Origin of the sequence: Streptomyces sp. NPDC020898, assembly GCF_044333925.1 — a bacterium.
Classification (GTDB): Bacteria; Actinomycetota; Actinomycetes; order Streptomycetales; family Streptomycetaceae; genus Streptomyces.
The window spans coordinates 1-100,323 of the sequence record NZ_JBIRRV010000028.1 but is presented as its reverse complement, the minus strand read 5'-3'; the positions used below and the strand labels follow the sequence as shown (position 1 = coordinate 100,323).

The 100,323-nt window shown below is 69.6% G+C and carries 93 protein-coding genes and 3 pseudogenes; 43 read left to right on the top strand and 53 right to left on the bottom strand.

Annotated elements, in window-relative coordinates; translation table 11 throughout:
• From ACH4TV_RS44965 to ACH4TV_RS44955, 3 genes and pseudogenes are all read left to right on the top strand, one after another.
• A pseudogene (locus tag ACH4TV_RS44965) lies at nucleotides 1–445 on the top strand (hypothetical protein); the annotation flags it as partial.
• A gap of 102 nt (nucleotides 446–547) precedes the next feature.
• Nucleotides 548–1,009 (top strand): hypothetical protein, encoded by a 462-nt coding sequence (locus ACH4TV_RS44960; RefSeq protein WP_398407232.1) that lies wholly within the window; start codon nucleotides 548–550, stop codon nucleotides 1,007–1,009.
• A gap of 192 nt (nucleotides 1,010–1,201) precedes the next feature.
• Nucleotides 1,202–1,627, top strand: a complete 426-nt coding sequence (locus tag ACH4TV_RS44955; RefSeq protein WP_398407231.1) for a hypothetical protein — start codon at nucleotides 1,202–1,204, stop codon at nucleotides 1,625–1,627.
• A gap of 8 nt (nucleotides 1,628–1,635) precedes the next feature.
• Here ACH4TV_RS44955 and ACH4TV_RS44950 read toward each other — a convergent pair whose 3' ends face one another.
• Nucleotides 1,636–1,881, bottom strand: coding sequence for a hypothetical protein (locus ACH4TV_RS44950; RefSeq protein ID WP_398407230.1), 246 nt, complete (start codon nucleotides 1,879–1,881; stop codon nucleotides 1,636–1,638).
• 87 nt (nucleotides 1,882–1,968) lie between these two features.
• Here ACH4TV_RS44950 and ACH4TV_RS44945 point away from each other — a divergent pair, with 87 nt between their 5' ends.
• From ACH4TV_RS44945 to ACH4TV_RS44910, 8 genes are all read left to right on the top strand, one after another.
• Nucleotides 1,969–4,155: an alpha/beta hydrolase gene (locus tag ACH4TV_RS44945; RefSeq protein ID WP_398407229.1), complete on the top strand. Its 2,187-nt coding sequence runs from the start codon at nucleotides 1,969–1,971 to the stop codon at nucleotides 4,153–4,155.
• Between the two features lie 39 nt (nucleotides 4,156–4,194).
• Nucleotides 4,195–4,527, top strand: a complete 333-nt coding sequence (locus tag ACH4TV_RS44940) for a hypothetical protein (RefSeq protein WP_398407227.1) — start codon at nucleotides 4,195–4,197, stop codon at nucleotides 4,525–4,527.
• A gap of 87 nt (nucleotides 4,528–4,614) precedes the next feature.
• Complete coding sequence (locus ACH4TV_RS44935) at nucleotides 4,615–4,947, top strand: hypothetical protein (RefSeq protein ID WP_398407226.1); 333 nt, start codon at nucleotides 4,615–4,617, stop codon at nucleotides 4,945–4,947.
• Nucleotides 4,948–5,148: 201 nt separating this feature from the next.
• Nucleotides 5,149–5,820 (top strand): hypothetical protein, encoded by a 672-nt coding sequence (locus ACH4TV_RS44930; RefSeq protein ID WP_398407225.1) that lies wholly within the window; start codon nucleotides 5,149–5,151, stop codon nucleotides 5,818–5,820.
• Entirely contained in the window at nucleotides 5,817–6,902 is a 1,086-nt protein-coding gene (locus tag ACH4TV_RS44925; RefSeq protein ID WP_398407224.1) for a hypothetical protein, read from the top strand. The genes ACH4TV_RS44930 and ACH4TV_RS44925 overlap by 4 nt, the downstream gene beginning before the upstream one ends.
• Before the next feature lie 97 nt (nucleotides 6,903–6,999).
• On the top strand, nucleotides 7,000–7,533 hold the full coding sequence (locus tag ACH4TV_RS44920; protein WP_398407222.1) for a hypothetical protein: 534 nt from the start codon (nucleotides 7,000–7,002) through the stop codon (nucleotides 7,531–7,533).
• Between the two features lie 138 nt (nucleotides 7,534–7,671).
• Entirely contained in the window at nucleotides 7,672–8,367 is a 696-nt protein-coding gene (locus tag ACH4TV_RS44915; protein ID WP_398407221.1) for a hypothetical protein, read from the top strand.
• A 130-nt stretch (nucleotides 8,368–8,497) separates the two neighbouring features.
• Complete coding sequence (locus ACH4TV_RS44910; RefSeq protein ID WP_398407220.1) at nucleotides 8,498–9,907, top strand: PE-PGRS family protein; 1,410 nt, start codon at nucleotides 8,498–8,500, stop codon at nucleotides 9,905–9,907.
• Between the two features lie 119 nt (nucleotides 9,908–10,026).
• Here the strand turns inward: ACH4TV_RS44910 and ACH4TV_RS44905 are convergent, their stop codons facing one another.
• Nucleotides 10,027–10,866: a hypothetical protein gene (locus ACH4TV_RS44905; RefSeq protein WP_398407219.1), complete on the bottom strand. Its 840-nt coding sequence runs from the start codon at nucleotides 10,864–10,866 to the stop codon at nucleotides 10,027–10,029.
• Between the two features lie 39 nt (nucleotides 10,867–10,905).
• Nucleotides 10,906–11,166 (bottom strand): WXG100 family type VII secretion target, encoded by a 261-nt coding sequence (locus ACH4TV_RS44900; RefSeq protein ID WP_398407218.1) that lies wholly within the window; start codon nucleotides 11,164–11,166, stop codon nucleotides 10,906–10,908.
• A 228-nt stretch (nucleotides 11,167–11,394) separates the two neighbouring features.
• Between ACH4TV_RS44900 and ACH4TV_RS44895 the strand changes: the two genes are divergently transcribed.
• Entirely contained in the window at nucleotides 11,395–11,655 is a 261-nt protein-coding gene (locus ACH4TV_RS44895; protein WP_398407217.1) for a WXG100 family type VII secretion target, read from the top strand.
• Between the two features lie 114 nt (nucleotides 11,656–11,769).
• Here the strand turns inward: ACH4TV_RS44895 and ACH4TV_RS44890 are convergent, their stop codons facing one another.
• From ACH4TV_RS44890 to ACH4TV_RS44875, 4 genes are all read right to left on the bottom strand, one after another.
• Nucleotides 11,770–16,245, bottom strand: a complete 4,476-nt coding sequence (locus tag ACH4TV_RS44890) for an FtsK/SpoIIIE domain-containing protein (protein ID WP_398407216.1) — start codon at nucleotides 16,243–16,245, stop codon at nucleotides 11,770–11,772.
• Between the two features lie 62 nt (nucleotides 16,246–16,307).
• The gene (locus ACH4TV_RS44885) at nucleotides 16,308–18,656 is read right to left on the bottom strand and encodes a PQQ-binding-like beta-propeller repeat protein (RefSeq protein ID WP_398407215.1); all 2,349 of its coding nucleotides are present in this window, start codon (nucleotides 18,654–18,656) and stop codon (nucleotides 16,308–16,310) included.
• 162 nt (nucleotides 18,657–18,818) lie between these two features.
• Nucleotides 18,819–20,504 (bottom strand): serine/threonine-protein kinase, encoded by a 1,686-nt coding sequence (locus ACH4TV_RS44880; protein ID WP_398407214.1) that lies wholly within the window; start codon nucleotides 20,502–20,504, stop codon nucleotides 18,819–18,821.
• 84 nt (nucleotides 20,505–20,588) lie between these two features.
• Entirely contained in the window at nucleotides 20,589–21,437 is an 849-nt protein-coding gene (locus ACH4TV_RS44875) for a menaquinone biosynthetic enzyme MqnA/MqnD family protein (protein WP_398407213.1), read from the bottom strand.
• A gap of 312 nt (nucleotides 21,438–21,749) precedes the next feature.
• Here ACH4TV_RS44875 and ACH4TV_RS44870 point away from each other — a divergent pair, with 312 nt between their 5' ends.
• On the top strand, nucleotides 21,750–21,953 hold the full coding sequence (locus ACH4TV_RS44870) for a cold-shock protein (RefSeq protein WP_006380707.1): 204 nt from the start codon (nucleotides 21,750–21,752) through the stop codon (nucleotides 21,951–21,953).
• A 125-nt stretch (nucleotides 21,954–22,078) separates the two neighbouring features.
• Here ACH4TV_RS44870 and ACH4TV_RS44865 read toward each other — a convergent pair whose 3' ends face one another.
• Both ACH4TV_RS44865 and kstD read right to left on the bottom strand, forming a co-directional pair.
• A complete protein-coding gene (locus ACH4TV_RS44865) occupies nucleotides 22,079–22,885 on the bottom strand; it encodes a DsbA family protein (RefSeq protein WP_398407243.1) in 807 nt (268 codons plus the stop codon).
• A gap of 80 nt (nucleotides 22,886–22,965) precedes the next feature.
• Nucleotides 22,966–24,702, bottom strand: coding sequence for a 3-oxosteroid 1-dehydrogenase (kstD, locus tag ACH4TV_RS44860; protein ID WP_398407212.1), 1,737 nt, complete (start codon nucleotides 24,700–24,702; stop codon nucleotides 22,966–22,968).
• Nucleotides 24,703–24,885: 183 nt separating this feature from the next.
• On the opposite strand from kstD, the gene ACH4TV_RS44855 reads away from it, so the two are divergent.
• Nucleotides 24,886–25,365, top strand: coding sequence for a hypothetical protein (locus tag ACH4TV_RS44855; RefSeq protein WP_398407210.1), 480 nt, complete (start codon nucleotides 24,886–24,888; stop codon nucleotides 25,363–25,365).
• 15 nt (nucleotides 25,366–25,380) lie between these two features.
• On the opposite strand, the gene ACH4TV_RS44850 is transcribed toward ACH4TV_RS44855, so the two are convergent.
• Nucleotides 25,381–25,962: a DUF6817 domain-containing protein gene (locus tag ACH4TV_RS44850; RefSeq protein ID WP_398407209.1), complete on the bottom strand. Its 582-nt coding sequence runs from the start codon at nucleotides 25,960–25,962 to the stop codon at nucleotides 25,381–25,383.
• Nucleotides 25,963–26,188: 226 nt separating this feature from the next.
• Here ACH4TV_RS44850 and ACH4TV_RS44845 point away from each other — a divergent pair, with 226 nt between their 5' ends.
• Nucleotides 26,189–27,079 (top strand): LysR substrate-binding domain-containing protein, encoded by an 891-nt coding sequence (locus ACH4TV_RS44845; protein ID WP_398407208.1) that lies wholly within the window; start codon nucleotides 26,189–26,191, stop codon nucleotides 27,077–27,079.
• A gap of 98 nt (nucleotides 27,080–27,177) precedes the next feature.
• Here ACH4TV_RS44845 and ACH4TV_RS44840 read toward each other — a convergent pair whose 3' ends face one another.
• The 9 genes from ACH4TV_RS44840 to ACH4TV_RS44800 form a co-directional block, all read right to left on the bottom strand.
• Nucleotides 27,178–28,308 carry a hypothetical protein gene (locus tag ACH4TV_RS44840; protein WP_398407206.1) on the bottom strand — a complete coding sequence of 377 codons (1,131 nt, stop codon included), beginning with the start codon at nucleotides 28,306–28,308 and terminating at the stop codon, nucleotides 27,178–27,180.
• Nucleotides 28,309–28,386: 78 nt separating this feature from the next.
• Complete coding sequence (locus ACH4TV_RS44835; RefSeq protein ID WP_398407241.1) at nucleotides 28,387–30,285, bottom strand: AMP-dependent synthetase/ligase; 1,899 nt, start codon at nucleotides 30,283–30,285, stop codon at nucleotides 28,387–28,389.
• Between the two features lie 322 nt (nucleotides 30,286–30,607).
• On the bottom strand, nucleotides 30,608–30,919 hold the full coding sequence (locus tag ACH4TV_RS44830) for a DUF4229 domain-containing protein (RefSeq protein ID WP_398407205.1): 312 nt from the start codon (nucleotides 30,917–30,919) through the stop codon (nucleotides 30,608–30,610).
• Nucleotides 30,920–31,048: 129 nt separating this feature from the next.
• Nucleotides 31,049–31,573 (bottom strand): GNAT family N-acetyltransferase, encoded by a 525-nt coding sequence (locus tag ACH4TV_RS44825; protein ID WP_398407203.1) that lies wholly within the window; start codon nucleotides 31,571–31,573, stop codon nucleotides 31,049–31,051.
• A 424-nt stretch (nucleotides 31,574–31,997) separates the two neighbouring features.
• Complete coding sequence (gene mqnE / locus ACH4TV_RS44820; protein WP_398407202.1) at nucleotides 31,998–33,161, bottom strand: aminofutalosine synthase MqnE; 1,164 nt, start codon at nucleotides 33,159–33,161, stop codon at nucleotides 31,998–32,000.
• A gap of 79 nt (nucleotides 33,162–33,240) precedes the next feature.
• Nucleotides 33,241–33,696 carry an Lrp/AsnC family transcriptional regulator gene (locus tag ACH4TV_RS44815; RefSeq protein WP_398407201.1) on the bottom strand — a complete coding sequence of 152 codons (456 nt, stop codon included), beginning with the start codon at nucleotides 33,694–33,696 and terminating at the stop codon, nucleotides 33,241–33,243.
• A 121-nt stretch (nucleotides 33,697–33,817) separates the two neighbouring features.
• Complete coding sequence (locus tag ACH4TV_RS44810) at nucleotides 33,818–34,522, bottom strand: UbiX family flavin prenyltransferase (RefSeq protein WP_398407200.1); 705 nt, start codon at nucleotides 34,520–34,522, stop codon at nucleotides 33,818–33,820.
• 35 nt (nucleotides 34,523–34,557) lie between these two features.
• Nucleotides 34,558–35,466, bottom strand: a complete 909-nt coding sequence (mqnP, locus tag ACH4TV_RS44805) for a menaquinone biosynthesis prenyltransferase MqnP (protein ID WP_398407199.1) — start codon at nucleotides 35,464–35,466, stop codon at nucleotides 34,558–34,560.
• Nucleotides 35,463–36,920, bottom strand: a complete 1,458-nt coding sequence (locus tag ACH4TV_RS44800; protein WP_398407198.1) for a menaquinone biosynthesis decarboxylase — start codon at nucleotides 36,918–36,920, stop codon at nucleotides 35,463–35,465. Before ACH4TV_RS44800 ends, mqnP begins: the two co-directional genes overlap by 4 nt.
• A 97-nt stretch (nucleotides 36,921–37,017) precedes the next feature.
• Here ACH4TV_RS44800 and ACH4TV_RS44795 point away from each other — a divergent pair, with 97 nt between their 5' ends.
• Complete coding sequence (locus ACH4TV_RS44795) at nucleotides 37,018–37,452, top strand: PLD nuclease N-terminal domain-containing protein (RefSeq protein ID WP_398407197.1); 435 nt, start codon at nucleotides 37,018–37,020, stop codon at nucleotides 37,450–37,452.
• Here the strand turns inward: ACH4TV_RS44795 and ACH4TV_RS44790 are convergent.
• Nucleotides 37,449–39,080, bottom strand: a pseudogene (locus ACH4TV_RS44790) (IS200/IS605 family accessory protein TnpB-related protein). The gene ACH4TV_RS44795 and the pseudogene ACH4TV_RS44790 overlap by 4 nt on opposite strands.
• A gap of 314 nt (nucleotides 39,081–39,394) precedes the next feature.
• On the opposite strand from ACH4TV_RS44790, the gene ACH4TV_RS44785 reads away from it, so the two are divergent.
• Complete coding sequence (locus tag ACH4TV_RS44785; protein WP_398407196.1) at nucleotides 39,395–40,780, top strand: purine-cytosine permease family protein; 1,386 nt, start codon at nucleotides 39,395–39,397, stop codon at nucleotides 40,778–40,780.
• Nucleotides 40,781–40,942: 162 nt separating this feature from the next.
• Here ACH4TV_RS44785 and ACH4TV_RS44780 read toward each other — a convergent pair whose 3' ends face one another.
• Nucleotides 40,943–42,733, bottom strand: coding sequence for an acyl-CoA dehydrogenase (locus ACH4TV_RS44780; protein ID WP_398407195.1), 1,791 nt, complete (start codon nucleotides 42,731–42,733; stop codon nucleotides 40,943–40,945).
• A 447-nt stretch (nucleotides 42,734–43,180) separates the two neighbouring features.
• Here ACH4TV_RS44780 and ACH4TV_RS44775 point away from each other — a divergent pair, with 447 nt between their 5' ends.
• Genes ACH4TV_RS44775 through ACH4TV_RS44760 form a run of 4 tightly spaced genes read left to right on the top strand, consistent with a single transcriptional unit; the run spans nucleotide 43,181 to nucleotide 47,043 of the window.
• Nucleotides 43,181–43,831 (top strand): RNA polymerase sigma factor, encoded by a 651-nt coding sequence (locus tag ACH4TV_RS44775; protein WP_398407194.1) that lies wholly within the window; start codon nucleotides 43,181–43,183, stop codon nucleotides 43,829–43,831.
• Nucleotides 43,828–44,475: a hypothetical protein gene (locus ACH4TV_RS44770; protein WP_398407193.1), complete on the top strand. Its 648-nt coding sequence runs from the start codon at nucleotides 43,828–43,830 to the stop codon at nucleotides 44,473–44,475. Before ACH4TV_RS44775 ends, ACH4TV_RS44770 begins: the two co-directional genes overlap by 4 nt.
• Nucleotides 44,472–46,286 (top strand): acyltransferase family protein, encoded by a 1,815-nt coding sequence (locus tag ACH4TV_RS44765; protein WP_398407192.1) that lies wholly within the window; start codon nucleotides 44,472–44,474, stop codon nucleotides 46,284–46,286. The genes ACH4TV_RS44770 and ACH4TV_RS44765 overlap by 4 nt, the downstream gene beginning before the upstream one ends.
• The gene (locus tag ACH4TV_RS44760) at nucleotides 46,180–47,043 is read left to right on the top strand and encodes a DUF4157 domain-containing protein (RefSeq protein WP_398407239.1); all 864 of its coding nucleotides are present in this window, start codon (nucleotides 46,180–46,182) and stop codon (nucleotides 47,041–47,043) included. Before ACH4TV_RS44765 ends, ACH4TV_RS44760 begins: the two co-directional genes overlap by 107 nt.
• Before the next feature lie 130 nt (nucleotides 47,044–47,173).
• Here the strand turns inward: ACH4TV_RS44760 and ACH4TV_RS44755 are convergent, their stop codons facing one another.
• Nucleotides 47,174–48,151, bottom strand: coding sequence for a hypothetical protein (locus tag ACH4TV_RS44755; RefSeq protein WP_398407191.1), 978 nt, complete (start codon nucleotides 48,149–48,151; stop codon nucleotides 47,174–47,176).
• Between the two features lie 265 nt (nucleotides 48,152–48,416).
• On the opposite strand from ACH4TV_RS44755, the gene ACH4TV_RS44750 reads away from it, so the two are divergent.
• The 3 genes from ACH4TV_RS44750 (at nucleotide 48,417) to ACH4TV_RS44740 (ending at nucleotide 51,589) form a co-directional block, all read left to right on the top strand.
• A complete protein-coding gene (locus ACH4TV_RS44750) occupies nucleotides 48,417–48,824 on the top strand; it encodes a YciI family protein (protein WP_398407190.1) in 408 nt (135 codons plus the stop codon).
• A gap of 52 nt (nucleotides 48,825–48,876) precedes the next feature.
• Nucleotides 48,877–50,022 carry an RNA polymerase sigma factor gene (locus tag ACH4TV_RS44745; RefSeq protein WP_398407238.1) on the top strand — a complete coding sequence of 382 codons (1,146 nt, stop codon included), beginning with the start codon at nucleotides 48,877–48,879 and terminating at the stop codon, nucleotides 50,020–50,022.
• A 202-nt stretch (nucleotides 50,023–50,224) separates the two neighbouring features.
• Nucleotides 50,225–51,589, top strand: a complete 1,365-nt coding sequence (locus ACH4TV_RS44740) for an esterase/lipase family protein (RefSeq protein ID WP_398407189.1) — start codon at nucleotides 50,225–50,227, stop codon at nucleotides 51,587–51,589.
• A gap of 91 nt (nucleotides 51,590–51,680) precedes the next feature.
• Here ACH4TV_RS44740 and ACH4TV_RS44735 read toward each other — a convergent pair whose 3' ends face one another.
• Nucleotides 51,681–52,691 (bottom strand): hypothetical protein, encoded by a 1,011-nt coding sequence (locus tag ACH4TV_RS44735; RefSeq protein ID WP_398407188.1) that lies wholly within the window; start codon nucleotides 52,689–52,691, stop codon nucleotides 51,681–51,683.
• Nucleotides 52,692–52,771: 80 nt separating this feature from the next.
• Nucleotides 52,772–53,143 carry a hypothetical protein gene (locus ACH4TV_RS44730; protein ID WP_398407187.1) on the bottom strand — a complete coding sequence of 124 codons (372 nt, stop codon included), beginning with the start codon at nucleotides 53,141–53,143 and terminating at the stop codon, nucleotides 52,772–52,774.
• 136 nt (nucleotides 53,144–53,279) lie between these two features.
• On the opposite strand from ACH4TV_RS44730, the gene ACH4TV_RS44725 reads away from it, so the two are divergent.
• The 6 genes and pseudogenes from ACH4TV_RS44725 to ACH4TV_RS44700 all read left to right on the top strand — a co-directional run bounded on the left by ACH4TV_RS44725 (nucleotide 53,280) and on the right by ACH4TV_RS44700 (nucleotide 56,874).
• Nucleotides 53,280–54,302, top strand: a complete 1,023-nt coding sequence (locus ACH4TV_RS44725) for a hypothetical protein (RefSeq protein WP_398407186.1) — start codon at nucleotides 53,280–53,282, stop codon at nucleotides 54,300–54,302.
• A gap of 99 nt (nucleotides 54,303–54,401) precedes the next feature.
• Nucleotides 54,402–55,067: a hypothetical protein gene (locus ACH4TV_RS44720; RefSeq protein ID WP_398407244.1), complete on the top strand. Its 666-nt coding sequence runs from the start codon at nucleotides 54,402–54,404 to the stop codon at nucleotides 55,065–55,067.
• Nucleotides 54,976–55,415, top strand: a pseudogene (locus ACH4TV_RS44715) (IS5 family transposase); the annotation flags it as partial. The gene ACH4TV_RS44720 and the pseudogene ACH4TV_RS44715, both read left to right, overlap by 92 nt.
• Before the next feature lie 121 nt (nucleotides 55,416–55,536).
• On the top strand, nucleotides 55,537–55,806 hold the full coding sequence (locus ACH4TV_RS44710) for a hypothetical protein (protein ID WP_398407185.1): 270 nt from the start codon (nucleotides 55,537–55,539) through the stop codon (nucleotides 55,804–55,806).
• Nucleotides 55,807–55,820: 14 nt separating this feature from the next.
• Entirely contained in the window at nucleotides 55,821–56,426 is a 606-nt protein-coding gene (locus tag ACH4TV_RS44705) for a hypothetical protein (RefSeq protein ID WP_398407184.1), read from the top strand.
• Nucleotides 56,419–56,874: a hypothetical protein gene (locus ACH4TV_RS44700; protein WP_398407183.1), complete on the top strand. Its 456-nt coding sequence runs from the start codon at nucleotides 56,419–56,421 to the stop codon at nucleotides 56,872–56,874. The genes ACH4TV_RS44705 and ACH4TV_RS44700 overlap by 8 nt, the downstream gene beginning before the upstream one ends.
• Nucleotides 56,875–56,878: 4 nt before the next feature.
• Here the strand turns inward: ACH4TV_RS44700 and ACH4TV_RS44695 are convergent, their stop codons facing one another.
• The 3 genes from ACH4TV_RS44695 to ACH4TV_RS44685 are packed head-to-tail and all read right to left on the bottom strand — an operon-like array spanning nucleotide 56,879 to nucleotide 58,117.
• Nucleotides 56,879–57,076: a DUF397 domain-containing protein gene (locus tag ACH4TV_RS44695; protein WP_398407182.1), complete on the bottom strand. Its 198-nt coding sequence runs from the start codon at nucleotides 57,074–57,076 to the stop codon at nucleotides 56,879–56,881.
• A 5-nt stretch (nucleotides 57,077–57,081) separates the two neighbouring features.
• Nucleotides 57,082–57,210 carry a DUF397 domain-containing protein gene (locus tag ACH4TV_RS44690; RefSeq protein WP_398407237.1) on the bottom strand — a complete coding sequence of 43 codons (129 nt, stop codon included), beginning with the start codon at nucleotides 57,208–57,210 and terminating at the stop codon, nucleotides 57,082–57,084.
• Nucleotides 57,167–58,117 carry a DUF5753 domain-containing protein gene (locus tag ACH4TV_RS44685; protein ID WP_398407181.1) on the bottom strand — a complete coding sequence of 317 codons (951 nt, stop codon included), beginning with the start codon at nucleotides 58,115–58,117 and terminating at the stop codon, nucleotides 57,167–57,169. Before ACH4TV_RS44685 ends, ACH4TV_RS44690 begins: the two co-directional genes overlap by 44 nt.
• Before the next feature lie 124 nt (nucleotides 58,118–58,241).
• Between ACH4TV_RS44685 and ACH4TV_RS44680 the strand changes: the two genes are divergently transcribed.
• Nucleotides 58,242–58,700 carry a hypothetical protein gene (locus ACH4TV_RS44680; RefSeq protein WP_398407180.1) on the top strand — a complete coding sequence of 153 codons (459 nt, stop codon included), beginning with the start codon at nucleotides 58,242–58,244 and terminating at the stop codon, nucleotides 58,698–58,700.
• Here ACH4TV_RS44680 and ACH4TV_RS44675 read toward each other — a convergent pair.
• Both ACH4TV_RS44675 and prcB read right to left on the bottom strand, forming a co-directional pair.
• Nucleotides 58,667–59,080 carry a hypothetical protein gene (locus tag ACH4TV_RS44675; RefSeq protein ID WP_398407179.1) on the bottom strand — a complete coding sequence of 138 codons (414 nt, stop codon included), beginning with the start codon at nucleotides 59,078–59,080 and terminating at the stop codon, nucleotides 58,667–58,669. The two genes, ACH4TV_RS44680 and ACH4TV_RS44675, sit on opposite strands and share 34 nt — an antisense overlap.
• Entirely contained in the window at nucleotides 59,077–59,949 is an 873-nt protein-coding gene (gene prcB, locus ACH4TV_RS44670; protein WP_398407236.1) for a proteasome subunit beta, read from the bottom strand. The genes ACH4TV_RS44675 and prcB overlap by 4 nt, the downstream gene beginning before the upstream one ends.
• 132 nt (nucleotides 59,950–60,081) lie before the next feature.
• Between prcB and ACH4TV_RS44665 the strand changes: the two genes are divergently transcribed.
• On the top strand, nucleotides 60,082–61,032 hold the full coding sequence (locus tag ACH4TV_RS44665; protein ID WP_398407178.1) for a nitrilase-related carbon-nitrogen hydrolase: 951 nt from the start codon (nucleotides 60,082–60,084) through the stop codon (nucleotides 61,030–61,032).
• 12 nt (nucleotides 61,033–61,044) lie between these two features.
• Here the strand turns inward: ACH4TV_RS44665 and ACH4TV_RS44660 are convergent, their stop codons facing one another.
• Together ACH4TV_RS44660 and uvrA are read right to left on the bottom strand one after the other, a co-directional pair.
• Complete coding sequence (locus tag ACH4TV_RS44660; protein WP_398407177.1) at nucleotides 61,045–61,347, bottom strand: hypothetical protein; 303 nt, start codon at nucleotides 61,345–61,347, stop codon at nucleotides 61,045–61,047.
• Nucleotides 61,348–61,365: 18 nt separating this feature from the next.
• Entirely contained in the window at nucleotides 61,366–63,945 is a 2,580-nt protein-coding gene (gene uvrA / locus ACH4TV_RS44655) for an excinuclease ABC subunit UvrA (protein ID WP_398407176.1), read from the bottom strand.
• A 93-nt stretch (nucleotides 63,946–64,038) separates the two neighbouring features.
• On the opposite strand from uvrA, the gene ACH4TV_RS44650 reads away from it, so the two are divergent.
• Both ACH4TV_RS44650 and ACH4TV_RS44645 read left to right on the top strand, forming a co-directional pair.
• On the top strand, nucleotides 64,039–64,806 hold the full coding sequence (locus ACH4TV_RS44650; RefSeq protein WP_398407175.1) for a MerR family transcriptional regulator: 768 nt from the start codon (nucleotides 64,039–64,041) through the stop codon (nucleotides 64,804–64,806).
• Nucleotides 64,807–64,808: 2 nt separating this feature from the next.
• Nucleotides 64,809–65,171: a hypothetical protein gene (locus tag ACH4TV_RS44645; RefSeq protein ID WP_398407174.1), complete on the top strand. Its 363-nt coding sequence runs from the start codon at nucleotides 64,809–64,811 to the stop codon at nucleotides 65,169–65,171.
• Between the two features lie 16 nt (nucleotides 65,172–65,187).
• On the opposite strand, the gene ACH4TV_RS44640 is transcribed toward ACH4TV_RS44645, so the two are convergent.
• The gene (locus tag ACH4TV_RS44640) at nucleotides 65,188–66,696 is read right to left on the bottom strand and encodes a hypothetical protein (protein ID WP_398407173.1); all 1,509 of its coding nucleotides are present in this window, start codon (nucleotides 66,694–66,696) and stop codon (nucleotides 65,188–65,190) included.
• Nucleotides 66,697–67,011: 315 nt separating this feature from the next.
• On the opposite strand from ACH4TV_RS44640, the gene ACH4TV_RS44635 reads away from it, so the two are divergent.
• A complete protein-coding gene (locus ACH4TV_RS44635) occupies nucleotides 67,012–68,187 on the top strand; it encodes an alpha/beta fold hydrolase (RefSeq protein ID WP_398407172.1) in 1,176 nt (391 codons plus the stop codon).
• Between the two features lie 33 nt (nucleotides 68,188–68,220).
• Here the strand turns inward: ACH4TV_RS44635 and ACH4TV_RS44630 are convergent, their stop codons facing one another.
• Complete coding sequence (locus ACH4TV_RS44630) at nucleotides 68,221–69,513, bottom strand: PucR family transcriptional regulator (protein WP_398407170.1); 1,293 nt, start codon at nucleotides 69,511–69,513, stop codon at nucleotides 68,221–68,223.
• 100 nt (nucleotides 69,514–69,613) lie between these two features.
• Here ACH4TV_RS44630 and ACH4TV_RS44625 point away from each other — a divergent pair, with 100 nt between their 5' ends.
• The 4 genes from ACH4TV_RS44625 to ACH4TV_RS44610 all read left to right on the top strand — a co-directional run bounded on the left by ACH4TV_RS44625 (nucleotide 69,614) and on the right by ACH4TV_RS44610 (nucleotide 74,911).
• Nucleotides 69,614–70,063 (top strand): nucleoside deaminase, encoded by a 450-nt coding sequence (locus tag ACH4TV_RS44625; protein ID WP_398407169.1) that lies wholly within the window; start codon nucleotides 69,614–69,616, stop codon nucleotides 70,061–70,063.
• Nucleotides 70,056–71,051, top strand: a complete 996-nt coding sequence (locus tag ACH4TV_RS44620; protein ID WP_398407168.1) for an isopenicillin N synthase family dioxygenase — start codon at nucleotides 70,056–70,058, stop codon at nucleotides 71,049–71,051. The genes ACH4TV_RS44625 and ACH4TV_RS44620 overlap by 8 nt, the downstream gene beginning before the upstream one ends.
• Before the next feature lie 165 nt (nucleotides 71,052–71,216).
• Nucleotides 71,217–73,331, top strand: coding sequence for a hypothetical protein (locus ACH4TV_RS44615; RefSeq protein ID WP_398407167.1), 2,115 nt, complete (start codon nucleotides 71,217–71,219; stop codon nucleotides 73,329–73,331).
• Nucleotides 73,331–74,911: a hypothetical protein gene (locus tag ACH4TV_RS44610; RefSeq protein ID WP_398407166.1), complete on the top strand. Its 1,581-nt coding sequence runs from the start codon at nucleotides 73,331–73,333 to the stop codon at nucleotides 74,909–74,911. The genes ACH4TV_RS44615 and ACH4TV_RS44610 overlap by 1 nt, the downstream gene beginning before the upstream one ends.
• An 81-nt stretch (nucleotides 74,912–74,992) precedes the next feature.
• On the opposite strand, the gene ACH4TV_RS44605 is transcribed toward ACH4TV_RS44610, so the two are convergent.
• From ACH4TV_RS44605 to hemL, 9 genes are all read right to left on the bottom strand, one after another.
• Nucleotides 74,993–75,964: a CU044_5270 family protein gene (locus tag ACH4TV_RS44605; protein ID WP_398407165.1), complete on the bottom strand. Its 972-nt coding sequence runs from the start codon at nucleotides 75,962–75,964 to the stop codon at nucleotides 74,993–74,995.
• Entirely contained in the window at nucleotides 75,961–76,575 is a 615-nt protein-coding gene (locus ACH4TV_RS44600) for an RNA polymerase sigma factor (protein ID WP_398407164.1), read from the bottom strand. Before ACH4TV_RS44600 ends, ACH4TV_RS44605 begins: the two co-directional genes overlap by 4 nt.
• Nucleotides 76,576–76,659: 84 nt before the next feature.
• Entirely contained in the window at nucleotides 76,660–77,748 is a 1,089-nt protein-coding gene (gene ccsB, locus ACH4TV_RS44595) for a c-type cytochrome biogenesis protein CcsB (protein WP_398407235.1), read from the bottom strand.
• 6 nt (nucleotides 77,749–77,754) lie between these two features.
• Entirely contained in the window at nucleotides 77,755–79,461 is a 1,707-nt protein-coding gene (locus ACH4TV_RS44590) for a cytochrome c biogenesis protein ResB (protein ID WP_398407163.1), read from the bottom strand.
• A gap of 3 nt (nucleotides 79,462–79,464) precedes the next feature.
• Nucleotides 79,465–80,241, bottom strand: coding sequence for a cytochrome c biogenesis CcdA family protein (locus ACH4TV_RS44585; protein WP_398407234.1), 777 nt, complete (start codon nucleotides 80,239–80,241; stop codon nucleotides 79,465–79,467).
• Between the two features lie 10 nt (nucleotides 80,242–80,251).
• Nucleotides 80,252–80,878, bottom strand: coding sequence for a TlpA family protein disulfide reductase (locus ACH4TV_RS44580; RefSeq protein ID WP_398407162.1), 627 nt, complete (start codon nucleotides 80,876–80,878; stop codon nucleotides 80,252–80,254).
• A gap of 66 nt (nucleotides 80,879–80,944) precedes the next feature.
• Entirely contained in the window at nucleotides 80,945–82,276 is a 1,332-nt protein-coding gene (locus ACH4TV_RS44575; protein ID WP_398407161.1) for a hypothetical protein, read from the bottom strand.
• A 175-nt stretch (nucleotides 82,277–82,451) separates the two neighbouring features.
• Nucleotides 82,452–83,177: a histidine phosphatase family protein gene (locus ACH4TV_RS44570; protein WP_398407160.1), complete on the bottom strand. Its 726-nt coding sequence runs from the start codon at nucleotides 83,175–83,177 to the stop codon at nucleotides 82,452–82,454.
• Nucleotides 83,174–84,529, bottom strand: coding sequence for a glutamate-1-semialdehyde 2,1-aminomutase (gene hemL, locus ACH4TV_RS44565; RefSeq protein ID WP_398407159.1), 1,356 nt, complete (start codon nucleotides 84,527–84,529; stop codon nucleotides 83,174–83,176). Before hemL ends, ACH4TV_RS44570 begins: the two co-directional genes overlap by 4 nt.
• Nucleotides 84,530–85,100: 571 nt before the next feature.
• On the opposite strand from hemL, the gene ACH4TV_RS44560 reads away from it, so the two are divergent.
• Nucleotides 85,101–85,538: a hypothetical protein gene (locus ACH4TV_RS44560; RefSeq protein ID WP_019061278.1), complete on the top strand. Its 438-nt coding sequence runs from the start codon at nucleotides 85,101–85,103 to the stop codon at nucleotides 85,536–85,538.
• A 146-nt stretch (nucleotides 85,539–85,684) separates the two neighbouring features.
• On the opposite strand, the gene ACH4TV_RS44555 is transcribed toward ACH4TV_RS44560, so the two are convergent.
• From ACH4TV_RS44555 to ACH4TV_RS44530, 6 genes are all read right to left on the bottom strand, one after another.
• On the bottom strand, nucleotides 85,685–86,794 hold the full coding sequence (locus tag ACH4TV_RS44555; protein WP_398407157.1) for an XdhC family protein: 1,110 nt from the start codon (nucleotides 86,792–86,794) through the stop codon (nucleotides 85,685–85,687).
• A gap of 175 nt (nucleotides 86,795–86,969) precedes the next feature.
• Nucleotides 86,970–89,165: a xanthine dehydrogenase family protein molybdopterin-binding subunit gene (locus ACH4TV_RS44550; RefSeq protein ID WP_398407156.1), complete on the bottom strand. Its 2,196-nt coding sequence runs from the start codon at nucleotides 89,163–89,165 to the stop codon at nucleotides 86,970–86,972.
• Complete coding sequence (locus tag ACH4TV_RS44545) at nucleotides 89,162–90,142, bottom strand: FAD binding domain-containing protein (protein ID WP_398407155.1); 981 nt, start codon at nucleotides 90,140–90,142, stop codon at nucleotides 89,162–89,164. Before ACH4TV_RS44545 ends, ACH4TV_RS44550 begins: the two co-directional genes overlap by 4 nt.
• A 12-nt stretch (nucleotides 90,143–90,154) precedes the next feature.
• Complete coding sequence (locus ACH4TV_RS44540; protein ID WP_398407154.1) at nucleotides 90,155–90,805, bottom strand: (2Fe-2S)-binding protein; 651 nt, start codon at nucleotides 90,803–90,805, stop codon at nucleotides 90,155–90,157.
• Between the two features lie 341 nt (nucleotides 90,806–91,146).
• A complete protein-coding gene (locus ACH4TV_RS44535; RefSeq protein ID WP_398407153.1) occupies nucleotides 91,147–91,689 on the bottom strand; it encodes a cyclophilin-like fold protein in 543 nt (180 codons plus the stop codon).
• A 141-nt stretch (nucleotides 91,690–91,830) separates the two neighbouring features.
• A complete protein-coding gene (locus ACH4TV_RS44530) occupies nucleotides 91,831–92,847 on the bottom strand; it encodes a zinc-dependent alcohol dehydrogenase family protein (protein ID WP_398407152.1) in 1,017 nt (338 codons plus the stop codon).
• Between the two features lie 226 nt (nucleotides 92,848–93,073).
• On the opposite strand from ACH4TV_RS44530, the gene ACH4TV_RS44525 reads away from it, so the two are divergent.
• Nucleotides 93,074–93,955, top strand: a complete 882-nt coding sequence (locus tag ACH4TV_RS44525; RefSeq protein WP_398407151.1) for a helix-turn-helix domain-containing protein — start codon at nucleotides 93,074–93,076, stop codon at nucleotides 93,953–93,955.
• 55 nt (nucleotides 93,956–94,010) lie between these two features.
• Here the strand turns inward: ACH4TV_RS44525 and ACH4TV_RS44520 are convergent, their stop codons facing one another.
• The 3 genes from ACH4TV_RS44520 to ACH4TV_RS44510 form a co-directional block, all read right to left on the bottom strand.
• Nucleotides 94,011–95,261 carry an MFS transporter gene (locus ACH4TV_RS44520; protein WP_398407150.1) on the bottom strand — a complete coding sequence of 417 codons (1,251 nt, stop codon included), beginning with the start codon at nucleotides 95,259–95,261 and terminating at the stop codon, nucleotides 94,011–94,013.
• A gap of 262 nt (nucleotides 95,262–95,523) precedes the next feature.
• Entirely contained in the window at nucleotides 95,524–95,991 is a 468-nt protein-coding gene (locus ACH4TV_RS44515) for an ArsI/CadI family heavy metal resistance metalloenzyme (protein WP_398407149.1), read from the bottom strand.
• 28 nt (nucleotides 95,992–96,019) lie between these two features.
• Nucleotides 96,020–97,393 carry an NAD(P)-binding domain-containing protein gene (locus ACH4TV_RS44510; RefSeq protein WP_398407233.1) on the bottom strand — a complete coding sequence of 458 codons (1,374 nt, stop codon included), beginning with the start codon at nucleotides 97,391–97,393 and terminating at the stop codon, nucleotides 96,020–96,022.
• A gap of 203 nt (nucleotides 97,394–97,596) precedes the next feature.
• Between ACH4TV_RS44510 and ACH4TV_RS44505 the strand changes: the two genes are divergently transcribed.
• Entirely contained in the window at nucleotides 97,597–97,968 is a 372-nt protein-coding gene (locus ACH4TV_RS44505; protein ID WP_398407148.1) for an ArsR/SmtB family transcription factor, read from the top strand.
• Between the two features lie 159 nt (nucleotides 97,969–98,127).
• The gene (locus ACH4TV_RS44500) at nucleotides 98,128–98,910 is read left to right on the top strand and encodes a TSUP family transporter (RefSeq protein ID WP_398407147.1); all 783 of its coding nucleotides are present in this window, start codon (nucleotides 98,128–98,130) and stop codon (nucleotides 98,908–98,910) included.
• A gap of 40 nt (nucleotides 98,911–98,950) precedes the next feature.
• Here the strand turns inward: ACH4TV_RS44500 and ACH4TV_RS44495 are convergent, their stop codons facing one another.
• Together ACH4TV_RS44495 and ACH4TV_RS44490 are read right to left on the bottom strand one after the other, a co-directional pair.
• Entirely contained in the window at nucleotides 98,951–100,012 is a 1,062-nt protein-coding gene (locus tag ACH4TV_RS44495; RefSeq protein ID WP_398407146.1) for an ArsO family NAD(P)H-dependent flavin-containing monooxygenase, read from the bottom strand.
• On the bottom strand, nucleotides 100,009–100,260 hold the full coding sequence (locus tag ACH4TV_RS44490; protein WP_398407145.1) for a DUF2180 family protein: 252 nt from the start codon (nucleotides 100,258–100,260) through the stop codon (nucleotides 100,009–100,011). Before ACH4TV_RS44490 ends, ACH4TV_RS44495 begins: the two co-directional genes overlap by 4 nt.
• Between the last annotated feature and the right edge of the window lie 63 nt (nucleotides 100,261–100,323).

The following is a 100,323-nucleotide window of genomic DNA, read 5'->3' as shown; positions in this document are numbered from 1 at the left end:
GAGACGGTTCTCTTGGTCGAAAACCCATCTACCAGGGGCTTCACCTGTTTGTCAGGCCAACTGCCCAGCCGCCGCCGGAGGTTGGAAAAGGCTCAATGTGGGCGGTGTGAACATCCAAGCGACCACCACCGCCAAGCCTGCTTCCCTCAAACTGGAACCTGGCACAGAAGACGCGGAGCTCTACCCCGCTTCCGGCGAGTGCGTGTTCAACGGCGACGGTTCGATCGGTGAGCCCTACGCCAAGGGGAAGGCCGGCCGGACGCCCCCATGCGGTCTGAAGTACCTCCGCTCCTCCGGCACCGAAACCTACAAACTCCGGGCGACCATCACGTGGGAAATCAGTTGGGTCGGCACCGGAAACCCGACCCCGACCGCTCTCCCGAACGGCACCTTCGGTAACGACCAGGAGGTCACGGTGCAGGAGGCCCAGGCGGTCAACCGCTGAGGCACGGGGCTCGGCACGTAAGCGTGGCCGGGCCCCGCCCAACCTTGTACGGCGGTGACCGGAACCGGAACCGCCCCTCTCTCGCCCATATAGGAGCCGACCGTGAACCGCCGTTCTTTGCCCGTTGGCATCGCCATCACCGCGGCTGCGGTTCTCATGGTGACCGCGTGCGGCGCCAGCGACGACGAATCGTCGAAGGCTCCGAGCATCAAGGAAATCCAGACCACCGTCTCCACAGAGATGCACGCGGCCATCAAGGCGGCAACCCCCAAGGCGGTCTACCCGAAGGACGAGTTCGGCTCGGCGAGCAGTGCCGAATGCTCCGGTCAGCAGTCCTCGGTGCGTATCGCCGGCTGGGACCCGGAGGAGACCCAGTCGAACGGCGATCTCCTCACGAAGAGCACGGCTTACCTTGAGAAGCAGGGGTGGGAGATCACCCCGCTGAGTGCCGACAGCGAGGACCAAGCGGCCCGAATCACCAAGTCCGGTGTTACCGAGGGGCTGCTCACCGCTTCGAACCAAGGCCTCACATTCGAGGGCGACACTGCCTGCGCCAAGTCCTGAGTAAGCTCGGCAAAACATCCAAGTAGGTCTACGGACAAGGGAAGCTATCTGATGCGATCACACAACGTGCGGAGGACCGCTGCGGTCGTTGCCCTCGTCTTCTGCTCAGTCGCGGGATGTTCCGGATCACCCGGTGACTCCGAGAAGGAGGAGAAGCCTTCCGGACCTACATATGACCAGGTATTGAAAGCAATGACGCCCGATGTCGTGAGTGCCTTGAAGGCGACTATGCCGGGCATCGAGATGAACGAAAATTCGAGCGCAGATGACTGCGGCGGCCCGGACGTCATCGACAGCAAAGACAGCAGCAAGCGGATCGGATCAACCGTCATCACCATCCCGGGGGATCCGTCGGACAAGCGCCAGGCCAAAACCCTGGTGCAGGAAGCATCGGACTATCTGACCAGTCACGGATGGGCCGTCGAAAAGCAATTGAACAACCCTCCCGCCGGCCACCCCGACGGCATAGTGGTGTCTCTGAAGAAACCTGGAACCGCCGGCGGGGTCGATATCTCCGCCTGGCCCTTCAAGCTGACTTCTGGCAAGATCTCTCAGACTTTCGGAGCCACAATAGCGACCGACTGCCTGCGGAATTCCATCCAGGACAAAGACCGGTAAACAGGAAGCTAGCTCCCTCCGTCACTGTCTTCCTTTCCCCGCTGCGTGGCCGCGCGCTCGAGATCTTCAGCCATGGACCCCAAGCGGGTCTTTCTCACTTTGAGTTCACCGCGCACCTTTTCAGCAGTGGGCCCTTGCCATCGCTCATCCTTTTTGGCCTGCGCGTCTGCAGCGATCTCAATCGGCTGGTCAAGCAGTTTTCTGACATCCTCTGCCAACTGGCGAATCTTACCCGCTTCTTCCGTGACTCCCACTATAAATCCCCATTCCATCAGCGCTCTTGCAGGAATTACTTCCCAGATCTCCCCAAAGAGCTCGCACACAGGATACTGTACTAGACTATGGCCTTGGTTTACGCGGATCCGGACATGCTCGATCGGCTGGCGAAGTCTCTCGACGCACGAGCGGGAGAGATTCCACACCTGAAGTCCAGGGCGTCCACCCTTGGAGTGACCGCAAATGTGTCCGGATTGGCCGCGATTGCCACCTGGCTGGGGGAAACAGCGTCTGACCTCCGAAGGCGCGCGAGGATACTCAGAGCTCCCTCCGAGTCCCCTTTCGGTTCGCTCTCGGAGTTCGGTCTGCCAACTTCCCTCGCCAGGAAGCCGGGAGCAGGCGACGAGTTCGAATCAGGCCTCCAGGCTGTCCTCGGTGCCCACAAGAACGGCACACCGAAGGAGCGTGCTCAAGCGGTCAAGGACTATTTCGCCACGCTCACCCCTGACGAGCAGGCTGCCCTCGCAGTCACCAATCCTAGCCTGGTTGGAAACCTTGATGGCGTCCCTGTAAACGTGCGTTTCGCAGCGAACAGAATTTCAATCCAGAAAGAATACAACGAAGAATCCGAGTATCTCAGCAACCTAACGAAAAATGATCCTGCTTTCAAGCGCACAAAAGATCGGGTTGACGCGCTGCGCAGTTTCCTCAATCCTCGCGTAAAGAAGTTCACGGACCCAAATACAAACAGGCCAACAGAGGTCGAGGTGCCTCGACAGTTCCTAGTGTTCGATGCTCATTATGGTTCGACCGCCGATGCGAAATCATCCCCTTTTCCAGACGGCAGAATTGCCGAAGTCGTCGGCAACCTGGAGACCGCCAAGAATGTTTCCTTCCGCGTGCCCGGAATCACGAACCGACTGGACAACTTCAACGGGTTCACCTCTGGCGGCTATATGCTGGCGTCAGACGCGCAAGGCTTTGAGCAGCCGGACACTGCGGTGGTCAGCTGGCTCGGCTACGACACACCGGAGTTGGGCGACTCAGTGGACCCGGCAAAAGCGGAAGTAGGCGGACGGCAACTCAACGCATTCCGTCAGGCAATTTCAGTCAACCTTCAGCCGGATGCAAATACCAGCATCTTCGCCCATAGCTACGGGACGCTGGTAACCAGCAAAGCCCTACAGGATGGCCTGACCAATATCGACAACGTCACCTTTATGGGAAGCCCAGGACTGGGGCCGAACATTCACGCGGTGGCTGACTTTCATATGCCCAACACTAAGTTCTACGCCATGCGCGCTCCCGAAGACATGGTTTCTTACACTCAAGGACACGGGGACGACCCAGCGGGCTTCAAGGACATCATCCGTCTCAACACCGATGGTTCTACGGGGCACTCTCAGTACTACAACCCGCGAACCCAGTCCCTGGAGAACATGCGAAGAATTCTCTTCGGCGGCGGTCAATCCCTCACTTTCACCGACACCACTCTCGACGAAGAGATGACGGGTGCCGCAGAAGTGCGCAAACTGGTCGCGTTTCTTCATGAGAAGGTGCCGCCCGAGGTCGTCAGTGAGATGGGCGGGGATCTCGATCCCATCGTCCAGGGGCTCCTCAACGGCAGAAGCACATTCACCGATGTCATAGGCCCGATCCATGCGGTGCTCAACAAGCACAACATGCTGGACCGGGTGAAACCGGACGAGCTCGTGGGTGAAGTCACGACCCTCGCATCCGAGTTGGCGTACAAGCAAGCGTTCAAGGCAGCCAAGGAACACGGCGCGCCCGACTGGGTGGCGGCGACCGCGGCCACCACGGCAGCAGGCTCCACCAAGGGACTGCTCAGCGTCGCGACCTGGCCCGTGGTCAAGGTCATGGAACTCGACCGGCTGCAGAACAACACCCGCCAGTTGTTCAGCGGGCTCGCCGTCGGCGGCCGCCAGCTCTTCAACGACGGCGCGGCGCTGGCAGGCACTCTCGCGCATGACGGAGGCCGCGTCCTGAGCGACGGCACTGCGATAGCCGGAAGTGTGGTCAACACCGGTGGGCGCGTGGTGTACGAGATCGGTGACACTCTGATCAACCCGGCCCACGCGTTCCAGAACGCCGGCGATATCACCAGGTCCCTGAAGGCCACGAAGGACACCTTCGTCGACAAGGGTGCCGACATCGTCAATACGGTGGACCATGCCGTGGATCAAACCGTCGAACAGGGCGGCAAGATGATCAACAGCGGCCTCGACACGGGGAAGAAGGCCTTGGACAAGGGCGGGGACGTAGTGGACTCGGTCGTCAACTTCGTCTTCTAGCTCTCGTCTTCCAGCTCCAGAACTACGGAAGGGAACACTGTGGCCGAGGAAAAGGGACGAACCGCTCTGATCAGCGCGGTCAAGTCGGTGATCACCACCGTGATGCCCGGTGCGACGGTGATGGACCTGCCGTCCGTGATCTCACCCGAAGTCGTCGCGATCACCGCTTTCGACGCATCGGACACCAGGGCACCCGGAGAGCTCGCCGACGCGTTCATCGCGCACCTGCGGGCAGACGACTGGGCGATCGACGACAGGCAGCTCAAGGCGGCCGAGCCGACCTTCCACGCGGCCAAGTCCGAGCTCGGTGGCGGCGCCTTCACAGTGCAGACGGCCGCCGTGTCCTTCAATGGCGTGGCGGACCACGGCTGAACCGATGACACGGCCAACACGAACACCCCGGACGACCGAGACGACCGAGACGACACAACAGCCGAAGACACAGACAGGTCCCCGTCGATGAATCTCGAACATGCCCAGCAGACCACGGCCGCGGAGATCCGTACGGCCATCAAGGCCGCGACTCCGAGGGCGGTTTACCCGGACGACGAGTTCGGGTCCCCCGAGTCCTTCTCCGTCCGTGTGGCCGGCTGGGATCCCGACGAGACACAGTCGAACGAGCGTCTGCTGAAGCAGAGCATCAGCCACCTGACCAAGCACGGCTGGCAGGTCTTCCCCGAGACGACGGACAGCGACGACCGCTCGGCCCGCATCATCAAGCCGGGCCTCGCGAGCGGACGGCTCTACGCGTCGAACCGAGGGCTCACCTTCACAGGCAGCGTCGAGGTGTGACCGCGGAGAGCCGCTGAGGTACCGGGTACCTCACAAGGCCTGGTGGCTGGTGGACACGATCAGGACACAGGACGCATCGAATTTGCACCAATAGATTCACAAACACCCACGCCCTGAACGAAGCCCAGCCTGGCGAGACCACAAGCCCCACAGATACCGTCAGGGCTCTCAGTTGTATCGACATCTCACGGGGAGCCCACCTTGAAGCGCCGTTCTTTGCCCGTTGCTGCCGCGCTCGCCGCGACAGCAGCCCTGCTGCTGACGGCCTGCGGCAGCGGAGACGACAAGTCCAGCGACAGCAACAAGATCGCCGGCGCCGAACAGAGCACGGAGAAGCCGACGGAGTCGGCGGAACCCTCGGCAACAGCGGCGCAGGACAAGCCGGACGGCGTGGACGTCTCCCTGCCCAAGGACATGAACCTGGTCTTCGACTGGGCCAAGCCGGCGAACAAGAACGAAGCGGCCGCGATGGATGATGCTGCCAACTTCATGCGCGCCATCTACCGGGGCGTCGACAAGCGCACCACCAAGGACGCGGCCTTGGTTGCGTACGCCACCGGCGACGGACTGCGCTACGGCACCGTACAGATCGATAGCCGGATCGACGGTGGCTGGACTTCCACCGGCACGCTGCGCCACTACGACGCCACTACGCAGTCCAGCACGAACGGCAATTCGGTGGAGGTCGCGTTCTGCTCGAACTCAAGCAAGTTCTACTCCAAGGAGATCAAGACCGGGAAGATCCTGAAGACCGAGGCCAGCATCGCTGACTTCGACTACTACAAGATCATCATGGTCAAGTACCCCACGAGTACGGACCTGTGGCAGGCGTCCAAGGTGTTCGTCGAGACGAAGGCGGCGAAGTGCCAGTGAACGCGTCACGGCGTACTCCCCTCGGCGTCAGCACCGCGGCTCTGACGCTCGCCCTGAGCGTCTTTGTCGCCACAGACACCGCATACGCGGCAGAGCAAACGCCTAAAGACCAAGGCGCCAACACAGACCAGCAGGGCGGAGGAGACGGCAGCGGCATCTACGCCGCCGCCCAGATCCAGTACTCCGGTTCTGTCGCCAAGGGCGGCAGCACCGGCAACGTGACCTCATCCGACGTCAACTGGACGCCACCACCCTGCTGGTACGCCCCCTACCTCGGTGCCAAGGACTTCAAGAAGGAGATGTCCAAAAGCCTCGAGGACCAGATGAACACGCCCGGCATGGGCGGCACCGCCGGCTCGGCGCTCGGCCAGGCGAAGAGCCACTATGAGGACGAGTTCGGCTGGGCCGACAATCCCGGCTACAAGGACTACAACGTCGAGAAGGACGGCGAGGGCATGTTCTGGGCCGGTGTCGAGAACCCCAACGAGCCGAACTACCTCAAACGGACCTCCTGCAGTGATCTCCCCTTCTGGGTCGACAACGGCGAGGCCCCGCCGCCCCGGTACGAACAGGCCATCACCCCGGAGATGCTTGCAGCCCTCGCCTACCAGCACATGGAACTGCCCGGCACCAAGGTCACCCTCGCTCCCCAGGCCAACACCAAGGTGAACCTGCCGACCTGGGCCTGGCTCGACGCGGCCACCTTCGACGAGGTCCAGGCGACGGCGGCTGTCAACGTCCCCGGCTTCAACATCGAGGCGACAACGACCGCCGTCCCCACGTCCCTCACCCTCAACCCCGGTACCGCGGACGCCATCACCATCCCCGCCGACGGCCAATGCCCCATCGTCGACGGCAGGATCGGCGAGCCCTACGCCGCCGGGAAAGCGGCGCAGACCCCGCCCTGCGGCATCATCTACCGCCGCTCCTCCAACGGAGGCACGTTCCCTCTCAGGGCCTCCCTCACCTGGGAGATCAGTTGGACGGGCACCGGCCAGGCCGGGCCGATCGGCCTGCCCAACGGCACGATCGAGGCCGTCCAGGACATCGCCGTAGAAGAAATCCAGTCCGTCAACCGCTGAACTGAACGGACCACGGCTTGACCGCCCTCGTGCCGGCGCAGTCCTTCTGCACCGGCACGAGGGCGTTGCCACTTGAGAACACAGAAACCGAGGGACCATGCAGTACACAGAGAAGACCCCGAAGGCCTGGTCAGCTGTATGCATCGCGATTTACCTGGTCGGTATCGGTTATATGGGAATCGATACGATCCCAGACGAATTCGGCCTCTGGCTCGGCCTCTCCGCGCTGTTTCTTCTTCTCCTGCTTCCCTGCCTCGTGGTCCCCTTCTCGAAGGTCATCTACAACCGCGTCCGGATCGACTCCCAGGCCCTGCGCGTGGGCCGGGAGCGCATCGCTCTCGCGGACATCGACCCCGCCTCCGTCCTCGCCGCAGCACAGGCGGAACCGCCGGCCGTCGCTCAGCGGTACGCCACGTCGCTGAACACGATCGACGCGCCTCTGCCGGCACTTCGCGCCGCGGACCAGAACAACGCCCGTCTCGTAGGGGGCGGTTGGGGTGTCCCCATGGGCATGGACAGCGTCGTGATCCGCACCCGGCAAGGTGAGCAGCTGCGCATTGCCACTCGTTACCGCGGGGCCTTTGTTGCTGCGCTGGCCCAGGCTGCGGCCGCCCCGCCTCGGCACCCATAGGTCGAGTACGCCCTTTCGGATACTTCCCCGGGCGACCCTGTAGATCTCCCCGGTGACTGGTAGTCCCCTGTCCGGCCTGCCAAGCCTCGTCGATACAGTTGCACGGGCAATTCCCGAGAAACGGCATCGGAGGCGCACATGGCGTTCGGCAGGAGCAGCAAGGCGAAGTCGGCGGAAGAGCCCCCTGTGGAGCAGGTCAGATGGGAGAGCGCCCACAAGTTCGTCATCGGTTCGCTCGAGCGCCCGAAGTCGCTGAAGCGGGCACGGTCGGCGTGGGGGAAGCCCGCCGTGCGAGTGCCGCAAGGCGGCAAGGACTATCCGGTGCTCGCTCCCTGCGCGTTCCTCGGTTCGTCGTCCGTCGAGCACCTTCCGTCGCGTCCCGAACTCACGCTCTACCAGGACCCCGACGCCCAGCATCTCCTGTGCTACGTCGAGGAGGGCCGTGAGGTGAACGGAGAACTCCAGTACAGCGTGCGGGACGCGCAGGGAGAGGTCATCGGAACTCTTCGCCGTATTCCACCCAAGCGGCCGTTCAAGCACACGTGGTGCATCGAACAGCCCGGACACCCAGAAATCGTCGGGCGTAACGAGTGGGCGAGCGGGGGTGCCGGCCAGGTGGCCACGCGCGTTGCCATGCGTGCCGCCTTCGAGGTGGTGGACGGCCTGTTCCACGCGGGCACGGACGACGGGGCGAAGACCAAGCCACGGACGCTGGAGTGGCGAGCCGGGGACGATGTCGTCATGACTTCGGAAGGGAGCGCGCAGGTACAGATCCAGAAGAATTGGGTCGACCGCCGTCTGGCGTTCGCCTTTGCCCTGGTGGGAGACCAGTGAGCATCGTGTGTGCATCACGTATTCGCACCCCGGTTGCTTGATCGCGCGTAGGGCAGCGATGCATACGATGTGGCATCCGCTCGCCACCAAGCCGGCGCCGGTACAGGGTTGAGCAGTGGAGGGGCGAGGCGTGAGGACCGTCAACCCGGATGATCTGGACCAACTCGCCAAGCTCCTGGACGGGCGAGGCGGTGTCCAGGACAAGCTCGACGAAGCATTCACGAGAGCTTCGCAGCTGGGTGTCACCAGCAAGCTGACCTCACTCAAGCCCCTGCGAAGCTGGACGACCGACGTCGGCCCGGATCTGCGCAAGCGTGCCTCGATCGCCCGGCTTGAGAGCGGAGACCCCGAAGCCGGGATGCGCTGGGCAGGATTCAGCCCCCAGGACATCGAGAAGTACCTCAAGGAACACAAGGAGGGGCTTCCCCCCGACGAGATCCTCCTCGCCAACTCCGTTGCCGCCAGCAACGATCCGAATGCTGGTGCCTTCAAGCGGAAGTCCAACGAGTCCCTCAATGACTGGATCTCGCGGATCGAGACACACGCCCTGGCACAGATACCCGGGCTCGAGCCGCATGCCGCGACGATCATCAGCGTGATCGACCTCTACGGCGACTGGAAGTCGGTCAACGGGACCGCGGCCACGATCACCATCCAGGGAGCGTCGCTGACCAAGGTCCTGCTCGGCAACTCGTTCAAGCGAGGCATGCTCAGGACCTGGAAAACCCGCATCGGAGTCTCGCTGCGAGGGACGAACAACGGCCTGCTGCGCTGGTCGGGCACCAAGCTCATCAGGTACACGCCGCAGATCCGTTCGCTCGGCGCACCCGGCAGCTGGTTCCCGAGCAAGTTGAGCCAGTGGGCCCAGACGGTACCGGGCACCAAGGGCAAGATCGCCGAACTGACGGGCAAGGGCTACGACGCCGTCCGCAGCCTTCAGATCATGAAGTCGCCCCTCTGGAAAGGTGTTTCGGCCAACAAGGCCATCAACTTCCTTGTGGGTTCCGACGCCCTCGCGGCCCGGTACGGAGACCTCACTCACTCGGGGCAGGCAGTCACCCGGGCCGGTAACGCCAGCCTCGTCAAGGTGACGAGCAACGTCTACTCCAAGGCCCGCGGTCTCGGATTCAGCCGCACGTCGTCACTCGGGAAGGGGCTGGCCGGGGCGACCAAGGTATCCGGCTTCCTGCGTGGTGCGGGCATCGCCGGAAGCGCTGCCTCGACGGTGTTCAGCGCCGCGAACGTCGTCGCCCAGGGCAACCCCGTCAAGGCATTCCAGCGCAACGGCGCAGGTTACGTCGCCGACGTGGCCGAGGTCGGCTTCAACGCCTCCATGACCGCCGCCATGATCGCCCCCAACCCGGTCACCATCGGCCTCGCGGTCGGCTTCGGAGCCGTCTACGCGGGCGCCAAGGTCGTCGAGCACTGGGACGACATCAAGAAGGGCGCCGGCGAGGCGACCAAATGGGTCGGCGACAAGGCGAAGGACCTGGGCAAGAGCATCGCCAAGTCCAAGGCGAATCCCATGAACTGGTTCTGACGGGTCACCTGTTGGCCCATGCGTACGACGTCACGGGATGACCCGGTGTACGGCGCCGCGGTGCTGCGGCGCCGACTCCGCCACCGCAGCAGACGCCCCGTGCGGTACGAACGCCTCCGTCACTCCTCTTCGATCAGCAGTTCTTCCCCGTCCGGCAGCAGATCCGTGATCTTCTCCCAGACCTCCGCCGAGTTCGACCGCACAAGGACCAAGGCGCTGTCCGGGGTGACCTGGCCGGGCATGATGGGTTCTTCGGGCTGTTCGCGGATCCAGTAACCGAGAGGGCCGCAGTCCCAGACGCCGATTGCCCTGACCATCGCGGCGCGTTCACCGTCGTGCTTACCGTCCCAGGCTGTGGTGATGCGCCAGGTGGCGTTGAGGGAGACGACCAGGTCGAGGAACTGGCCGAGGGAGGGGTCCTTGAGCTTGTTGTCCGCTTCGGTCAGAGCCGCGCGGACTAGTTCGCGAGTCGCGTCGTCGTCCTCGCCGGGCTCCTCCAGGGCGACGAACGCGGCGTCCAGCGCCGCCATGGTCGTCTCGACGCGGAGCTCGGGTGCGCCATCCTCGGGCTTCTCACCACGGTGCAGGTTCACCTTGCGGGCGAGCTCCCACACGAGGGTGTTGGGCTCGATCGAGACGTACTCGGACTCCTCCTCTCCCGGCCAGCCATCGTGGGCGATCACCGCCTCCTGCCCCACGATCACCCCATGGTTGACCGGCCCGTGCTCGCCCGTCACCTCCACCTGGACCATCACCACGGGATCGGCGAGGGCGCCCAGCAAGTCCCGTAGCAGCGGGGCCAGTTCGCCCTCCTCGCCGACCAGGCCGATGCCCTGGAGCTCGACGAGGGAGTCCCAGAGCTCGTCCGGGGGTGTCTCGCCGTCGAGGAGGTGGGCGAAGACCGCGATGTGGCGGTCGGCCAGCCGGAAGCGTGCTCGGGAGCTGTCGTACGAAGGCACTGTTCTCGTTTCCTCCCGTGAGTCAGCGGTGGCGCCGGCTCACTTCTTCGGGTTCTGAAGGTCCGTGGCGCTCTGGGCGCACTGGTGCGCCTCGTCCCGCAGTGCCTTGGCCACCGTGCCGCACGTCGTGTGCCAGGTCTTCAACTTGCCTCGTACGTCGTCGGCGTTCGGGCCCGCCCAGGTCTTCATCGCGGTCGTGCTGTGATTCTTCGGAGTGTTCACGAGCGAATCGATGTGATCGGCCAGGGACCTCAACCGCGCGGCACGCTGGTTGAGTTCCTGGATCTCAGGATTTGCCATAGCAGCCTCCCCCGCTGTGTCAGGAGCCTCAGCATACTGCCGGTGCATGGCCGCTTCCTTGGGCCCCCTGCCCTGAGCAACGCCCATGTGCAACGGCGTAGATCAGGCCCCACGGGTCGCGGAAGATCTCATCCCGGGCAGCGCTGGACGGGAACTATGGGTAGTGCGGTAGCGTCCCCTGTTGCAAACGGATAGTCCGTTTGCCTGTGTGACACGGGGAGGATCGCCATGGATCGCGGTGCAGATCTTCATCGGCTTCGGGACCTATCCAAGACCTTCGGTCGGAAGGCCCAGGAGCTCCAGGTTCTCATCAGGGCCCTGGAGACGGCCACTTCTGAGAGCTCGAGCTACTGGAAGGGCCCCAAGGCCGACCGGTTCCGGGACGACTGGCACGACGTGAAGCCGACCTTCGACAAGTGGGTCGACACGCTGAACGACGCCAGCAAGTCGGCGAACACCAGCGCCGACAACATCGAGCGCGCCACCTGATCCAGGGGCGACCGTCGTACGAAGCCGGGGCACCCACCTCCAGAAAGATCCCGGAGGGCGGGTGCCCCGGCCTTTGTGACTCCGTGCTGTGTCTTCGTGCTCCTCAGGCCGGTCTCAGCCGTTCATGACCGCCTGGATCGGCATGTAGGTGCCGCCCGAGATCAGCAGACCGCTGCCCACCGGGCCTCCCCCGCTGTTGGCGGGCAGCCGGATACCGAAGAGCTCGCCCTCCTGCGGGCTCTGGGGCGTCAGCAGCATGCCGTTGCGCGACTTGCGGGCATCGACCGCGAACCCCCGGTACTGGCTGGAGAGCGTGTCCGTCGTGCCCGCGGCGAGGAGGCCCACGCCGCCGTCGACGCCCTTGCGGATGACGCCCTCCAGGGCCTCGTCCAGCGGAGTGTCGTACAGGAGTTCCGCGTCGTCCACCACGACGACGTACGGACGCTCACCGACCTGCTGCTGGAGTTCCTCCAGGTCGAATCCCGAGCTCTCCGCGTTGAGGACACCGAGCACGCCCTCCCTGCCCTCCAGGTCCCTCAGTGGCGACCGGCGGGGAGTGATGATCACAAGGGCCGTGCCGACCCGCAGCAAGGACTCCGCGGCGCTCAGAAGCGCCGTCGAACGACCGGACTTGGGCGGGCCGGCGATCACGAAGCCGGGGCCGTTCTCCTCCAGGTCGACACCGAGGGGCCGCAGTTCGTCGCCGCCCACGCACAGCAGCGCCCACAGCGGCGACGGCACGAACTCGGGATCCAGTGCCAGCGCCTCGGCAGCCGTGATACGCGACGGCAGGGCGTCGACACGCATCGGACGGCGGGCCACCGGCAGCCGTCCGTAACGCGCGGTCGTCTCCTCCGCGATCTCCCGCAGCGCCCGTACCTGCGCCTGACCTGCGGGATCCGCCGTGAGCAGGCTGATCTGGGCCTCGTCCACTCCTACGTCGGTGATGCGCAGCGCGCGGCCCGCAGGCATGCTCTTGGGCACCTCGCGGGCCTGGAGCCCCGCCGTGGAGTAGTCGTTCGGGTCCGAGAACCGCAGCACGAGCCGGTCCGCGAAGGCGGACGAGACATGGCCGCTCAGGCCGGTCCGGTCGGCGGTCATGACGACCTTCAGTCCCACCGCGGAACCTTCACGGAAGATTCGCTGGGCCACCTCGAGCAACTGCCCGTAGTTGTAGGCCTCGAAGGTGGAGACGAAGCCCTCCCAGCCGTCCAGCAGCAGGACCATCCACGGCATCCGGTCCTCCGGAGCGGCGCTCGCACGCTGCTCGGCGAGGCTCGACGCGCCCTCCATGGCGAGGAGTTGCTGGCGCCGGGCGATCTCGACGAGCAGCCGGTCGATCAGGCGCCGGACCCGGTCGGGCTCGTCGCGGCTGACCACGGCGCCGACGTGCGGCAGCCGCATCAGCGGGAGGAGCGCGTTCGACCCGCAGTCGATTCCGTAGACGTGGACGTCGTGCGGAGATGTGGTGCGGGCCAGCGACCCGGCCAGCGAACGGAGCGCCGTGGACCTGCCGGACCGGGCGCCGCCGAGCAGCAGGGTGTGCTCGCCGTGGACCAGGTCCAGCGAGATGGGCTTGCGGCTCTGCTTCGCCGGCAGGTCGATCAGACCGAACGGGATCGGCGCCACGTCGTCACCGGCGGCCGACTCGTCGCCGTACGCGGTGAGTTCGTCCAGCGTGACGAGGTCGCCCAGGGGCGGCAGCCAGGGGCTGCGCTGTTCGCCGAAGCCCATCCGCTGCGCGCCGTCCCGGACGGCGTCCACGAGGACGGCGAGGTCGGTGACCATGGTCCCGTCGTCCTCGGCCTCCTGGCGCCTGGGCAGGGGGCGGCTGTACGAGCTCCACGGCAGGGGGAGCATCGTCGCCCTGGGGCCGCTGCCGCCGGTGGCGGGCCTGCGGCCACCGATGCGCGCCGACTGCACGCCGACCAGAGACTGGGCGCCGGAGCGCACATACGCGCGGCCCGGTGTGGACTTGGCGATCGCGCCCGAGTCCGGGGCGTCGATGACGTCCATGGATTCGGAGGCGTCCGTCACGCGCAGGGCGATCCGCAGGTTCGTGTTGGCGCGGATGTCCGCGCTGACGACACCGGCGGGCCGCTGGGTGGCCAGGATGAGGTGCACGCCGAGGGAGCGGCCACGGCGGGCGATGTCGACGAGTCCCGCGATGAAGTCGGGGAGTTCGGCGACCAGTGAGGCGAACTCGTCGATGACCAGGACGAGTCGGGGCATCGGCTCCAGTTCGGGACGGAGCTTGCGGGTGTCGTTGTAGTCCTCAATGTCCTTGGTGCCGGTGTTGAAGAGGATGGTCTCCCGGCGGTGCAGTTCGGCCGCGAGCGAGGCGAGGGCCCGCTCGGTCAGGTGGGCGTCGAGGTCGCTGACCATGCCGACCGTGTGGGGCAGGCGGGCGCAGTCCATGAAGGCGCTGCCGCCCTTGTAGTCGATGAGTACGTAGTTCAGGGAGTCCGGCCGGTTGGCGACGGCGAGCGAGGCGATGATCGTCTGCAGCAGCTCGGACTTACCGGCACCGGTGGTACCCGCGACGAGCGCGTGCGGGCCGTCGCGCCGGATGTCCAGCACGAACGGGCCGTCGGCGGCGATACCGATGGGCGCGGCCGTCGTGGAACCGCCCGCCTGCCAGATCCGCTGCACATCCGCGCCGTCGATGTCGGGCATGCCCAGCAGCGAGAGCAGCCGGGCGGCGGTGGGCAGCGCGCTGTCCGCGTCGTCACGGCTGACGTCCCGCACGGGGGCGAGGGAACGGGCGAGCAGTTCGCACCACTCGGGAGTGACCTGGTCGGCCAGCACCTCGCCGACCGACTCCATGCCGTAGCCGCGTACCCGGACATGGTGCGCTGCGTCGGGCGACCAGACCACCACGGCCTTGCACTCCTCGGGCAGCAGCCGCTCGTCCTCGTCGATGCACAGCGCGAGGATCCCGTACTGCGGTCCCTCGGTGAGGAGTTGCGGAACTCCGGGCACCCGGCGCAGCAGCCGTGCCCCGTCGAGGATCACCAGGATGTTGGTGTCCGGGTACATCTGCCCCAGCATGTTGTTCTGCTCGCGGGCCGCCTTGCGCCGGCTCAGCTCGTTCAGCAGCTCGTTGACCCGGCGGGCGATCGCCTCGGAGTCGGACGCGACGAGCGCGACGCAGTCCTGCCCCTGGTCGGGGTTGGTGTGCGGCAGCCAGTGCACCCAGTTCCACTCGACGCCGATGGCCTGCGTCGCGGAGAGCGAGACGAGCGAGAGATCCCGGGGGCTGTGCAGGGCCGCGGCCTGTACGCCGAGCCAGCGGGCGGTGGCCAGGGCCCTGGCGCGGTCGCCCGCGATGCCGACCACGCCGAGTTGGGTGAACGGCAGGGCCACCGGCACGTCCGGCAGGACCGGGGGTTCCGGCCGGTCCTCGTCGTAGCTGTTGCCGCCGCGTCCCATGGCCAGTTCGACGTCGGACGGCAGCCCGCCCGCGCCGATCCGCAGCAGCATCGCGTCAGGGTCGGTGAGTCTGCGTTCCCACAGCCGGCGGCGCGGTCCCGTGGCGAAGAGCAGGATCTCCGCCGGGTCGGGCTGGTCGGCGCGCCGGGCGCGCTGCTCCTCCTTGCCGACGACGACCAGTTCGGCCTCGTGGGCGGCGAGATCCTTCTTGTACTGCTTCATCGAGGTCTTGTGCTTCTTCTTGCCCTCGCGGTTCTCGCTGAACCACTGGCCCGCCATCATCATCGGGCTCATCAGGCAGAAGAGCAGCATGTAGATCTGCTTGGTGACGAAGTACATGGTGAGCCCGAACACCATGGGCATGAACGCCATGATGACCTGGAAGCGGGCCCGCTCGCCCTTGCTGGGCGGCTGCGGGACGACGAGCCGCCGCCGAGGCCGCAGGGGGTTCAGCCGGGGCGGACGGTTGTAGGCGAGGCCACCCTCGCTCATCGCGGAGAGGTGAGCGTCCGGCTGACCGACCTCGTCGAGCACGAGCAGCGAGTCACCGACGTGCACGACACCGCCGAGCTGCCATGGGGTATCGGTCTCCACGGCCTCGTCGTCGAGCAGGACTTCCGTTTCGCCCTGCGCGCCGAGTACGGCGCCGCCCTTGACGTCGATCCGCAGCCGAAGGGCCACGGGCGGCAGCGAGGGGTCGGGCAACGCCAGTGTGCAGGTGGGAGCCGATCCGACGGTGGTCACGCCGGCGCCCAGACGCACCACGCGACCGGAGGCGGGACCGCCGGCCACCCTCAGCTCGTACTGGCCGACGGGTTCGCCCTTGCGCAGCAGCGGGCCGACGTTGTCGTCGACGGACACCCGCATGCCGTCCCGCAGTACGGACGCCGCCGGGGCCGCGGGGTCGCAGTAGAGGCCGTCGGCCCACAGGGACGGCGGTCCCGTCCGAGGTGTGCCGTAGCCGGGCAAGCCGGCCAGGGACGTACCAGGCATCGGGACGACGACGTTCGGCGCCGCCCTCCCCGGCAGCCCGCCGGGCCAGGCGGGCGTCTCCGCCAGACTCTCCGCGACGTCGCCGGCCGTGGCCGCGTCGTCCGTCGTGATCACGACGTCCTGCGGTTCACCGCCCTCGCGCACGACTGTCACCAGCACCCGCATCGTGGTTTTCCTCCCCGTGGGCCCTTGCGGCCACAGTCGTTCCGGTATCGGTCCCGCCTGCGTCAGACAGCGGGCAGTGCGTAGATCTCGTAGCCGTGGGTCGCCAGCAGGCGGTTGCCGGCGAGCGCGACCTGCCAGGGCTCACCGGGGTCCTTGTTGTCGTTGTGGACCCAGCGCGCGGTCCCGGTCCTCGCCTCCATGGCGAAGATGCCGCCGCCGTCGGCGAACGACGCACCGTACAGCGTCTGCCCGGCCCGCAGGAAGGTCGTCGGGGCCTCGTCGGCGCCGGGGTCCTCGCACAGCCAGATCTTCCTGCCGGTCCTGACGTCGACGGCCCAGACGCCCTGATCGTAGTCACTGGTGTAGAGGACGCCTTCGATGACCGTGGGGTCGTTGAAGCCGCGGCGGCCGTTCGGGGACAGCGTCCAGCTGGTCTCTCCGGTGGCCGCGTCCACCGCGGTCAGCGTCTCGCCCGGCAGAAGGACGAGACCCTCGGCGACGACGGGCGTCCAGCTCCAGTCGTCGCCCAGTTTCTTCGTCCACAGCTGCTCGCCGGTGGCGGTGTCACGGACGGTGAGGTTGTACTTGGAGTCGGCGTAGACGAGGTGCTTGCCGGAGACCGAGCCCTCGACGTCCCAGTTGTCGGTGCCCCAGTCGCGCATCTGCGCCCACACCTGCCTGCCCGAGGTGTGGCTGATCGCGGCGACCCCCTTGCGGTAGTCGGTGGCGCTCTGCGAGTCGCTCGAATCCGTCACCGTGACGTAGACGTTCTTGTCGTCCATGGCGATGGTGGCGTCGATCTCGAGGTTCTTGCTCAGGCGGCTCCGCCAGGCCTCCTTGCCCGTGTTCACGTCCAGGGCCACGAGTACGCCGTCGTAGTCGCCGTCGGCCAGGTACACCCTGTCGCCGTGGAAGAGGAGTTGGGCGCCGGGTCTGCAGACGCCGTCGCGGGACCAGCGCACCTTGCCCGTCTTCACGTCGTAGGCCACCAGCGGATCCCCGCTGATCAGCAGCAGGCCGTCGTGGACCAGCAACGGCAGCCCCGGAGTTGTGCTGTCCTCCGCCACCGACGTGTGCCACAACGCCTGCGGCGCCGTTCCCGCCGGAGGCGTCGTGAAGCTCTCCGCGACCGGCTCGGCCGAACCGCCCGCGCCCGCCGCCGGGCCCGCCGTGTCCGGCGTGCCGCCGTCCCGGGAGAGCCACCAGGCCGTGCCGCCGCCGAGCGCGGCCACGGCCCCGGCGCCGCCCGCCGCGAGCCCGAAGAAGCGGCGCCGGGAAGGGGCCGGCCCGGCCGGGGCACCGAGCTGGACCGTGCCGGGCAGGGGTGTGCCCGTTCCGTAGCCGTGGACCGGTGCGGGTGTGGCGCCGGGCGCGGTGCCGTAGCCCGGCGGTACGCCGTACCCCGGTGCCGGAGTGCCGCCCGCCGGAGTGCCGTAGCCCGGCTCCGGGGTACTCGCGGTGGCCGGCCCGTCCAGCATCGTGGGCGGGTGCCCGAATGCCGCGGGCACCGCCGCCGGAGCCTCCAGGTCCAGGATTCCCGCCGCGTGCGTGGCGATCGTCGACGCGACCGCCGACGGAAGCCAGTCGTTCAGTACACCGGCGACGCCCTGCGGTGCCAGTACCGCCACGATCTCGGCCGGGGCCGGACGCTGCGTCGGGTCCTTGAGAAGGCACGCGCGGATCAGGCCCAGCAGAGACGTCGGTACGCCCGTCAGGTCCGGCTCGCCGTGCACGACCTGGTAGAGCATCGCCGCGTGCGAGACGGCGCCCTCGCCGAACGCGTTGCGGCCCGACGCCGCGAAGGCCAGCACCGCGCCCAGGGAGAAGACGTCGCCCGCCGTCCCCGTGTCCTGTCCGAGCGCCTGCTCCGGCGGCAGGTAGCCGGGCGAACCCACCACAACTCCGGTCTGTGTCATACGGTTTCCGTCCACCGCCCGCGCGATGCCGAAGTCGATGACGCGGGGGCCGTCGGCGGCCAGCAGAACGTTCGAGGGCTTCAGGTCCCGGTGGATGAGGCCCGCCGCGTGGATCTCCTGGAGCGCCGCGGCCAGGCCCGCGCCGAGGGCGCGAACCGTGTGCTCGGGCAGCGCGCCGTGCACGTCGACGACGTCGGTGAGATCGGGGCCGAGCACATAGGCCGTCGCCAGCCAGGGAAGCGCGGCGTCCGGGTCGGCGTCGACGACCGGGGCCGTGTAGCGGCCGGAGACCGCCCTGGCTATCTCGACCTCGTGCCGGAAGCGGCGCCGGAAGTCCGCGTCCGCCGCCAGATCGGGGCGTACGACCTTCACCGCGACGGTACGGCCGCCAGGCGACCGGGCCAGATAGACCCGCCCCATGCCACCGGCGCCGAGCCGCCGCAGCATCCGGTAGCTGCCCAACTCCCGTGGGTCGTCGGGCTGCAGTGTCTCCATCGTCGAGCCTTCCCCGTTGTCGTCAAGCAGTTGCGCGCGTGGTGCGTGTGACGGTGTTCGCTATCGCAGACACAGTAATGAGCGCGGGAACGGCCTGAGTGACAGGGGCATGAGCAGGAGAGGGGTGCGGGTCCGCCGTCACTCGACCCGGTGCCCCACCCTTCACCCCACCCGCGACATCCGAGCCACCGGATCCCCCGCCCCCGGGTTGTCCGTGTCGTACGTGAGGTCGTCGCCGGTCGGGGTCAGTCGGACCGTGTGGGAGCCCGTCGTGCACACGTCGCGGTTCGACTTGTCGGCGATGGACGTGACGATGAGCTGGGTCTTCGTGACCTCTTTCAGGATCAGTACGTCGTCGCAGGTGCCGCCGATCTGGTCGGTCTGGCGGAAGGTGCCCAGCGTGCCGCCCACCGCGGCCTGTCGGACCGTCACCCGGAAGGTTCCCATCGGCAGCGCGCCGTCGAGGGCGACGCCGGGGCCCTCCCAGGTGCCCAGGTAGGACGCGGGGACAGCGGTCGCACCGCTCGCCGGGTCCGGCACCGTGCTCGGTGCCGGGCTCTGCGCGTCGTAGCCCGTGCCGCCCGCGTCCTGGTCGGAGCCCTGGCCGGCGTCCTTGCTCGCGGTGCTGGAGTCCCCGCCCTTGCCGGGCAGCAGGTCGAAGACGAACGCCGAGCCCACCGTCACCGTCGCCAGTGCGCCCGCCACCGCGAGGGCGACCGTGCAGCTCAGTCTCCGTCCGCGACCGTCGGCCACGGGTGCCGAGGTCGCCGCCACGCTCACGGTGACCTTGCCCGGTCGGCGGTCGGGCAACTCCGGCTCCGAGTCCCGGAGTTCCGGCATCACCGGCGGCGGCCCGAACACGCCCGCCGCACCCCCTGCCACCGCTCCCACCCCTCCCACCGCGGGGCTGCTGAACCCCACCGGCCCGGACAGCGCGCCCTCGCCCGCCTCCGTGACCTCCAGGTTCAGCAACGCCACCGCCCCCCGGCTGACTCGCTCCACCATGGGCCCCGGCAGCCACCCGCCGGCGACCAGTCGCGCCGCGCCCTCCGGAGCGAGCTGCCGGGCCACCTCGTCGGGGGCCGGTCGCGCTGCCGGGTCCTTCGCCAGGCACCCTTCCACCACCTGCCGCAACTTCCCGCCCAGGCCGTCGAGTTGGGGCTCCTCATGGACGACCTTGTACAGCAGGGCCGCTGAGGAGTCGCCGGGGAAGGGGGACTTGCCCGTCGCCGCGTACGCCAGCACCGCGCCCAGCGAGAAGACGTCCGCTGCTCCCGTGACCGGCTTGCCGAGGATCTGTTCCGGTGACATGTAGCCGGGTGAGCCGACCGAGACGCCGGTCGAGGTCAGGGACGCCGTGCCGTCGGTGGCCCGGGCGATGCCGAAGTCGATGAGGAGGGGGCCGTCGAGGGTGAGGAGAACGTTCGACGGCTTCACGTCCCGGTGGACCAGATGGAGGGAGTGCACCGCCGCCAGCGCCTCCGCCAGGCCCGCGCCCAGTGCCCGTACGGAGTCCAGGGGAAGGGGACCGTCCTCCGTGACGGCCGCCGTCAGGGACGGGCCCGCCGCGTACGCCGTCGCCACCCAGGGCACCGGGGCGTCCGGGTCCGCGTCCAGGACGGGCGCCGTCCAGGCGCCGCCGACCCGGCGGGCGGCCTCGACCTCGCGGCGGAAACGGGCGCGGAACTCCTCGTCGAGCGCGAAGTGCGGGTGCACGATCTTGACCGCGACCGTGCGGCCGCCCGTGCTGCGGCCCAGGTAGACCCGGCCCATCCCGCCCGAGCCGAGCCGTCCGAGCAGCCGGTAGGGCCCGATGACGGCCGGCTCACCGACGTCCAGTGGCTGCATGGCGCACCTCTCCCCCGTACAACATGCACAGCATGTCCACCCGTGCGCGCGCACCCGTCAGTTCGGCCCCGCGCGACCAGCAGCCTACGGCTCCAGCAGGTCGACCTTCACGTCCGCCGGGAAGCCGGTCGTCGGGCCCACCCGGCGGGCGAACTCCTGCACCGCCGCCAGCTGGGGGCCGCCGAAGCGGAAGTCGAGGGTCGTGAAGTACCGCTCCAGGACGGTCTCGTCGAACCCCTCCCAGCGGGCCGCCTGTTCGGCGACCTTGCCGACCTCCTCCAGGGAGAGGTCGCGGGAGGCGAGGAACGCCTCGTGGACCTTCCTCGTCACCGCCGGTTCGCGCGCCAGGTAGTCCTTCCGGGCCGCCCACACCGCGAAGACGAACGGCAGGCCCGTCCACTCCTTCCACAGGGTGCCCAGGTCGTGCACCTCCAGGCCGTAGCGCGGACCGTCCAGGAGGTTGGCGCGCAGGGCGGCATCTCCGATGAGCACCGCCGCGTCCGCCTCCTGCATCATCAGGCTGAGATCCGGCGGACACGTGTAGTAGTCAGGATGTACGCCATAACGCTCGGCCAGGAGCAGCTGCGCCAGGCGTACCGACGTACGGGATGTCGAGCCGAGTGCCACCCGTGCGCCGTCCAGGCGGTCGAGCGGGACCTGGGAGACGATCACGCACGACATCACCGGGCCGTCGCAGCCCACGGCGATGTCCGGGAAGGCGACCAGGTCATCGGCGTTGCGGAGGAACTCGACGAGGGTGATCGGCCCGATGTCGAGGTCACCGCGCACCAGCTGCTCGCTGAGCTTCTCGGGGGTGTCCTTGGTCAGCTCGAAGTCGAGGAGCGTCCCCGTTCTCGCGAGCCCCCAGTAGAGGGGCAGGCAGTTCAGGAACTGGATGTGGCCGACGCGCGGCCGGTTGCGAGAATTGTCCACATCGCGAGGCTAACGGGCATGGGGTACGGTTCACCCCCCAGGGCCGCCACTAACGCCCGGACGACGGCTTCGTCAAGGCCGCACGCCGCTCCTCAAACGTCCGGGTGACGTGATCTTGCCCTCTATTGCATTCGGCTGCCCGAGTGCTAAGCTCGCCGCAAGTTGCAGTTTGGTTTCCCTTGCAGTACAGAGCCTGCGGAGCATGTGACCGCGGGCTCTCGTCGTTTTCAGATGAATGCAGTTGTTTACAATTCTTTGTTTACACCTTGCAGGTTCTGGAGCAGGGCAACCCTTTGGGCCCAAGGAGGGCTTATGGCTACCGGAACCGTGAAGTGGTTCAACGCCGAAAAGGGCTTTGGTTTCATTGCCCAAGAAGGCGGCGGCCCGGACGTCTTCGTCCACTACTCCGCGATCAACGCGAGCGGATTCCGCTCTCTCGAAGAGAACCAGGCGGTTTCCTTCGACGTCACGCAGGGTCCGAAGGGCCCGCAGGCGGAGAACGTCAGCCCGATCTAAGTCTGCGGCTCTTCTGAGCCACATCCCTTGATCTGGAACGTGTGCAGTACCCAAGGAGCTCCGAGCCTTACGGCATCGGAGCTCCTGCCTTTTCCGGTCATAGCCGGCCGCGCTGGCTGGCCGGCTCAGTATCCGTAGTCCTCGGGGTCCGGAAGTGGCTGGTAGTCCTTGTACGCCTGCCACTCCCCCGGCCTGTCCCGGATCAGCTCCAGCAGTTCCGTGAAGAGGACCGGGTCGTACAGCACCCCGCCGATATCCTCGGGAACCTTGACGTCGTTGATCACGGCGGTGGGTGTTCCCGGGCCCTGCCCCTGACTCTGCTCCTCCGCCGTGCCGACGCGTTCGTAGGCGCGCTCGGAGGCGGTGACGAAGGCGCGGTACTTCATGGTCTTCACCGCCGACTCGAAGGCGGGGGTGCGCAAACCGTCGACCTGCTCGGCCAGTTCGAGCAGACGGGCGTCGGTGAAACCGTCGACCTCCTCCTCGGGCTGGTTGTCGTAGAGCACCTCGTGGTACTCGGCGAACTTGCCGGCCTCCAGCGCGGCGCGCAGCGCGTTGGCCGCCTTCTTCGAACCGCTGCCGCCGAGCCGGTCGTCGAGGAAGGAGGCCAAGGTGTAGTTGATCCTGGCCTCCCGTTGCAGCACCGCCTCCAGAAGTGCCGGACCGCCGCCCGTGACTTCGAACTCCTCGCAGACCGGGCAGCGCATGTCCTCGTAGAGGTGCACCTTGATCTCGGCGGTCGGGTCGCCGACCATGATGGTCGTGCCGTCCGCCGCGAGCCTCTCCGGCGCCTGCGCCAGAGTGGCGTACGGCTGCGGATCCCCCTGCCGCTGCCCGCATCCCGCGACGAGCGACATGCCCAGTACGGCCGTCGCGGCGACCACAACCCTCGCCGTCCTTCTTGACGCGGCGAACCGCCCCCCGTGCACCATCCGCACCTGTTGCCTCCCCAGCAATCAGCGTGACACTAGGGCATGTTCATGCGGAACGCACAGGCATATCGCCGCCGCGCTCACAGCACCCCCGCCGCCGCCAGTGCCGCCACATATCCGAACGTCATCGCCGGGCCGATCGTCGAGCCCGCGCCCGCGTAGCTGTGGCCCATGACGGCGGCGCTGGCGTTGCCGGCGGCGTACAGGCGCGGGATCGGGGTGCCGTCCGCCCGCAGGACCCGTGCCCGGGCGTCCGTGCGCAGGCCACCCTTGGTGCCGAGGTCGCCGGGGACGATGCGGAAGGCGTAGTACGGGGGCAGCCACAGGGGTGCCAGGCAGGAGTTCGGGAGGATGGACGGGTCCGTGTAGTAGTGGTCGTACGCGCTGTCCCCGCGCCCGAAGTCGGTGTCCTCGCCGTTCAGGACAAGGGAGTTGAAACGGCTGACGGTGGTACGGAGGGCGGCGGCCGGAACGCCGATCGAGGTCGCCAGGGCGTCAAGCGTCCACCCCTTGTACGCGGCACCGGAGTTGTACCAGTCGGCCGGGAGTACGAAGGTCGGTGCCACGTCCTTGAAGAGGTAGCGGTTGCGGTAGTTCTGGTCGACGATCAGCCAGGCCGGGATGTCCGGGTCGGTGGCGTTGCGCTCGTACATGGTGTGGACGACATCGCTGTACGGCCCCGCCTCGTTGACGAAGCGGGAGCCCGCCGCGTTGACCAACAGGCCGCCGGGGAGGGTGCGTTCGGCCAGACAGAAGTACGGCTCGCCGGGCAGCGGGATCGCCGGGCCCCACCAGGCGTCGTCCATCAGGGCCAGGGAACCGCCCGCCCGTTCCCCCGCGCGGATCCCGTCCCCGGTGTTCTCCTTCGCGCCGACCGTCCACTCCGTGCCGATGGGCTGCTGCTGGTACTGGTTACGCATCGCCGCGTTGTGCTCGAAGCCGCCCGAGCCGATGATCACGCCCCGCCGGGCGCGCAGGAGGCCGGGGGTGCCGTTGCGGGTGACGACGGCGCCTGTGACCGTTCCGGACTCCAAGTGGAGGTCGGTGAGGGGGGTGTTGAGCCAGACGGGCACCCCCGCCGACGTCAGCCCCGCGCGCAGTCCGGCGGCGAGGGCCTGGCCCATCGTGAGTGGGGTCTGGCCCAGGAGGGCCGCCCTCGTACCGCGTGCCAGGCACTCGACGGCCGTGGCCGCACCCTTCGCGTTCACCGCCGCGAGGGCCAGCCATTTGTAGTCGGTGCTGAAGACCACCATGCCGGACGGGACGGACAGGTACGGCGGGTTGAGGTGGGCCAGTTCGGCGCCCAGGACATTGCCGTCGAGCTGATCGGGTTCTATGGAACGGCCGTTGGGGAGACCGCCCGGCAGCTCCGGGTAGTAGTCGCTGTAGCCCTCCATCCAGCGGAAACGGAGCGGACTGTTCGCCATGACGAAGGAGAGCATGGCGGGTCCGTGGGCGAGGAAGGCCTGTTGGCGGGCGGCCGGGATCTCCGGTCCGACGACCGCCGCGAGGTAGGCGGCGGCCTTGGCCGGGGTGTCCGGCACCCCGGCCGCCAGGATCACGGAGTTGTTCGGGATCCAGATCCCGGCCCCCGAACGAGCGGCGGACCCACCGAAGGTGGGTGCCTTCTCGACGACCACGCAGGTCAGGCCCCGCTTCGCAGCCGTCAGCGCGGCCGTCATCCCGGCGGCGCCCGCTCCGACGACCACGACGTCGTACGTCCCGAGGAGCGGAGGCGCTGCGGCCCGGGCTGTCCCCTGGCCCACCGTGACACCCACGCCGACCGCGACACCTGTCGCGGCGGCGCCTGCCAACACGCCTCGCCTGGAGGGGAGTTCGGCGGGAACGACACTTTCGGTGCGTCCGGATCGGTCGGTTCGGTCGGTACGTCTCGCGGGGTCCGCTTCTGGGTTCATGGGGCGGGAATGTCGTACTTGGGTCTTGGGAAGTCAAGCGCCATGCCGGGGCGAGCTGCGCCAGGGTTAAGCGATGATGTGGGCATGACGATCATCACCCGCACCGCCACAGCGGCAGCGATATGCGCGGCGGTACTCCTGACGGGCACCGCCTGCACCAGCGACGGCGGCGACGCCCCGGAAACCTCGGCCCAGAAGTCGGCCACACCTTCGGTCACCGCCGAGCCCGCCGCCGTTGAGTCACTCGACGGTGAGACCGTCACCGAGGCTCCGAAGATCGAGAGGCGGACCATCGCCTCGTTCGCCAATGGGCAACTCGGGCGTGCCATCCCCCTCAAGGGCGGGCTCCACAAGGGGACCCTCGGGATCGCCCTGAACTGTAAGGGCAAGGGCACCGTGAAGGTCGAGGTCCCCGCGGTCGGCGTGACCTTCTCCCAGCCGTGTACGGACGTCAAGGTCACCAGCATCTACAACGAGGTCAAGGTCAGGACGGTGTACCCGGACGCGTACGTCCAGGTCACCGGTACCTCCGGTGTGCGTTGGTCGGTCTCCGCCGGGCAGTGACACGCCCTGCGGTCCTCAGCGGACCAGCAACGCCTCCACGTCCGTCCACGCCCGCCCGGTCAGCAGGGGCCGGAAGCCGGTGAACAGGGCGAGCAGGTCCGCGCCCCGGCGTTCGCGGAACGCCGGGTCCACGCGGGCCAGGTCGAGTTCGTTCGCGGTGGTCAGCTCGGCGAGGTCCTCGCACCGGCGCCGGTCCACCGTCCGCGTACCGCCGGTGAAGCGGTCGTGGAACAGTGCGTCCGGGGCGGCCAGGCCCGGGCGCGTGGTCCTGCGGTCCATCGCGGCGTACGCGTGGACGATCTCCTCCGCCTCCGGGCCGATCACTCGCGCCAGCTCGGCACGGCGGTCCAGCGAGAGCAGGGCCGTCGGGAAACCGTCGGTGCCGTAGGCGGCGTGGCAGAGGCCGGCCAGGCGGAGGGCGGGGCGGGCCTCCCAGGCGGCGAGCAGACGGTACACCCGACAGAGGTGGGCGAGCAGGGTGCCGCCGGGGTGGGCGATCTGCTGGGCGCCCAACTCCCGTAGCAGCCCCACCGCTTGGGCCGCCGTGGACGGTGGCGCGGGCGGGGTGACGGAGAAAGACGTGGGGGAAGCGGACATGGGGACGACCGTCCTCTCGGGGCGCGGAGATGCGCGAAGCGGCCCCAAGGCATGCCGAGGCACGTGGAGGTCGGCACCCGTCCGCTTCCCCGCCCCAGTGGTCCGGACCCCGGCGAGGGGCGCGGGACGGGTTGCCGCCTGGGCCCTGGACAGATCGTGACGCAGCCCTCCGTACCCAGTCAATCCTAAGGTTCTGTCATCAACTCCAAGTGTTAGCTTGGGTGTTGTGACCCTGGATGACCTGCGTGTCTTCGTGGCCGTGTGCCGGGCGGGGAGCCTGAGTGCGGTGGCCCGTGACCTCGCGTGCACCCAGTCGGCCGTGAGCCAGCATGTGCGGCGGCTGGAACGGGAGACGGGCGTCGCTCTGCTGGAACGGCATGCTCGGGGGGTCGTACCCACTGCGGCTGGGCGGGTGTTGCAGGCCGCCGCCTCGGAGGGCATCGCCGGGCTGGACCTCGCGCTGCGGCGGCTCAAGGATCTCGTCGACGGTGAGAGCGGGTCGGTGCGGGTCGCCACGGGAGCTACGACCGTGCGGCACTTCATGGCCGACGCCGTCGTGACCTTCCGGCGCCAACACCCCAAGGTCAGCCTGGAGTTCCGTACCGAGAACTCCAGTCGGGGGTGTTTCGCCGCGCTGGCCGACAGTGAGCTGGATCTGGCGTGGATCACCATCGGGTCGCCGGTGCGGGGCATCGAGCAGCGGGTGGTGATGGAACTGCCGTGGGTGCTTGCCGTACCCGCCGGTGAGGCTCTCGCGGGGCGGGCGTATGCCGAGGCCGACGATCTGCGTGACCTGCGGTTGATTCGGCTGCCGCCCAACTCCACCTCGGCCGCGCATCTCGACGCGGCGTTCGCGGAGGTGGGGGTGCGGCCGGTGTTCGACACGAGTGTCGCCGACTGGGATACGGCTCTGTTGCTGGCCGAGTTGGGGTTGGGGTGCGCGGTTGTTCCGGCCGTCCCCGATCTGGCGGTGCCGGGGGTTGAGGGGCCCGTACGGTTGATTCCGGTGCGTGACCTGTGGCCGCTTGCGGTGGGGTGGGCTGTGCGGCGGTGGGATGCGCTCAGTCCGAGTGCTCGGGCGTTCGCGGAGACCGTCTCTGACAGTTGCCGAGGTTAGGTTGTTTGTCGGCTGCGGGGCGGTGGTGGCTTGTCGCGCCCCGCGGCGGAGCCGCAGATAGATACAGCCCCGCGCCCCTATTGGGGCGCCCCAAATTACTAGGCAGCCGGACTACGGCGTACGACCTTGCCCTTTCCGTCCGCCACCAGTGACCCCGTGTCGCCGCCCGCCCCCGTCACGCTCACCCTCAGATTGAGGGAGCCCGTGAGGCGGTCTGCTGTCAGTTGCCAGGATTCCGGGGAGTGGACGCCGAGGGTGGTCCGCGCTTCCTTCACCAGGGCCGGGATGCGCTCGTACGGCAGGGAGTTGGGGTCGAACAGGGGGGCCTGGGTGCCCGTGGGCGGGAAGACCACCGACAGCATGGTGTCCTGTACGGCCACCGTGAGCGCCGGACCCTTGTCGCCGGCCTTGGTCAGCGACTCGACGGCCTGCCGCAGCTCGCCCTTGTCGAGGAACGACTGCCCCGAGCCCAGGACGACCGTGCCCGACCCCGAGGACACCACCGTCGTACTCGTCGTTGACGAGGAGGAGGACGAGGACGACGTCGAGGACGTGACCGAGGGGCTGCCCGCGTCGCTCTCCGAGCCGTTGAACCTGTCCGTCAACTCCGCGCGGAACGACAGCAGTACGACCGCCACCCCGACCAGCACGCCGACGGCGAGGGTCACGCCGTACGCGCGGCCCTCCGGCGGTTCCTTCACCGCCGTCGACTCGGGCGCCGAGTCGAGGACGGCGTCGGCCGCCCGGCGCTGCCAGTCCGGGGTCGGCTTCTTGACGAGCCGTATCTTCCACGGCCGGTCCGGCGGATACTCGACGACCACGATGTCGCGCGGCCGGTAGTCGGGGACATCAACGAGGTTGATGTGGTCGCTCATCACGACGCGGAACGCGGGCGCGTCGTCCGGGGCGACCGTGAGGTCGAAGTCGATCGGTACGTTGGCCGACAGCTCGGACCCGGTGGCGTGCAGGCTCTCGATCACCGCGAGCGCGGTGACGGGGACCACGGCCGCCAGCCGGGCCTTTTTCGGCGCCCCGGCAGCCCAGTTGAGCAGCCCGTACACCACCGGCACAACGAGGCTGCCGATGATCAGCGGCACGTCCTCGATGGCGCTGCCCACCGCGAACGCGGCCAGTCCGGCTCCGCACACGCAACTCGACAGGAACCCCCGGACGAGAGCCACCGGATTGCCGTGGGTGGTCGTCGGAGGCGCGCTCGCGGTGATCGTCATGTCGTGATGGTGGCCCTCCCAGGTGGCCGCCGGAAGGCGTGCGGACGATTGCGGACGATCACCGGGGTTACCGCTGAGCTACTGCTCGTACAGCCCTTCCGCCTCCGTCGCGAAGTCCCGCATGATCTGCATCCGCCGCAGTTTCATCGACGGCGTCAGATGACCGGCCTCCTCCGTGAAGTCGACGGGGAGGATGGTGAAGCGGCGGATCGACTCCGGCCGGGAGACGAGCTTGTTGGCCTCGTCCACCGCGCGCTGGATGACCGCTTTCAAGTCGGCGTCGTCCATGAGGAGTTCGGGCGGCACCGGATGCTTGCCCTGCATCTGGCGCCAGTGGGTGAGGCCGGGGGTGTCCAGGGTGATCAGGGCCGAGATGTAGGGGCGGCCGTCGCCCAGGACCATCGCCTGGGAGATCAGGGGGTGGGCCCGCAGCCAGTCCTCCAGGGGCGCCGGAGCCACGCTCTTGCCGCCCGCGGTGATCAGGATCTCCTTCTTGCGGCCGGTGATCGTCAGATAGCCCTCGTCGTCCAACGAGCCGATGTCGCCCGTCGCCAGCCAGCCCTCCGGCGCCGCCGGGACGACACCGTCCGCGCTCGGGTCCCAGTAGCCGCGCAGTACCTGGTCGCCCGACAGCAGCACCTCGCCGTCGGGGGCGATCCTGACCCGGGTACCGGGAAGGGGCCAACCCACCGTCCCCACCCGGGGTTTGAGCGGTGGCGTGACCGTGGCCGCGCCGGTCGTCTCGGTCAGGCCGTACCCCTCGTAGATCTCGATGCCCGCGCCGGCGAAGAATCCTGCCAGGGGCCGGCCGAGCGGTGAGCCGCCGCAGATCATGTAACGGACCTTGCCGCCCATGGCGTTGCGGATACGGCGGTACACCAGGGGGTCGTAGAACGCGCGGGCGGTGCGCAGCGCGCGGCCGGGACCGCTGCCGGTGCCGTGCCGCTGGGCCTCCACCTCCTCGCTGTACCGGCGGGCCACGTTCACCGCGCGGTCGAAGGACGAGACCCGGTTGCCCGTCTCGGCCCTGGCGCGGGCCGTGTTGAAGACCTTCTCCAGCATGTACGGGATGGCGAGCAGACAGGTCGGCCTGAAGGCCACCAGGTCGCTCAGCAGATCCTCCGACTTGAGGCTCGGGGCGTGGCCCAGCCGCACCCGCGCCCGTACGCACGCGATGGCCACCATCCGCCCGAAGACGTGCGACATCGGCAGGAACAGCAGCACCGACGCCTCCTCGTCCGTCCGTTCCTGGAAGACGGGGTAGAGGAGTTCGATGGCGTTGTCGACCTCGGCGAAGAAGTTGCCGTGCGTGAGCGCACAGCCTCGCGGGCGGCCGGTCGTGCCCGAGGTGTAGACGAGCGTGGCGAGGGTGTCGGGGCCCAACACCCCACGCCGTACAGCGACTTCCTGGTCCGGTACGTCCTTGCCCAGCTCGGCGAGCCGCTCCACGTGCCCCTTCTCGATGACCCACAGGTGCTGGAGGTCGGGGATGCGGTCGCGCTCGGGGCCGAGGGCGGCGGCCTGGGCGACGGTCTCCGTCGCGAGGGCCACGGCGCCGGAGTCCTGGAGGATCCAGCGGGTCTGGAAGGCGGAGGACGTCGGATAGACGGGGACGGTCACCAGGCCGGCCGCCCACGCGGCGAAGTCCAGAAGCGTCCACTCGTACGTCGTACGGGCCATGATGGCCAGCCGGTCGCCCGGTACCAGGCCCTCGGCTATCAGCCCCTTGGCCACCGCGAGGACCTGCTCGGCGAACTCGGCCGCCGTCACCTGGGTCCAGCTGCCGTCCGCCGCCCGGCGGCTGAGGACCGTCGCCTCGGGGGCCTCGGCCGCGTTGTCGAAGGGGAGGTCCGCGAGCGAGCCGTACGTCACCGGCGAGACGAACGCCGGTACGGACACCTCGCGCACGGCCCCGTCCAGCCGCCGGATCTCGGGCTCCACCAGGAGGGGCTCGCCGTCGTAGCCGACGGCGGTCACGATCTGCGGCGGGGTCGGGGAGGGCGGGGACGTCGGGAACGACGAGGACACGGGCGGCTCCTGTGGCGTGCAGCGGCCTTCCGGGGGCGTGCACCTCCGGTGGCGGTTCACCACGGGTGTACGACCTCGGTCACCGCTGGGCAGAAACCGGATCGTACGGCTCGCACGTGTGGGGTTCGTGCGGGTTCGGGGGTGATGGAGCGGCGGGGATGTGCAGGCTCAGGTGTCGCACAGGTTACCTGTGCCTCAACTTGCCCTATCCTGAAGGATTTTCACGTTAGCACCGGCTCAACGTGTCTTCACAGTCCTTGTTCGTCCTTCTTCACGTGATTTTGGACGGCTGGCCCTGGGCGCGTGCCGCCTCGTCGACCGCCTCGTCCTCCTGGCTGCGGTTCGCGTCCAGGTTGGCCTTGACGCGGTCCACCTTCTCGACGATCTGCACCGACGCCCGGTCCCGCTCCTTGCGCAGCGCGACGAAGCTGATCGGGGCGGAGATCACGAGGGAGAGCAGGATGATCCACATGCCGTTGGAGCTGCCCAGGCCGCGCGGAGCGATACCGGAGTAGACGAGGCCCCAGACGACCAGGAGGCAACCCACCAAGATCCCGAAACGCATCAGCGTGTAGCGGAGCATCTCAATCCACTCTTCTTCCGGTCCGAACGTTGCCAAAAACGGGCGTCATCCAGTGAAACACGCCCATGCCCCGATCTTGCAGCGGGGTGCGGGGAGGGAGGTGCGGGGAGGCACGTACGGGGGACGCGCTCAGAGCAGCGGGAGCAGCATCGTGATGTCGTCGCGGTCGTCCCCGGGGGCGACCCTTATCGCGTCGGGCACGCGGCCGACCTCCTTGTAGCCGCAGGAGCCGTAGAAGCGCTCCAGGCCGAGTCCGCCCCGGCAGCCGAGGCGGATCGCCTCTATGCCGTCGAGGCTGCGGGCGGCGTCCGCGACGGCCGCCATGAGGTCCCGCCCGTATCCCTTGCCCTGGTGCCTCGGATGCACCATCACCGTGTAGAGCCACACCCAGTGCGTCCGCAGCCGGTGGGTGTTGAAGGTGAGGAACGCGGTCGCGGCGACCCGGCCGTCCTCGTCGTGCCCGACGAGCAGCCGGGCACCGCCGGTGGCGAGCGAGGCGAGCTGTTTCACCAGCTCGGGCCGTATCTCGTCCCGCGTCACGGGCGCCACGAAGCCGACCGCGCCGCCCGCGTTGGTGACGTCGGTCCAGAGGTCGAGGATGCCGTCGCGGAGGGCGGGGCCGACAGCGGGGTCGAAAGTGAAAGTAAGGGACACCGGGAAATAGTAGCCATTACGTCAGCGAACCAACGCGCCGATGAGTGCCTCAGGCGCCGTCGTCACCATGCCGCCCGGAGACCCCGTCCGCGAACGTCACCCGTTTCCTTCGCCCCCGCCGCCCCTACCCGTCCCATCCCTGGGGGCTGCGCCCCCAGACCCCCTACGGCCCTGAACGGGCCTCGTCCTCAAACGCCGGACGGGCTGGAGGTGCGGGCCTGGGCTGGAGATGCCGCGGCCGGGCTGGATGGTGCGGGCGGGCGGGCGGACTGGTACGGCGGCGGACTGGTACGGCGGCGGACTGGAGAGCCGGGGCGGAGCCCCGCTCTCCAGGGGCGCGGGGAACTGCGCGACCAGCCCCCACCGGACCCGCACCCGCACCCGCATCCGTATCCGTATCCGTATCCGCAAACCCCCCGCAGGCTCAGACCCGCATCGGCTGCGGCGACTCCCGGCGTGCCGGGTCCGGGCCGTCGTACTCGCGGATGATCTCGTATCGCGTGTTGCGCTCCACCGGGCGGAACCCGGCGTCCCTGATCAGGTCGAGCAGGTCCTCGCGGGTCAGTTTGTTCGGCGTGCCGTAGTTGTCGGCGTCGTGGGTGATCTTGTACTCGACGACCGAGCCGTCCATGTCGTCGGCGCCGTGCAGCAACGCCAGTTGCGCGGTCTGGACGCCGTGCATGACCCAGAAGACCTTGACGTGCGGGACGTTGTCGAACAGCAGCCTCGACACCGCGAAGGTCTTGAGGGCCTCCGCGCCGGTCGCCATCTGCGTGCGCGCCTGGAGGCGGTTCCTGACCTTGCCGTCCTTCATGTCGACGAAGTCGTGCTGGTAGCGCAGCGGGATGAAGACCTGGAAGCCGTTCGTCTCGTCCTGGAGCTCACGCAGGCGCAGGACGTGGTCCACCCGGTGGCGCGGCTCCTCGATGTGGCCGTACAGCATCGTGCACGGGGTCTTCAGACCCTTCTCGTGCGCGAGACGGTGGATGCGCGACCAGTCCTCCCAGTGCGTGCGGTGGTCCACGATGTGCTCGCGGACCTCCCAGTCGAAGATCTCGGCGCCGCCGCCGGTCAACGACTCCAGGCCCGCGTCGATCAGCTCGTCGAGGATCTCGGACGCCGACAGCCCGCTGATCGTCTCGAAGTGGTGGATCTCCGTCGCCGTGAACGCCTTGAGGGAGACGCTCGGGAGAGCCGCCTTCAACTCCCGCAGGGAGCGCGGGTAGTAGCGCCACGGGAGGCTCGGGTGCAGGCCGTTGACGATGTGCAGCTCGGTGAGGTTCTCGCCCTCCATCGACTTGGCGAGCTTGACCGCCTCCTCGATGCGCATCGTGTACGCGTCCTTCTCGCCCGGCTTGCGCTGGAACGAGCAGTAGGCGCAGGAGGCCGTGCACACGTTGGTCATGTTGAGATGCCGGTTGACGTTGAAGTGGACGACGTCACCGTTCTTACGGGTCCGCACCTCGTGCGCCAGCCCGCCGAGCCAGGCGAGGTCGTCCGACTCGTACAGCGCGATGCCGTCCTCGCGGGTCAGCCGCTCACCGGCCCTGACCTTGTCCTCCAGCTCGCGCTTGAGTCCGACGTCCATGCCTCTACCTCTTCCTCAGACAACCCGGTCAACGGTACGCCCACGGCTTCGCCCTACCGCTTCGCCCCACTACTTCCGCCTACTGCTCCTCGGGCAGCTCACCGACCCTGTTCTCCCACTTGGTGGAGAGCACGATGGTCGTACGGGTCCTGGAGACGCCCGTGGTCCCGCTGAGCCGCCGGATGGTCTTCTCCAGCCCGTCGACGTCGCTCGAACGCACCTTGAGCATGAACGAGTCGTCGCCCGCGATGAACCAGCAGTCCTCGATCTCGCTGAGGTCCCGGAGCCGGCGCGCCACGTCCTCGTGGTCGGCCGCGTCGGAGAGCGAGATGCCGATCAGCGCGGTGACGCCGAGGCCGAGTGAGGCGGCGTCGACGGTGGCCCGGTACCCGGTGATGACACCGGCCGTCTCCAGCCGGTTGATGCGGTCGGTGACACTCGGTCCCGACAGACCGACGAGGCGCCCCAGCTCGGCGTAGGAGGCCCGGCCGTTCTCCCTCAGGGCCTGGATGAGCTGCCTGTCCACCGCGTCCATGCGATCTAAGCCTTCCGGTGAAGAGGGATCCGATGAGGGATCCGGAAATCTGGAAAGGGTTCCTGAAAGAGGTTCCCGAAGGTGATGAGCGGTACTGCCGGTTACTGATACGTACGCCGGCTCAGTCGTTATCAGTACGGGACGTACGGGACGACCCGGCCCCGCCGCCGAGTTCGCCCTCCCAGCGGCGGTACAGCCGGTGCGGGACACCCGCCGCGTCGAGCACGCGCCCGGCGACGAAGTCCACGAGGTCCTGGATGTGGGTGGCGCCGGCGTAGAAGGCGGGCGAGGCCGGTACGACGCTCGCGCCGGCGTCGTCCAGGGTCACCAGGTGGCGGAGGGTCTGCCCGTTCAACGGGGACTCCCGCACGGCGACGACGAGTGCGCGCCGTTCCTTGAGGGTGACACTGGCCGCCCGCTGCAACAGGTCCTTCGACAGCCCGAGCGCGACCCCGGCCACACAGGCGGTGGACGCGGGCACGATCAGCATCCCCTTCGTGGCGTACGACCCGGAGGAGGGCCCGGCGGCCAGGTCCCCCGCGCTCCAGTGCCGTACGCGGTCACCGTCGAGGTCCACCTCGAAGGTGCCGGGCTTGCCGTCGGCGCCCCGGGCCAGCCATTCGCCCAGGTCGTCCTGCCAGTGGGCGTCCCGGAAGGAGATCCCCGTCTCGTCGAGCAACGTGAGCCGCGAGGCCCGGCTGACGACCAGATCGACGGCTTCCCCCGCTGCGAGCAGCGCACGCAGCACGGCAGCCGCATACGGCGTCCCTGACGCTCCTGACACCCCCACGATCCAAGGCGTGCGCTGCGATTCCCCTGCGTTCACACCCTGAGCCTACCGGCGGTGACCCCTACCGGAATTCAGACCGTCAGTCCACGGACGAGCAGATCGAGCAGCGCACACCCGAAAAGAGCGATCCCGATGAAGCCGTTGACGCTGAAGAACGCCCTGTTGAGCCGCGACAGATCATGCGGGCGCACGATCCTGTGCTCGTACACGAAGGCCCCCGCCACGATCAGCAGCCCCAGCCAGAGGAACGCGCCCGCGTCCGTGACCAGCGCGTACCAGACGAACAGTGCCGTCGTCAGGGCGTGGCAGACCCGCGCGCTCCACACCGCCGCCGGGATGCCGAAGCGCGCGGGCACCGACATCACGCCGGTCTCGCGGTCCGTCTCGACGTCCTGGCAGGCGTAGATCAGGTCGAAGCCGCCGATCCAGATTCCGACGGCGAGACCCAGGATCACCGCGTCCCAGGACCACTCGCCGGTGATGGCCAGCCAGCCGCCGACCGGGCCCATGGCCTGGGCGAGACCCAGGATGGCCTGGGGGAAGTTCGTGAACCGTTTGCCGTACGGGTACACCACCATCGGGATCACCGCGACGGGGGCGAGGGCCAGGCACAGGGGGTTCAGGAGGGCCGCCGAGCCGAGGAAGATGACGACGGCGATCAGCGCGCCCGTCCAGGCGTGCTTCACCGACATCGCGCCGGTGACCAGTTCACGGTGGGCCGTGCGCGGGTTCCGGGCGTCGATCTCCCGGTCGATGATCCGGTTGACGGCCATGGCGAACGTCCGCAGGCCGACCATGCAGATCGTGACCAGGAGCAGCTTGCCCCAGGCGATGTTCTTGTCCACCTGGAACATCGCCGTGAGTGCCGCGATGTAGGCGAAGGGCAGCGCGAAGACCGAGTGCTCGATCATCACGAGGCGCAAGAAGGCCTTCGTACGGCCCGGTTGGGGCAGTGCGGCGGATGCGGATGCGGAGCTCACAGGCCGTATTCCTTCCAGCGTCTGTCCACCGTCGCCGCCGTCTCCGGGTCCGACACCACCATCTCCGGCCAGCCGCCGTCCCGCGTGTACCCCTCCTCGGGCCACTTACGGGTCGCGTCGATGCCTGCCTTGCCGCCCCAGAACTGCTGGTAGGAGGCGTGGTCGAGGTGGTCGACGGGGCCTTCGACCACCGTCAGGTCGCGGGCGTAGTCCGTGTTGCCGAGGGCCCGCCAGGCGACCTCGTGCAGGTCGTGGACGTCGCAGTCGGAGTCGACGACGATGATCAGCTTGGTCAGGGACATCATGTGGGCGCCCCAGACGGCGTGCATCACCTTCTGCGCGTGCTTGGGGTACTTCTTGTCGATCGCGACGATCGCGCAGTTGTGGAAGCCGCCCGCCTCGGGGAGGTGGTAGTCCACGATGTCCGGGACGATGATCTTCAACAGGGGCAGGAAGAAGCGCTCCGTCGCCCGGCCCAGCGGGCCGTCCTCCGTCGGGGGGCGGCCCACGACGATGGACTGGATCAGCGGCTTGCGTCGCATCGTCACGCAGTCGATCGTCAGGGCGGGGAAGGGTTCCTGCGGGGTGTAGAAGCCCGTGTGGTCCCCGAAGGGGCCCTCCGGCAGCATCTCCCCCGGCTCCAGCCACCCTTCCAGGACGACCTCGGCCTGCGCCGGCACCTGCAACGGCACCGTCTTGCAGTCGACCATCTCGATCCGCTTGCCCGCGATGAACCCGGCGAACAGGTATTCGTCGATGTCACCGGGGAGCGGAGCCGTGGAGGCGTAGGTGACAGCCGGCGGGCAGCCGAAGGCGATGGCGACGGGGAGCCGCTCGCCCTTGCGTGCCGCCACCTGGTAGTGGTTCCGGCTGTCCTTGTGGATCTGCCAGTGCATGCCGATCGTGCGCTTGTCGTGCCGCTGGAGGCGGTAGAGCCCGAGGTTGCGGACCCCGCTCTCCGGGTCCTTGGTGTGCGTGAGCCCGAGGTTGAAGAAGGAGCCGCCGTCCTGCGGCCAGGTGAAGAGCGCCGGGAGACGGTCGAGGTCCACCTCGTCGCCCTTCAGGACGACCTCCTGGACCGGCGCGTTGTCCGACTTCACCTTCTTCGGCGGTACGTGCGTCATCGCGCCGAGCTTGCCGAAGGCCTCGCGCACGCCCACGAACCCGTGCGGCAGCTCGGGCTTCAGCAGCCCGCCGATCCGGTCGCTGATGTCCGCGTACGACTTCAGCCCCAGGGACTTGAGCAGCCGCCGGTCGGTGCCGAACACGTTCATCGCCAGCGGCATCGCCGACCCGCGCACGTTCTCGAAGAGCAGCGCGGGCCCGCCTGCCTTCTGTACGCGGTCGACGATCTCCCCGACCTCCAGATACGGGTCCACCTCGGCCTTGATGCGCTTGAGGTCGCCCTCGCGCTCCAGCGCCCTGAGCAGGGAGCGAAGATCGTCGTAAGCCATGCGTTCCAGTATCCGTCACGCACTACCCTGGACCCGTCAGCGGGGGCCGGACGCAACGGCCGGCGCGCCCGGACAGCTACTCAAGGGGAACCGATACATGCTCCGGGTGCTGATCATCCTGGTGCCTCTCGCACTGAGCATCTACGCGTTCATCGACTGCGTGACCACGCAGGAGAAGGACGTCCGCTTCATGCCCAAGCCCGTGTGGGCCATCCTCATCCTTCTGTTCCCGCTGGTCGGCTCCATCTCCTGGCTGATCATCGGCCGCGACCGTGCCACCTCCCAGCGCATGGGCCGTACGTCACGCGGCCAGTGGGTCGCCCCGGACGACAACCCGGAGTTCCTGAAGTCCCTCAAGGACGAGAAGAAGGACGAGAAAGCGCAGAAGGCAGAGGAGCCGGAGAAGGACGGGAAGGCCGACGACGGTGAGCCCGTGCACGACGACGACGCCCATCTGCGGGACTGGGAGGCCGACCTGCGCCGCCGCGAGGAGGAGCTGAAGCGCCGGGAGAGCGGCGACGACCATTCCTAGAGGCTGAGCGGGAGTGAGTCCTGTTGCCAGGTCTCGTGCTCGGCCGAACGCCCCGGACGGTGTTGGGCGTTCTGGTTGCCCGCGTTCGCTCCGCGTCCGGGCCGTACGGATCGTGTCCGTGGTCCGGGAATGCGGGGGCGGGTTCCCTCACGCCCAAGGACGCCTGGTCCGGCCTGGACGGTCCGATGCCCCACCACATCACTCCGGTGTGGTGGGGGCGGTGTCGTCCGTCGCCGGATCGGGTGTCCCTGGGCGCGCCTTCCGATCGCCACAGCAGCAGCATCATGGCGAGTGGTCTTACGGGTGGTCGTGGTGAGGGGTTTCTGCCAGTGCTGGGCACCCCAGCGGCTGGTATAGGCCGGGTCGACGGCGATGACCGCGATCCCCGTCTGGTCGGCCATCGACGACAGCCGGGCGCGGAGCTTCCCGGTGGGCATGCCGGAGATCAACTGCCGGAAGCGTTTCCTGCGGCCGTGCTTCTCCCGGGTCTTCTCCGCGCCGAAGTCCAGGTCCTCCACCGCGATCGCCCGCACGCCACAGGCTCGGGCCCAGTGCAGGAGGCGGGTGAGAGCGTGGCGGACCTGGGCGTCACGGTGTTCGGCGGTGCCGGACAGGTCGTAGAAGAAACGGCGCGGGCAGCCGGTCGGGTTGCCGTGGATGTCGAGGCGCCAGGCGGCCAGGTGGTCGGCGTTCATGTCCACACCGATCACGCCGTGGGCGAGCGCCGCCTCGATCGGGATAGTCGGCGTGGGCGGGATCTGCCAGGACGCGGTCACATACCAGCGGTCCCGGCCGGTATCGAGGTGGATGCGGTAAGCGACCGCCCGGTTGACTACGACGCGGTCGGCCCACTCGCTGCCCCGGTGCGCGAACACAATCCGGCAGGCCAGGACGTACCGCCCGTGCGGGGCGTTGGCCAGATACGCGAGCGGGGCGGGGAGTTTGATGCACACCTCGCCATCGGGACTGACACGGATTGTCTCGTTGCCGTAGCGCCTGCCGGACTCCCCGTCCGCCTGGCAGAACCAGCGCTCCACCTCCCACCGCCCCCGCCACGCGGACTCCGTCAGCCCGGCCGCCTCCATGTGGTGCCGGTTGCGGGCCAGCCGCTTGCCGCCGCGCACGACGTGCACAAGTCCGGCCTCACGGTCGGCCCGCGCGGCAGCCAGCCGGTCCTGAAGCACCCGCAGCCGCCTCGACTTCGCATGCCACTCCCGCTGGGAGCGGTAACCCCCCGGCGCCTTCTTCGTCCCCTTCTGCCCGACCGGCAGCGACAGCCGCTGCTCGACGGTGCGGACGTCCGCTTCCAGGTTCTGCAGGTGCGCCAGCTGGCAGCGGCGGGCCAGCGCCCACTGATCGTGCGTGGCCTTGGTGATACTGCCCGCCCACCGCGACGACGACAGCGGCGTCAACTCCCGCTTCCGCACCGCCCACGCCTCACCCGAATGCGACAGACCGTCCCGGCAACGCGCCTTGAGATCCTTCGAAGCCAGCGACCCCAGATGCGCCCCCACCAGACGCAGCGCCTTCTCATCATCCGCGGTCAGGTGCTTGAGCCGGGTCCGGACGGCCACACCAGAGGGCCCGGGAGCGACGAACGGCGGCGCAATACTCCTCAGCTCACCCACCCTGTCACCCCCGCCCGGCCCCACCCGAAGATCCCGTCGCCATGAGAAACGAGCGCCGCCAGGGAAGGTCACGCATTCGATGAAAGAACGTCAGTTCCCCCACCGAAAACCGACACCACAGCCGAGGCGCGCGACACGACACAGTCCCCGCGCACTCACTCCCACTCACCAGAACGCTCGTGAACACACTCCAGCGCCAACTGCTCCAAACCCCAAGGAGTAGCAGCCCCGTACAAGCTGTACGCCGACGAGCCCCCGGAAGCGGACAGTGCGCCCCTGGGCCGGGCGCGGCGGGGGCCGGACACTTACCTCGCATGACGACTGCTCCGGCCAGTACCCCCGTGACCCCGGGCCCCGAGTACGGCGACAAGGTCATCGCCGTCGAGACGGCGGGCTCGGAACCCATTCCGGACGCCGAACGGCACGGCGGCCCGCTCCAGTTGCTGTGGACGTGGGCCTCCCCGAACATCGAGTTCGCGACCGTCTACATCGGCGTGATCTCGGTCCTCTTCTTCGGCCTGGACTTCTGGCAGGCGTCCGCGGCCCTGCTGCTGGGCACCGCGCTCGGTTCGCTGACGCACGGGATCCTCTCCCTCGACGGCCCCCGGTTCGGCGTACCGCAGATGGCGGTCGGCCGGTTCGCCTTCGGGTACCGGGGAAACCTGCTGCCCGCCGGTGTGAACGCGCTGGTCGCGGGCGTCGGTTGGTTCGCCGTGAACAGTGTGAGCGCCGCTTTCGCGCTCGAAACCCTCACCGGGCTGCGCCCGCTGCCTTCCCTGCTCCTGGTCGTGGCGGCGGAGATCGTGATCGGCTTCATCGGCCACAACTTCGTCCACGCCTTCGAGAAGTACGCGTTCCCGGTACTGGCGGTCGTCTTCCTGCTGGCCGGGGTCTGGACGTTCGGGGAGGCGGATCTGGGCGCGCCGGGTGCGGGCGGCGGTATCGGCGGGTTCCTGCTCGCGTTCAGCGCGGCCTGGGGGTACACGGCCGGCTGGAACCCGGGCGCCTCGGACTACTCCCGCTATCTTCCGCGGACGGCCGACCGGTTCCGTACCGCGCTCTACCCGGCCGTGGGCCTGTTCGTATCGGTCTCCGTCGTGGCGCTGATCGGCGCGGCCTCGGCGACGATCGTCGCTCCCGAGGGCGCGTCGCCGACGGCGGCCTTCACCGGTCATCTCCCGTCCTGGCTCAGCAACTTGGTGCTGCTCGCCATCATTCTGGGCGCGGTCTCGGCGAACGCCCTGAACGTCTACTCCTCCGCGATGTCGATCACCTCCCTGGGTCTGCGGCTGCCCGTGTGGCTGGGGCGCGGCGCGATCGTGGTGCTGTGCGGGCTGGCGGGTACGGCGGCGGCGTGGTCGTCACTGGCGGACGCGGGGCACGCGTACGAGGCGTTTCTGCTGGTGATCGCGTACTGGGTGGGGCCGTGGCTGGGGGTGGTGCTGGTGGAGCGGTGGCTTCGTTCCCGGACGCCGGTGGAGGCCCTGGGCGCGCGGCTGTCGGACCGGGCGTTCACCAACTGGCCCGGGATCATCGCCCTGTTGGCGGGCATCGCGGTGTCGGTCCCGCTCTTCTCGAACCAGGAGAAGTACGTGGGCTGGATACCGGAACAGTGGCCGTCCTTCGGCGACATCACGTGTCTGGTGGGCTTCGCGGTGAGCGCGGGGCTGTACGGGGTGCTGCGGCGCGCGGTCCGCTGAGCGGGTGGGCGCGTGAGGGGGTTTCGCGGCGGGCCCACTGGGCGTGGGCCCGCCGGAGTCGCGGGTCGGACATACACAAAGAAGGGCAATATTATGTCAGGTTCGCGTCAAAAATAGGTCAAGCGTCACCCTCCACAAACCCCCACGCGACCTACGCACCGCTCACTGGCCGCTCAGCATCGGCAGCGACGACAGGTGTTCCTCCGGGATGTCGAAGGCCTCCGTCAGGATGCTGAGGTGCGGGGCGAGGCGGGTCAGGAGGGTGTGCAGGGTCTCCGGGACGGCACGGACCTGATCGGCGGTGAGGGCCTGTTCGGCGAGGAGCAGACCGCTGCGGGCACTGACCTGACGGAGCAGGAAGAGCGCGCTCAGGTCCTCCAGCACGGCGCGCGTGATCGGGTCGGAGACGCGGGCGCAGGCGGCGAGTAAAGCGTCGGCGGCCCGGCCCACCGTGTACACCTCCACGAGGTCCAGGGCGGCGCCGGACGCGTTGTTCCAGCGGCCGAGGGCGTCGCCGCCGTCACCGGCGCGCAGGTCGCGGCGGGCGGCGAGGTGCCAGTAGCGCTCGGCGGTGGTGAGGGCGCGGCGCAGCAGGCGGGGGTCGGTGAGCGGTCCGTCGCCGGACGGGCGGGCGGGTTCGGCGGCCAGGTCGTGCCCGAAGATCATCTCGGCGCCGGCCTTGCACCAGATCGCCAGGTTGTCGCCCTCGGCGGTGATGCCGCCGTCCATGTTGGCGGCCATGTCGGCGAGTCCGTTCACGGGGAACAGCCCGCGTGCGCCGCACCGTTCCCGGCTCTCGGTCGCGATCTCGCGGGCCTGCCAGGTGACCCACCCCTTGGTGACGGCGACCAGCCGCTCGGCGTCCGCGCGGTTCTCGGGCGTGTGGGTGACCCAGCCTTCGGTGGCCGCCCGGTGCAGGAACGTCATGGCGTAGGCGGTGGCGGTGTGTTCGAGGAGGCGGGTGTAGTGGCTGCGGTGCGCGGCGAGCGGGACGCGCTGCCCGGCCACCGGCCCGGATATGTGCCGGGTGTACGAGTACCGCACGGCGATGGCGAGCGCCGCACGGGCCACCCCGAGCCCGCTCGCGCTCATGCACAGTTTGCCCGCCGTGACCCGGCTGATGGCATGGATGAACCGCTTGCGCGGACTGCCGACGGAGCTGACGAGGCTTCCGTCGGGGAGCAGTTGCCCGTGGGCGCCCTGGATGAGGGCGGTACGGGGCAGCCGTACGTGGTCGAAGTTGGTGGCGCAGTGGTCCACCGAGCTGCCGACGCGCTCGGGCAACAGGGTGACGGTGATGCCGGGGAGGGTGCCGTACTCGTCGCTCAGCGGGGTGAGGAAGAGGAAGGCGCCCAGGTACTTGTCGTCGACGATGAGCCGGGCGGCGACCACCGCGGTCTTGGGCCCGCCCGCGGAGCTGGTGTTGGGCATGTACTTCTGTGCCCCCGGGTGCGGGGTGTGCAGGACGAACTCGTCGGCCTCCCGGTCGTACCGGGCGACGGTCTCCAGTGCGGGCACGTCGTTCCCGTGCGCGCGCTCGGTGCACAGGAACGTCCCCATCCGGGACATGGTGGTGAAGTCCGTCAGTTCACGCGGCGCGGAGACCTGGTCGTCGACAATGCTGCCGAGGAAAAGGTTGTAGTGGATTCCGGCCACAGTGACCGTGGCCCCGTCCACCGGGCAGGTCCACTCGTGCAACGCAGCAAGTCCGCGCGGGTCGTTGGCCAGAAGTTCGGGCGCCGGAACTTCGTCATTGAGGGCCCGTAGCCGTTCGTACGCCAGTTGCCATCGTTGCTGACTTCCTAGTCCGGGTCGATAGCGGAACAGTTCGTTCGAGACTGCCTTGCGCCAGCGCGCGTGGAGGTCGTTTCCCTCCGGGCCGTCCCGGAAGAGGAGGCTCCTGATGGCGGCTTGGTCGAGGACCGGATGGGGCGTGCGCGTCTCCGTGGTCATGATGATCAAGATGCCCATTGTGATTCCCAGATCAACCAATAGTGACCAGGAGCACTTCATAAATCAGCCAATATAGAGCTTTTAAGGGCAGGAATCGGTCGAAGTGCGGCAACGCCGGTTCGGACGACTCCGGCCCCTCATCACCCCTCCCCGGGCCACCCGGAACCCGCGTAAGCGGAATCCGGATCGGGCGAATCGGAACGGAGGATTCCAGAGTTTCCGGTGGGGCTTCGCACAGGATTGTTCGAGGGGCGGAACGAGCTGAATCAGCCACTCCCTGTCTCTTCCGAACGCCAGCCGGATACCGGTCAGATATCGATCGGATCGATCAGTCGGTGGCCGATATCCGACTACGCGGGTCCCTCGTTCCATCCGTAACGCTTTTCGCCGCTCGGCCCAAGAACAGGTGAAGGGCCAAGACGAGATGGACGCGAAGACGCGAAGGAGATGCCAGTGGCTGGTGCGAAACCAGAAGGGTTACGAGGTGGACCGGCCGCGGTGGTGCGCGACCCGGAGCTCTTCGAGGCGTTCTACCGGCGCCATGTGGACGCGGTGCTGCGCTTCGTGGCCCGACGGGTCGACGACCCGCACACCGCGGCCGACCTGACGGCGGAGATCTTCCTCGCCGTCCTCGACTCGGCCCACACCTACCGGCCGCGCCTGGGCAGCGAGACGGCCTGGCTGTACGGCATCGCGCGCAACGTCGTGTCGTCGGAGCGCCGCCGGGTCGCCCGCGAGGCCGAACGCGACCGGCGCTTCTCCGGTCGCCGACTGCTGGAGCCCGACGACATAGTCCGCATCGAGGACAAGCTCGACGCGGAGAGCCCGGGGCGACGCGCCCTGGCCGCTCTCGAACGGCTGCCCGAGGGCGAGCGGGCCGTCCTGGAGTTGATAGTGATCGACCAGCTCACGATCCCGGAGGCGGCGTCCGCGCTGGGCATCCGCCAGGTCACCGCGCGGGTCCGACTGCACCGGGCACGCAAGGCGCTGCGCGGGGAGCCGGGCTTCGAGGCATATGCCGAGGCGCGCTCCGAGGCTGTGGAGACGGTACCGGTGCCGGACACATCACTTTTGTACGTCAGGAGGGGCGAGGCATGAGCACGAGGACGACGTTCGAGGACCGGCTCCTTGAGGAGCTGAAGCGGGAGATCGGGCTGCGCGAGGAGGACCTGCCGTCGGCAGAGGACGCCACGGGTGAGCGCCGGACGAGCACCTCCGCGGGGCGCCTGGTCACCCCGCGCCGGATCGCCCTCGCCGCGGCGACCTGCGCGGTGGCCGGACTCGCCGTGGCGCTCGTCCCCGGTACGCCGACCGAATCGGTGGCGTTCGCGGTGGAGCAGCACGGCGCCGACAGGGTCACGGTCACTATCAAGAAGCAGGCCATCGGCATCGACGCCCAGTACGACCTCGCGGAGGAACTGCGGCCGGACGGCATCGTGGTGGACGTGGCGGTGCTCAACCCCGGGTACTCCTGCAAGCCGTGGGGCAGGGGCACGCGCCTCCTCCTGCTGGTCGGGAAGGACGGCGACGTCACTATCCATGAACGCGCCGGCGCCTGGAAGGCGCCCGCGCAGGTCAACCTGATCAAGGGCAACGTGCTGGTCTTCGAGAACATCAAGGGCAGTGCCGAGCCGCGGGCGATCCACGCCTACGAAGTCGACCGCTATGCCCTGGACTCCTCCACGGCGAAGCCCGAGGGCCGGTCCTCCGATCCCTGCGTTCCGGTGAAGTCCACCCCATGACCAGCCCTCCGAACGACTCGACGGAACGCCTGGCCAGGCTGGGCTGGCTGGACGCCTTGCGCGGCATCGCGGCGCTCGTCGTCGTGTTCGACCACTCGTCGTACTCCTTCCTGCCGGAGTTCCGGCGGGAGCTGATGCCGGAGTTCAACACCAGCCGGTACGGCATCATGGTGTTCTTCCTGGTGAGCGGCTACATCATCCCGGCGTCGCTCGAACGGCGGGGCTGTGTACGGACGTTCTGGATCGGGCGGGTGTTCCGCATCTACCCGCTGTGCGTGGCCGCCGTCGGTGCGGTCCTCGTCCTCAGCCTGCTGGGCGTCGCGGAGCTTCGCACCGGGTCGTCCGGACTGAGCGCCGGCATGGTGGCCCTCGCCCATCTCACGCTGTTCCAGGAGCTGTTGGGCACCCCCAACCTCCTTCTCGTCCTGTGGACCCTGTCCTACGAGATGGCGTTCTACCTCCTGGTCGTCGCCCTCTTCACGGTCCGTCGGCACCAGCGGTCGGCGCCGATCGCCATGACCCTGGCCTCGCTCGCCGCCGTGAGCGTGGCGGCGGGGATCACGCTCCCGGCTTCCGCCCTCTCCGACGCGGTCGGCACCGGCCGGCTGATCGTGCTCACCGCGATCGCCCTGACGGCCGCCATCTGCTGTACGAGCGCCAGCTCACCCCGACTCCGCGTGTTCGGGGGTGGGTTGGGTGGAGCTCTGGCGCTCGTACTGGTTCTCTTCAACGGCACGGTCCCGGTGTGGGAGGGCCTGGTGATCCTCGCCGCGATGTTCCTCGGCACGGCCGTCCACCGGGCAGAACACGGTCGCAGCAGCTGGTGGTACGCCGCCTGCACGGCCGCCGTGGTCGTCGCCTGCTCCGTGGGGAGCGCGTACGGGCACGGCGACGGGGACCACTTCACGCGACGCGCCTGGATCACGGCGTTCCTGCTGGCCGTACTCACCTTCGGCGTCGGACTGGCGCTGCGGCACCGCCGTGTACCGCGCCTGCTGATCGGGCTGGGCACGATCAGCTACTCGGTGTACCTACTGCATCCGATCCTGCTGACGGTGAGCGACGGCACGATCGGGCGGTGGCGGCAGAACAGTCCCGTACTCGAAGTGGCCTTCTTCGCCGTGCTGTTGCCGCTCTGCGCACTGAGTTACCAGTACGTCGAGGCACCGGGGCAGGCGTGGGGCCGGAAACTGGCGCGGTCCTTCCCAGGCAGACCCCGGCCCCGGCCTCGCCCCCGCGATCCCGGTCCAGGGAGAGGCGGCACCGATGACATACGTTGCGCTCTGCCGGGCAACATCTGCCCGCGTCTCTGCCCGTCCGTTCCTTCCCGGTCGCTCACCGTTCGGCGAGTCTGGCTGCTGTTCTCTGCCCGACAGTCAAGGAGATGTCCGGATGGCCATGCGAGGGCGCGAGGAGCAAGCAGATCAGGTTGCCGCCGTGCGGCGCCCTTCGGTGGCTGCCGCTCCACCACAGCACACCGCGTCGGGTGCGGACGGCCGGGCGCCCCGCTGGACGCCCGAGTCGCTCGCGGCTCTCCAGCGCACCGCGGGCAACGCCGCCGTGCAGCGCGCCGTAGCGCAGGACCGGCACAGCCACGGTCCCGGGTGCGGCCACCAGGAGGAGGTCGCGCCGGTCCAGCGCTCGACCGTCCCGGACGTGCTGCGCGGCTCCGGCAAGCCGCTGGACGCCGAGGTCCGCGCCGACATGGAGGGCCGCTTCGGCGCGGACTTCTCCGACGTACGGCTGCACACGGGCATCGCCGCGCAGCGCTCCGCCGCCGAGATCGGGGCCCACGCCTACACCTCCGGTAACCATGTGGTCATCGGCGAGGGCGGCGGCGACCGGCACACCCTCGCCCACGAGTTGACGCACGTCATCCAGCAGCGTCAGGGGCCGGTGTCGGGCACCGACAGTGGCAGCGGGCTCAGCATCTCCGACCCCTCGGACCGGTTCGAACGCGAAGCCGAGGAGCAGGCGCACCGCGTGCTCCAGGGGCCGAGCCCCGTGCAACGCAAGGAATCCGCAGGAGCAACGCGGCAGTCAGGATCAGCGACGACGACGGCGGCGCATGTGCAGCGCACCCACTACGAGCCCGGTGACACCGTCACCGCCAACCCCGGGTTCTCCGTCACCCTCCAGGCGACGCTGAACGGCATCGCCATCGGGACGTTCAGCAGCGAGACCACGCCGTACTCACCCGGTGACCATGCCGAGGACCAGATGGTGGACGAGATCGAGTCCGCCATCGCCGGTCTGTACGGGAAACCGGCGGTCACCCAGGCCCTGGCCGCGGGCCAGCAGGGCACACAGCACACACTCGGTATCCGCCTCACCGCGAGCCCGTGTTCCAGCACGAGGGGGACCTGCGCCAAGGCCGACCGTTCCGAAGGGTGCGCCGAGAGGCTCATCGAGCTCGCACAGCGCGGCTATAACGGGCACACGTTCACCATCAGCGTGCGCGCACATCACCTGTACCAGCCGCGGCTGCCCGGCGTCGATTCCAAGCAGGCGTCGACGCACGCCCTCTCCGACATGGCGGCCGCGGGAATCGCCGTGACCATCGGCTAGGGCGCCGGGACTCATGCCCCGGCCTACAGCGCTCAGCTGACCGGCGTGGGCTGGGCACCGGTGTCACGTATCCGCAACTGCGTTTGACCAGGCGTACGGCCTTCGCGGGGCACCCGCGCGAAGGCCGTCGTCACCCGTTGACGTTCTTGGACAGTTCCGCGTTCATCTCGTCGTGCGACCGCGTCGCGTGGGCGTTGCCCGTGTCGTGGCGGTACATGAGGTAGTCGTAGAGCACGGCCACGCACTGGTCCCGGGTGGCGAACGGGGCGTCGTCGACGAGTTCGCGGTCCCGGGAGACCTCCCTGATCTTCCCGGCCTCATCCGTGTACAGGGGGTGCCAGATCAGCTGGACGTCCGGGTGGATCTGCTGGAGCTGCCGCAGCTGAGGCACCTCCTGGCCGATGAGGACACTGTCGGGGCTGTAGCTGCGCAGGAAGATGTGGACGGGGCCGGTCGCCTGGGCGGCGTAGAACTTCGAGAGGGCGTTCCACAGCGGGCCCTGCAGGCCCCAGTTCTGGTGGAACTCCAGTTGGTTGAAGACCTTCCCGGCCCGCGTGAACTCCATCGGCGTGTAGCCCTTGGACTGCGCGTACGTGCACACGTCGAACCCGCCGGACCACAGCGCCATCCGCGGTGTGACGAAGCCGCTGTTCTCGCGCAGCATCTCGATCGCCTGCTGGTACCAGTCGTTGCCCTCGCGCCGCAGCCGCCGCTCCGTCCGGGTGAGGGACGGGTCCTTCGACGCGGCGTTGATGGTCTCCTGCTCCCGCAGCCCGCCGATCAGCAGCGACCACAGGTTCTCCACCACGGTCGCGGAGAACCCCGCGTCCGTCATCAGCGTGCGGTACAGGGACCATTCCGGATGCGCGGTCGGGTCATCCGTGTGATGTTGGTCGGCCGCGTTCGGCCCCGGGAACTTCCGTTGTACGACGGTCTGTTGGACCCGCGCCTGCCCGATCGCGCGGGCCACGGCGGCGTTTCCCGCGGTGCCCTGCAGACTCCGCATCACCACCCCGGGGGACCGCTCGCCCCCGTCAAGTTTCGTGGCGTGGGCGACCGGAGCGCGGCCCTCATCCTCTGTTCTGCGCGGCGGGCCGGGCCTGCTCATGGCGTCTCCCTCTGCGCGCTGCGACTCACTGAGGTCTTCCTACGCCACCCCGGGCAGAACAGGAACCGACCGTCCGGGCACCGTCGCGGGCAGAACACCTGCCCGCGAGGCCGGCCGGCAGGGCCAAGAACCGGACCCGGAAGCAGGCCCGGAAACAAACCCAAAAAAAGTCGGGCGACGATGTCGAGAACGTGTCCTCGGCTCCGTCCCCGCTGTGAAGGCGACCACAATAGAACGGGTCGCCCCAGTACCGAGGAGAAGCATCATGGCCAAGTACCTGCTGCTCAAGCACTACCGCGGCGCCCCGGACCCGGTCAACAACGTACCCATGGACCAGTGGACGCAGGAGGAGATCTCGGCCCACGTGCAGTACATGAGCGACTTCGCGGCCCGGCTCGAGAAGACCGGCGAGTACGTCGACGGCCAGGCACTCGCCCCCGAGGGAACATGGGTCAAGTACGACGGTGAGGGGCGCCCGCCGGTCACCGACGGCCCCTTCGCCGAGACCAAGGACCTCATCGCCGGCTGGATGGTGATCGACGTCGACAGCTACGACCGCGCCCTCGAACTGGCCGGGGAACTGTCCGCCGCCCCCGGAGCGGGCGGCAAGCCGATCCACGAGTGGCTGGAGCTGCGCCCGTTCTACGGCGTCCCGCCCACCATCACGGAGTGACCGAGTGCCCTCAGAGGTGAACGAGGTGGATGAGGTGGAAGACGTGAACGGGGTGGACGAAGCCCTGCTCCGGAGCCTCACACCGAGTGTGCTCGCCGTCCTCGTCCGCCGCGGAGCAGACTTCGCGGCGGCCGAGGACGCGGTGCAGGACGCCCTCGTCGAGGCGGTACGCGTCTGGCCGGCCGACCCGCCCTGGGACGCCAAGGGCTGGCTGGTCACCGTGGCCTGGCGCAAGTTCCTCGACGCGACCCGCTCGGACACGGCCCGCCGCCGGCGCGAGGACCTCGTAGACGAGGACCCGACGCCAGGACCCGCACCCGCGCAGGACGACACACTCCAGCTCTACTTCCTCTGCGCCCACCCGTCCCTCACACCGTCGTCCGCGGTCGCGCTCACCCTGCGCGCCGTGGGCGGCCTCACCACCCGCCAGATCGCCCAGGCCTACCTGGTGCCCGAGGCGACGATGGCGCAGCGCATCAGCCGCGCCAAGCGCACCGTCTCCGAGGTCCGCTTCGACCGTCCCGGCGATGTCGCCACCGTCCTGCGCGTCCTCTATCTGGTCTTCAACGAGGGCTACTCCGGCGACGTCGACCTCGCCGCCGAGGCCATCCGCCTCACCCGGCAGCTCGCGGCCGCGTTCGACCACCCCGAGGTGGCGGGCCTGCTCGCCCTCATGCTGCTCCACCACGCCCGCCGCACGGCCAGGACCACACCCGACGGCAGCCTCGTTCCGCTGGCCGAGCAGGACCGCACCCGCTGGGACACGCAAGTGATCGCCGAGGGCGTCGCCATCCTCCAGAGGGCCCTCTCCCGCGACCGCCTGGGCGAGTTCCAGGCCCAGGCCGCCATCGCCGCCCTCCACGCCGACGCGCCCACCGCCGAGGAGACCGACTGGGTACAGATCGTGGAGTGGTACGACGAGTTGGCGCGCCTGACGGACAGCCCGGTCGTCCGCCTCAACCGCGCGGTCGCGGTGGGCGAAGCCGACGGCCCCCGCGCCGGCCTGGCCGCACTCGCCCCCCTCGACGACTCCCTGCCCCGCCACACGGCAGTCGCGGCCTACCTCCACGAACGCGACGGCGACCTACCGAAAGCGGCCCGCCTGTACGCCGAGGCAGCCAAGAAGGCGTCCAACCTCGCCGAGGTGGCCCACCTGACCCGCCAGGCCGCGCGCCTCAACGCCCGCCGGTCCCGCTGACGGGTCACGAGCAGGTGGGACTTGCCCGCACCGACCGAAACCAAGTCACGTGGCCCCCAGCGCGACGGGACGCCGTCGCGGTCCCTGCCCGGGGCTGAGAACGGCCACCCCCGCGGTCCGCGATGCGCAAGAATCGGTGCCGTCACAACCGAGGATGCCGGTAGGAGGCGCAGTGGCGTCATCGCGGGTCGGAGTCGTTTACGTGCACGGACTCTTCTCGTCGCCGAAGACATGGCACCCGATCGGCCGGCTCCTGGCCGGGGACCCGGAGATGTGCTTCGTCACCCAGGAGGGGTTCGGCTACGCCACCCCGAAGTTCCGGTTACGTCTGGACCGGCGCATCCCCGACTACGACGACATCGCCGACCAGCTCAAGACCTTCCTGGCCGACCGGACCAAGGGGTGGGACCGCCTGGTCCTCGTCGCGCACAGCCAGGGCGGGCTGGTCATCCAGCGGTACCTCGCCCGGATGCTGAGGGAGGGCAAAGGTGAGCAGCTGGCCCGGATCCGCAAGGTCGTCATGTACGCCTGCCCGAACGACGGCTCCCAGTTCGCCCTGCTCCCCCGAACCTTTCTCTTCATGGGGCGCAACCCCCAGGAGGTCGCCCTGCGGCCCTACACCGCTGACGTCCGGGCCGCCCAGAAGACCGTGCTGACCCAGGCCGTCCACGCCCGTGCCGTGGGGCCGTCGACGTGCCCGATCTCCTTCAGTGTCTACGGAGGAACCGAGGACGGGGTGGTACGCAGGGAATCCGCGCAGGGCATGTTCCCCGAGGTCGCCATGCTGCCCGGGGACCACTTCGGCATCATCAGACCCACATCGCGCCAGTCCGACGTCTACCTGAATCTCCGTGGTCACCTGCTGGAGTGCCTCCCTGAGGGGGAGTACGACCAGCACTCCTCGGGCTCCTCGCCCTCCGTCACGCCCTTCGAGGAGTCGTTGAGGGTGCCGCCCTCCGAGCCTGCCGCGGGCCCGTCCCCCGCCCGGCGGCCCCGCGGTCGGCTGGCCCTGGCGATCACGGTGACCGCCGCGGTCGTCGGCGGTCTCGCGTACTGGGGGAGCGAAGCACTGGACGACGGAGGGCGCGAGGACAGCGGGACGCACGGGCCTTCGGCCGCACCGAGCGGGACCGGCGCCACTCCCTCGGCGACGGACGACGACAAGATCGCTGACGTGTCCCCGAGCCCGTTCCTGTCTCCGAGTCCGTCCCCGAGCGCCCTGCGGACGCCCAGCACCTTCGCCGCCGAGATCCGGTACACCTACGACCTGGGCGGCGGCTGCACGACCGCCACCTCCGATTGCAGGAGGGCGTTCCTCTACAACAGTCCCTGGAATAACGGCGCGAGCACGGCCGACGGAAGCCTCGGAGAGGGCGCGTCCATCACCGTGACCTGTGTCGTCACCGACGGTCGGCGCCTGGGGAACGATGTGGGACCCAACTACGGTGGGCCCAACCCGCCGCCCTACCGGACCTGGCTGAAGCTCGACGACGGCAGATGGGCGACCGCCGTGTACGCCGGACTCCTCGACGGAGCCGAGCTCACGGATCTGCCCGCCTGCGCCTGAGGCACGCGGCGGGCGGACCCTGGTCGGCCATCATCGGTCTCGTGGCCGACCAGGGCCGGTACCGGGGACAGGCCTGCCTGGCGGGAGGCGCTCAGCAGCGGGGGAGCCCGAGACCGCCCCGGTCGTCCGGGGCCAGCCAGATCACCGAGAGGTAGCCGGTCGTGCCGTCCTCGGCCCGCAGCTCGTACCAGAGGCTGCTCGTGTCGAGGCCGGGGTTGCCGTCGTCACGGCTGTCGTTGTTCCAGCCGTTGGTCACTTCGTCACCGGTGACCTGGCACAGGGCCGTCAGGCGCTCCCCGACCGCGAGATTCCGCCCGACCTCGCAGGGCGGCTCGCGGTCCTTGCAGAGCTTCACCGGCTCCGAGGACAGATAGGCCGGGTGGCGTGTGTCCTCCCGCATCGCCTCGCCGTCGGTGACCTGGTTCTCCACCGTCACCGTCGCCGTGATCGCGGCCGGTTCCGCCGGTGCGGAGGTCGTGGGGGTCGGGGACGCCGGCGTCACCTTCGTGGGCGCCGGTGAGGGCGTGGCCGGTTCGGGGGCCGGGGCAGGTTCCTCGGGTGTGGCGGGCGAGACGGTGGGCTCCGGCTCGCTGAGGAGCTCGTTGATGAGGTCGTTGCTGCACCAAGGTGTGCGGATCTGCTGCTCCACCGGGATCTCGGCGGAGAACACATAGCCCCGGCGGCCCGGATGAGGAGCGCCCGCGCCGGGAGTGACCAGGAACCACCGGCGGTCGGCCGGGGCGCGTCCGGGAACGGCACGGCCGTCGATCCAGCACTCCATCGTCACCACGGTGCCGTCGGGGAGGCCGTCGACGATCCCGCAAGCGCTTCTCTCGCCCGCCGCGGGCGCGCCCGGACAGGACCGCAGGTTGACCGTGCCGCTGCCGTCGTGCGAGCGGATCTCACTGTCGCCGGACGCACGGGTCACCTGGGGCGTGTCAACGGAACTCGCACCGACGGTCTGCGCACCGACGCCGTCTTTCCCGCCCGTGCCGTCGCCGTCGCCGAGCAGGTAGCCGATGAGTGCCGCCGTGAGGAGAAGGGGGATGAGCAGGAGGGGGCGTGTGTCACGCCGGGGGCGCGGATCGTGATCGTTCGTCAAGGCCGGCTCCCTTGCTGGTCGGAGCGGAACGCGGGGCGGTGACCGCTCCGACGGGCGCGTGGCGGGGTTTCGGGACACGCTCAGCGTGTCTGCCGGATCCGGGAGCGACCGCGCCCCCGGGCGCGCTGGAGGAGAGACTCGGCGGGCGCGGTACCACCCGCCTGACCGCCGCCGGCCGACTGCTCGATGACGGCCTGGTCGTCGGCGTCGGCGGTCTGCGTGATCCGCCGCGGCCGTCCGTCCGCCGCCGGGACGTCCTGCGGGATCCACGCGGCCGTGATGAACGGCACCAGGGTCGCGACCACGGCGCCCACCCCGGTCCCCAGGGCCAGGCGATCCCCGCCGTCCTCGGGCAGCCAGCCCAGCGGCAGAACCTTGACCAGCCACACGACCAGGACGAACGCCGTCAGCGACGACAGCGCCACCGCGGTGCGCCGTACCGTGATCGACATCGAACACCACCTCTGTCCCACCAGTCACCGCACGAGAGCGGATACTCCCGGCGGTCTCCACCAAGATGACACAACTGCGTTACCACTGTGGCGAATCGGCTGCAATCGATCATTGACCCGGATCACACTGTGCCCCATGAGGTCGCGCCACCCCGACGACGGGGCATCGTCCGCCGAGCGGATACACCTGCGGGCCCAGGCATCGGGGCACGGACACATCTACCAAACGGTCAACGGTGCGCAGAACGTCGTGCACCAGCACCACCACTACGGCGACGGCCTCCCGGCTCCGCTCGCGCTGCCCGAACTGCGGTTGTGGATCGCGAGACTGGCCGCTGACTACCGCACTCTGGTGAAGTCCGGGGACGGTCCCCCTGGACGGCGCGAAGCGGTCGGCCACAAGCGCCAACTGGAGCGCCTCGCAGGGGAACTGTCCGGCTCGGCGGGCCGCGGCGACGGCAAGAACCAGCTGCGCCGCCTGCTCACGGCCGGTGCGGTGCAGTATCTCGGCCTCGCGTCGGGTGTACCGGGCGATCCGCTGCCCGAGCAACTCATGGTCGACCTCGCGGTGTTCGCCCTGTGGCCGGTGGTCGTCGCCCCGGCCCTGCCCGACGACTGGCAGGACCACCTCGCCGAACTCACCGGGCCGCGGCTGGCGGTGCTGGTGGGCCAGGCCCGGGAACTGGGTGCACGGGGACAAGCCCCTGCCGTCGAGGCCTTCGGCCGCGTCCTCGCGGAGAAGCCCTTCGCCCACGGAGTTCTGGCCCTGCTGGAGGATCTGGCCGACCCGCGAGGAGGTGGAGCGTGTCTGACGGCGATGTCTCTCGCCGAGCGGCTGCCGCCCCCGCCGCAGAAGGACGGAGCCAAGGCCGTACTGACCTGGCTGCTCGCGGCCGGTGCGGGTGCGGCGGCGACCGAGGGTCCGGACCTCGCGGAGCGCGTCTGGCACTGGCTCCAGGGCACGGCCCGCGGCACCTCCCCGCGGCCGGGTGGTGACCCCGGTCACGTCGACTCCGGGGACGACCCGGAACAGCATCGCGGCGGGGGCAGCGGGCGGCACACCCCCGTCGCAGGCCGGGGGCCGGACGTCGGACCGCCCGGGGCGGGGCCCGGAGGCCGTGGTGGCGTCACGGGTTTCCTCGACGACCTCTTCAGCTGATCCCCGCAGCTGATACCCGGCCGGTGCCTACCGTCCGGCTCACCGGCCTTCCGGCCACTGGCACGACCTACGACACGTGAACGGGTGGGTGCCCCAGTCATGATGCACATCCTCGAACTGATCGTCATCTGCGCGCTGGTCAGCTGCGCTGTGTGGGCCGCGGCGACGGCGCTGCTCTTCCTCATCGGGTTCGGACACCTACGAGTGATCCGTATCGTCCTGCGGGTGCGCCGGGGGCTGGCCCATATGCCTGCGGGAGTCGTCTTCCACAGCAGCGACGGAGCGCTGGTGCTGACCGCCTACAACGCGGCGGAGGACAGGGAGAAGAGCGTTCCCGTCGCCATGTTCGGCCGGCCCTCGCTGCTCCGCTGGACGTCGGGCGCCGCGAGGTCCAAAGCGGCGCTCCGCCGCCGGACGACGATCGAGGTGGTGTGGCGGTCGGCTCTGTTCACGCTGGTCACGGTGCCGGTCTTCGCGGTGGCCGGATGGCTCGCGATCACCGTGGACCCGCTGTGGACCTATGCCGTCCTGTTCCTCGTCGCCCACCAGGTCCTGCTGGGCGTCACCAACCGGATGTTCTTCATCAAGTACGCCGGGGTGACCTACCTCACGGGCTACCTCCTCCTGGACCGCGTGGGTGTGGCGTGGCACCCCTCGCCCTCGGTCGCCGCCGCTGTGTACTTCGGGTTCGTCATGGTCTCGATGCTGGCCATGGGCTGGGTCGCGAAGTCCGAGCAGGCCGAGAAGGCGGGCCTGGCGGCTTGAGAGGTCCCGGGTGCTGATCGTATGGAAGTTCCGCACCGGACCGGCCTGGCGGGACGTGCCCGAGCGGTACGGCCCGTGGGCCACGCTGCACACCCGCTTTCGCCGGTGGGCGCTGGACGGCACCTTCGAGCGCATGCTCCGGGCCGCCCAGGCACACGCCGACGCGGCGGGGGACATCGACTGGCTGGTGTCGGTCGACTCCACCGTCGTCCGCGCCCACCAGCACGCCGCCGGGGCCCGAAAAAGGGGGCCCGCCCTCCCGGCCTCGGACGCTCCCGAGGCGGCCTGACCAGCAAAATCCACCTGGCCTGCGACAGCGCGGGCCGCCCGCCCGCCTTCACCCTCAGCTCCCTGGCCATTCGCTCCGAGGCCAGTTCCTCCGGGACGGCATTTCCGGCCCGGGGCCGATTCCTCCGAACTTCTGCCCACAGCCGCAGCGGTAGGCGAGAATAGTGCTTCTGGGGGGTTCATGAGCATCTCCGCCGTGCTGTTCTCCGCCACCGTCGCCGCACTCGTCCACCTGCTGATGCCCGCCCGCGTGCGCAACTCGCTGTTGGTCCCGGCGTTCCACGAACCAGACCTGGCCCAGACCCCCGACGACCGGCACCTGGTGGCCTGCTGCCAGGTGCGCTTCGAGGATCTGGAGAACGAGGCGCCCAACGAGGAGTACACGATCACCATGCTCGACGACCTCATCGAGAACTCCGCCACACGTGACATTCAGTCAGTGTGCGCTTAGGCCCAGGGGACGCCATGACCAGCGACGACGGGTACAAGGAAGCGGAGCTGGACTCCGGCCGCTCTCGACGCCCTGGGCCCGGTCACAACCTTTTCCTCGAATCGGCACGCACTGCCGACGGAACGCCTCCCCGTCCACCCGTCCCCCGGCACGGGCGGGCCGATGTCGACGACACGCTCAGAGCCCTGCGCAATTTGGCCGCCCTGGTCGTGGTCTCCTCGGCCACGCTCACCCTGGTGGCCTTCGCCGGCATCGCCATGGGCGTACCCCCCTGGTTCTGCCTGGCCGTCGCCTTCGGCGGTGGACCGCTCTCGATCTGGGCGTTCACAAGGATGTTCGAGACGCTACGTTCCTCGCTGGCCGACGGGCCGGAAGACCCATCACCCCACCGGCGGCCCCCGACACCACCCCCCGGACCTGGCGAGGCTGTTCACCCCGGGCCCGAACCACCGTCCGGCGACCTTCTGACTGTCGCCGAGTCCCCGGACACCCCCCAGGCGGCCAAGTCCCTGGCCGACGGCCTCGACACACTGTTCCGCACGCTCGGCCCTCCGCCCGAGGCCGTCCGCCTCGCCCAAACGGGCCCCACCCAGGGAGACGGAGGATCCACAGATGGCTGAGGAACTCGGCACCCAGCCGACCCGGCAGCCGAGCGCGCTCGACATCGCCGCCCAGTGGGCCCAACTGCCCGCCGAACACCTGGCCGTGGCCCTGAGCGCCCTGGAGCCGCAGCTCGCCCGGGAACACGAGGCGCGGGTACTGGCAGAGCAGGCACGCGCACACTTCGAGCTGGAGCAACTTCGGGCGGACGCAACCGAGTTGGGGCGGGCGCATCGCCGCTACCTGGTCGGCGTGTACTCGGCGGCCGTAGTGGCTCTGGCCGCGCTGGGGGCCTCGGTCTATTCCGGCACCCACCAGCAGCCCTGGCTCGCCATCGCCTTCTTCGGACCGACCCTGCTCTCGCTGGTGAAGATCTTCGCGCTGGGCCGCAGTGACGCCAACGACTTGAAGCAGGCCGCAGCCGCAGCGAAGGCGGCGGCGAACATGCTGCCCCCTCCACCACCTTGACCCGTCAACGCGACGTGAGCGCCACGAACTCCGCCCACGCGGCACGGGTTACGACGATCACCGGACCGCCAGAAGCAACCTTGCTGTCACGAACGGGGACGACTCCGGGGAATCCGAGGGCCACTTCGACGCAGTCGCCGCCGTCGTTACCGCTGTAGCTGCTCTTGATCCAGTTCGCCGCGGCGAGTTCGAGCCTCTGCATGATGCTCAACACCCGCCGGTGAACGCCACGAACTCCGCCCACGCAGCACGGGTTACGACGATCACCGGACCGCCGGAAGCAACCTTGCTGTCACGGACCGGGACGACGCCGGGGAAATCGGGGCTTACTTCGATGCAGTTGCCGCCGTTGTTGTCGCTGTGGCTGCTCTTGATCCAGGTCGCCGGGCCGAGTTCGTGCCTGTCCATGATGCCCGTACCCCTCCATCACGTCGCTGATCAAAGCGGCGGATTCGCGGGCTGACGGGATGTCCGCCCTGAGCACATCATAGGTCTGGCTGTGGCGCGCGAAGGCTGCCGGATCGTCGTTGAAATGGCCACGGTCCATGGACTCCGAGTACACCCACTCGTGTCCGTCCGGCAGCTTGATCAACGAAAGAGACCCCCGGGGGCGAATGAGCCCAAAGAGGCCCGCTGGGGCCACCTGGATACGGATGTTGGGGCGCCGTCCGACGCTCAGCAGGTGGGCGCACTGGTCACGCATGATCTCGGGACTCCCCACAGCGTTGCGCAGGCAGCTCTCGTCCAAGACGGCGACGTACAACGGACCGTCGTCGGCCAGGAAGCGCGGCTGTCGGCTCAACCGGGCCCGAACGCGCTCCTCCACTTCATCACCGGTCGAGATCTGGGAGAACAGCGCGTGGGCGTAGCTCGGCGCTTGCAACATGCCCGGCATAACGCGCTCTTGATACTCCCGTAGGGACACCGCCTCCGCGTCCATCTGCGCCCGTCGCTCGAACCAGTCCGGATGCTGCACCTCCGGATACCAGTCGACCTTCTTCCACAGCCGCAGCAACACCCCACCCGTACCCAGCAGTTCATCGCAGGCCTTCGCGAACGTGTCCTGGGGAACGCTCGTGCCCGTCTCCACCTTCGCCACGTGGGACCGATCGCACGGGATCTGCTGGGCCAGCGCCGCCTGGGTGAGCAGTGCGGCCTCGCGGAAGTGTCTCAACACCTCGCCGAACAGGGCGGCGTTGCTGACTCCCGTCCCGGAGCCGTCCTCGGCGTTGCGTCGAACCACGTGTCCCCCTCTGGTGCCAGTGCCCCATTCACACGCCCCAGGCGTTGATACGGGCCGTTCCCCTCAGCCACGCTCAGTACACCCAGAGTAATCGCGAGCAGTGACGTACGTACGGAGTTGGCGTATGACCAAGGAACACGTTTCGGGGCTCGACCTGTTGCCCGCCACGATCTATCCGGCGGCCCCCGAGCCCGTACCCGACTGCGCCACCTGCGACGAGCTGGGGGCGTTGCGGAGCACGGCCCGCGCCGAGTACGACCGCACCCGCGAGGCCGATGCCAACGTGCTGCTGCGGCGCCACCAGCGGCAGGCGCATCCCGGGAGCGGGGAGAGCATCCCGGCCCGGCGCCGTATCTTCCGGTACGTGCCGTACTCCATCGTCCAGGACGGCTCCGCCGAGCCCGAGTACGAGGCGTGCTGCGTCTCGGGGGACGAGGACGACTGCGGGGCGGTGTCGGGACGGCACCCGGATCCGGCGAAGGTCGAGGAGTGGCAGCGCCGGCACACCCAGGAGACCCGGCACACGCGCTACCGCCGCTGGTTCGCCGACTACTCCGTACTGGAGCCGACGGCGGCGCCCTGACCGGCCTTCTCCGCTCTCCCCGCTCTCCTCGCTCTCGAACGTGTGGTCGCCGCCGACCACCCGGCGGCCCCCACGCTGACGGCGATCAGCAGCGTCAGGACGACGATGGTCGGGTTGACCCAGGCCGGGACGAGGTCGTAGTCGGCGTTGCACTTGTTGTGCAACGGGAACAACCGTCCCGGCTCCCGCCAGTGCTCGGCGCGGTACTGGTCGTCCAGGGGCTGGCCGGCGGAGGCACAGGTCTCGTCGATCTCGTGGCCGCCGGCGAAAATGCCGACGAAGAACGCGATCGCCAGCAGGAACGGGGAGGCGACCAGCGCGGCCACCCATGCCAGGCGGGCCCACAGGCGCAATGGGTACTTGTTCTGCGGGGCTCTCACCGTGCGACGGTCGGGCCGTCCGGGCTGTTTCGGCGGCTCGCCACCATCTCCTGGCTGAGCTCCTCCGCCTCCTGCTCCGGGAAGCGTTCGAAGCCGTCCTCCGTGATCACCGAGACGATAGGGAAGATACGGCGGTTGAGGTCCGGCCCGCCCGTCGCCGAGTCGTCGTCAGCGGCGTCGTACAGGGCCTGGAGCGCGGCCAACGCTGCCTCGCGGCGGGACATGTCCTCGCGGTACAGCTTCTTCAACGCGCCCCGGGCGTACGGCGATCCGGAGCCCTCCGCGTGGAAGCCGAACTTCTCGTACGTCCCGCCGACCACGTCGTACCCGAAGATCCGCCCCCGACCGCCGGCGGCCCCGCTCCCTGTGATCTCGTACCCGGCGAGGAGGGGGACCACGGCCAGTCCCTGCATCGCCTGGCCCAGGTTCTGGCGGATCATGCCGGCGAGGCGGGTCGCCTTGGCCCGCAACGACATGGGGGTGCCTTCGACCTTCTCGAAGTGCGTCAGCTCCACCTGGAACAGCTTCACCATGTCCAGTGCCAGCCCGACGCTGCCCGCGAAGGCGACGGCCGTGTGATCGTCGGCGGGGTGCACCTTCTCCAGGTCGCGCTGGGCGATCACGTTGCCCATGGTCGCCCTGCGGTCCCCGGCGAGCAGCACGCCGTCGCGGTAGGTCAGCGCCAACACCGTTGTCCCGTGCGGGAACCGGTCCGGGTCCGGACGTACACCGTCCGGCAGGAAACGGTCCCCCAGGTGCAGCAGTTCCGGTCGGTACGCCGTCACGAACTCCGTGAACGACGAACTCCCGGGCGTGAAGAACTCATCGCCCAACCGGCCGCCCACGCCCTCGATATGACTCCCCGTCATGCCGCCCTCCCCTTCGGCCGCACGCTCGTGCGGGCGCATGAACGACTCCTACCAAGACCGGCCGACCGGGAAACAATGATCATCGTGAGATTCGGTTTGCCGCAGGACCGCCTCGTTCCTAGCCTCTACGGCATGACCAGCCCCGCTGCTGAACCCCGCCGCACCGTGACAGCCGCCGTCGTCCAGGCCGCCGCACCCCTGTTCGACACACCCGCCGCGCTCGCCCGCGCCGAGGAGCTGATCCGGGAGGCCGCCGTCACCCACGGCGCCGAGGTCGTCGTACTCCCCGAGGCGTTCCTCGGCGGCTATCCCAAGGGGCTGGACTTCGGGATCGCGGTGGGCAGCCGGACCCCGGCCGGCCGCGAGCTGTTCCGCCGCTATCACGCCGCCGCCATCGAGGTGCCCGGCCCGGAGGTCGAGGCCCTGGCCGCCGTCACCCGGGAACTCGGCTGCCATGCCGTGGTCGGCGCGGTCGAACGGCAGGGCGGCACGCTGTACTGCGTCGCGCTCTTCCTCGGCCCCGACGGCTATCTGGGCCTGCACCGCAAGCTGATGCCCACCGCCGCCGAGCGGTACCTGTGGGGCCAGGGCGACGGCTCCACCCTCCCCGTCGTCGACACCGGCAGCGCCCGCCTCGGCGCGGCCATCTGCTGGGAGAACTACATGCCGCTCTTCCGCACCGCGATGTACGCCAAGGGCGTCGACCTGTGGTGCGCACCGACCGTCGACGACCGGGACGCCTGGCAGGCCACCATGCGGCACATCGCGCTGGAGGGCCGCTGCTTCGTCCTGAGCGCCAACCAGTACCTGCGCCGCGACGCCCTCCCCGATGACGTCCACCCCGTCCAGGGCGACGACCCCGACACAGTGCTGATCGGCGGCGGCTCCGTCATCGTCTCCCCCCTCGGCGAGGTGCTGGCCGGTCCCCTGCGCGATGGCGAGGGCATCCTGACCGCCGAACTCGACCTCGACGACCTCGCCCGCGCCCGCTTCGACCTCGACACCACCGGCCACTACGCCCGCCCCGACGTCTTCAGCCTCCACGTCGACGAGTCACCCCGGACCACCGTCACCCCGAGGTGATCACCCGCCGCCTCAGTCCTCCGGGTTGGCCTCCAGCCAGGTCAGCATCATGTCGTCGATCATCGAGTCCAGGCTCCGCCCGGAGGCCAGCGCGTCCTTCTCCGTCTCCACGGCGGCCCAGCCCGTGAGGCTCATGACGAGGATGCGCAGCCCGTCCGTGCCGTACTCCGCCAGGATGTCGTCGGCGCACTCCAGCGCTTCCTGGGCGATGCGCTCCTCGGGATAGACGCCGACCACCTTGCGCAGCAGGTCGATCGAGCGGCGGGTGATCTCCGGGGTGATGGCGGCCAGCCGCCTGTCTTCCTCTTCGTCCACGCGATCGACCGTAGGTGATCAGCCCATCGCCCGTACGGCCTCCCGCAGAAACGCACCCGTCCGGGACCGCTCCTCCCCGGCGACCTGCTCCGGCGTGCCCTCCGCCACCACGAGCCCGCCCCCGGCCCCGCCCGCCGGGCCGAGGTCGATCAGCCAGTCGGAGGCGCGCATGACGTCGAGGTTGTGCTCGATCGTCACGACCGAGTGGCCCGCGTCGACAAGGCGCTGGAGTACGTCGAGGAGGCGGGCGGTGTCGGCGGCGTGCAGGCCGGTGGTCGGTTCGTCGAGGAGGTAGAGGGTGCGGCCGGTTGCCCGGCGCCCCAACTCCTTGGCCAGCTTGAGGCGTTGGGCCTCGCCGCCGGAGAGGGTGGTGGCGGGCTGGCCCAGCGGGAGGTAGCCGAGCCCCACGTCCGAGAGCCGTTGCAGGCGCCCGGCTACCTGCCGTACGCCCCGGAAGACGGTGAGCGCCTCGTCCACCGTGGCGGCCAGCACCCCGGCGATGTCGTACCCGTCGTAGCGCACCGCGAGCACCTCGCTCCGGAACCGGCGGCCCCGGCACCCCGGACACCGCACCTCCACCGCGGGCAGGAAGTGCATGTGCACGGCGAGCACACCGGCGCCCTCGCAGCGCTCGCAGCGACCACCGGGCACGTTGAAGGAGAAGGCGGCCGGAGTCAGACCTCTCGACCTCGCCGCCTCCTGCGCGGCGAAGAGTTCCCTGACCGGGGTGAAGACATCCGCATAGGTCGCCGCGTTCGAGCGCGGGAGGCGGCTGATCGGTTCCTGGTCGATCGTCACGACCTTGTCGAGGCGCTCCCAGCCGTCAATGCCGTCGTGCTCCCCCGGAGACACCGGCAACACCCGTGCGGCGTCGAGGCGTTGGTGTGCCGCCCGGCCCAGCACATCCAGGATCAGCGTCGACTTGCCCGATCCGGACGGCCCGGTGACCGTCACCAGCCGCCCGAGCGGAATCCGTACGGTGACGTCCCGGAGGTTGTGGGAACGGGCCCCGCGAATCACCAACTCCTCGTGACCGCCCGGCCGTTCCTTGCGTACGGGGTGCTGGAGCCGGCCCGACAGATACGCGCCGGTGACCGATCCCTCCGTCGCCGCCACCTCCTCCGGCGTGCCCTCCGCCATGACCCGGCCGCCGTCCCGGCCCGCGCCCGGACCGATGTCGACGACGTGATCGGCGGCCCACAGCACGTCCAGGTCGTGCTCGATGACGAGGACGGTGTTGCCCAGGTCCCGCAGGCGGCGCAGTACGTGGACGAGGCGGGCGGTGTCGGCGGGGTGCAGTCCGATGGTCGGTTCGTCGAGGACGTACAGCATGCCGGTGAGGCCCGAACCGAGCAGCGCGGCCAGGCGCAGCCGCTGGGACTCGCCCGCGGAGAGGCTGGTGCTCGACTGGTCGAGGGTCAGATAGCCGACCCCGGTGTCGACGAGCCGGCGTACCCGCTCCTCCAGGTCGGCGACGACGGGTTCGACGAACCGCCACTCGTCGCCGGTGGAGAACGCCCTCAACTCCGCTACCCAGTCGGCGAGTTCGTCGAGGGGCAGTCGGGCCGCCTCAGTGATGCGGAGCCCATGCACGGTGACGGCCCGGCTCTCACTCCGCAGCCGCGTCCCCGCGCACTCCCCGCAGGCCTCCTTCACCATCGAACGCTCGGTCTTCTGGCGGTAGTCGGTGTCGTCGATGCGTTCGGAGTAACGCCGCATGAGCGCGGTGACGACGCCCTCGAAACGGCCCTTGGCCACAGTCTCCGGGGGGTCGACGATCCGGGTGGCCGGGAAGTGGCGTCGGAACTCGGGCGACTCAACCCCGTACAGGAGCAAGTCCCTTGCTGTCGGGGGCAGTTCGGTGACCGGGGTGTCCGTGTCGAAGGTGAGGCCGTAGTGGTGGGCCGCGGCGCGCAGCAACGGGAGGTTCCGCTCGACGAGTTGGCGGGGCCAGCCGAGCACGGCACCGGCGGCGACGCTCAACTCCTCGTCCACCAGGGTCCGTACGTCGGCCCGGATCACCTCGCCGAGACCGGTGCAGGTCGGGCAGGCACCGGCGGGCTTGTTGAACGAGAAGGAGCCCATGACGAGTTCGGGGACGGCGGCGGAGCAGTGCGGACAGGCCACGGACTCGCCGCCCTCCATCTCCACACCCTCCTCGTCGCCCTCCTCGTCGCCGTCCGTGTCGTGGGTGTACGACGGCGGGATCTCCGCCCCGCAGCCGGGGCACGGGCGTACGCCGATCCGGGACCAGAGCAGCCGCAGGTAGGTGAAGACGTCGGTCACCGTGCCGACCGTCGAACGCGGGCCGCGCCCGGCCGGACGCTGGTCGACGCTGACCGACGGGGACAGCCCGGTGATCGAGTCGACGGACGGCCGGCTGACACCGGCCGTGGCCACGCCCCACGCCTCCATGTACTGCCGGTGGCTCTCCCGGTGAAGGGTGTCCAGGGCGAGGGTGGACTTGCCGGAGCCGGACAGCCCGGTCACGACGACCAGCTTCTGCTTCGGGATCGTGAGCGAGACGTTCTTGAGGTTGTGGAGACGGGCGCCTTTGATGTGCATCACGGAAGTGCGGTCATCGATACCTTCAGCCATGCCTTCATCCATACCTTCAAGTTTTCCATTGAAGTTCCTGTTGGGACTTTGAGCGGCAGTCACCGCCCTCACTTGCCCCTAAGCTTCAAATCCGTGACGAACCATGAGGTACGGCTGCGGCCCGTCGACCTGGCCCGGTTGTCGGGCCTGTCGACGCAGCAGATCCGCAACTACGAGGACGCCGGCGTCCTGCCCCCGGCGGCGCGCACCGAGTCGGGCTACCGCGTCTTCGGGGACGTGCACCGGCGCGCGCTGCGCACCTACCGGGCCCTGCAGCGCGGGTACGGGCCCGTGGCGGCGACCTCCGTCATGCGCGGGGTGCACGACGGGGACGTACCGGGCGCCCTCGCGCTCGTCGACGCGGCGCACGCCTCGCTGCACGAACAGCGGGTGGCCCTGCGGGCGACGCGCGAGGCCCTGGAGTCGCTGGCGCGGCCTGCTCCGGCGGTGCCGGCCCGTACGGCGGACCTGCGCGTCGGTGAGGTGGCCGCGCTGCTCGGCGTACGGACGTCGGCGCTGCGGGTGTGGGAGTCGGCGGGGCTGCTCACCCCGGCCCGCGAACGCGGCACGCGCTACCGGCAGTACGGTCCGGCCGATGTCCGGGACGCCCGTCTGATCCATCTGCTCCGGCGCAGCCACTACCTTCTGGAGCAGATCCGCCCGGTACTGGAGGGGCTCCGCCGGGAGGGCAGCACCGAGGCGCTGCGCGCGGCGGTCGCGACCCGCGGGGAGGCGCTGGCGGGACGTACGCGGGCGATGCTGGCGGGGGCGGGACGGCTGGCCGAGTACCTCGAACACATCGAGCAGGCAGAGCGCGTCGAGGAAGCCGAGCAGGCCGAACTCAGTGAAGAGGGGCGGTAGTTGTGGCGGGCAAGCGTGACGGTTCCTGGGTGGTGCCGGGGCTGCTGAACCTGCTCCTCGGCCTGCCCGCCATGATTCCGCTGTACCTCGGGTGGTGGCTGCTGACCGAGTACCTGCCGATGGACTGCCACAGCGTGGCGGACGCGGCCCGGAGCACGGGCGGCGACTGCAACTACACCACCCTCGATCACGCGGGCCCGGTGATGTTCCTGCTCGCCCTGTCCGGGCTGTTCGTCGTCTGCCTGGTGCTCCTCGTCGACGTACTCCTGCCCCGACGACGCGGCGCCCGGCCGGGCCCGTGGCTCGGTACGGCCCTGCTGATTCCGGTGCCGTTCGTGGTGGCGCTGGTGCTGGCCCGGACGTAGGTCAGTACAGCTACAGCTACAGCCGGGGCACCAGCTCCGCCATCACGGCGACCGGCAGTGACGGGATGGCTGCCGCCGCTTCCGCCACCTGCTGGTCGGAGTCGGTGAGCAGCTCGGTGATGACCTGCGGCGGGAGCGCCGGATGGCCGGCGGCAACGGACCTCGTGTCCCTCTCCGCCAGGCAGGCGAGCAGCGCCGGGGCTGTCGCGCGGGGGTGCCGGGCGATCTCGCGGAGGGCTTTGCGTACGGGTGGTTCGTGCCGGGTCAGGTCTTCGAGCAGGGCCGGAGTCGCGTCCGGGTTGGTCGCCACCTTGGCGAGGACCCGGACTCCGTGCCGGTGGACCATGGCACGCAGCTGTGCGTCGGAGAGGCCCGGGTGCGGTGCGACGGACTTGAGCACCTTCGCGTCGGGGTCGGTGGCCAGCGCGTCGCGGATACCGTCGGGCAGGTCGCGTCGCTCGGCCACGAGCATCCGTACGGCCGCGTCCGGTGACTGGGCCAGTTCCTCGACCTCGGCGGGGGAGGCGGCCGCGATCCGTGGCAGCGGGGAGACGCGAAGTCGGGTGGTGGCGGCCAGCCGGGCGAGTACGTCGAGCGGCACATGCGGGTTGTTCGCGAGCCCCAACCGCACGTCGTGGTCGGGGTCTTCGGCCAGCGCGCGCATCAGGGCACCGTCGATCACGGGGGTCTCGGCGAGGCGGGCTCTGACCCACGGCTCGGGATCCACGGCAAGCCGTTCGCTCACCTCCGGGGGCAGGTCGGGGCGGTCGGCGAGGCTCTTGCGCAGCAGCGTCGACGGGTCGTCCACGAAACCGACGACGGCCTCGACAGGGGTGCTCGGGTTGCCTATCGCCGCGTACCGCAGGCCGTACACGGCGGACTCGTGGGAGCCGTCGCAGGACGCGCCCGGCGGCAGCTCGCGGTCGGGCGGCGTCGCCTCACGGTCGCAGACCACGCACCGCCGCGCGGGAGGCAGCCCCTCGCCGCTGATCAGCGCCGCCAGCACGGCCGGGGGCGTCGCCTCGTTCGCCGCCACGCCCCGGCGGACCTCGACGTACGGATGCCCGGCGAGCCCGGTCGCGACCTCCGGTGTCGTCCACAGGGCGAGTTCCTCGACGACCTCCACGTTCGGGTCCGCGGCGAGCGTCTCCACCACGTCGGCCGGCAGGCCGGCGCAGGCGGCCAGCTTCTCCCGGCGCCGGTCCACCGGATCCCGTACGAGAAGCCGCCCCCACTCCGGATCACCCGCCCCCTCGTCGAGCATCGCGAGGGCAGCGTCCGGCCACACCCCGGGATCGACGTCGTCGACGGTCAGCCGACCCTCGTAGGCAAGCTGTACGCCGGTGTCCTCGACCCGCGAGCACAACGCGACCGCCTGTGCACGAGTGAGGTCCGCACGACCGGCGAGGTGCCGGGCGAGGTCGTCGTACGCGTCGCCGTCCGCGTCCGCGACCGCGATCAGCCGGTCGACCAGCTCGGGCGGCAGGGCGGTGTTGTCGGCGAGCCCGCACAGGACGTGATTCACAGGGGGCATCCTGCCGGGGGCGTCGCCGAATGGCTCCTGGTTTTCTACGGTGTCCCGAGCCCTGCGAACGGTCGCCGCGCCTCGACGCGCCGCCTCGGCCGCACCGACGTACCGTGGAAAGTACCTGCTCAACTCGTCGCGCTTTCGAGGCAGACGATCCATTCCGTCCCCTTGAAAGCCTCGACGCGCGGGCGGAAGAGGACTCCGACGAGATCCCGATGTCCCCCGTTCCCCGTTCCCCGTTTCCCCGTTTCCCATGGGCACGGTGCCGCGCGGCCTGAGCAGGGTTGACGCGACCAGAAACGGAGCGCAGTCATGGCAGCAGCAGAACCGATCCTGACCGACCACAACATCCCGTGGACATCGACCATCCCGGCGAACAAGGACAAGCCCGCCACGCTGTTCGTGCGGGAACGCAACGGCACCAAGGACAACCAGCCGCGCAAGCCCGTCCTGATGCTCCACGGCCGCAGCGTGCCGGCCCTGGCGGGCTTCGATCTCCAGCACGGCAAGTACAGCTGGGCCGCGTTCCTGGCCGAGGCGGGCTACGACGTGTTCGTCATGGACCTCCAGGGGTCCGGCCGGTCCACACGCCCCGAGATGGACGACCCACGCAACGTGAACCCCGCCCAGAAGCACCTCCTGGCGACGCACCCGGGCGGCACGCTGGACCCTGTGCAGTACCCGAAGCAGCTGGACAACTCCGAGACCAACTGGGACGAGGTCCACAAGGTCGTCACCTATATCAAGGGCCTCACGGGCGCCTCCAAGGTCGACCTCATCGGCTGGTCGGCCGCCGCGCAGCAGCTCGGCCCGTACGCCATCCGGCACAAGGAGAACGTCAAGAGCCTGCTCCTGCTCGCGCCGATCTTTCCGCCGAACGGCAGGCAGAGCAAACCCCCGACACGCTGGGACGCGCCCGTGCCGCTGCCGCAGAGCACACCCGCCGCCGTGTTCGGCTTTCCCATGACCGTCACCACCAAAGCGGGTTTCAACTCCGCGTGGGACAAGGACCTGAAGTGCAACAAGCAGCGGGAGGAGGGGATGGTCGAGGTGGTGTGGAAGGCGATCATGGAGAACGACGCCCTCGGCGCCACCTGGGGCCCTGATGTGGCGGGGGAGCCCGAAGGCCTCGCGCGGGTCAAGAACCCGTACTGGTGGGGCTGGAACTCCACCACCGTGCCGCTGGACGGCATCCTCGGCTCGGACGTCCCCGTGCTCATCATCTACGGGGAACACGACTCCGTGGTCAACACGTCGCCCGACCTCGGCCTGCTGTACTTCTCGGTGCCCACGCTCTACAACAAAATCCCCGGCCCCCAGAAGCTGATGTTCCGCCTCGCCTGCGCGGGCCACCAGATCGTCTGGGAGCGCAGGGCCGAGATGGTGCACAGGATGTCCCGGAGTTGGCTCAAGAACGGCACCGTGGAGGACCTGGTGAAGGGCAGCTACTTCGTGGACGAGGACGGGACCGTCACCCCGCTGGACTGACCGGACGGAGCGCCCTGCTCCCCTCCCCCTCCCCTACGCCACCGTCCGCAGCCCCACGCCCGTCCCCGCGCCCGTCGTCCCCCGGACCACCCGGTGTGCGCAGGCCGCCGTCAGTAGTTCGCCCAGGAGGTCCGGGTCGTCGATCTCCAGGCCCAGGAGGGATTCGATGCGTTCCAGGCGCTGGTAGAGGGACTGGCGGCCGATGTGGAGCAGGGACGCCGTGCGGGTCGGGGAGCAGCCGTTGCGCAGGTGGATCTCCAGGGTGCGGACGAGGTCGCTGGGGTGGGCCGCCTCCCAGGCGAGCAAGGGGCCCAGGGTGTGCTGGACGAGGCGGGTCAGACGGTCGTGGTTGGCGTCGACGCCGCCTCGGGTGAGTTCCCGTTCGAGGGCGAGGGCCCTTGACGACGTCACCTGGGGGCCCTGCGGGGCGTTCGGTTCCGGGGGCGGCACCGTCAGCGCCAGTTCCAGCGTCGTACGGGCCGCGCGCAGCGTCTCACTCCAGCGCAGCCAGCCGCCGGCGTCGACGGCGTGGCCCACGGCGACGGTGAGGCCTGGCGCGGCGGCCGTACGGAAGGCGTCCTGCACCGCCCGTACCGGATCCCGCACCGTCTTCGCCCCAGACCCCGCCCCAGACCTCGCGCCCGCGCCCGGGAGGACCGCGACCAGGGCGAGGACGTCGCCGGGGAAGGCCGCCCGCAGCACCGTCCCGCCCAGGGAGCGGGCCGCCCGGTCGACCGTGCCGACATCGCGTGTGCCGTGGATCGAGACGCCGACGAGGCGGGCGCCCGGGCCGGGGTGGAAGCCGGCGAGGGCGGAGCGGGCCTCGACCTCGGGCTGGTTGAGGGCCTGGCCGTCGGCGAGGTCGGCGAGCAGTGCGGCGGTGTGGTCGTCCCCCCAGGGGCGGACCGTCGTACGGCCGGACAGTCCCCGGGCGACGATCGCGCGGTTCGCTGCCTCCGTGATGCGTACGAAGGGCACCACGCGGCGCAGGGCGAGGAGGGGCAGGCCGAGGCGGCGGGCCTCGTCCGTCACCTCGGCCGGCATGGCGGGGAGCGAGCGGCCGATCTCGACGGCGAGTCCGGCCGCCCCCCTGGCGGCCAGTTCACGGACGTATCTGCGCCGGGTGTCCTCGTCGGCGTCGGTCAGGCCGAAGCCGTTGGTCAGCAGCAGTTCGCCGCCGTCCAGGAAGTTCGCGCCCTCGTACACCTCGCTGGAGTGGACCCAGCGCACCGGGCGGTCCAACGCGGCCTCCCCTGCGAGGAGTTCGGGCTCGGCGGCGCGGACCGGGTCGAGGGCGAGGACGTCACGGAGGGTGAGTGCGGGCACGGGTGCCTCCCAAGGCGCTGACACTTCGTCCTGCTGCGGGATGCCCGGAGAGTACTTTCCGCACGTTGCCCCGGTGTTTCCGCCGAAGGAGAGTGGACCCATGGATCAGGCACAAGCGCATGCGTGGCTTGCCGTGGCCGTCTCCGAGGCCCGCGCCGGGCTCGCCGAGGGCGGTATCCCGATCGGTGCCGCGCTCTACGGGGCCGACGGCACGCTCCTGGGGCGTGGGCACAACCGGCGCGTCCAGGACGGCGACCCCTCCGCGCACGGGGAGACGGCCGCGTTCCGGAATGCGGGACGGCAGCGTTCGTACCGTGGGACGACCATGGTCACCACGCTCTCGCCCTGCTGGTACTGCTCCGGTCTGGTCCGGCAGTTCGGTATCTCCCGGGTGGTCGTGGGAGAGGCCGTCACCTTTCATGGCGGGCACGACTGGCTCGCCGAGCACGGCGTCGAGATCGTGCTGCTCGACGATCCCGAGTGCGTCGGCCTGATGCGCGACTTCATCATCAGCAATCCCGAACTGTGGAACGAGGACATCGGTGAGTAATCCCCCGTCGGCGAAGACCCCCGCCGCCGCCCCCCGCATTCCGACCGTCGATCTGCGGCCCTGGCTGTCCGGGGACGCCGACACCCGCGCCGCCATCGCCCGTACCGTCGACGAGGCCCTCCAGACCGCCGGTTTCCTGCTGGTCACCGGGCACGGGGTCGACCCCGCCCTGCGTACCGGTATCCGGGACGCGGCCCGTGCCTTCTTCGCGCTGCCCGCCGAGGTGAAGGAGCGGTATACGGCGAAGGTCGGGGGGCGTGGGTGGCTGGGCCCCGGGGCCGAGGCCAACGGGTACTCGGAGGGGACGGAGACCCCGCCCGACCTGAAGGAGTCACTGACCTTCGCGACGCACGAGCCCTTCGACGACCCGGCCGTCAACGCCGAGTGGTACGCGCCCAACGTGTGGCCCGCCGAGGCGCCCGAGCTGCGCAGGCTGTGCGAGGAGTATCTCGACCGGATGGGCGAGCTGGAGAAGGAGCTGCTGACGCTGCTCGGCGACGCCCTCGGGCTCGAACCCGACTTCTTCTCCCGGCACATGGACCATCCGACGTACGGGTTCAACATCAACTGGTACCCGGGGGTCGACGTCGTCGGGGAGCCGGAGCCGGGGCAGTTCCGGATCGGGCCGCACACCGACTTCGGGACGGTCACCATCCTCGACCGGCAGGCCGGGAAGGGCGGGTTGCAGGTCTACACAGACGAGGGCGGCTGGGAGGACGCGCCCTTTGACCCGGAGGCGTTCACCATCAACATCGGTGACCTGATGGCCCGTTGGACCGGCGACCGGTGGCGTTCGGGGCGGCACCGGGTGCTGCCCCCGCCTGCCGACTCGCCGGCCGAGGAGCTGATGTCCCTCGTCTACTTCGGCGAGTGCACCCCGGGCACGGTCGTGGAGTCGGTGCCCGCGCCGGTGGGCCGGGTCGCGTACGAGGCCTTCGACTCGCACGTCTATCTGCGCGGGCAGCTGGACTCGATCACCGTCGACTGAGGCACCGTCGCCTGAGGTATCGTCAAGTCCGGGCGGCTGTCCGATAGTTTCGTAACACATCGGACATCCCGCGATCTGGTCCGATCCAACTCCCTCTTCCTACACTTGTGTTGCTACACGACACAGCACACTGTCCGCCGGACAGGCCCCAGGGGGAGGGATGCGGTGCTCAGACGGCTGCACGGACGCGGGGCACTCTTCGACACGGAACCGCCGGGACTCGCTCCGCGGCTCGTCGGACTGCGGCCGCACCACCACATCGCCGCTCCCGTCGAGCATCCGCGCGAACTGCCGTTCGTGGTGCTCACCGCCGGGCGCGGGCTCGGCAAGAGCGCGGTCCTCGGCGAGCTGCGCACCGCCTACCAGGGCCACACCCCGGTCGCGCTGATCGACTGCGAGGACTCGCAGTTCACCCGGCCGCCCGAGCAGCGCCCGGCGCAGGCCTGGTCGCCGCTCGCCCAGGCGCTGCTGGTGATCGCCGAGCAGCTCGCCGAACCGGTCACCGGCGCCCGCCGGATCGCCTTCCCGCGGCTCATGTCGGGCCTGATCGCGGTGGCCGCGGGCGGCTGGGGCAACGCCGACTCCGACCGCATCCGGTGGGAGGTCCAGCGGATGCTGCTGCTCAACGAGAGCGGCTCGTGGTTCTCCGGCTTCGCCGCGCGCTGGGCCGGCCGGGTCGCCGCGAAGGCGGTCGCGGCGGCGATCAGCGACGACCCGCTGGTGTCGGCGGTCATCGAGGCGACGCTGGAGGCGATGACGGAACGCTCCGCGGGCACGCGGCAGCGCCGGGCGTCCACCTGGTACCGGACGTACCCGAACGCCGGTGACCGCGCCCAGCTCGGACTCCGCCTCCTCTCCGACCACTTCAGGGCCGGCGGCACCTCCCGCGAGCACGCCGAGCGCTATCTCGTCCGGGCCCTGCTCGCCGACCTCACCGACGCCTACACGGGGATGCGGGCGCATCTCCAGCGGCTGGGCCGCCCGCTGGTCCTGGTCGACAACGCGCACGGCTCGCCGGGGCGTGAACTGATCGAGCAGGTGCTGCGCGACCGCGCCGAGGGCATCGCCGACCAGGTCGCGTTCATCGCCGCCGCGCGTGGCGGCAGCGGTCAGTCGTCGCTGCGCAACGCGGTACGGCGGGACCTGCGCGAGACCGCCCAGCGCACCCGCTGGACACCGAACGACACGGTCTCCTCCCGGGCCCTGCTGGTGTCGCTGCCGCCGCTCTCCTCCGACGACACGCTGCACATCGTCGACGCGGTCTGTACGGCGATCAGCGTCCCGGCCGAACTCCCGGCCGCCACGCACCGGTTGACCGGCGGCAACCCGCTGGGCATCGCGCTGCTCGCCGAGTCGGCCCGGCAGAACCTGCACCGGCTGCCGCCCACCGCGCCGTTCGGCGCCCTGCTCACCGCCGACCTCGTCCTGCACGAGGACCGTGAGGGCCGCCCCGCCTACCGCGAACTCCTCGACCGGCTCGTCCCCGCCGACCGGCTCGGCGAACTGACCGTGCTGGCCGCCGCCCACGACCACGAATCGGCCTGCGCGCTCGCCGCCGCCCAACTCCCGGACGACTTCGGCCCGTCGGGCATCCGCGCCCTGGAGAGCCGGCTCCTGGCGGAGGGACTCCCCGCCGTACCCGGCCAGTTCGTCGGCGACGCCTTCGTCCGCACCCTGCTCCTGCTGCGCCTGCACCACCGGCACGCCGACCACGGCAAGTGGCGGGACGTCCACGAGACCCTCGGCCGCCACTACGGAGGACCCGAACCCGCGGCGGCCCGTTACCGCCTCCACCACGAACTCGCCCTCGGCGACACCGGACCGGCGGTCGCGTATCTGCGCGACACCTTCCACACCCTCGACACCGGCACCTGGCTCGACACGCTCCTCTTCGTCGCGTCCGCGCCCTACTTCCACGCCCATGACGCCGAGGGCCACGACTTCGCCGGCGGCGACCACCAGCGCGCCCGGATCGCGTTCGGCCGCACCGACGCCGAGCAGCGACCGCCGGACGGCGTGGACGCCGTACTGCATCTGCGGGTACGCCGGCTGCTGCACGCCGTCTGGCAGCTGACCGACCCGCTGGTGCTGCCCGACCGCAAGCTGTGCGAGCGGCTGCGCTACGAGCTGGTGCAGCTGTCCGACGACCCGCGCGCGAGCAACGCGCTGTTGTGGCAGGCCTCGCAGGAGTGGCCCGAGGACGCGCTGGCCGGGCGCCCGCTGCGCACCCCGGGCGACGAGGAATCCGCCGCCGACGACCGCAACGACGGAGGCGCGTGATGGCACGTACGCGGGTGGGCGCATGGCTGCGCGAGGGCGTGTGGGCGATCCCGTTGCGCCGCTATCTGGCGCTGCTGGTCACCGCCGCGCTGATCGCCGGGCTCGGCTTCGCCGTCAGGTCGCTCACGCACGACGACCGTTCCTGTGCGGCGGGGGTCGTGCGCCCCGCGGGCAGCGAGGAGTGCGTGGGCGTCTCGACGACCGGCTACTTCTTCGGGCGGAAGCAACTCGCCGACACCGTACGGGCGATCGACCGCGAGAACGACTCCCTCACCGACGGCTCCTTCAAGGGCGACTACGTCACCGTCGCCCTGTTCGAGCCGTTCACCGCGACCGACGCGGACAACCTCGGGGATGTGCTGCACGAGCTCCAGGGCGCGTATCTGGCCCAGTGGCGGGCCAACCACGACTCCAACGGCGAGGGTCCCGCGATCCGGCTGGTGCTCGCCAACCCGGGCCGGACGGGCGCCCATTGGGAGCACACGGTCGAGCAATTGGAGCGCATGACGACGACCTCGGACCGGCTGCGCGCGGTCACCGGGATAGGGCTGAGCACGGAGGAGAACAAGCTGGCCGTCGCGGAACTCACGCGCCGCGGCATCCCCGTGATCGGCACGTCCATCACGGCCGACAGCCTCGCCAACGGACAGCAGGGCAAGGAGCCCTTCCCGGGGCTGGCCCGCGTGGCCCCCACCAACACCGACGAGGCACGCGCCCTCGCCTCCTTCGCCAAGGTGGCGGCCGACAAGGCGGTCCTGGTGTACGACGATCCGGGCGACCCGTACACGCTCACGCTCCAGGCCTCGTTCGAGAAGCTGCTGACGGGCTCGCGCTACCAGCCGTGGTCGTACACGCCGCTCGCCGACCGCAGCAAGGAGGGCACCACCGCCAACGACTTCCGCCAGATCAGGGAGCTGGTGTGCGACACCGCGCCCGCCGTGAACACCATCCTGTTCGCCGGCCGCCATGTCCAACTGCGCCAGTTCATCAACGCGTTGGGCGAACGAGGCTGCCAGCAAAGGGTGTTCACCATCCTCACCGGCGACGACGCCTCCTATCTCACCGGCGACAAGCAGCTCGACCCGGAGGCCCTCAAGCACGGCATCTCCGTGCGCTACAGCGCGCTCGCCCACCCGGACGCCTGGCTCAAGAACCCTCCGAAGAACGGCGGTTCGGCGAAGGACGCCCAGGATCTGAACGACCTGCTGCGCGACAGCCAGGCCAACAAGGCCGGCAACACCGACAAGCCGGGGACGATCGGCACCGTCGACCTGGAGGACGGCCAGCTGATCATCGCGTACGACGCGATGCGCCTCACCGTCGAGGGCATCCGCGAGGCCACACCCACCGACCAGCCGGCCCCGACCCTCACCGACGTGGCCGACGAGTGGCCCCTGATCAGCGGTTCGTCGGGGCGGGTGGACGGCGCGAGCGGCTGGATCTGCCTCGACAAGTACGGCAACCCGTACGACAAGGCCGTGCCGATCGTGGAACTGACCCCCGACCGGCACGCCCGCTTCGTCGAGATCGCCTGGCCGATGGGCAGGCCCCCGGAACCGGACTGCCTGCCGCCGTCGTGAGCGTGCGGCGGCAGGCTGCCCTCCAACTGGCCCGTGGGTAACTGGCCTGCGGTAACTGGCGTGCGGTAACTGGCGTGTGGATTAAGGACGTTGACCCGTCCGGTCGACCACCGTGCGCTCCAGGACCGAAGTGCTGCCGACCAGCTTGCCGTCGTCGAGCACGCGCTCACCGAGGAAGGTGTATGTCTCCCTGTCGAAGATCAGCTGCTCCACCTCTCCGTCGCCGCCGGACCTGGTGACCGCGATCCCCTCACGGCCCACCGTGTCCGTCACGTCCGGGACCACCTCGACGCCCGGGATCTTCGCGGCGGCCCGGTAGAGCGCGGCGCTCACCTTCGGCGGCATCAGGGTCTCCCGGATCAGGTCGCCGAAGAGGACGAAGGCCACGTAGCCCTTGTCGGGCTGCTCCTCGTCGACCCCGTCGGCACTGGTCTCGTACAGCCAGTCGAGCATCTTGTCGGGATCGGTCGGCAGCTCGGACAGGGCACGGTAGGTGGTGGGCCGCGGGTTCGTGGGCGAACCGAGCCAGTCCCCCTCCTGCTCCAGTTTCTGGTGCCGGAGGGGGTCCTTGTCCTCCTCCAGGAGTCCCTCCCGGGTGCCGTCCACCGACAGCCAGATCTCCCGGTCGTGGACGGGGTCCATCTTCCCGGGCCCGCCGTCGACAGAGGACAGATAGGCGACCCGGCTCTTGATGTAGACGAACTGGTCGTCACGGATACCGCTGGGAACATCGGTGCCCTCGGCGGCGAGCGCGATGTCCTCCAACAGGGTCGCGGCCGTCCGGGCAGTGGTCGTGGTTGCCGTTGTACTCCCGGGCGGCGTCGCGCTCGTACCGTCCGCGCCGCCGCCCGGAAGGGCGGCGAAGGTGAGCGCGGCGACGGTGGCGACGGCCCCGGCGGCGATCGCGGGCCGCAGCCACGGATTGCGCCGCGGGGCGCGCTGTTCGGCTTCCTGCCGGACTTCGTGCCGGATCTCGGTCATCAGATGCTCCTTGAGGAGTCGGTGACGGCCCGGCGGAAGGTCTCGCTCGGAAAATCCGGGGGGTGTGCTCATCGGTTTCCCTCCCTCATGGGCCCGACCGCGGTGATGCGGTCACCTCTCATCTGTCCGCGCCCGGTTGGCGGTTCCAGGTTTTTGACATGTTTCGCGAGCTTTGTACGGGCCCTCGACAGCCGCGACCGTATGGTCCCCACCGGCACGCCCAGCGCCTCGGCCGCCGCCGGGTAGTCGAGCCCCGACCACACGCACAGCGCCAGCACCTCCCGCTCGGGCCGGCGCAGCAGCGCCAATGCGGTCCGTACGAGGGCCAGTTGGTCCGTGTCGTCCAGGCGTCCGGCGACCTCGTCGGCGAAGTCCCGCTCGACCTCGTCGCGGGGCAGCCGGGCGACGGCGGCGACGTGTCTTCGGGCGGCGCGGCGGGTGTTGCGCGTGACGTTGGTGGCGACGCCGAGCAGCCAGGGCCGCAGCGAGCCGCCCTCCTCGTCGAGCTTGCCGCGCAGGCGCCAGGCGTCGAGGAAGGTCAGCGAGACGATGTCCTCGGCCGCCGACCAGTCCCCGGTCAGCCGGAAGGCATGGTTGTAGACGGAGCGCGCGTACGCGTCGAAGAGTTCGCCGAAGGCGTCGTGGTCGCCCGCGCGGATCCGTTTCCGCAGATTCGTGTCCACGCCCACTTACCTGTCCGTACACCGAAGGCCGGTTCCCGTGACCTGAGTCACACGAACCGGCCTTCGAGACAACGGAGTTGCGGCTCAGACGCCCGCGTACGAGTGCTTGCCGCTGACGAAGATGTTGACGCCGTAGTAGTTGAACAGCCAGCAGCCGAAGGCGGCGAGGGCGATGTACGCGGCCTTGCGGCCCTTCCAGCCGGCCGTGGCGCGGGCGTGCAGGTAACAGGCGTAGGCGACCCAGGTGATGAACGCCCAGGTCTCCTTCGGGTCCCAGCCCCAGTAGCGGCCCCACGCGTCGCCCGCCCAGATCGCGCCCGCGATGATCGTGAACGTCCAGAGCGGGAAGACGGCCGCGTTGATCCGGTACGAGAACTTGTCGAGGGACGCCGAGGCGGGCAGCCGTTCCAGGACGGAGGTCGCGAAGCGGCCGGGCTTGCCGCCGGTCGCGAGCTTGTTCTCGTACGAGTCCTTGAAGAGGTAGAGGAGCGTGCCGACCGCGCCCACATAGAAGACGGCACCGCAGAGGATCGCCGTGGAGACGTGGATGTACAGCCAGTACGAGTGGAGCGCGGGGACCAGCTGGTCGCTGGCGGTGTACAGGACGGTGACGGCGAGACCGAGGTCGAGGAGGACCGAGGTGACCAGGAAGAGGCCGAGCCAGCGCACGTTCTTCTTCAGCGCGAGCAGCGTCAGGTACACGCCGACGGCGACCGTGGAGAAGGTGATGTTGAACTCGTACATGTTGCCCCACGGCGCCCGCTGCACGGACAGCGCGCGGGCCAGCACCCCGGCGAACTCGACGAGGAACGCGAGCACGGTGAGGGACACGGCGATACGCCCGTACAGGTCGCCCTGCTCGTCCCCGCCGTGGGCACCGGGCCCGTCCGGCACGTCCCGGGCCCCGGCCGCGGCCCGCACGACGACCTTCGGCCGCTCCAGTACGGCGGTCCCGCCGGCGTTCTTGACGGTCACCTCGGGCGCCTTCGCCCCGGCGGCCCCGGCCGGTTTCGCGGTGAGCGCGGCGGCCGTGCGGCTGATCTTGCTGCGGCTGCCGAAGGTCCACTCGGCGATGTAGGTGAAGAACGCCAGGGTGTAGACGGCCATCGCGGAGTAGATCAGCGTGTTGCTGATGTTCGCGAGGTTCTCGTTGGTCGCGGCGGCGAGAGTCATCATCATTTACTTCTCAGCACCTTCGGCAGGTACGGCTGTGGGGTCGGGGGTTTCGGGATCAGGACCGGCATCGGGGGCGGCGGGCGCCTGGTCGTACAGGATTCCGGCGAGGTCGCCGAGTTCCTCGGGCACCTTGGCGGACTCGCTGCGGCCCAGGCCGCCCATCTCGACGACGGTGACACCGTCGGGGCCCTTCACCGCCCGCACCCACACCCGTCGGCGCTGGATGAACAGGGAACCGGCGAGGCCGAAGACGGCGACGGTCGCGCCGGTGAGCGCCCAGCCGCTGGCGGGCTGCCGGGTGACCTGGAAGTTGGCCCACTCCTGGGTGCCCTCGTAGGTGACCGAGCCGGCGCCGTTCGGGAGCTTCATGGTCTCGCCGGGCTTCAGGTTCTCCCGTACTTCCTTGCCCTTGGCGTCCTTGAACACCTTCATGTGGCTCTTGTCGAGCTGGTACACGCTCTGCGGGATCCCCGCGTTGACGCCGAGGTCGCCGTGGTAGCCGATCAGGTTCAGCACCGGGTTGTCGAGCGCCGGGAACTGCGAGGCGATCTCGTTGCCGGGCACGTAGGTGGGCAGGAAGAACGCCTGGAAGCCGAGCTGTTCCTCGACGCCCTTGGCGTTGCGGTAACCGTCCATGACCTTGATGGCGCCGGAGGAGGTGACGTTGGAGTCCAGGGGCAGCAGCGCCACGGGCTGGCTGTAGACGATGTCGCCCTTGCCGTCGCGGACGGTGATGACGGGCGCGTAGCCGTGGGCGGTCAGGTAGACCTTCGAGTCGCCGACCACCAGCGGCTCGTTGACCTTGATGGTCGTCTTCTTGTCCTTGCCGTACGCGCCCACGCTGTAGTCGAGGTCGGCCTCGTAGGTGCGCGGGGTGCCGCGGTTGGGGCCGGTCGGCTCGTACGTGCCCTTGAAGTCGTCCAGGGTGAAACTGAACGGGTCGAGGTCGGCGGTGTCGAAGAGGGTGCCGGACTTGAAGTCGTCGTACTGGGTGAGCGTGTTGGAGAAACCGTCGCCTTCGAGGATCAGCTTGTTGCCCTCGGACTTGTACAGCTGGCCCCAGGCGAAGGAGATCAGCATCACGATCAGCGCGATGTGGAAGGCGAGGTTGCCGACCTCACGCAGATAGCCCTTCTCGGCGGCGACCGCGTCCCCGGCCGGATGCGCCCGGAAGCGCCGCTTCTTCAGCAGGACGAGGGCTGCCTCGCGGACCTGCTCGGGCTCGGCCTCCGTACGCCAGGTCGTGTAGGCGGGCAGCCGGTTCAGGCGCCGGGGGGCGCCCGGCGGACGGCCGCGCAGCTGGCCCACGAACTGCCAGGTGCGGGGCACGATGCAGCCGATGAGGGAGATGAAGAGCAGGATGTAGATCGCCGAGAACCACACCGAGCTGTAGACGTTGAACAGCCCGAGCTTGTCGTAGAGCGGCCCCAGGAAGCTGTGCCGCTGCATGAAGTCGGCGACCTTGGTGTCGTCCGTCCCCGACTGCGGGATCAGCGAGCCGGGGATCGCCCCGAGCGACAGCAGGAACAGCAGCAGCAGCGCGACCCGCATCGAGGTGAGCTGCCGCCAGAACCAGCGGGCCCAGCCGATGACACCCAGGGAGGGCAGGCCCGGCGCGTCCTCCTGGGGGGCGGTGGACAACTGGGAACCGGCGGCGCCGAGTTCCTGGTCGTCGGACGTGGCCGGGGTGCTGCTGGTGGTGTTGCTCATCGCTCAGATCCCCACAGTGAAGCCGTTGGACCAGGTCTGCATCTCCTGTACGAGACGGTCCCACGCGCCGGTAAGGAGCAGCACACCGGTAAGGATCATCATCGTGCCGCCGATGCGCATGACCCATACATAGTGGCGCTTGACCCAGCCGAAGGCACCGAGCGCCTTACGGAAGGCGACCGCCGCGACCACGAAGGGCACGCCCAGGCCGACGCAGTAGGCGACCGTGAGGACGGCCCCGCGCCCGGCGCTGGCCTGGTCGAAGGCGAGGCTGTTGACGGAGGCGAGGGTCGGGCCGATGCAGGGCGTCCAGCCGATGCCGAACAGCGCGCCGAGGACGGGGGCGCCGACCAGTCCGGTGGCGGGCTTCTTGTGAAGGCGGAACTCGCGCTGGGTGAGCCAGGGCATCATGCCCATGAAGAAGACGCCCATGAGGATCATGAGGACGCCGAGCACCTTGGACATCGTGCTCTGGTGCTCCTGGAGCGTCTGCCCGAAGTACCCGAACAACGCCCCCGTGGACACGAACACGGCAGTGAACCCGAGGACGAAGAGCGAGGCCCCCGCGACCATCCGCCCCCGGCGGGCCTCGCCGAGATCAGTGCCGGCGACACCGGTGACGTACGACAGATAACCGGGTACGAGGGGCAGCACACACGGTGAGAAGAAGGAGACGAGGCCGCCGAGCAGGGCGATGGGGAGGGCCAGTATCAGGGCCCCGCTCATCACGGTCTGGTTGGCCTCGGGCACGGAGGCGGCGAGGGTGAGCACACCCGTCAGGCCGGTCACGTCACTTCTCCGCGAGGACGGGCTTGAGCATCTTGCGGAGGTTGTCCTCGCTGAGCGCCTGGAGCGTGCGGGCGGCGATCTTCCCCTGCCGGTCGATGACCAGGGTGGAGGGGATCGCCTGCGGGTTGAGCGTGCCCTTCTTGAAGCGGAGCATCAGCTTGCCCGTGGGGTCGTACAGACTCGGGTACGTGACGCCGTACTGCTTCTCGAAGGCGACCGCCGGACCGGTGCTGGTGTCACGGGTGTTGATGCCGACGAACTGGACGCCCTGGTCCTTGAGGTCGGCGGAGACCGCGACGAAGTTCTTCGCTTCGAGCCGACAGGGCCCGCACCAGGACCCCCAGACATTGATGACGACGATCTTGCCCTTGTAGTCGGCGACGTCGAGCTGCTTGCCGTCGATGGTCGGGCCGGAGAGATCGGGAGCGGCGGCCCGCTCACCCTTGGCGACGGTGGCGATGCCGTCGGTGCCGGTGACGAAGTTGGTGTCGCCCGAGCCCCCGGACGTACCGCCCGAACCACACGCGGTCAGGACGAACGCGGCGGCGGCGACCGTGGCGGCGAAGGAGACCGCTCGACGGTTACGGGGACGGTTCGAGGAGAGGGGGGCGCGACTGGCGGCACTCATGTGAAAAGTTTCGCATGTCCGTTCCGAGGATCTTGGGCACCCCCCTTGCGGCCGCAAACCCGCATTTCAGGCGGCGTTTCCGGTCCCTGCGGTGCTGGTCGTGGTAGTCGCGCCGGTCGTGGCGGTCTGCTCGGCATCGGCGAGGAACTCCTTCCAACCGCCCACCGGCTGCTGCCCGACATCGAGGGTCCGCAGCTTTTCCAGCACCTCGGGCTTCTGTACGTCCATCCAGTCGACGTACTGCCGGAAGGAGACGAGCCGGATGTCCTCGCCCTTCTCCTTCTCCCGCGCGATGTGCTGGAGGGCTGCCTCGACGGCGTCCATGTAGATGCCGCCGTTCCACTGCTCGAAGTGGTTGCCGATGAAGAAGGGCGCCCGGTTCGTCTCGTACGCCCGCTGGAAGCCGGCGATGTAGGCGCCGGTCGCCTGCTCGCGCCAGGCCGGGTAGTTGTGGGCCGGGGCGTTGGTCGAGTTGATCGACTGGTTGGCGAGGATGTTGTAGTCCATGGACAGGACCTCGAACCGGTGGCCGGGGAAAGGTATCGCCTGGAGGGGCAGGTCCCAGACACCGTTCGTCTTCGTGGGCCACACCTGCCGGCCGCCGGGCGAGGAGGCGTCGTAGCGCCAGCCGAGCTCGCGGGCGACGGGCAGCAGGTTGTCCTGGCCGAGGAGACAGGGCGTACGCCCGCCGATGAGCTCCTTCTCGTAGTCGAAGGGGAGGGACGGCAGGTCGGTCCACCCGGTGTTGGTCCGCCACTCCTTCACGAACCCCTTGGCCTGGTCGATCTCGCTGCGCCACTGCTGGGGCGTCCAGTTGGCGACCGTGCCGTGGCCGGAGCAGAAGTGGCCGTTGAAGTGGGTGCCTATCTCGTGCCCGTCGAGCCAGGCCCGGCGGACGTTGGCGAGGGTCATCTTGACGTGCTCGTCGGTGAGGTAGCCGATGTCGGAGGCGCCGGGGGCGTTGTTCGGCGGGAGGTACTTGCGCTTCTGCGACTCGGGGAGGAGGTAGAGCCCGGAGAGGAAGAAGGTCATATGGGCGCCGTGCGTCTTGGCCAGGTCGAGGAAGCGGGGGAAGAGGCCGTTGCCGACCTCCCCGGCCCCGTCCCAGGAGAAGATCACGAACTGCGGCGGGGTCTGCCCGGCCTCCAGCGGTACGGGCCTGCCGGGCTGGTGGGGCTGCCTGCCGGTGAAGGAGGTGGAGCCGTCGCCGATCGGCCTGGCGGTGGCGGTGGGCGACGGCTTGCCGGAATGTCCGTCCGCACCGGAACCTCCGGCCCCGGTCGACCCCTCTTCCAGGACGGTCCCGCAGCCGGCGGTACCGAGAGCGGCGGCGGCCCCGAGGCCGAGGCCCAGAGCGCCCCGCCGGCTGTAGCCGCCCACACCGTTCTTGCTGTGCATGACATCCCCATTCGCCGTACCCGCTGGTCACCCAGTGAGAGGGCACGGCGAACAAGGAGGTTCCTCCCGGTCTTACGCACTTCGGAACAATTGCAACAGCTGTGTCACCAATGACTGAAGTGACGGAATTTTCCGAAGTGTTGGTTGAGTAAGCGACGGCCGTCGAATATGCGGCTCAGGCCCCGAACGCCTTGTCCTTCCCCTTCACCGGCCTGGCGCCGGCGAGGAGATGGGCGGGGACGAGGTCGCGGGCGGGCTCGGTGTACCCGACGGACACGATCTTGTCGCCGCGGTACGTGAAGGTGGTCAGGGAAGCGAGCGTGCACTGCCGCTTGCGGGGGTCGTGCCAGAGCCGCCGCCGCTCGACGTACGACCGCACGATCCAGATCGGCAGCTGGTGACTGACGAGCACGGCCTCGTGCCCACGGGCGGCGTCCTTGGCGGCGTCGAGCGCCCCCATCATCCGTACGACCTGGTCGACGTACGGCTCCCCCCAGGACGGCTTGAACGGGTTGACGAGGTGCTTCCAGTTCTCGGGGCGCTTCAGGGCGCCGTCCCCGACCCCGAAGGTCTTCCCCTGGAACACGTTCTCGGCCTCCAGGAGCCGCGCGTCGGAGGCGAGGTCGAGCCCGTGCGCCTTGGCAATGGGCGTCGCGGTCTCCTGCGCCCGCTCCAGCGGGGAGGCACCGACGTGCGTGATGTCCCGGGGCGCGAGGTACTCGGCGACCCGGTCGGCCATCCGCCGGCCCAGCTCGGAGAGGTGGTATCCGGCCAGTCTCCCGTACAACACCCCGTCGGGGTTGGCGACTTCACCGTGCCGCATGAGATGGACGACGGTGATGTCGCTGTGGGAGTCGTCGGCCCCGCTGGCCCCGTTGGTCCTGTTGCTGTTGTCGCTCATGCTGCTGTGGCCTCCGCCGCCGCACGGGCCGCCGCCGGAAGGGCGTCGGCGATTTTCTGGATGGCCCGCTCGTCGTGCGCGGTGGAGACGAACCAGGACTCGAAGGACGAGGGCGGGAGATAGACGCCGTTCGCCAGCAGGGAATGGAAGAACGCGGTGAAGCGGAACGACTCCTGCGCCTTGGCGCCCTCGTAGTCGCGGACCGCCCGGTCGGTGAAGAACACGGAGAACATGTTGGAGGCGCTCTGCACGGTGTGCGCGACGCCCTCCTTGCTCAGCGCGTCGCCGACCAGCCCCTGGATCTGCGTGGACACGGCGTCGACGGTGTCGTACGCGGCCTGGTCCAGCAGCCGTAGCTGGGCGAGCCCGGCAGCGGTGGCGACGGGGTTACCGGAGAGGGTGCCGGCCTGGTAGACGGGCCCGGCGGGAGCGAGGTGCGCCATGACGTCGGCGCGCCCGCCGAACGCGGCGGCGGGGAACCCCCCGCCCATGACCTTCCCGAAGGTCATGAGGTCGGGCCGGACGCCATCAATGCCGTACCAGCCACTGCGACTGGTCCGGAACCCGGTCATGACCTCGTCGGAGACGTACAGCGCGCCATTGGCGGCACAAGCGTCCTTGAGCCCCTGATTGAAGCCGGGCAGCGGCGGTACGACGCCCATGTTGCCCGGGGAGGCCTCGGTGATCAGGCAGGCGATCTCGCCGGGGTGTGCGGCGAAGGCCGCGTGTACGGCGTCGAGGTCGTTGTAGGGGAGCACGATGGTGTCGGCGGCCTGGGCACCGGTGACACCGGGGGTGTCGGGCAGCGCGAAGGTGGCGACTCCTGAGCCGGCAGCGGCAAGGAGGGAATCGACGTGACCGTGATAACACCCGGCGAACTTGATCACCTTGGCGCGCCGGGTGAACCCCCGGGCGAGCCTGATCGCCGACATCGTGGCCTCGGTCCCGCTGGACACGAGCCGCACCTGCTCAAGGGGCCCGATGCGGTCGACCATCTCCTCAGCGAGCGCGACCTCCCCCTCCCCCGGCGTACCGAAGGAGGTGCCGCGCGAGACGGCGTCCTGGACGGCGGCGATGACCTCGGGACGGGAGTGCCCGAGGATCATGGGCCCCCAGGAACAGACGAGATCGACGTACTCACGCCCGTCGGCGTCGATGAGATACGGGCCACTTCCCGACACCATGAACCGGGGCGTCCCGCCCACGGCACGGAAGGCACGCACCGGCGAGTTGACCCCGCCGGGTGTGACGGCCGTCGCACGGTCGAAGAGGCCCTGCGAGACGGGCGCTTCGTATGAATAGGGCAACCCACTCGCCGTTCCGCCGGCTGCCCCGCTTGACGTTTCGCTCATGACCTGCGACTTCTCCGACTTCTCGGACTCCGGTTGCCACTGACCCCCTCAGGGTAGGCGGCCGGACGGCGGGGCGTCGGCCCCACCCGTCTGCGAAACTGGGACCGAACACACACGAAGACAGACGAAGACAGACCGAGACACACAGCACATCGAGCCGTACATACGGACGATGGGCGGACGATGGCGTTCAGAGGCTGCGAAGATCCTGCGGACAGGTGTTTCAACGCACGTTTCGGCGGGCGGACGTGGGGGAGGTCACTGACACGATGATCGGGTTGCGCGACGGGGCTCGCGCGTCCTAGAACAGCAGTCGGGTGGAGATATGCATCGCGGTGGCGGACTGGGCGAGGGGACTGACGACCTGGGTCCTCGACGTGCCCGGCGGGGAAGGCACCGACGCGACGTGGAGGAAGCGGCAGCGGCAGAAGCGGCACGGCAGGCACAGGCCCCGGGCATGGGTCCTGTGCAGGGAATGGGTCCTGTCCAGGGCCTGGGATCGAACAGTGTGCCCGAGAGCGTCGACCGGAGGGTCGAGCGGCTCCGGGCAGCGAGTGGGAACGGTGGTCGGGTGGGGGTGACGTACAAATACTTCGGCGCGCCGGACGGCGCCACGGCAGCCCGCGTCCCGATCTCGATGCGCCCCGAGGAACTCGGCGGCGACGAACTCGGCATGAACGGCATGTTCACCAAGATCAAGCCCGAAACGATGGCCGCGATGGTCCTCACGGGCATCGAGGGCGTGCCTCTCAACAAGGTGCCCCCGCTGGAACTGGTCGTCCTGCATCCCGACTACGCGGTCGTGAAACTCCCGATGACCGTCGTCGACCCGCTACGGGGCATCGGCGAGGAAGCGGTGGGGGCGGCGGCTTTCATCTGGTCGACGGTGCCGGACCGGGGCGGGCCCCGGGATGCGTTCAATGTGTACCAACTGCTGCATGAATGGCAGGACTTCAGCCATCGGTTGCATGAGGCGGGGCATCAGCCGTACTGCCTTGTCTGGCCGTGAGGTGAGGTTTTGCTGGTAGCGCGGGCGGGGTCTTCGGGCCTCGCCCTTTTTCATGCCCCCGGAGGGGGTGTCGGGCGGCCAGTGCAAGCCCGTGGACCTCTGCGCAACCCAGGCTCGATGTGAAACGAGGGCAAAGGTCATCCGGCCTACCGGTGGATCGGGCCGGTGATCCGGATCAGGGGCCGGCCCGTGCCCTGGTTGGCGTGGGCGATGATCTCCGCGGTGATGGAGACGGCGGTTTCCTCGGGGGTGCGGGCTCCGAGGTCGAGGCCGATCGGGGAACGGAGCCGAGCCAATCGGTCTTTCGGCACGCCCTGCTCGCGCAGGAGGCGCAGGCGCTCGTCGTGGGTGCGTCGGGAGCCCATGGCGCCCACGTAGGCGACGGGCAGGTCCAGGGCCAGGCGCAGCAGCGGGATGTCGAACTTGGCGTCGTGGGTGAGGACGCAGACGGCGGTGCGGGAGTCCACGGCCGTCTGTGACAGGTAGCGGTGGGGCCAGTCGACGACGACCTCGTCGGCGTGCGGGAAGCGCGCCGTGGAAGCAAAGACAGGGCGGGCGTCGCACACGGTGACCCGGTAGCCGAGGAAGCGGCCGGCCTGGCTGAGGGCGGCGGCGAAGTCGACGGCGCCGAAGATCAGCATGCGGGGGCGGGACGCGTGGACGTGGACGAGGACGGTCAGCGGTTCGGGGCAGCCGTCCCCGTTTCCGCCGACCGTGACACGGGTGGTGCGCCCGGCCCGCAGCAGGGCCCGCGCCTCCTCGGCCACCAGCTTGCCCGTCGGCCCGCCGTCCAGGGCGCCGCCGGAGGTCACGCCGCCGTCGGCGCGGACGCTCAGGGTGGAGCCGATGAGCTCGCCGGGGCCGGCCACCACCTGGGCCACGGCAGCGGGTCGGCCGGCCACGATGTCGGCGAGGGCTGCGGTGAGGGGCGGTTGTGCCTCGGGGGCGAGGTGCTGGACGAGGACGTCGAGTTCGCCGCCGCAGGTCAGGCCGACCGCGAAGGCGTCGTCGTCGGAGTAGCCGAACCAGGCGCGTTGCGGGGCGCCTTGGTCGCTGAGCACCTGTCGGCACAGTTCGTAGACCGCGCCTTCGACGCAGCCGCCGGAGATGCTGCCGACCGCGTTTCCGTCCTCGTCCACCGCCACCGACGTACCGACCGGCAGCGGTGCGCTGCCGGTGACGTCGACGACGGTGGCCAGGGCGAAGGGGCGTGCCTCGCGGCACCAGCGGTGCAGTGTGTCCGCGATGTTCAGCATGGGTCGTTCTCCGGGTCCTTCGGGCAAGAGGTGAGGGGCCGCCACCGTGTCACGGGGGAGTGTCGTCACGCGGCGGCGGCCCTGGAAGGTCCGGCAGCCTGACGAGGGGACCGACTGCCGGACGAGGACGAAGTGCCCGGGCCGCTGCCGCCGTGCAGCGGCCCGGGCACGCGGCTCAGAGCAACGCCTCGGCGGTGATGGGCAGTTCACGGACCCGGCGGCCCGTGGCGTTGAAGACCGCGTTGCCGATCGCGGCCGCCACACCCACCTGGACGACCTCGCCGAGCCCCTTCACCCCCAGCGCGTTGCCCGAGTTGTCCTCACCATCCAGGAAGATCGCCCTGACCTCGGGCACATCGGCGTTCACGGGGACGAGATAGTCGGCGAGGTTGGCGTTGACGATCCGGCCGTCGCGGTGGTCGGTGACCGTGTGCTCCAGCAGGGCTGTGCCGATGCCGCCCACGATGCCGCCGAACGCCTGGCTCTCGGCCAGCTTGGGGCTGATGATGCGGCCCGCGTCGTACACCCCGAGCATCCGCCGTACCCGTACCAGGCCGAGGGTCGCGTCGACGGCGACCTCGGCGAAGGTGGCGTTGTAGGCGTGGTAGGAGTCCCGTTGGGGCGTCGGTGGCCCGGTGTAGGTGCCGTGTGCTTCCAGGTGGGAGCGGTCGTGGCGGGCCAGCAAGCTGCGGTACGTCTCACCGCGCGCCGGGGTGTCTCGCGCATGCAGGCGCCCGTTGCGCACGACGACCTCGCCGGCCGGCACTCCGTACAGAGGTGATTCGCGGTCCGCGACAGCCAGTTCGACCGCCTGGCGCCGCACTTGGTCGCAGGCGTCGACGACGGCGGTGCCGACGCTGGCCATGGTCGCCGAGCCGCCGTGCGGGCCGGTCGGCGGGTACAGGGAGTCGCCGAGCCGGAAGGTGACCGTACGCATGGTCAGCCCGAGCGCGTCGGCGGCGACCTGGGTCTGGGAGGTGTAGGTGCCCGGCCCCATGTCCGTGGTGGCCGCCTCGACCACGGCGGTGCCGTCGGCATCGAGGCGGGCCCGGGCCTGGGCGGGGAAACGTCCGGGATCGTAGACCCCGGCGGCCATGCCCAGGCCGACCAGCCAGTTCCCGTCCCGCGTGGAGCGCGGCTTCGGGTTGCGGCGGTTCCAGCCGAACTCCCGGGCACCGACCGTGTAGCACTCACGCAGCCGCCGGGTCGAGAACGGCAGGTTGTTCGACTCGTCCTCGGACGGTTCGTTGCGCCGACGCAGCTCGATCGGGTCGAGGCCGAGCCGGTGGGCGAGCTCATCCATCGCCGACTCGATCACGAACGACGCCGACGCGAAGCCCGGGCCGCGCATCCAGATCGGCGTGTTCACGTCCAGCGGCACCTGCCGGTACGCCTGGCTGACGTTCGGCATGCTGTACAGCATCTGCCCCGCGCCCATGACGGCCTCGGTGAACGTCTCGTACGACGAGGTCTCCGCGTCGATGTCGTGGATCGCGGCGGACAGCCGGCCGCGCCGGTCGCTGCCGAGACGCAGCCGGTAGGCGTAGGCGGGCCGGAAGCCAGTGCCGAAGTACATCTGGCGGCGGTCGAGCACGAGCTTGACCGGGCGGTTCGTCTCCCGCGCGGCCAGGGCGGCGACGATCGTGTGCGGCCAGCAGCGCAGCCCGCTGCCGAAACCGCCGCCGACGAAGGGGTTGATGACCCGCACCGATGCCGCCGGCAGGTTGAACACAGCGGCGATCTCGTCGCGGGTGCCCATCACCCACTGGGTCTTGTCCCAGACGGTGACCTTGTCGCCGTCCCAGCGGGCGATCGTGGCGTGCGGTTCCATCGGGTTGTGGTGGTTGCGCGCCAACTGGTAGGTCAGGTCCAGGCGTACGGCCGCGTCGCGCAGCCCGGCATCCGCGTCGCCGCGCGCGTAGGGCGTCGGTTCGCCCGGTGCGGCCTCGTGCAGGTCGGTCGAGGACTGTTCGGCGTCGTACTCGACCTTGACCAGGCTCGCGCCGTGCTGCGCGGCCTCCAACGTGGTCGCCACCACGACGGCGACCGGCTGGCCGTGGAAGAGCACCCGGTCGTCCTGGAAGATCCGCAGCCTGCGCCCGGGGAGATTGTTCGACCCCGGGTTGTCGCGGTACGGCAGCTTCGGCGCGTTGCGGTGGCTGATCACCCGCAACACCCCAGGGTGCTGTTCGGCGTCACGGGCGTCGACGGAGGTGATGCGGCCGCGCCCGATGCTCGCGTCGACGATCACGGCGTGCACCGCCCCGTCCACGTCGCTCTCGGCGGCGTACAGCGCCTTGCCGGTGACCTTCAGCCGTCCGTCGACGCGGGACAGCGGGGCACCGACGGCTGCCTGCGGCTGGGGGCTCACTTCATACCTCCTACGGTGCGCAGCTGGCGTTCCACAGTCCGGTTCAGAAGCTCGACCTTGAACCGGTTGTGCTGAAGGGGACGGGCGCCGTCGGCCGCGTGCCCGGCGGCCTCGGCCCACAGGCGGTCCGAGGGACGCTCGCCGATGAGGGCCTGCTCGACGGCGGGCAGCTTCCACGGCACCGTGCCCACTCCCCCGGCGGCGACCTTCGCCTCCTGGATCACCCCGCCGCGTACGTGCAGCGCCACGGCCGCCGACGTCAGGGCGAACTCGTAGGACTGGCGGTCGCGCACCTTCAGGTAGCCGGACCTCAGCGGGCGCGGAAGCGCCGGGATCTCAACCGCTGTGATCAACTCGCCCTGCCGGAGGGCCTGTTCGCGGTTCGGAGTGTCGCCGGGCCTGAGGAGGAAGTCCGCGAAGGGGATACGGCGTTCCCCGTCCGGGCCCAGCAGGTGGACGGCCGCCTCCAGCGCCGCGAAGGCCACGGCGGCATCGGAGGGATGGGTGGCCACGCAGGAGTCGGAGGTGCCCAGGATCGCGTGGGTGCGGTTGACGCCGCCCCGCGCCGCGCAACCGGCGCCCGGTTCACGCTTGTTGCAGTCGGCGCTCACGTCACGGAAGTAGGTGCAGCGGGTGCGCTGCATGATGTTGCCGCCGATGGTCGCCATGTTCCGCAGCTGGGCGGAGGCGCTCAGTTCCAGCGCCTGGGAGATGACGGGGTACAGCGAGCGCACCTTGGGGTGGGCGGCGGCCTCGGCCATCCGCACCAGCGCGCCGATGCGCAGGCCACCGCGCTCGGTGACCCTGACCTCACGCATCGGCAGGTCACTGATGTCGACCAGGGTCCCAGGACGCTCGACGGTCTCCCGCATCAGGTCGACGAGGGTCGTGCCGCCGGCGATGTAACGGCCGCCGCTGCGGCCTGCGTTGAGGGCCTCACCGGTGTTCGCGGCCTTCGTGAAGGAGAAGGGATGCATGTCGGCGGTTCCTCACTTCCGGCCGGCGGTCTGCTGGACCGCCCGCACGATTTTCACGTAGCAGCCGCAGCGGCAGATGTTGCCGCTCATCCACTCCCGGATCTCCTCGGCGGTGTCCGTGTGCCCCTCCTTGATGCAGCCCACCCCGGACATGATCTGGCCGGGGGTGCAGTAGCCGCACTGGAAGGCGTCCTCGTCGACGAACGCCTGCTGGAGCGGGTGGAGTTGGTCCCCGTCGGCCAGGCCCTCGATCGTGGTGACCTCGGCGCCCTCAAGGCGCACCGCCAGCGTCAGACAGGAGTTGACCCGCTGCCCGTCGACCAGGACCGTGCACGCCCCACAAGCCCCGGCGTTGCAGCCCTTCTTCGAACCGGTCAGCCCCAGATGCTCACGCAACAGGTCAAGCAGCGACGTGCGGTTGTCGACCGTCACGGTCCGGCGGGTGCCGTTGACCGCCAGCGAGACCCGGCTGGACGGCGGCCCCTCGGCGGCAGTTGCCTCGTCCGGGCCGGCGAGGGAGGACCCTCCGATCACTCCGCCCGCGACGACAGCGCCACCGACCGCGGTACTGGTGGCGATGAAGGTGCGCCGACTGGGCGCCGGGGAGGACTCGCCGGCTCCGGGGGAAGGTGGAACGGCAGGCTCAGAGAGTTCAGTGGACATACGTACGCCTTCGTATCGCGGACGGATCGGCCGTACACAGAGCGGGACGGGAGAGCGGATCGTCGTCACCGCGGGGAACCGGGCAACCGCGCGCTTCGGCAGCGGCGACTGGTCACCTCGGGAGTCTGGCACCACCGGCAACGCGCGTGGCAGGGAGACTTTCCTCCCCCTTACGCTCCGTCAGGAGCGGGTGGCCGACACCATCGGGGGCACTTTCGCGCGAGGCCCGTACGCGGATCCGGGCTCGGGTCAGCGCTGCGAGAGCACCTGCGCGGGTTCGTCGCCTCGTACGCGCGTGGGAGGGCCGCGCTGGGAAATCGAGGGATGAGTGATCGGGCCGGTCAGGGCGCGGCTTCGATGGTGATCTCGTCGGCGGTGGCGAGCTGCTCGGTGCCGCCGTCGGCCATGTGCCCGAGGAGGACCAGGCCGGCCGCGTAGGGGGCGTCGCGGTAGTAGGTGGCGAGCTGGTTCCAGGGCGCGTAGTACGCCAGGTCACCGACCTCGGGGTCGGCGCCTTCCGGCGCGCCGGAGGTGGACAGCTCTCGCGGCAGGTCGGCGATCTTCTCGGCCTCGTTGAGGTCGCGCAACGACAGGGTGAGCGGGAGCTGGGCGGCGAGGTCACGGGCGGTGGCGCTGTCGTTCAGGGTGGCTGAGATGTGGCGGCCGTTGAGCGTGAGGCGGATGTTCATGGCGGTGGTCCTGCCGGGCGAGGTGGTGGTGGCGGCCGGAGTTGCCGAAGTCTGAGCCGATGCGGGCTCGGAGGAGGAAGGGGAAGAGGAGGACGGGGAGGAGGACGGGGAATCGTTGGCGCAGGCGGTCGCGACCAGCAGGAGGGCGGCGGCCGGGGCCACGCGGAGGAGGGCGCGAAGGCGTGTCGGGTTCACGGGGTCGTCCTGAGGCTGTCCGGCAGGGGCTCGGCCGTCGTCATGGTGAGTCCTTGGGTGAGTGAGGGGGGTTCCGGTCCGGGCCGCCCCGCCTCCTGGGCGCGGCCTCCGGGTGTGGACGCCCCTGCGCTCAGGGCTTGTTCAGGGCTTGAGGAGGGCCTTGATGGCGCGGCGCTCGTCCATCGCCCTGTAGCCCTCGGCGACCTGGTCCAGCGGCAGGGTGAGGTCGAAGACCCTGCCCGGGTTGATCCGGCCGGACAGGACGCGGTCGACAAGATCGGGCAGGTAGCGGCGTACGGGTGCGGGGCCGCCGCGCAGGCCGACGTGGGAGAAGAACAGCTCCTGGCCGTCGATCGCCACGTCGTGCGGGACGCCGACGAAGCCGACGTTGCCGCCGGGCCGAGTGGAGTGCAGGGCCTGTCGCATCGACTCGGCGGTGCCGACGCACTCCAGGACGGAGTCCGCGCCGATGCCGTCGGTGAGGTCCTTGACGCGGGCGATGCCTTCCTCGCCGCGCTCGGCGACGATGTCGGTGGCACCGAACTCCACTGCCAGCTTCTGCCGGGACTCATGACGGCTCATGGCGATGATGCGTTCGGCCCCCAGCTCCTTGGCGGCGATGACACCGCACAGGCCGACCGCTCCGTCACCGACGACCACTGCCGTCGAGCCGGGCTTCACCTCGGCGGCGAGGGCGGCGTACCAGCCGGTGCCCATCACGTCGGAGACGGCGAGCAGGCCGGGAACGAGCTCGGCGCCCGGGTGTTCGTGGGTGGCGACGAGGGTGCCGTGGGCGTTGGGGATACGGACGTAGTCGGCCTGGCAGGTGGACATGAACTCGCGGTGCAGACAGTTGGACTGCCAGCCGTTGCGGCAGTTGACGCAGGTGTTGTCCGAGGTGGCGAAGGAGCCGACCACGAACTGGCCCGGCTTGACGTCGGCCACCTCGCTGCCGACCTCCTCGACGATGCCGACGTACTCGTGGCCCATCGGGTGCGGGTCACCGATGGGTTCCGCGCCGCGGTAGGGCCACAGGTCGGAGCCGCACACGCAGGTGGCGACCGTGCGGATCACCGCGTCGGTGGGGTTGATGATCTTCGGGTCGTCGAGGTTCTCGAAGCGCACGTCGCCAGGGGCGTAGATGACTGCTCCGCGCATGGGGATGCTTCCTTCGGTGCGAGGGTCGGTGGTCGGTGGTCGGTGAGCCGCAGCCGGTGACCGTAGTCGGTAATCGGTAATCGGTAATCGCAATCCGTGATCGCGATCGGCTGCTCGATATCGAGCCTCACACGCGGGGGCAGGCACGAAAAGCGGAGGAATTCATCCTGGGAAGGGAACATCCAGGGAGTAAATTCTCCCCCCTTCCCCTGGTGCGACCGGTGTCATGCTGGGAAGCATGACCGCCAACGCTCCCCTCAATGAGCTGGGAGAATTCCTCAAAAAGCGCCGCTCCGAGCTGAGCCCCCGCACGGTCGGACTGCCCGAGACCGGCACGTCCCGCCGGGTGGCCGGGCTGCGCCGCGAGGAGGTCGCCCAGCTCGCCAGCATCAGCACCGACTACTACACCCGGCTCGAACAGGGCCGCATGCAGGCATCGGCGCCCGTGCTGGACGTGCTCGCCCAGGTGCTCCATCTGGATGACGACGAGCGGGGCTACCTCTTCCAGCTCGCGGGCAAGACCACCACCCGCACCCGGCCGCGCAGCAGGCAGAAGGTCCAGCCGCAGCTGCAGCGCGTCCTGGACGACCTCACCGCGACCCCGGCCATCGTGCAGGGCCGGCGCGGAGACATCCTCGCCTGGAACGCGCTGGCCGCCGCGCTGGTCACCGACTTCTCCCGGGTCGCGGAAAAGCACCGCAATTACCCGCGGATCATCTTCACGGATCCGGCGATGCGCACCCTGTACGCGGACTGGAACACCTCCGCCCACATCGCCGTGGCACAGTTGCGGATGGAAGCCGCGAAGTATCCCCAGGATCCTCGTCTGATCGAGCTGGTCGGTGAACTGTCCCTGCGGGACAAGCAGTTCGCCCAGTGGTGGGGCGATCACCGCGTCGCGGCGCGCACGGTGGGCACGAAGACCCTCAACCATCCGGTCGTCGGTGAGCTCGTCCTGGACTGGGACACCCTCACCGCCAACACCGATCCCGACCAGCACCTGACCGTCTGGACCGCCGCACCCGGCTCCCCCACCCACGAACGGCTACGGATCCTCTCCTCCTGGGCCGCCGACCAGAACCTGCCGGCCTCCTCCCCCCTCCGCTGACCGCGCCGGGCCTGGCCGCCGCTGCGGGAGCGACCGGTGGATCGGTTCCTCGTCTTCAGGCCATGGGCCCATGGCCTGTCTCGACCGGCTGATCCGCGTTCGTTCCTGTCCTGGGAAGCGGTACGGCGGAACGGGTGGCGCGCATCAGCGCGAGTGCGGTCAGCGGTACGAGGGTGAGTGCGGCAGCCAGCGCGCCGACCAGCGGTGGCCCCGCCTGCCGCAGGGACGAGGTCAGGGCGACGCCCGCCAATCCGGAGCCGATGGCGATCCCCACGTTGGACGCCGAACTGCCCAGCGCGGAGGCCAGCGTGGGCGCGGAACCTGCGAAGCGCATGATCAGCGCGCCGAGCACCGGGGCCGCGACAAAGCCCGTCACCCCCATGACCGTCACCAGCACCACGGTTGCCACCGGGCTCGTGGAGAAGAACACCAGCAGGAACAGGACCAGCGTGCTCGCGGCGGCGGCCGTGATGAGCGTGGCGAGCGGCCGACGGTCACCCAGGCGTCCGCCGACCGTGGTGCCCATCAGGGCGCCCAGACCGTAACCGGTCAGGACCAGGGGCACCGCCCCTGCGGGAATCCCGGCGCGCTCGGTGAGCAGGGGCGAGATGTAGGTGTACGTCGCCAGAACACCTCCCAGGAGCAGGGCGGTGGCGCTCAGCACCAGCCAGAGCCGGCCCTGACGCAGCACGGCGAACTCGGCCCGCACGGAGCGCCTCTCGCGCCGCTCCTCGTCAGGAATGAACCGGCCGATGACCGCCGCGGCACCGGCCGACAGGGCGGCCAGCACCCAGAACGGCCCTCGCCAGTCCGACACCTGGCCCAGCCACGAGCCCAGCGGTACACCGGCGACATTGGCCAGGGTCATTCCCCCCAGCAGCAGGCCCAGGGCCCGCGAAGTCGACGCGGGCCCCGCCGCGGTCGTCGCCACCACAGCCCCGACGCACCAGAAGGCACCCGTGGCCAGTGCGGTCACCAACCGGGCCGCGAGCACGACCGCGAAGGACGAACTGAGCGCGGCGACCACATGGCCGACGGCGAAGACGACGAGCGCGAGAACCAGTGTGGACCGCCGCGGCAGGCGCAGCGTCGCGATCGCCATCACCGGCGCCCCGACGATCATGCCCGCCGCGAACGTCGTGATCAGCAGGCCGGCATGGGCCACGCTGACGCCCAGATCGTCGCCGATCTCGGGCAGCAGGCCCGCGATGACGAATTCGGTGGTGCCCATCAGAAAGGTCCCGGCGGCGAGCACCAGAACGACAAAAGGAAGCTTGCTGGAGCGATCGCGGGTCGAGAGTGACATGTGGCGGAGTTCTCTTCCAGAGCGGAGTGCGACGACCCCCGAGCAGTACGGACGCCGCACAGCCTCGCACCGGATATCCGTCCTGTGAGGAGGAGGAATCTCTCCCTTGCCGAACATGGGGAACTGACATATCCGCAGCCCCTGTCCTAGCCCCTGCACTCCCTCAGCTTCGGCCTCGGGCCACAGCTCACGCGCGCGAGGCCGCGACCGGTCCCCTGTTCCGGTCGCGGCCTCGCTGGTGTGGAGGTCGGTCGTCGGCGGATCAGCAGCAGCCGCCCGCGGTGGCCGGTTCCTTCGAGGCGGTGTCGGCCTCGGCCGGGGCGGCGCAGCAGGTGCTGTCCTGTTGCTTGGCGAGGGAGTCGGCGTCGGCCTTGACGACGTAGACCTCCCAGGGTTCCTGGCCGGGGCCGTGGACCCAGACCTTGTCCTGGAGTGCGTAACAACAGGTGGTGTCGTTCTCCACGTCGGTGGGCAGGCCGGCCTCGCCCAGGCGGGCGGTGGCGGCGTGGACCGCCTCGGTCGTCTCGACCTCGACGCCGAGGTGGTCCATGCGGGTCTCCTCGTCCGCCGTTCCTTCGATCAGGACGAGCTTGAGCGGGGGCTCGGTGATGGCGAAGTTGGCGTAACCGTCGCGGAGTTTGGCGGGCTCGGTGTTGAAGAGCTTGCTGTAGAAGGCGATGGATGCGGCGAGGTCGGGGACGCGGAGGGCGAGCTGTACTCGGGATGTCATGACGAATCTCCTTGTGTGGATGGGGAGTTCAGCAGGCGCCGGATGCGGTTACAGGGGTGCCGGTGCCGATCTGCAGGGTGGCCGGGGCGGCGCAGCAGCCGCCGCCGGTCTGCTCGGTGTTCTCCGGCTCGTCGAAGAGGCCCGCGCCGCCGCATACGCCCGTCTCCGGGAGGGTGAGTTCGACGCGCTCGGCGGCCTCCTGGTCCCCGGCGAGGGCGGCGGCGATGGAGCGGACCTGCTCGTAGCCGGTCATGGCGAGGAACGTGGGCGCGCGGCCGTAGGACTTCATGCCGACCAGGTAGACGCCCTGCTCCGGGTGGGAGAGCTCGTTCACGCCGTGCGGGTAGACCGTGCCGCAGGAGTGCAGGTTCGGGTCGATGAGGGGGGCCAGGGCCGTCGGGGCCTGGAGGCGTTCGTCGAGGCCGAGGCGGAGTTCGGAGAGGAAGGACAGGTCGGGGCGGAAGCCGGTCAGGACGATCACCTCGTCGACCGGGTCCGGACGGCGGCCGTCCTCGGCGACGAGGACGAGTCGGTCGCCGTCGCGTTCCACAGCCTGTGTACGGAAACCGGTGACCGCACTCGCGTGCCCGGCCTCGACGGCTGCCTTGGCGCGCAGGCCCAGGGCGCCGCGCGCGGGCAGCTCGTCCGCCTCGCCGCCGCCGTACGTGCTCGCGCCGATGCCGCGGCGCAGAATCCACGCGGCGTGGGTCCCGTCCTCTTCCTTGGCGAGATCGGCGAGGTACGCGAGGGCGGTGAAGGCGGAGGCGCCGGAGCCGATGACAGCGGTGCGCCTGCCCGCGTACCGGGCGCGTACGGCCGGGTCGTTCAGGTCGGGGACCTGGTAGGAGATGCGCTCGGCTGCCCCGCTCTCGCCGAGGGCGGGCAGGCCGTCGGCGCCCATCGGGCTGGGGGTCGACCAGGTGCCGGAGGCGTCGATGACGGCGCGGGCGGTGAGCCGCTCCTCGTGGCCGTCGGGGAACCGGAGGTGCACGGTGAAGGGCTGCTCGTCGCGGCCGGAGTCGACGATGCGGTCACGTCCGGCGCGGGCGACGCCGGTGACCGTGGCGCCGTAGCGGATCTTGTCGCCGAGGAGGTCGGCGAGCGGCTGCAGGTACTGCTCGGCCCAGTCGCCGCCGGTGGGGTAGGCGGTGGCGTCGGGGCGGACCCAGCCGGTCGGGGCGAGGAGCTTCTCGGCGGCCGGGTCGACGACCTCGCCCCAGGTGGAGAACAGCCGGACGTGCGACCAGGCCCGTACGGCGGTGCCGGCTGACGGCCCGGACTCCAGGACGAGCGGTTCGAGGCCGCGCTCGACCAGGCGGGCGGCGGCGGCCAGGCCGATCGGGCCGGCTCCGACGACCACGACGGGCAGCTGGTCGGTGGTGGGCACGGTGGTGATGGACACGGCCACGAGATTCCCCTTTTGTTTCGACGTTCATCGATGGCTTGTGCGGCCCAGCATGGCACCTGTATCGATGAGCGTCAACATAGACATTCATCGAACTAAATAAAGGGCGCGCCCCCTTCACGGATGAGGGCTGCGGTCCGTGGCACTGGAGGCGACGGAGGCCCTCGCCCCACTGGTTCGACATGTGTCAACATAGATGCATGTCGAACACGAGGGTGCTGCCGCTGCTGGACGCCGATGAGGCCGGGGCGTCGTGCTGCCCGCCGCTGACGGAACGCCCCTTCACCGCGGAGGAGGCCGAGACGGCCGCGCGGATGTTCAAGGCGCTCGGCGACCCGGTGCGGCTGCGCCTGTTCTCCGCCGTGGCCTCGCACGAGGGCGGTGAGGCGTGCGTGTGCGACATCTCCGATGTCGGAGTGTCCCAGCCGACCGTGTCCCATCACCTGAAGAAGCTCAAGGAGGCCGGCCTGCTCAGCTCCGAGCGGCGCGGCACGTGGGTGTACTACCGGGTCGAGCCGTCGGTGCTGGCCGCGATGGGCATGCTGCTGACCGTCGCGCCGGCCGCGGCCTGACCACCGCGAACAGCACACGGACGGGACAGCTCGGCAGGTACCGCTCGATGGGCGAAGACCCCGGGCCCACATGAACATCTCGTTGCAGACCGCCCCGCTGCCCTCCGGGGCGCCGATACTGGCCAGTCGATCGACGAGGCAGGGAACGCGGGGGCGGCGGTGGACTGGACGGTGCCGGGAGGGCTCGTCGCCGGCCTGCTGATCGCGACCGTGACCGCTCCGGTCGGCGTGTCCGGAGCGGTGTTCCTCCTCCCGGTCCAGCTGAGCGTCTTCGGTGTGCCCAACCCGGCCGTCACTCCGACCAACCTGCTGTTCAACGTCGTCGCCGGACCTGGCGCCCTGTGGCGCTACCGCAACGACGGCGCCCTGCACGGCGACCTCGCCCGACGCCTGGTGCTGGGCACGCTGCCCGGCGTCGTCATCGGCGCCGCCATCCGCGTCTTCGCCCTCCCCGGCCCGGACGTCTTCCGGCTCCTGATCGCCACCCTGCTGCTGCCCCTTGGCCTCTGGCTGTGCCTGCGCACCCTCGCCCCGGCCCACCGGCAGCCCCCCGCACGCGAGTTGACCCCGCACACGCTCACCGGCCTCGCCCTGGCGGTCGGCATCGTCGGCGGCATCTACGGCATCGGCGGGGGCTCGCTCCTCGGCCCGATCCTCGCCGGACGCGGCCTGCCCGTCGCACGCGTCGCCCCGGCCGCGCTCGCCGCCACATTCGCCACCTCCGTCGTCGGCGCCGCCGCTTACGCGGTGCTGGCGCTGGTCCATGCCGGAGACGTCGCCCCCGAATGGTGGCTCGGGCTGGCCTGCGGCACCGGCGGCTTGATCGGCGGCTATCTCGGCGCCCGCCTCCAACCCCGCATGCCCGAACGAGCCCTGCGGATGCTGCTCGGCACCCTCGCGACAGCACTCGGTGCCCTGTACGCCGCCCAGACCCTGATCTGAGCCCTGAGGTGGGACAGGCGCGGGTCTGCTGCCGGGCCCTCTACGCGAGCAAGGACGCGATGTCGCGGGCGGCCTCACGGGCAGGACGTCCGACCCCGATGAGGGTGGCGGAGGCGGGGCCGGTCCAGTCGCCGTAGCCGAGCAGGTGCAGACGCGGCTCGTCCACAGCGCGCGTGCCTGTCGTGGCGATGTGGCCGCGTCGGCCTCGGAGTTCGAGCGGGGCAAGGTGGGAGAGGGCCGGCCGAAAACCCGTGCACCAGATGACCGTGTCCGCTTCGGCCCGGGTGCCGTCGGCCCATTCGACGCCGCCGGGGACGAGGCGGCTGAACATCGGGGCGGCTTTCAGCAGTCCGCGGTCGCGGGCTTCCCGCACCGGCGGTACGGCGACGATGTCACCGAGCGAGGCGACGCCTCCCGTGTCGGTGCGGCCCTCGTCGAGGGCCCGGCGGCGGGCGGAGGCGGCATCGAAGAGGGCCCGGCCGTCGATGTCGTCGGCCAGATAGAGCGGCGGGCGCTGGGTGACCCACGTCAGCTGGGTGTCGTATGCGAGGTCGGCGGCGATCTGGGCGCCGGAGTTGCCTCCGCCGACCACGACGACGCGGCGGCCGGTGAAGTCCTGCGGTCGCCGGTACGCGACGGTGTGCAACTGCTGTCCGCCGAAGTCGGCCCGGCCGGATACGGCGGGGAGGAAGGGGCGCCACCAGGTGCCGGTCGCGCTGATCACAGCTTCGGTGTGCCAGGTGCCGGAATCGGTCTCCACCCGGAGGAGCCCGCTCTCGCGGTGCACCCCGGAGACGCGTACCGGTCGCTCGATGGGCAGCTCGTAGCGTTTTCCGTAGTCCCGCAGGTAGGCCACCACATGCCCGGCGTCCGGATACTCCTGGCCCGCCTGCGGCGGCATGAGCCGCCCAGGCAGGGAGGAGAACGCCGCCGGGGAGAACAGGTGGAGCGAGTCCCAGGTGTGCTGCCAGGCACCACCGGGCGTGGACTGGGCGTCGAGGATGACGAAGTCCACGCCGAGGCGGCGCAGGTGGTAGCCGGCGGCGAGGCCGGACTGGCCGCCGCCGACGATCACCACCGGCGTGCGCCGGGCGCTCGTCATGAGGTGCGGACCGTGTGGGCGGTCTGCGGGCAGCACACCGCGTGGGCGCGGTGCGCCGCCGCGCACGTGCCGCACAGCAGCCGCCGCATCGGCGGCTCGGTGGCCACCGGGCGGGAGACCGGCTTCGTACAGGTGAGGAGCTGCTCGGAGACCTCGGAGTGAACAGGGCACACGGCCGCACCGCACTGCGCGCAGACACCGATCGCGGCGACCTGCGCCCCGATGCCGGAGCAGTCCAGGCAGTGCATCAGCGGGCTCCCCCCACGGTGGTCAGGTCGGAGGAGGCGAACTTCCTGCGCCAGGCCAGAGCG

Bases quoted from the DNA above. Each gene is read 5' to 3' on its own strand.
- ACH4TV_RS44955 (WP_398407231.1), top strand. From the start codon at position 1,202: ATGACGCCCGATGTCGTGAGTGCCTTGAAGGCGACTATGCCGGGCATC.
- ACH4TV_RS44945 (WP_398407229.1), top strand. From the start codon at position 1,969: ATGGCCTTGGTTTACGCGGATCCGGACATGCTCGATCGGCTGGCGAAG.
- ACH4TV_RS44935 (WP_398407226.1), top strand. From the start codon at position 4,615: ATGAATCTCGAACATGCCCAGCAGACCACGGCCGCGGAGATCCGTACG.
- ACH4TV_RS44920 (WP_398407222.1), top strand. From the start codon at position 7,000: ATGCAGTACACAGAGAAGACCCCGAAGGCCTGGTCAGCTGTATGCATC.
- ACH4TV_RS44915 (WP_398407221.1), top strand. From the start codon at position 7,672: ATGGCGTTCGGCAGGAGCAGCAAGGCGAAGTCGGCGGAAGAGCCCCCT.
- ACH4TV_RS44900 (WP_398407218.1), bottom strand. From the start codon at position 11,166: ATGGCAAATCCTGAGATCCAGGAACTCAACCAGCGTGCCGCGCGGTTG.
- ACH4TV_RS44895 (WP_398407217.1), top strand. From the start codon at position 11,395: ATGGATCGCGGTGCAGATCTTCATCGGCTTCGGGACCTATCCAAGACC.
- ACH4TV_RS44890 (WP_398407216.1), bottom strand. From the start codon at position 16,245: ATGCGGGTGCTGGTGACAGTCGTGCGCGAGGGCGGTGAACCGCAGGAC.
- ACH4TV_RS44885 (WP_398407215.1), bottom strand. From the start codon at position 18,656: ATGGAGACACTGCAGCCCGACGACCCACGGGAGTTGGGCAGCTACCGG.
- ACH4TV_RS44880 (WP_398407214.1), bottom strand. From the start codon at position 20,504: ATGCAGCCACTGGACGTCGGTGAGCCGGCCGTCATCGGGCCCTACCGG.
- ACH4TV_RS44870 (WP_006380707.1), top strand. From the start codon at position 21,750: ATGGCTACCGGAACCGTGAAGTGGTTCAACGCCGAAAAGGGCTTTGGT.
- ACH4TV_RS44865 (WP_398407243.1), bottom strand. From the start codon at position 22,885: ATGGTGCACGGGGGGCGGTTCGCCGCGTCAAGAAGGACGGCGAGGGTT.
- ACH4TV_RS44855 (WP_398407210.1), top strand. From the start codon at position 24,886: ATGACGATCATCACCCGCACCGCCACAGCGGCAGCGATATGCGCGGCG.
- ACH4TV_RS44850 (WP_398407209.1), bottom strand. From the start codon at position 25,962: ATGTCCGCTTCCCCCACGTCTTTCTCCGTCACCCCGCCCGCGCCACCG.
- ACH4TV_RS44840 (WP_398407206.1), bottom strand. From the start codon at position 28,308: ATGACGATCACCGCGAGCGCGCCTCCGACGACCACCCACGGCAATCCG.
- ACH4TV_RS44830 (WP_398407205.1), bottom strand. From the start codon at position 30,919: ATGCTCCGCTACACGCTGATGCGTTTCGGGATCTTGGTGGGTTGCCTC.
- mqnE (WP_398407202.1), bottom strand. From the start codon at position 33,161: ATGGACGTCGGACTCAAGCGCGAGCTGGAGGACAAGGTCAGGGCCGGT.
- ACH4TV_RS44815 (WP_398407201.1), bottom strand. From the start codon at position 33,696: ATGGACGCGGTGGACAGGCAGCTCATCCAGGCCCTGAGGGAGAACGGC.
- ACH4TV_RS44800 (WP_398407198.1), bottom strand. From the start codon at position 36,920: ATGGCTTACGACGATCTTCGCTCCCTGCTCAGGGCGCTGGAGCGCGAG.
- ACH4TV_RS44795 (WP_398407197.1), top strand. From the start codon at position 37,018: ATGCTCCGGGTGCTGATCATCCTGGTGCCTCTCGCACTGAGCATCTAC.
- ACH4TV_RS44785 (WP_398407196.1), top strand. From the start codon at position 39,395: ATGACGACTGCTCCGGCCAGTACCCCCGTGACCCCGGGCCCCGAGTAC.
- ACH4TV_RS44780 (WP_398407195.1), bottom strand. From the start codon at position 42,733: ATGACCACGGAGACGCGCACGCCCCATCCGGTCCTCGACCAAGCCGCC.
- ACH4TV_RS44775 (WP_398407194.1), top strand. From the start codon at position 43,181: ATGCCAGTGGCTGGTGCGAAACCAGAAGGGTTACGAGGTGGACCGGCC.
- ACH4TV_RS44770 (WP_398407193.1), top strand. From the start codon at position 43,828: ATGAGCACGAGGACGACGTTCGAGGACCGGCTCCTTGAGGAGCTGAAG.
- ACH4TV_RS44765 (WP_398407192.1), top strand. From the start codon at position 44,472: ATGACCAGCCCTCCGAACGACTCGACGGAACGCCTGGCCAGGCTGGGC.
- ACH4TV_RS44760 (WP_398407239.1), top strand. From the start codon at position 46,180: ATGGAGGGCCGCTTCGGCGCGGACTTCTCCGACGTACGGCTGCACACG.
- ACH4TV_RS44755 (WP_398407191.1), bottom strand. From the start codon at position 48,151: ATGAGCAGGCCCGGCCCGCCGCGCAGAACAGAGGATGAGGGCCGCGCT.
- ACH4TV_RS44750 (WP_398407190.1), top strand. From the start codon at position 48,417: ATGGCCAAGTACCTGCTGCTCAAGCACTACCGCGGCGCCCCGGACCCG.
- ACH4TV_RS44730 (WP_398407187.1), bottom strand. From the start codon at position 53,143: ATGTCGATCACGGTACGGCGCACCGCGGTGGCGCTGTCGTCGCTGACG.
- ACH4TV_RS44725 (WP_398407186.1), top strand. From the start codon at position 53,280: ATGAGGTCGCGCCACCCCGACGACGGGGCATCGTCCGCCGAGCGGATA.
- ACH4TV_RS44720 (WP_398407244.1), top strand. From the start codon at position 54,402: ATGATGCACATCCTCGAACTGATCGTCATCTGCGCGCTGGTCAGCTGC.
- ACH4TV_RS44710 (WP_398407185.1), top strand. From the start codon at position 55,537: ATGAGCATCTCCGCCGTGCTGTTCTCCGCCACCGTCGCCGCACTCGTC.
- ACH4TV_RS44705 (WP_398407184.1), top strand. From the start codon at position 55,821: ATGACCAGCGACGACGGGTACAAGGAAGCGGAGCTGGACTCCGGCCGC.
- ACH4TV_RS44700 (WP_398407183.1), top strand. From the start codon at position 56,419: ATGGCTGAGGAACTCGGCACCCAGCCGACCCGGCAGCCGAGCGCGCTC.
- ACH4TV_RS44695 (WP_398407182.1), bottom strand. From the start codon at position 57,076: ATGCAGAGGCTCGAACTCGCCGCGGCGAACTGGATCAAGAGCAGCTAC.
- ACH4TV_RS44680 (WP_398407180.1), top strand. From the start codon at position 58,242: ATGACCAAGGAACACGTTTCGGGGCTCGACCTGTTGCCCGCCACGATC.
- prcB (WP_398407236.1), bottom strand. From the start codon at position 59,949: ATGACGGGGAGTCATATCGAGGGCGTGGGCGGCCGGTTGGGCGATGAG.
- ACH4TV_RS44665 (WP_398407178.1), top strand. From the start codon at position 60,082: ATGACCAGCCCCGCTGCTGAACCCCGCCGCACCGTGACAGCCGCCGTC.
- uvrA (WP_398407176.1), bottom strand. From the start codon at position 63,945: ATGGCTGAAGGTATCGATGACCGCACTTCCGTGATGCACATCAAAGGC.
- ACH4TV_RS44635 (WP_398407172.1), top strand. From the start codon at position 67,012: ATGGCAGCAGCAGAACCGATCCTGACCGACCACAACATCCCGTGGACA.
- ACH4TV_RS44625 (WP_398407169.1), top strand. From the start codon at position 69,614: ATGGATCAGGCACAAGCGCATGCGTGGCTTGCCGTGGCCGTCTCCGAG.
- ACH4TV_RS44610 (WP_398407166.1), top strand. From the start codon at position 73,331: ATGGCACGTACGCGGGTGGGCGCATGGCTGCGCGAGGGCGTGTGGGCG.
- ACH4TV_RS44605 (WP_398407165.1), bottom strand. From the start codon at position 75,964: ATGAGCACACCCCCCGGATTTTCCGAGCGAGACCTTCCGCCGGGCCGT.
- ccsB (WP_398407235.1), bottom strand. From the start codon at position 77,748: ATGACTCTCGCCGCCGCGACCAACGAGAACCTCGCGAACATCAGCAAC.
- ACH4TV_RS44590 (WP_398407163.1), bottom strand. From the start codon at position 79,461: ATGAGCAACACCACCAGCAGCACCCCGGCCACGTCCGACGACCAGGAA.
- ACH4TV_RS44580 (WP_398407162.1), bottom strand. From the start codon at position 80,878: ATGAGTGCCGCCAGTCGCGCCCCCCTCTCCTCGAACCGTCCCCGTAAC.
- ACH4TV_RS44575 (WP_398407161.1), bottom strand. From the start codon at position 82,276: ATGCACAGCAAGAACGGTGTGGGCGGCTACAGCCGGCGGGGCGCTCTG.
- ACH4TV_RS44570 (WP_398407160.1), bottom strand. From the start codon at position 83,177: ATGAGCGACAACAGCAACAGGACCAACGGGGCCAGCGGGGCCGACGAC.
- hemL (WP_398407159.1), bottom strand. From the start codon at position 84,529: ATGAGCGAAACGTCAAGCGGGGCAGCCGGCGGAACGGCGAGTGGGTTG.
- ACH4TV_RS44555 (WP_398407157.1), bottom strand. From the start codon at position 86,794: ATGCTGAACATCGCGGACACACTGCACCGCTGGTGCCGCGAGGCACGC.
- ACH4TV_RS44545 (WP_398407155.1), bottom strand. From the start codon at position 90,142: ATGCATCCCTTCTCCTTCACGAAGGCCGCGAACACCGGTGAGGCCCTC.
- ACH4TV_RS44540 (WP_398407154.1), bottom strand. From the start codon at position 90,805: ATGTCCACTGAACTCTCTGAGCCTGCCGTTCCACCTTCCCCCGGAGCC.
- ACH4TV_RS44530 (WP_398407152.1), bottom strand. From the start codon at position 92,847: ATGCGCGGAGCAGTCATCTACGCCCCTGGCGACGTGCGCTTCGAGAAC.
- ACH4TV_RS44525 (WP_398407151.1), top strand. From the start codon at position 93,074: ATGCTGGGAAGCATGACCGCCAACGCTCCCCTCAATGAGCTGGGAGAA.
- ACH4TV_RS44520 (WP_398407150.1), bottom strand. From the start codon at position 95,261: ATGTCACTCTCGACCCGCGATCGCTCCAGCAAGCTTCCTTTTGTCGTT.
- ACH4TV_RS44515 (WP_398407149.1), bottom strand. From the start codon at position 95,991: ATGACATCCCGAGTACAGCTCGCCCTCCGCGTCCCCGACCTCGCCGCA.
- ACH4TV_RS44505 (WP_398407148.1), top strand. From the start codon at position 97,597: ATGTCGAACACGAGGGTGCTGCCGCTGCTGGACGCCGATGAGGCCGGG.
- ACH4TV_RS44495 (WP_398407146.1), bottom strand. From the start codon at position 100,012: ATGACGAGCGCCCGGCGCACGCCGGTGGTGATCGTCGGCGGCGGCCAG.
- ACH4TV_RS44490 (WP_398407145.1), bottom strand. From the start codon at position 100,260: ATGCACTGCCTGGACTGCTCCGGCATCGGGGCGCAGGTCGCCGCGATC.